The sequence below is a fragment of the Atlantibacter sp. MEI4A-1023 genome (assembly GCF_056155425.1).
Genome location: NZ_CM149568.1, coordinates 2,933,062 through 3,048,404, shown reverse-complemented (window position 1 = coordinate 3,048,404; position 115,343 = coordinate 2,933,062). Strand labels below are relative to the sequence as shown.

The 115,343-nt window shown below is 54.8% G+C and carries 100 protein-coding genes and 2 riboswitches (2 of these 102 only partly in view); of the genes, 50 read left to right on the top strand and 50 right to left on the bottom strand.

The features are described from left to right. From ACVV26_RS14595 to ACVV26_RS14585, 3 genes are all read left to right on the top strand, one after another. On the top strand, positions 1–1,197 hold the 3' portion of the coding sequence (locus ACVV26_RS14595) for a carbon starvation CstA family protein (protein ID WP_312978479.1). Its footprint begins 603 nt before the window's first position; the window shows 1,197 of its 1,800 coding nt (coding positions 604–1,800); the start codon falls outside the window, past its left edge; its stop codon occupies positions 1,195–1,197. A gap of 109 nt (positions 1,198–1,306) precedes the next feature. Then, positions 1,307–1,402, top strand: a riboswitch (TPP riboswitch). 68 nt (positions 1,403–1,470) lie between these two features. Further along, positions 1,471–2,772 carry a tyrosine-type recombinase/integrase gene (locus tag ACVV26_RS14590; protein WP_474797907.1) on the top strand — a complete coding sequence of 434 codons (1,302 nt, stop codon included), beginning with the start codon at positions 1,471–1,473 and terminating at the stop codon, positions 2,770–2,772. A 91-nt stretch (positions 2,773–2,863) separates the two neighbouring features. Then, positions 2,864–5,122, top strand: coding sequence for an nSTAND3 domain-containing NTPase (locus tag ACVV26_RS14585; RefSeq protein ID WP_474797905.1), 2,259 nt, complete (start codon positions 2,864–2,866; stop codon positions 5,120–5,122). A gap of 290 nt (positions 5,123–5,412) precedes the next feature. Here ACVV26_RS14585 and ACVV26_RS14580 read toward each other — a convergent pair whose 3' ends face one another. The 6 genes from ACVV26_RS14580 to ACVV26_RS14555 all read right to left on the bottom strand — a co-directional run bounded on the left by ACVV26_RS14580 (position 5,413) and on the right by ACVV26_RS14555 (position 11,315). Continuing rightward, entirely contained in the window at positions 5,413–5,988 is a 576-nt protein-coding gene (locus tag ACVV26_RS14580; RefSeq protein WP_474797903.1) for a recombinase family protein, read from the bottom strand. A gap of 498 nt (positions 5,989–6,486) precedes the next feature. Next, positions 6,487–6,882: a hypothetical protein gene (locus ACVV26_RS14575; RefSeq protein ID WP_133115631.1), complete on the bottom strand. Its 396-nt coding sequence runs from the start codon at positions 6,880–6,882 to the stop codon at positions 6,487–6,489. A gap of 113 nt (positions 6,883–6,995) precedes the next feature. Next, positions 6,996–7,313: a hypothetical protein gene (locus tag ACVV26_RS14570; RefSeq protein ID WP_024558698.1), complete on the bottom strand. Its 318-nt coding sequence runs from the start codon at positions 7,311–7,313 to the stop codon at positions 6,996–6,998. Between the two features lie 66 nt (positions 7,314–7,379). Further along, positions 7,380–8,429: a hypothetical protein gene (locus ACVV26_RS14565; protein WP_474797901.1), complete on the bottom strand. Its 1,050-nt coding sequence runs from the start codon at positions 8,427–8,429 to the stop codon at positions 7,380–7,382. A 928-nt stretch (positions 8,430–9,357) separates the two neighbouring features. Further along, on the bottom strand, positions 9,358–10,914 hold the full coding sequence (locus ACVV26_RS14560; RefSeq protein ID WP_474797899.1) for a type III restriction endonuclease subunit R: 1,557 nt from the start codon (positions 10,912–10,914) through the stop codon (positions 9,358–9,360). A 230-nt stretch (positions 10,915–11,144) separates the two neighbouring features. After that, positions 11,145–11,315, bottom strand: a complete 171-nt coding sequence (locus ACVV26_RS14555; protein WP_474797897.1) for a hypothetical protein — start codon at positions 11,313–11,315, stop codon at positions 11,145–11,147. 422 nt (positions 11,316–11,737) lie between these two features. Then, a riboswitch (TPP riboswitch) is annotated at positions 11,738–11,834 on the top strand. A gap of 34 nt (positions 11,835–11,868) precedes the next feature. On the opposite strand from ACVV26_RS14555, the gene thiM reads away from it, so the two are divergent. The 10 genes from thiM (at position 11,869) to ACVV26_RS14505 (ending at position 22,238) form a co-directional block, all read left to right on the top strand. Beyond that, positions 11,869–12,657: a hydroxyethylthiazole kinase gene (gene thiM, locus ACVV26_RS14550; RefSeq protein ID WP_474797895.1), complete on the top strand. Its 789-nt coding sequence runs from the start codon at positions 11,869–11,871 to the stop codon at positions 12,655–12,657. After that, positions 12,654–13,454 (top strand): bifunctional hydroxymethylpyrimidine kinase/phosphomethylpyrimidine kinase, encoded by an 801-nt coding sequence (gene thiD, locus ACVV26_RS14545; RefSeq protein ID WP_474797893.1) that lies wholly within the window; start codon positions 12,654–12,656, stop codon positions 13,452–13,454. The genes thiM and thiD overlap by 4 nt, the downstream gene beginning before the upstream one ends. A 179-nt stretch (positions 13,455–13,633) precedes the next feature. After that, positions 13,634–14,686, top strand: a complete 1,053-nt coding sequence (gene fbaB / locus ACVV26_RS14540) for a class I fructose-bisphosphate aldolase (RefSeq protein ID WP_474797891.1) — start codon at positions 13,634–13,636, stop codon at positions 14,684–14,686. A gap of 430 nt (positions 14,687–15,116) precedes the next feature. Further along, positions 15,117–15,671, top strand: coding sequence for a fimbrial protein (locus tag ACVV26_RS14535; protein WP_474797889.1), 555 nt, complete (start codon positions 15,117–15,119; stop codon positions 15,669–15,671). Positions 15,672–15,693: 22 nt separating this feature from the next. Continuing rightward, positions 15,694–16,416 carry a fimbrial biogenesis chaperone gene (locus ACVV26_RS14530; RefSeq protein ID WP_474797887.1) on the top strand — a complete coding sequence of 241 codons (723 nt, stop codon included), beginning with the start codon at positions 15,694–15,696 and terminating at the stop codon, positions 16,414–16,416. Positions 16,417–16,418: 2 nt separating this feature from the next. Continuing rightward, entirely contained in the window at positions 16,419–18,935 is a 2,517-nt protein-coding gene (locus tag ACVV26_RS14525) for a fimbria/pilus outer membrane usher protein (protein WP_474797884.1), read from the top strand. Next, entirely contained in the window at positions 18,932–20,278 is a 1,347-nt protein-coding gene (locus ACVV26_RS14520) for a fimbrial protein (RefSeq protein ID WP_474797882.1), read from the top strand. The genes ACVV26_RS14525 and ACVV26_RS14520 overlap by 4 nt, the downstream gene beginning before the upstream one ends. Continuing rightward, positions 20,250–20,954: a fimbrial biogenesis chaperone gene (locus ACVV26_RS14515; RefSeq protein ID WP_474797880.1), complete on the top strand. Its 705-nt coding sequence runs from the start codon at positions 20,250–20,252 to the stop codon at positions 20,952–20,954. Before ACVV26_RS14520 ends, ACVV26_RS14515 begins: the two co-directional genes overlap by 29 nt. A 53-nt stretch (positions 20,955–21,007) precedes the next feature. Then, positions 21,008–21,778, top strand: coding sequence for a winged helix-turn-helix domain-containing protein (locus ACVV26_RS14510; protein WP_474797878.1), 771 nt, complete (start codon positions 21,008–21,010; stop codon positions 21,776–21,778). Further along, entirely contained in the window at positions 21,765–22,238 is a 474-nt protein-coding gene (locus tag ACVV26_RS14505) for a YqeJ family protein (protein WP_474797876.1), read from the top strand. Before ACVV26_RS14510 ends, ACVV26_RS14505 begins: the two co-directional genes overlap by 14 nt. On the opposite strand, the gene yegS is transcribed toward ACVV26_RS14505, so the two are convergent. From yegS to ACVV26_RS14460, 9 genes are all read right to left on the bottom strand, one after another. Continuing rightward, on the bottom strand, positions 22,235–23,134 hold the full coding sequence (gene yegS / locus ACVV26_RS14500; protein ID WP_474797874.1) for a lipid kinase YegS: 900 nt from the start codon (positions 23,132–23,134) through the stop codon (positions 22,235–22,237). The genes ACVV26_RS14505 and yegS overlap by 4 nt on opposite strands. Before the next feature lie 253 nt (positions 23,135–23,387). Continuing rightward, positions 23,388–24,749 carry a prephenate-dependent tRNA uridine(34) hydroxylase TrhP gene (gene trhP, locus ACVV26_RS14495; RefSeq protein ID WP_474797872.1) on the bottom strand — a complete coding sequence of 454 codons (1,362 nt, stop codon included), beginning with the start codon at positions 24,747–24,749 and terminating at the stop codon, positions 23,388–23,390. Between the two features lie 206 nt (positions 24,750–24,955). Then, entirely contained in the window at positions 24,956–25,399 is a 444-nt protein-coding gene (locus tag ACVV26_RS14490) for a Shiga toxin A subunit (RefSeq protein ID WP_312978505.1), read from the bottom strand. A gap of 426 nt (positions 25,400–25,825) precedes the next feature. Beyond that, complete coding sequence (gene baeR / locus ACVV26_RS14485) at positions 25,826–26,548, bottom strand: envelope stress response regulator BaeR (RefSeq protein ID WP_312978511.1); 723 nt, start codon at positions 26,546–26,548, stop codon at positions 25,826–25,828. Continuing rightward, complete coding sequence (gene baeS, locus ACVV26_RS14480; protein WP_474797870.1) at positions 26,545–27,951, bottom strand: envelope stress sensor histidine kinase BaeS; 1,407 nt, start codon at positions 27,949–27,951, stop codon at positions 26,545–26,547. Before baeS ends, baeR begins: the two co-directional genes overlap by 4 nt. After that, the gene (locus ACVV26_RS14475) at positions 27,951–29,357 is read right to left on the bottom strand and encodes an MFS transporter (RefSeq protein ID WP_474797868.1); all 1,407 of its coding nucleotides are present in this window, start codon (positions 29,355–29,357) and stop codon (positions 27,951–27,953) included. Before ACVV26_RS14475 ends, baeS begins: the two co-directional genes overlap by 1 nt. 3 nt (positions 29,358–29,360) lie before the next feature. After that, positions 29,361–32,450, bottom strand: coding sequence for a multidrug efflux RND transporter permease subunit MdtC (mdtC, locus tag ACVV26_RS14470; RefSeq protein WP_474797866.1), 3,090 nt, complete (start codon positions 32,448–32,450; stop codon positions 29,361–29,363). After that, a complete protein-coding gene (locus ACVV26_RS14465) occupies positions 32,451–35,573 on the bottom strand; it encodes an MdtB/MuxB family multidrug efflux RND transporter permease subunit (protein ID WP_474797864.1) in 3,123 nt (1,040 codons plus the stop codon). It abuts the gene before it with no gap. Further along, entirely contained in the window at positions 35,573–36,811 is a 1,239-nt protein-coding gene (locus ACVV26_RS14460; protein ID WP_474797862.1) for an MdtA/MuxA family multidrug efflux RND transporter periplasmic adaptor subunit, read from the bottom strand. The genes ACVV26_RS14465 and ACVV26_RS14460 overlap by 1 nt, the downstream gene beginning before the upstream one ends. Before the next feature lie 227 nt (positions 36,812–37,038). Between ACVV26_RS14460 and ACVV26_RS14455 the strand changes: the two genes are divergently transcribed. Together ACVV26_RS14455 and ACVV26_RS14450 are read left to right on the top strand one after the other, a co-directional pair. Next, a complete protein-coding gene (locus ACVV26_RS14455) occupies positions 37,039–37,392 on the top strand; it encodes a type II toxin-antitoxin system RelE/ParE family toxin (protein WP_474797860.1) in 354 nt (117 codons plus the stop codon). Beyond that, positions 37,389–37,685, top strand: a complete 297-nt coding sequence (locus ACVV26_RS14450) for a helix-turn-helix domain-containing protein (RefSeq protein ID WP_125291701.1) — start codon at positions 37,389–37,391, stop codon at positions 37,683–37,685. The genes ACVV26_RS14455 and ACVV26_RS14450 overlap by 4 nt, the downstream gene beginning before the upstream one ends. Positions 37,686–37,707: 22 nt before the next feature. Here the strand turns inward: ACVV26_RS14450 and yegD are convergent, their stop codons facing one another. After that, positions 37,708–39,060, bottom strand: coding sequence for a molecular chaperone (gene yegD / locus ACVV26_RS14445; RefSeq protein ID WP_474801859.1), 1,353 nt, complete (start codon positions 39,058–39,060; stop codon positions 37,708–37,710). A 131-nt stretch (positions 39,061–39,191) separates the two neighbouring features. Here yegD and alkA point away from each other — a divergent pair, with 131 nt between their 5' ends. Continuing rightward, positions 39,192–40,046, top strand: a complete 855-nt coding sequence (gene alkA / locus ACVV26_RS14440; RefSeq protein ID WP_474797858.1) for a DNA-3-methyladenine glycosylase 2 — start codon at positions 39,192–39,194, stop codon at positions 40,044–40,046. Here the strand turns inward: alkA and ACVV26_RS14435 are convergent. Next, entirely contained in the window at positions 40,028–43,357 is a 3,330-nt protein-coding gene (locus ACVV26_RS14435) for a diguanylate cyclase (protein ID WP_474797856.1), read from the bottom strand. The genes alkA and ACVV26_RS14435 overlap by 19 nt on opposite strands. Positions 43,358–43,697: 340 nt before the next feature. Here ACVV26_RS14435 and udk point away from each other — a divergent pair, with 340 nt between their 5' ends. From udk to asmA, 3 genes are all read left to right on the top strand, one after another. Beyond that, positions 43,698–44,339 (top strand): uridine kinase, encoded by a 642-nt coding sequence (gene udk / locus ACVV26_RS14430; RefSeq protein WP_125291704.1) that lies wholly within the window; start codon positions 43,698–43,700, stop codon positions 44,337–44,339. Positions 44,340–44,428: 89 nt separating this feature from the next. Beyond that, entirely contained in the window at positions 44,429–45,010 is a 582-nt protein-coding gene (gene dcd, locus ACVV26_RS14425; RefSeq protein WP_312978529.1) for a dCTP deaminase, read from the top strand. Between the two features lie 23 nt (positions 45,011–45,033). Then, the gene (asmA, locus tag ACVV26_RS14420; RefSeq protein ID WP_474797854.1) at positions 45,034–46,878 is read left to right on the top strand and encodes an outer membrane assembly protein AsmA; all 1,845 of its coding nucleotides are present in this window, start codon (positions 45,034–45,036) and stop codon (positions 46,876–46,878) included. Positions 46,879–46,916: 38 nt separating this feature from the next. Here asmA and ACVV26_RS14415 read toward each other — a convergent pair whose 3' ends face one another. Further along, a complete protein-coding gene (locus ACVV26_RS14415; RefSeq protein WP_474797852.1) occupies positions 46,917–49,283 on the bottom strand; it encodes a glycoside hydrolase family 31 protein in 2,367 nt (788 codons plus the stop codon). Positions 49,284–49,297: 14 nt separating this feature from the next. Then, on the bottom strand, positions 49,298–50,599 hold the full coding sequence (locus ACVV26_RS14410) for an MFS transporter (protein ID WP_474797849.1): 1,302 nt from the start codon (positions 50,597–50,599) through the stop codon (positions 49,298–49,300). A gap of 299 nt (positions 50,600–50,898) precedes the next feature. Here ACVV26_RS14410 and ACVV26_RS14405 point away from each other — a divergent pair, with 299 nt between their 5' ends. Next, the gene (locus ACVV26_RS14405; RefSeq protein WP_474797847.1) at positions 50,899–51,969 is read left to right on the top strand and encodes a LacI family DNA-binding transcriptional regulator; all 1,071 of its coding nucleotides are present in this window, start codon (positions 50,899–50,901) and stop codon (positions 51,967–51,969) included. Here the strand turns inward: ACVV26_RS14405 and moeB are convergent. Next, positions 51,966–52,715: a molybdopterin-synthase adenylyltransferase MoeB gene (moeB, locus tag ACVV26_RS14400; RefSeq protein ID WP_474797845.1), complete on the bottom strand. Its 750-nt coding sequence runs from the start codon at positions 52,713–52,715 to the stop codon at positions 51,966–51,968. The genes ACVV26_RS14405 and moeB overlap by 4 nt on opposite strands. Positions 52,716–52,717: 2 nt before the next feature. Then, the gene (gene moeA / locus ACVV26_RS14395) at positions 52,718–53,950 is read right to left on the bottom strand and encodes a molybdopterin molybdotransferase MoeA (protein ID WP_474797843.1); all 1,233 of its coding nucleotides are present in this window, start codon (positions 53,948–53,950) and stop codon (positions 52,718–52,720) included. A gap of 205 nt (positions 53,951–54,155) precedes the next feature. Here moeA and iaaA point away from each other — a divergent pair, with 205 nt between their 5' ends. The 5 genes from iaaA to gsiD are packed head-to-tail and all read left to right on the top strand — an operon-like array spanning position 54,156 to position 60,418. Beyond that, entirely contained in the window at positions 54,156–55,118 is a 963-nt protein-coding gene (gene iaaA / locus ACVV26_RS14390) for a beta-aspartyl-peptidase (RefSeq protein ID WP_474797840.1), read from the top strand. Further along, positions 55,063–56,961, top strand: coding sequence for a glutathione ABC transporter ATP-binding protein GsiA (gene gsiA / locus ACVV26_RS14385; RefSeq protein ID WP_474801857.1), 1,899 nt, complete (start codon positions 55,063–55,065; stop codon positions 56,959–56,961). The genes iaaA and gsiA overlap by 56 nt, the downstream gene beginning before the upstream one ends. A gap of 38 nt (positions 56,962–56,999) precedes the next feature. Beyond that, on the top strand, positions 57,000–58,538 hold the full coding sequence (gene gsiB, locus ACVV26_RS14380) for a glutathione ABC transporter substrate-binding protein GsiB (RefSeq protein ID WP_474797838.1): 1,539 nt from the start codon (positions 57,000–57,002) through the stop codon (positions 58,536–58,538). Positions 58,539–58,583: 45 nt separating this feature from the next. Beyond that, complete coding sequence (gene gsiC / locus ACVV26_RS14375) at positions 58,584–59,504, top strand: glutathione ABC transporter permease GsiC (RefSeq protein ID WP_312978550.1); 921 nt, start codon at positions 58,584–58,586, stop codon at positions 59,502–59,504. A gap of 2 nt (positions 59,505–59,506) precedes the next feature. Further along, complete coding sequence (gene gsiD, locus ACVV26_RS14370; protein ID WP_474797836.1) at positions 59,507–60,418, top strand: glutathione ABC transporter permease GsiD; 912 nt, start codon at positions 59,507–59,509, stop codon at positions 60,416–60,418. Between the two features lie 42 nt (positions 60,419–60,460). Here the strand turns inward: gsiD and rimO are convergent, their stop codons facing one another. Then, positions 60,461–61,786, bottom strand: a complete 1,326-nt coding sequence (gene rimO, locus ACVV26_RS14365; protein ID WP_474797834.1) for a 30S ribosomal protein S12 methylthiotransferase RimO — start codon at positions 61,784–61,786, stop codon at positions 60,461–60,463. A 283-nt stretch (positions 61,787–62,069) separates the two neighbouring features. Between rimO and ACVV26_RS14360 the strand changes: the two genes are divergently transcribed. Continuing rightward, complete coding sequence (locus ACVV26_RS14360; protein WP_474797832.1) at positions 62,070–62,270, top strand: glycine cleavage system protein T; 201 nt, start codon at positions 62,070–62,072, stop codon at positions 62,268–62,270. 6 nt (positions 62,271–62,276) lie between these two features. Here the strand turns inward: ACVV26_RS14360 and ACVV26_RS14355 are convergent, their stop codons facing one another. Further along, positions 62,277–63,179: a LysR family transcriptional regulator gene (locus ACVV26_RS14355; protein ID WP_474797830.1), complete on the bottom strand. Its 903-nt coding sequence runs from the start codon at positions 63,177–63,179 to the stop codon at positions 62,277–62,279. Positions 63,180–63,479: 300 nt separating this feature from the next. On the opposite strand from ACVV26_RS14355, the gene ACVV26_RS14350 reads away from it, so the two are divergent. Both ACVV26_RS14350 and ACVV26_RS14345 read left to right on the top strand, forming a co-directional pair. Continuing rightward, positions 63,480–63,863: a biofilm formation regulator BssR gene (locus ACVV26_RS14350; RefSeq protein WP_474797828.1), complete on the top strand. Its 384-nt coding sequence runs from the start codon at positions 63,480–63,482 to the stop codon at positions 63,861–63,863. A 101-nt stretch (positions 63,864–63,964) separates the two neighbouring features. Then, complete coding sequence (locus tag ACVV26_RS14345) at positions 63,965–65,074, top strand: PQQ-dependent sugar dehydrogenase (RefSeq protein WP_474797826.1); 1,110 nt, start codon at positions 63,965–63,967, stop codon at positions 65,072–65,074. On the opposite strand, the gene ACVV26_RS14340 is transcribed toward ACVV26_RS14345, so the two are convergent. Next, the gene (locus ACVV26_RS14340) at positions 65,075–65,701 is read right to left on the bottom strand and encodes a glutathione S-transferase family protein (RefSeq protein ID WP_474797824.1); all 627 of its coding nucleotides are present in this window, start codon (positions 65,699–65,701) and stop codon (positions 65,075–65,077) included. Between the two features lie 283 nt (positions 65,702–65,984). Here ACVV26_RS14340 and dacC point away from each other — a divergent pair, with 283 nt between their 5' ends. Beyond that, positions 65,985–67,172 carry a serine-type D-Ala-D-Ala carboxypeptidase gene (gene dacC / locus ACVV26_RS14335; RefSeq protein WP_409515016.1) on the top strand — a complete coding sequence of 396 codons (1,188 nt, stop codon included), beginning with the start codon at positions 65,985–65,987 and terminating at the stop codon, positions 67,170–67,172. A 42-nt stretch (positions 67,173–67,214) separates the two neighbouring features. On the opposite strand, the gene deoR is transcribed toward dacC, so the two are convergent. Further along, positions 67,215–67,979 (bottom strand): DNA-binding transcriptional repressor DeoR, encoded by a 765-nt coding sequence (gene deoR / locus ACVV26_RS14330; protein WP_312978566.1) that lies wholly within the window; start codon positions 67,977–67,979, stop codon positions 67,215–67,217. Positions 67,980–68,060: 81 nt separating this feature from the next. Next, positions 68,061–68,669 carry an undecaprenyl-diphosphate phosphatase gene (gene ybjG / locus ACVV26_RS14325; RefSeq protein WP_474797822.1) on the bottom strand — a complete coding sequence of 203 codons (609 nt, stop codon included), beginning with the start codon at positions 68,667–68,669 and terminating at the stop codon, positions 68,061–68,063. Positions 68,670–68,951: 282 nt separating this feature from the next. On the opposite strand from ybjG, the gene ACVV26_RS14320 reads away from it, so the two are divergent. Then, positions 68,952–70,187, top strand: coding sequence for an MFS transporter (locus tag ACVV26_RS14320; RefSeq protein WP_474797820.1), 1,236 nt, complete (start codon positions 68,952–68,954; stop codon positions 70,185–70,187). A 29-nt stretch (positions 70,188–70,216) separates the two neighbouring features. Here the strand turns inward: ACVV26_RS14320 and ACVV26_RS14315 are convergent, their stop codons facing one another. Further along, positions 70,217–71,029, bottom strand: a complete 813-nt coding sequence (locus ACVV26_RS14315) for a Cof-type HAD-IIB family hydrolase (RefSeq protein WP_312978572.1) — start codon at positions 71,027–71,029, stop codon at positions 70,217–70,219. Continuing rightward, the gene (locus ACVV26_RS14310; RefSeq protein ID WP_474797818.1) at positions 71,026–72,237 is read right to left on the bottom strand and encodes an MFS transporter; all 1,212 of its coding nucleotides are present in this window, start codon (positions 72,235–72,237) and stop codon (positions 71,026–71,028) included. The genes ACVV26_RS14315 and ACVV26_RS14310 overlap by 4 nt, the downstream gene beginning before the upstream one ends. Positions 72,238–72,325: 88 nt before the next feature. Here ACVV26_RS14310 and ACVV26_RS14305 point away from each other — a divergent pair, with 88 nt between their 5' ends. Beyond that, a complete protein-coding gene (locus ACVV26_RS14305; RefSeq protein WP_474797816.1) occupies positions 72,326–72,886 on the top strand; it encodes a TetR/AcrR family transcriptional regulator in 561 nt (186 codons plus the stop codon). Positions 72,887–73,048: 162 nt separating this feature from the next. Here the strand turns inward: ACVV26_RS14305 and ACVV26_RS14300 are convergent, their stop codons facing one another. Further along, the gene (locus tag ACVV26_RS14300) at positions 73,049–74,737 is read right to left on the bottom strand and encodes an aspartate:alanine antiporter (protein ID WP_474797815.1); all 1,689 of its coding nucleotides are present in this window, start codon (positions 74,735–74,737) and stop codon (positions 73,049–73,051) included. Positions 74,738–75,027: 290 nt separating this feature from the next. Here ACVV26_RS14300 and ybjM point away from each other — a divergent pair, with 290 nt between their 5' ends. After that, positions 75,028–75,390, top strand: a complete 363-nt coding sequence (gene ybjM / locus ACVV26_RS14295; protein WP_474797813.1) for an inner membrane protein YbjM — start codon at positions 75,028–75,030, stop codon at positions 75,388–75,390. Between the two features lie 40 nt (positions 75,391–75,430). Here ybjM and ACVV26_RS14290 read toward each other — a convergent pair whose 3' ends face one another. After that, positions 75,431–75,697, bottom strand: coding sequence for a GrxA family glutaredoxin (locus tag ACVV26_RS14290; RefSeq protein ID WP_125291731.1), 267 nt, complete (start codon positions 75,695–75,697; stop codon positions 75,431–75,433). A 195-nt stretch (positions 75,698–75,892) separates the two neighbouring features. On the opposite strand from ACVV26_RS14290, the gene ACVV26_RS14285 reads away from it, so the two are divergent. From ACVV26_RS14285 to rlmC, 10 genes are all read left to right on the top strand, one after another. After that, complete coding sequence (locus ACVV26_RS14285) at positions 75,893–76,183, top strand: DUF1418 family protein (protein ID WP_474797811.1); 291 nt, start codon at positions 75,893–75,895, stop codon at positions 76,181–76,183. Continuing rightward, on the top strand, positions 76,167–76,889 hold the full coding sequence (gene nfsA, locus ACVV26_RS14280) for an oxygen-insensitive NADPH nitroreductase (protein ID WP_474797809.1): 723 nt from the start codon (positions 76,167–76,169) through the stop codon (positions 76,887–76,889). Before ACVV26_RS14285 ends, nfsA begins: the two co-directional genes overlap by 17 nt. A gap of 77 nt (positions 76,890–76,966) precedes the next feature. Beyond that, a complete protein-coding gene (gene rimK / locus ACVV26_RS14275) occupies positions 76,967–77,869 on the top strand; it encodes a 30S ribosomal protein S6--L-glutamate ligase (protein WP_312978583.1) in 903 nt (300 codons plus the stop codon). A 134-nt stretch (positions 77,870–78,003) separates the two neighbouring features. Then, the gene (locus ACVV26_RS14270) at positions 78,004–78,483 is read left to right on the top strand and encodes a type III secretion system chaperone family protein (RefSeq protein ID WP_312978585.1); all 480 of its coding nucleotides are present in this window, start codon (positions 78,004–78,006) and stop codon (positions 78,481–78,483) included. Positions 78,484–78,854: 371 nt separating this feature from the next. Then, on the top strand, positions 78,855–79,967 hold the full coding sequence (gene potF / locus ACVV26_RS14265; RefSeq protein ID WP_474797807.1) for a spermidine/putrescine ABC transporter substrate-binding protein PotF: 1,113 nt from the start codon (positions 78,855–78,857) through the stop codon (positions 79,965–79,967). A gap of 119 nt (positions 79,968–80,086) precedes the next feature. After that, positions 80,087–81,220 (top strand): putrescine ABC transporter ATP-binding subunit PotG, encoded by a 1,134-nt coding sequence (potG, locus tag ACVV26_RS14260; RefSeq protein WP_368777710.1) that lies wholly within the window; start codon positions 80,087–80,089, stop codon positions 81,218–81,220. A gap of 9 nt (positions 81,221–81,229) precedes the next feature. Beyond that, on the top strand, positions 81,230–82,183 hold the full coding sequence (potH, locus tag ACVV26_RS14255) for a putrescine ABC transporter permease PotH (protein WP_474797805.1): 954 nt from the start codon (positions 81,230–81,232) through the stop codon (positions 82,181–82,183). Continuing rightward, positions 82,180–83,025 (top strand): putrescine ABC transporter permease PotI, encoded by an 846-nt coding sequence (gene potI, locus ACVV26_RS14250; protein WP_125291739.1) that lies wholly within the window; start codon positions 82,180–82,182, stop codon positions 83,023–83,025. The genes potH and potI overlap by 4 nt, the downstream gene beginning before the upstream one ends. Before the next feature lie 81 nt (positions 83,026–83,106). Continuing rightward, the gene (locus ACVV26_RS14245; RefSeq protein ID WP_312978594.1) at positions 83,107–83,577 is read left to right on the top strand and encodes a YbjO family protein; all 471 of its coding nucleotides are present in this window, start codon (positions 83,107–83,109) and stop codon (positions 83,575–83,577) included. Between the two features lie 41 nt (positions 83,578–83,618). Beyond that, complete coding sequence (rlmC, locus tag ACVV26_RS14240; protein ID WP_474797803.1) at positions 83,619–84,746, top strand: 23S rRNA (uracil(747)-C(5))-methyltransferase RlmC; 1,128 nt, start codon at positions 83,619–83,621, stop codon at positions 84,744–84,746. Positions 84,747–85,466: 720 nt separating this feature from the next. On the opposite strand, the gene artJ is transcribed toward rlmC, so the two are convergent. From artJ to ACVV26_RS14210, 6 genes are all read right to left on the bottom strand, one after another. Further along, the gene (gene artJ / locus ACVV26_RS14235) at positions 85,467–86,201 is read right to left on the bottom strand and encodes an arginine ABC transporter substrate-binding protein ArtJ (protein ID WP_474797801.1); all 735 of its coding nucleotides are present in this window, start codon (positions 86,199–86,201) and stop codon (positions 85,467–85,469) included. Positions 86,202–86,420: 219 nt separating this feature from the next. Then, positions 86,421–87,089, bottom strand: coding sequence for an arginine ABC transporter permease ArtM (gene artM / locus ACVV26_RS14230; RefSeq protein WP_474797799.1), 669 nt, complete (start codon positions 87,087–87,089; stop codon positions 86,421–86,423). After that, on the bottom strand, positions 87,089–87,805 hold the full coding sequence (gene artQ / locus ACVV26_RS14225) for an arginine ABC transporter permease ArtQ (protein ID WP_474797797.1): 717 nt from the start codon (positions 87,803–87,805) through the stop codon (positions 87,089–87,091). The genes artM and artQ overlap by 1 nt, the downstream gene beginning before the upstream one ends. Before the next feature lie 7 nt (positions 87,806–87,812). Then, positions 87,813–88,544 carry an arginine ABC transporter substrate-binding protein ArtI gene (gene artI / locus ACVV26_RS14220; protein ID WP_474797795.1) on the bottom strand — a complete coding sequence of 244 codons (732 nt, stop codon included), beginning with the start codon at positions 88,542–88,544 and terminating at the stop codon, positions 87,813–87,815. 20 nt (positions 88,545–88,564) lie between these two features. Then, positions 88,565–89,293, bottom strand: coding sequence for an arginine ABC transporter ATP-binding protein ArtP (gene artP / locus ACVV26_RS14215; RefSeq protein ID WP_474797793.1), 729 nt, complete (start codon positions 89,291–89,293; stop codon positions 88,565–88,567). A 215-nt stretch (positions 89,294–89,508) separates the two neighbouring features. After that, complete coding sequence (locus ACVV26_RS14210; RefSeq protein WP_474797791.1) at positions 89,509–90,045, bottom strand: lipoprotein; 537 nt, start codon at positions 90,043–90,045, stop codon at positions 89,509–89,511. Between the two features lie 167 nt (positions 90,046–90,212). Between ACVV26_RS14210 and ACVV26_RS14205 the strand changes: the two genes are divergently transcribed. Together ACVV26_RS14205 and ACVV26_RS14200 are read left to right on the top strand one after the other, a co-directional pair. Next, on the top strand, positions 90,213–90,536 hold the full coding sequence (locus tag ACVV26_RS14205) for a heavy metal-binding domain-containing protein (RefSeq protein ID WP_183169132.1): 324 nt from the start codon (positions 90,213–90,215) through the stop codon (positions 90,534–90,536). Continuing rightward, positions 90,533–91,363 carry an N-acetylmuramoyl-L-alanine amidase gene (locus ACVV26_RS14200; RefSeq protein ID WP_474797789.1) on the top strand — a complete coding sequence of 277 codons (831 nt, stop codon included), beginning with the start codon at positions 90,533–90,535 and terminating at the stop codon, positions 91,361–91,363. The genes ACVV26_RS14205 and ACVV26_RS14200 overlap by 4 nt, the downstream gene beginning before the upstream one ends. Here the strand turns inward: ACVV26_RS14200 and ACVV26_RS14195 are convergent. From ACVV26_RS14195 to poxB, 4 genes are all read right to left on the bottom strand, one after another. After that, a complete protein-coding gene (locus ACVV26_RS14195; RefSeq protein ID WP_474797787.1) occupies positions 91,360–92,370 on the bottom strand; it encodes a 3-beta-hydroxysteroid dehydrogenase in 1,011 nt (336 codons plus the stop codon). The genes ACVV26_RS14200 and ACVV26_RS14195 overlap by 4 nt on opposite strands. Before the next feature lie 87 nt (positions 92,371–92,457). Then, a complete protein-coding gene (locus ACVV26_RS14190; protein ID WP_474797785.1) occupies positions 92,458–93,906 on the bottom strand; it encodes an SDR family oxidoreductase in 1,449 nt (482 codons plus the stop codon). A 12-nt stretch (positions 93,907–93,918) separates the two neighbouring features. Continuing rightward, the gene (ltaE, locus tag ACVV26_RS14185; protein WP_474797783.1) at positions 93,919–94,920 is read right to left on the bottom strand and encodes a low-specificity L-threonine aldolase; all 1,002 of its coding nucleotides are present in this window, start codon (positions 94,918–94,920) and stop codon (positions 93,919–93,921) included. 38 nt (positions 94,921–94,958) lie between these two features. Further along, complete coding sequence (poxB, locus tag ACVV26_RS14180) at positions 94,959–96,677, bottom strand: ubiquinone-dependent pyruvate dehydrogenase (protein WP_474797781.1); 1,719 nt, start codon at positions 96,675–96,677, stop codon at positions 94,959–94,961. A 145-nt stretch (positions 96,678–96,822) separates the two neighbouring features. Here poxB and ACVV26_RS14175 point away from each other — a divergent pair, with 145 nt between their 5' ends. Then, positions 96,823–97,251 (top strand): DoxX family protein, encoded by a 429-nt coding sequence (locus ACVV26_RS14175; RefSeq protein ID WP_474797779.1) that lies wholly within the window; start codon positions 96,823–96,825, stop codon positions 97,249–97,251. A gap of 36 nt (positions 97,252–97,287) precedes the next feature. Here ACVV26_RS14175 and hcr read toward each other — a convergent pair whose 3' ends face one another. The 4 genes from hcr to aqpZ form a co-directional block, all read right to left on the bottom strand. Continuing rightward, positions 97,288–98,256 (bottom strand): NADH oxidoreductase, encoded by a 969-nt coding sequence (hcr, locus tag ACVV26_RS14170; RefSeq protein ID WP_474797777.1) that lies wholly within the window; start codon positions 98,254–98,256, stop codon positions 97,288–97,290. Positions 98,257–98,265: 9 nt separating this feature from the next. Further along, a complete protein-coding gene (gene hcp / locus ACVV26_RS14165; RefSeq protein WP_474797775.1) occupies positions 98,266–99,918 on the bottom strand; it encodes a hydroxylamine reductase in 1,653 nt (550 codons plus the stop codon). Positions 99,919–100,061: 143 nt separating this feature from the next. After that, the gene (locus tag ACVV26_RS14160) at positions 100,062–100,961 is read right to left on the bottom strand and encodes a LysO family transporter (protein ID WP_474797773.1); all 900 of its coding nucleotides are present in this window, start codon (positions 100,959–100,961) and stop codon (positions 100,062–100,064) included. 123 nt (positions 100,962–101,084) lie between these two features. Next, the gene (gene aqpZ / locus ACVV26_RS14155; protein ID WP_474797771.1) at positions 101,085–101,780 is read right to left on the bottom strand and encodes an aquaporin Z; all 696 of its coding nucleotides are present in this window, start codon (positions 101,778–101,780) and stop codon (positions 101,085–101,087) included. Positions 101,781–102,163: 383 nt separating this feature from the next. Between aqpZ and ACVV26_RS14150 the strand changes: the two genes are divergently transcribed. Then, positions 102,164–103,822: an ATP-dependent endonuclease gene (locus ACVV26_RS14150; RefSeq protein ID WP_474797769.1), complete on the top strand. Its 1,659-nt coding sequence runs from the start codon at positions 102,164–102,166 to the stop codon at positions 103,820–103,822. Here ACVV26_RS14150 and ACVV26_RS14145 read toward each other — a convergent pair. After that, a complete protein-coding gene (locus ACVV26_RS14145; RefSeq protein ID WP_474797767.1) occupies positions 103,819–104,778 on the bottom strand; it encodes a VirK/YbjX family protein in 960 nt (319 codons plus the stop codon). The genes ACVV26_RS14150 and ACVV26_RS14145 overlap by 4 nt on opposite strands. A gap of 153 nt (positions 104,779–104,931) precedes the next feature. Between ACVV26_RS14145 and macA the strand changes: the two genes are divergently transcribed. Together macA and macB are read left to right on the top strand one after the other, a co-directional pair. Next, positions 104,932–106,047 (top strand): macrolide transporter subunit MacA, encoded by a 1,116-nt coding sequence (gene macA / locus ACVV26_RS14140; RefSeq protein ID WP_474797765.1) that lies wholly within the window; start codon positions 104,932–104,934, stop codon positions 106,045–106,047. Then, positions 106,044–107,984, top strand: coding sequence for a macrolide ABC transporter ATP-binding protein/permease MacB (gene macB / locus ACVV26_RS14135; protein WP_474797763.1), 1,941 nt, complete (start codon positions 106,044–106,046; stop codon positions 107,982–107,984). The genes macA and macB overlap by 4 nt, the downstream gene beginning before the upstream one ends. 73 nt (positions 107,985–108,057) lie before the next feature. Here macB and cspD read toward each other — a convergent pair whose 3' ends face one another. After that, the gene (cspD, locus tag ACVV26_RS14130) at positions 108,058–108,282 is read right to left on the bottom strand and encodes a cold shock-like protein CspD (RefSeq protein ID WP_312978642.1); all 225 of its coding nucleotides are present in this window, start codon (positions 108,280–108,282) and stop codon (positions 108,058–108,060) included. A gap of 325 nt (positions 108,283–108,607) precedes the next feature. On the opposite strand from cspD, the gene clpS reads away from it, so the two are divergent. Together clpS and clpA are read left to right on the top strand one after the other, a co-directional pair. Then, entirely contained in the window at positions 108,608–108,928 is a 321-nt protein-coding gene (clpS, locus tag ACVV26_RS14125) for an ATP-dependent Clp protease adapter ClpS (protein ID WP_002463110.1), read from the top strand. Positions 108,929–108,956: 28 nt separating this feature from the next. Further along, the gene (clpA, locus tag ACVV26_RS14120) at positions 108,957–111,230 is read left to right on the top strand and encodes an ATP-dependent Clp protease ATP-binding subunit ClpA (RefSeq protein ID WP_312978646.1); all 2,274 of its coding nucleotides are present in this window, start codon (positions 108,957–108,959) and stop codon (positions 111,228–111,230) included. A gap of 91 nt (positions 111,231–111,321) precedes the next feature. Here clpA and infA read toward each other — a convergent pair whose 3' ends face one another. From infA to cydD, 4 genes are all read right to left on the bottom strand, one after another. After that, the gene (gene infA, locus ACVV26_RS14115; protein WP_001040187.1) at positions 111,322–111,540 is read right to left on the bottom strand and encodes a translation initiation factor IF-1; all 219 of its coding nucleotides are present in this window, start codon (positions 111,538–111,540) and stop codon (positions 111,322–111,324) included. Between the two features lie 262 nt (positions 111,541–111,802). Next, positions 111,803–112,510 (bottom strand): leucyl/phenylalanyl-tRNA--protein transferase, encoded by a 708-nt coding sequence (gene aat, locus ACVV26_RS14110; protein ID WP_474797761.1) that lies wholly within the window; start codon positions 112,508–112,510, stop codon positions 111,803–111,805. A 31-nt stretch (positions 112,511–112,541) separates the two neighbouring features. Further along, positions 112,542–114,275 (bottom strand): heme ABC transporter ATP-binding protein/permease CydC, encoded by a 1,734-nt coding sequence (gene cydC / locus ACVV26_RS14105; protein ID WP_474797759.1) that lies wholly within the window; start codon positions 114,273–114,275, stop codon positions 112,542–112,544. Further along, positions 114,276–115,343, bottom strand: the 3' portion of a protein-coding gene (gene cydD, locus ACVV26_RS14100) for a heme ABC transporter permease/ATP-binding protein CydD (RefSeq protein WP_474797757.1). 699 nt of this gene lie beyond the right edge of the window; the window shows 1,068 of its 1,767 coding nt (coding positions 700–1,767); its start codon lies beyond the right edge, outside the window; it ends in the stop codon at positions 114,276–114,278.

The window sequence follows — 115,343 nt, the reverse complement described above, 5'->3', positions numbered from 1 at the left end:
ATCGCCGGGCCGTACATCCAGGCTTCTGCGTTTGGTGAATGGCTTAGCCTGAAAGCCTCAACCGTCAGCCTGGTGCTGCCGTTCTACGCCTTCTTCGCCACCGCATTGCCGGTCTGGATGCTGTTAACCCCGCGCGGTTACCTGTCCAGCTTTATGAAAATCGGCGTGTTCGGCGCGCTAGTGATTGGCGTGGTGTTTATTAACCCGGAAATCCAGTTCCCGGCGGTGACGCAGTTCATCCACGGTAATGGTCCGGTGCTAGCCGGGCCGGTCTGGCCATTTATCTCTATCACCATTGCCTGTGGCGCGATCTCCGGTTTCCATGCCTTTATCGGTTCCGGCACCACGCCGAAACAGATCGACAAATGGAACGATATCCTGCCGGTCGCTTTCGGTGCGATGTGCGCTGAATGCGTGGTGGGCGTCATGGCCCTGATCGCCGCTACCGCGCTGCATCCGGCAGACTACTTCGCCATCAACTCCGCGCCGCAGGTGTTTGCTGGTCTGGGTATGGATGTGGTTAACCTGCCGAAACTGAGCGAAGAAATTGGTCTGGATCTGTACGGGCGTACCGGCGGGGCAGTAACCCTGGCGGTAGGCATGGCGGACATCTTTACCCGCATTCCGTGGTTCAGCAATCTGGCGTCTTACTTCTTCCAGTTTGTGGTGATGTTCGAAGCGGTATTTATCCTCACGGCGGTTGACTCCGGTACCCGCGTGGCGCGCTATTTGCTGCAGGATTTCTTCGGCGACCTGTGGGCTCCGCTGAAACGCACCAACTGGATGCCAGGCGCGATTGGTTGCAGCATCGTGGCCTGCTTACTGTGGGGCTATCTGCTGAATTCCGGCGATATCAACTCCGTTTGGGCGCTGTTTGGCGTCTCTAACCAACTGATGGCGTCGATTGGCCTGATGATTGGCGCGACCATTATCATGCGGATGTCGAAAAAACGCTGGTATGCGCTGACCTGCCTGGTGCCGCTCTCCTACCTGTACATCACCGTAAACTACGCGGCGTACTGGATGGTGAAAAACGTCTATTTCAACTCTGCGGCCAAAGGCTTCAACATATTCAACGGCACGATTTCCATCATTATGGTGGTGTTGGGGCTGGTGATTATGATCTCCTCTATCCAGCGCTGGATTGTGCTGTGGCGCGCCCGCGCTCAGCCGGAGCCGGTTGAAGCGCTGTCCTGATTAATATGAAAACGGAAAGCCAGGGGAAACCCTGGCTTTTTCTTTTGCGGCTCACGCCACGTCCGCGCCAGGCTTGCTTTTGAAAAAGCGCTTCCTTATCCTTCATGCGTAACTTGACTCGGGGTGCCCTTCTTCGTTGAAGGCTGAGAAATACCCGTACCACCTGATCTGGATAATGCCAGCGTAGGTTTCCAAGATTCCGATTATTATTCATGTGGTTACATTTCTTTTTGTCCGTGTGTAATGCACCTAAGGTACAAAAAGAGCGTGATTATGAGGTACAAAACTCTGCCATACACGTTTCAACGAAACGGTAATTACTATCTACAAATCCGGCTTTCAAATGGAAGGATGTATAAAAAATCACTCCTTACTGATAGCTATCACCAAGCCTCAGCTTTGATGATTAACATCACTCCGCACATCCCATTTGTTAAATCATTAGCAACTCCGACTCCGATGTTTGACGCGTTCATCTCAAACCTGATCGTGTCAGAACATAGGATTGTGACACTTCCGCTGCTATCCAGTCTACCGCTTGTTGTATCCCCTAAAATTGGGGAACCATCGGCACAACTTGAACCGGAAAACGTATTAACTGTCTCTGATGCTTGGGCTATGTACAAAGTCGAAAAGGGGAAGAATTGGACTAAATCGATCTCAATGGCGAATGAACGTTACATTGAAGTATTGTTTGTAGTGTTGGGGGAAAATACGGATGTAACTGCGATCACCAAACAGGACATTAGACAGGTGATGGAAGTTGTTGAGAATTTACCTAAGCGTGTTATTCAGCCGTATCGCTCGATGAATGTTCAGCAGTTGATAGATTGTGATGACGTGCCTCCTGATGAGCTTGTGGGTGTTGAGGCTATCCATAAGCATCTGAAGCTCTATAAATCCTTGTTCAAAACATTTCTCACCGATAGCAAAGATATTTTACCTAAATCGCCAACTGATGGCGTAGTAGCAGCACCATCAAAAGCCAGATTTGGTGCATACAGTCCGGCGGAAATGAAGAAGATTGTAGAGTGGGCACTTAAGCAGCCGGATGGCTGGTTAAAATGGATTACGTTGTTGTTAGCACACACTGGAGCCAGGAGAGGAGAAATTGCCAAACTGGAAAAATCACAAATCAAACATGATGAGGATAGCCAGCGGTATTACTTCTTGATCGCAGAAGGAGGGCAGGGGAAAACCGAAAATGCCACCCGGCAAGTGGTAATACACCCTAAGCTTATCGAATGGGGGTTTATAGATTATGTTGATCGGCAATGGAAAGAGCGGATTTTTTCAGAGGTGGCTGGTACGAACATGACAAAAATTGGTAAAGAATTTTCCGATGTGCGTGATCAGCTTGGCATCCCGTACTTGAACGACTTTGGACAGCGGAGGCTTCTGCATAGTATTCGGCATTCTGTTTGCTCTGCGGCGATGGCTGGATGGGTAAAGAACATAATGCATCTGCAACAAACGGTAGGACATGAAAAGAGCGGTGGGATTACTAAACGTTATTTGCATACGTTCCCACTATCCTCAGTTTCTTATGTGATCGATGGGATATGTTGGATTTGAATTATGCGTGATAAGTGTGTTATGTATGTCTTTATTTTTAATTAATATAAAATGATAGAATATTATCAAAAAAATGTTCTTGAGAGGGACTATGAATAGCTATGATTTTTCAAGGTTGAATGATAAAGATTTTGAAGATTTAGTCATTGACCTTATAAATGCAGAAATGCCTGATGCTCATATTGAACGATTCATGCCAGGAAGAGATAGTGGTATGGATGGTCGATTTTATATAGGTGGAAATAATGTTGTTATACAATGTAAACACTATGTTGCATCAAGCTATGCTTCATTAATTACAAACTTAAAAAAAGAAGCGTTAAAAGTTGCAGGCCTTAATCCTTCACGTTATATATTGGCTATTTGCCAGGGTTTAACAAATACGAGAAAAACTGAGATTATAAACATATTTGGTAATCAATATTTGAGAAGTGATGATATCTTATCAGTAGAAGATATTGCTAATAAGATATCACAAAATAAACGTATTGAACGAAAATATTATAAGCTTTGGCTGAACAGTACTTCAATATTGATGTCATTACTACATAATGATGTTATAGGTAGGAGTTGTCATATAGTTCAACAAATAAAAAATAATGTTGATAATTATGTGCAAACTCAGGATTTTGATATTGCCAAGAGCAAACTTGAGAACCTTAATACGTTAATCATCACGGGTGCTCCTGGTGTCGGTAAAACTACTTTAGCTGAGCAATTATGTCTGCATTATATTCTTGAAGGGTATGAGTTAATTTATATAGAAAGTGATATTGAAGAAGGCGAGAGAGTTTTATCACCTGAGAGTAAACAACTTTTTTTATATGACGATTTTCTTGGTAGAAACTACTTAGACGCTTTAAGGAATAAAGAAGATTCAAAAATTGTCAGATTTATTAATAGAACCAGAATAAGTAATAACAAGAAATTAATACTTACATCGCGTACTACAATTCTGAATCAAGGGAAAGCAACAAGTGAATTGTTTTATATAAACAATACAGATAAACACGAATATGAAGTTGAAGTTAAAAATCTCGACATACTAGATAAGGCTAAAATACTTTATAATCATATATGGTTTAGTAATCTTCCTGAACAATATAAAGATTGTATTTGGTTAAATAAAAAGTATAGGAAAATAATATCGCATAAAAATTACAACCCACGTTTAATATCCTTTATAACTGACTATGAAAAAGTGTCACACCTCGCACCTGAGGAGTATTGGGATTATATTTTTGAAAGTTTGAATAATCCATCCGCAATTTGGGATCACATGCTGACTAAGCAAATACCTAAATGTGTATATTATCTAACTTACTTAGTGTCTCTAAATAACGGGATGATGTCTGAAAGTAATTTACGTCAAAGTTACAGTAATTTTTTAGAAATAGTTGGCTTTGATCAATCACGACATGATTATTTTGAATTTAACGATTGTACAAAACATGCTGTTAAGTCGACTTTGCAAAGAAAGATAGAAAGTGATAAAGAACCAATGTATGATGTTCTGAATCCCTCAATATCTGATTATTTTTTTGAGAAAATAGATAACAATCTATCATCACTTCCATCCTATTTTAGTGCATTAACAACAATTCAATCTCTTAATAACCTAAATACATTAATAAATAAAAAAATTCCAATATATATAACTTCGAAAATAATTAATATTATAATTGATGATATGAAAAAATATAAAAATGAAGATTATATAATAGAATTTATAAGAATAGTGATTTCCAGCCCTAATGTTCCTCACAATGATAAAATAAGAGCTGTAGAAACTCTTAATCGTGATTTCTTTACCTTCGTAAGGTTTTACGCTGCAAGTAATTTCAAAATGTTATTAATTGTCAATTGGGTTTCTCTAAATAATCCGGGGTGGCTTGGCAATGAGAGTATAAAAAATTATATTGAATGTTCTATAAATGAAGGTGGTGAAGATTTAGGTTACGAAGAACTGAATATTTTAGCTCAGATAACAAATATTCTGGGTGAAAGTTTGTTAGCAAATAAAATTCGTGAGTTGTTGCTTAATTATTGGCAGGGCTATATACATGATTTTATTTCTGAGAGTAATGATTTTAATGGTTATCTTTATTTCGATGATGAAGATGTCTTATTTTCACGGGCTAAAGATTACCTTAATGATTTACTTTCAGAAAGTACCTTGGTATTTAATGAACAAGAGATTGAAGATATTGTTGAAAATTTAGACCCACATAGCATAATCCAAAAAAATATAGAAAACGCTCCTGATTGGGATGACGATGATTATCGCGAAAATCGTAGTTATTCAGACTACGGATTTGATGCGGTAGATGATTTGTTTTCAAGGGAATAGCTAAAGCAGCAACTAGACTCTTAATTTTCAAGCTCTGTAACAAAGTTGAACTAATTTCTTTGTGGCGATTAAGCATGCTTAATCGCCGCATATCTAATCAACTTCTAAAGTTTGATTAAGTATTGTGACCTGCTTGATTGTTCATTTCTACACTTTATAATTAATCGCACCACACAAATGAATACAATGTTGGAACTTACTCAGAATCAATTACATGCTCGTTATGGATATCGCGAGGATTCGAAAATTACTAAACTACAAGCCCTTTGACTTTACCCCCTGCCGCTATATCAGTTCTCATTGCTGTCAGTACTGGCAATCATTTCTTTTTTCACGCGAAACACTGTAGCCCTGCCACAATCGCACAACTTTGCGATCTCATCCGGTGTGTTCTTCCCAGCTTGAAGCATCTCAATGATTTTGCTGTGTAATTCTTTGTTCCTTTGCTTTCCTTTGTACTTCTTAGCCTCTTTAGCAAGGGCAATTCCTTCGTTGCGACGTGATGCGATCATTCCCCGCTCAAATTCTGCAACGGCTCCCATCATGGTTAAGATTAAGCGAGATTGTGGGGAGTTATCGAAACTCATTGAGTTAGCAAGGAACTGAATAGTGATCCCGCGAGCAACGAGGTTATCAATCATTTCCAGCAAATCGCGTGTATTACGTGCAAGGCGATCAATAGAGTGAGTCACGAGCGTGTCACCTTCGCGGAGGTGTGAAAGCAGGTTCAACAACTCAGGTCTTTCGCTGGTGGACTTACCTGATTCTTTCTCGGTGACGATTTTGTCACAAACAGGTTCCAGTACCGCCAACTGACGCTCAAGATTCTGATCCTTTGTTGAGACTCTTGCATAACCAAAAATCATTTTCCTGCCCTCACTACCGATTAGTATCATTTGAATTAACCGAATGATACAGTATCATTTAAATTGATCCAACATCCAAATGATACAAAACGAGACGCTAAAGCGGAGTATCACAAGGGACTACCCAAAAGAGATTTTTGATCGTTTATTTTTTGGTCAATGTAGGGTTAGTGAAAAGGTCGATACTGAGATCTGAGTAAATGGCATTTGGTCGGCGGGGTTGAACCTGATCAGACAAACGAGATTTTAAATCGTGCGGAAAAAAACAGACTCTACTTTTATCTGAGTAAACGATCCCTTTAACTTTTTTGTCAAAAAATGGGTGAACTGGGTTTCGATTATTTCATGTTCTAAAGGGTGGTAACATAGCGACATTTCCGTTTCTGTATACAGAAGGCCGCGAAAGCGGCCTTCGATAATATGTATGCCCGCATATCTGGCATTGCTCTACAGTAGAGTTGATGCGACAATTCCTTACGACAAACTAAATTAGCAAAATCAAGCTGGCGTACATTTATATTGATTTCTAACCACTACAGATTGCCCTTGAAACTTAATGCGTTGATAATGGTACATTGTTGCTTGATTTACTATCACTATCAAATTCGCATTATCACGAAAAATTCCACTTTTCACTTTCTTTAAAGTGTTTTGTATAAAATTTTTATTTTTATAGTACTCAAGCACTACATGATCATCACTACTATATGACCTGAGTACTGTATCTGTTTTGACTGTTTGCATCACAATATTCGCTTGAATATTAGGGTACTTACTGACACCATCCTCAGTAAAATTATAAACAGGAGTATTTTCATAACAAAATAAATCGGCTCGAACTACACCCGAGAATGACAGCCCAACTAAAATCACCATATATATTAATAAATTCATTCTCATACCTCCGATTTTCATACAGTTTAAAAAAATCATTACAACTACTTACAGCAATGATTCATTATAAATTCGGGAAATAAATAACCATTGCCCTTATTATGCACTATTCGCTAAAGGTTATCCTCTTTAAACAACTGCTCTAAGTTCAATGTTATATTCTTTTTATTCAATTCTTTTTCAATACATTCCCAACGCTTACGTTTAGCATCCTTCAGATTTGCTACGGCATTTTTTGCGTCAGCATCGCTCATACTACCGATATTTGATTTAAGCTGATAATCAAGATCATCATATTTTTGATGTTCTGATTTACATACGCCAGAAATCGCTTTAGTTACAAGTTTGCTATCTTTATGCGGATCATATGTTTTGTATGCGGCAAAAGTTGAAGTACTGAATAACAACCCTAAAATTAGTAATTTTTTCATCTTAAACAGCCTCTTTCATATATAAATTAACACGATTAACAAGACACAAAACAATATCTATTGATATTAATAACATAAATCTATAGTACCTTCTGGCTTCCGCATACACTTTATTCCTTCAGACATATAATCAGTCACTGGAATCGGTGTAGCTTTAGGTCTTGAAAGGCGAGTCGGGATAGAGGAAAGTAAGTTAAATACGCATTCATTAAAAGATTTCTGAACTACATTCTGTTCTTTAAAATACGCCACAGTAACTCGATCATGTTCATACGCAATTTCTTTTCTTTCATGTTTCCGCTGGGGTTCATCAAGTAGATCCCAATTAGTAGCATCAGATCTTTCTTTTAATAATTGATGTTGGGTTTTATGCCATTCATTCAACGGAGACAAACGGTATTTGTACGTCTGACGGCAATTGGAATTTTCTATTTTCGACATATATACATTAAGGCTCACCCCATAATCTAAGTAGTCACTTTCTGCCACATTTCTTTCTACTGAATCATTTGGGTAAGATGCTATTTCCTCAAGTATTTTTTTAGTCAATTCAGGATTTTCTTTTAAATCCTTACTAATTAATTCTTGTGCTCGCTCCTTTCTACCATCATCAGAGAATATAGCCACATACTTAGCAGCCTTATCCTGTTCAGCTTTATCGGCTGCCGCTAACGCATCTTGTGCCGCCTTTTCAGCCTTTTTAACTTTTTGCTCTTCTACGAATTTTGTATAATCGGTAACGTTAGTAATGTTATTTTCACGAGCAATAGCAAACTCTTTACCGTCTTTAAATCCAAGTTTTTGTGCTCTGGATTCATCGCTTGAGGATCGGGCAGCACTTGCCACGATAGCAAGACCAATAATAAGTACCGGAACCGTGTAATTATTCACGAATTTATAGGACAAGAACTTAGATTTCAGAGTTCCAAATGCCAGTACTCCCCAGACTATCGCCGTAATACATGCCAATAGTTGACACAATCCAGCGGCTGTAAGCATCACTACGGACCAGATCCCCGTACCGGTTGCGAAAAGATCCCCAAATTTCTCCATTGACGCAAGGAATAAAAATACTCCCCAAATACCATAGATTCCTATTTTTAAATATTTACTCACCACAATTATCCTTTAAGAATATTCCAAATCAATGGTTCATTCCATTTTAATTATCGGCAAGAATTCGTTTACCTTTAGGAATTTCCATTAAAAAGGGATCCCCCCATAGTCCATAGATTATCAGTTGTACAACTCTCACAACTTTATCACTCCCGTTAGCTTCTTTCAGACCAAAAGTACGGACTGAAACCATCCGTTTTCACGCTCTCAAGCGTATCACGTACATCCAACGGTGATCGATATTAACGATCAATAACAAGTAAATTGATCGTTTAAATCTATCAAAATCTATTAATCCAATACAAATCAATAGGTAAAAACGATCAAGGGGATTCGTAGAAGTTGAAAAAGGCTATGTATCTGATTTCAAGGCAAGGAGTATTTGCTGAGCACTATCTCAGACGCTCTTAAAGCGTCGCTACGGCGTTTTATGGGGTTTTGTACATTCAGGTATTTCAGTGATGAACAACACGTTAAAGGGCTTCCAGTGCGTTTTGTCGGAAACACCATCATAGAAAGGGATTGATCGCATCGGGTTCGCTTCGCTCTGAGCAGTACTGATAGTGCTTTTCCAGTAACTGAAACAGCAGATACTCCACTAAGTACGCAAAAGGAATTGATAGCACATTAAGAACTGAAATATTAATGAGTTATGTACTTCTAAAAAGAACAAAAAACGCGATTGGTTCGCTCTGCCAGTGACTGAAAGGAACGCAGCAGTAGAACCAAATCCAGCGAACAGTACTCGCTTGCGGGTACTGTTTAATCATTTTATATATGTATAACAATGTGATAGCTATCAAGTACTCACTGCGTGAGCACTCTCACTAACTACCCGAAACAGTTCGCTTGCTTCGCCGCTACTGCTTTCAGGCAGTTAATTCGCTTTCGCTATTTGGTTGATGTCCGTTTTTTCTCTAAGTATATATTATAAGGGATTATTTTTGGACATGCTGCTGCTTTTCATGTCGGTGTTTCGGACTGAATGTGCATCTCTTTTTTGTACTGCTTTCTGGTATCTGTCCCACATAGCCGTAGTATCGTCAGTACTGAGATCCGCGTTGACAGTACTTGCAAGAAATGCTTTGAATGCCACTAACTCAAGCCCCGGATTATCCTTTTTCCAGCGACTGAAACGCTTCGATTTTGTATCACTCAATGCAGGCAGTCTCTTAACGTTTGTGGCTCCTTTTGGCCTTCCTGATGCCCCCGGTGCTACGTTTTCCAGCACTCCGGGAATATGTTCAATATTTGTACTCAATGATTCAGCCTGCCATTTATCGAACACATAGACAATCTGAGTTGCATCATTGTTGAACTGACGTGATATCCCCCTTAAAGCGAACTGGTGAAGGTTTTCGTACTCTCTTGCCTGATGGATGTCTTCACCTGTAATCTTTAATAGCAATTCACACAGCTTCGCTTCTGTATCGTCTGGACGCATACAGGCTAACCAGACGCATGTATGTCGATCTTTGTAGTCGTTATGCCCCCTCGCATCAGGGCTTATTCTGTAAGCCTTGTGCAGCTTCTGCTTGTCGGTATTGTTGTTCGTCCAGTAGTATTCCTGACCTTCGAGTACTTCAGAGAGGTAAGCATAAACACGCTGAAGTTGACCAGGATTCCTTTCCTTCCATGTCTTTGATAATTTTATATTTTCTGAGAAATAGTATACTTTGAGGCGTTCAGTTAAAGGTACTTTTCGTTGTTGCAGATCATCCAGACTGATTTCTTCAAACAACCCTTGATTTGCCTTATAAATCAATGAGTTTTCGAAGTTTGCTCCCATGAAAGTAACAGGTAATCCGAGATACTTACTGAGATCTTTCCATCCAAGAATGCTCAATTGCACTTTCTCTGGATCGACAAAGTAATCGTTATTCATGATGAAAATATCATTCTCAGCTATAACAGAAAGCTCTTGGGCGATTTTGTTCATTAAATCCCCTTTTACTGCTTTCTTTTTAGCTGTTAAATATCGTTCCTTTTCCTCGTCGACAATCTCATGCTCCTGCATCAGTTCATGATATATAATGTCTTTGATTCTCTGATTATCGTCATTAATATTTTTGAATGAATGAAAATTAGTCACATCATCAAACCAAATCTGCCAATCTTCTAACATTTCAACTGGTATTCTAAAAAATGTTTTATCACTAATGATAAGAACCCGCTCAACTGGTGCTTTGAGGAAATCCAGCACTGTATTAATGACATTTTTACTCCTGGGCATTAAATCACTAATTAGCAATTTGCAGCTATCAAAGTTTTTAGACGTATCTGTTGCAAGTTTCTGCGTATTTTGTACGATAATGAACTTTTCAGTACTGTCTTTCGTTTTAAGTACTTTATTGATATTCTCACATAATTGATATGTTTTACCTGAACCACACTCAGCAGATACATACTTAAACTTGTTATAAATAGTTGTAGGATTAATCATTTGCACATGCTCCATATTGATTAATTTAGAAAGGTCAGCCATTCCTGTGTCTGTCCTTTCGTCGTTTTACTTATTGGTATTTTTGAGTTGTGACGACTACAAAACAATGTTTATAAAAAAGTGAAATAATCAGCTTCACCGTCTAAAAAGCTACAGGTAGTTTCATAATTATTTTCGTACACATCGTAAATTTTAGTTCGTTATCTTCTGTGCCAGAATTAGCAGGCTGAGTTGCTTAATGATTAAGGCTTGGCCTATTGATAAGTAATCTCTTATTTTTTGTTCTGCTCTATGTTGATTTGTGATTTCATCCTTTCGCAATTTGTGGCTGTGTTTGATAACTCTGGTGGGAAATTACCTGTGGCTACCATATAATTATATTCATCTTCTAATTCTTTCCATTTTAATAGGAAAATTTCTTCTTGGTATTCTTTCATTTTCATATAATCACCTTTTATTCTTTTATTAACGCAGGGTTGTTGTCTGCACTCGCATTATACCACATAAAATTAACCCGTTTCATTTTTGTAGTTAATGAAATAGAGTAAAGAGAAGTGCTGTATAAAACACTTATCACATAGTTAGCCTTGCTATATATAAGATAAGTTCTCCCAACTATACTGGAGTCTATTTATTTCATCAGATACTGTTGTTTTTTATGCATTACAATGTCGGATTCTTGGTTCCAAATAAATCGAGCAACTATTAGTGTTTCAAAATAAAGTTTGGAACTGTTAATTAATTCATATGAGGTACAAAATGGGGTACTCGGTGGGGTACAGCGTGTATAAGTGACGTCACCACTGGTAAACTTGCGTCGGCGAGCAATTTAACCTAAGCTCGCAAAAATTAAGAGAAATGTAATCAACTTGACTCGGGGTGCCCTTCTTTGTGAAGGCTGAGAAATACCCGTACCACCTGATCTGGATAATGCCAGCGTAGGGAAGTCAGATACCTGCCGGGTATCCCTTCTTCACAGCCTGGCAGGAGCGAAACATGCAACCTGACCTGCTTTCCCCCGCGCATACCGCGCACGTCGCCAGCCTGCTGGCCGCACATTCTCCACTCATTCACTGTCTTACCAATCAAGTCGTGCAGTCTTTTACTGCCAACGTGCTGCTCGCCGTAGGCGCCTCTCCCGCTATGGTGGTGGATCACGAAGAAGCGCTGGCGTTTAGCGCCATTGCCGATGCGCTGCTGATCAATATCGGCACGCTGACCCGCGAACAGGCGCTGGCGATGCGGGCGGCGATTGATGGCGCTAACCGCGCGGGCAAACCCTGGACGCTCGACCCGGTTGCCGTAGGCCCGCTGGCGTTTCGCAGCCGCTTTGCCCGGGAGATCCTTGCGCAGAAACCTGGGGCTATCCGCGGCAACGCTTCGGAAATCCTCGCGCTGGCGGGGAATGGCGCAGGCGGGCGCGGCGTGGATACCACCCAGGGCGCGCAGGAAGCGTTAAGCGCGGCCTGCGAACTGGCCCGGCAAACCGGAACGGTAGTGGCGGTGACTGGCGAGGTGGATTACGTCACTGATGGCGAGCGTACCCTGGCGGTTACCGGCGGCGACCCGCTGATGACGCGGGTGGTAGGCACCGGCTGCGCCTTATCGGCGGTGGTCGCGGCAGCCTGCGCCTTGCCGGGTTCGCGGCTGGACAACGTCGCGGCGGCCTGCGGGATTTTTGCTCAGGCCGGCAAGCGGGCGGCTACGCAATGCCAGGGGCCGGGCAGCTTTCCGGCCGCTTTTCTCGACGCGCTGTCTCTCCTGCACAAGGAGGCGGCACGATGAAACGCATTAACGCATTGACTATTGCCGGTACCGATCCCAGCGGCGGCGCGGGTATCCAGGCAGATTTAAAAACCTTCTCCGCGCTGGGAGCCTATGGCGCGACGGTGATCACCGCGCTGGTGGCGCAAAACACCTGCGGTGTGCAGTCGGTTTATCGCATCGAGCCGCATTTCGTGGCAGCGCAGCTTGATTCCGTGTTTAGCGACTTACGCATCGATACCGTGAAAATCGGCATGCTGGCGGAAACGGATATCGTCGATGCCGTGGCCGAACGGCTGGCGCACTACCGGGTCGCCAACGTAGTGCTGGACACGGTGATGCTGGCGAAGAGCGGGGATCCGCTGCTGTCACCATCGGCGGTGGCGACCCTGCGCGAGCGGTTATTGCCCCACGTTGCGCTGATCACGCCAAACTTACCTGAAGCCGCCGCGCTGCTGGATGCGCCCCATGCCCGCAACGAGCAGGAGATGCACCATCAGGGTGAAGCGCTGCTGGCACTCGGCTGTGAAGCGGTGCTGATGAAAGGCGGTCATCTCGACGACCCGGAAAGCCCCGACTGGCTGTTTACGCGCGATGGCGCAACACGCTTTACCGCACCGCGCATCGCCACTAAAAACACCCACGGCACCGGCTGTACGCTGTCGGCGGCGCTGGCGGCGTTGCGCCCGCGCCATCAAAACTGGGCGGATACGGTGGTGGAAGCCAAAGCCTGGCTGTCGGCGGCGCTGGCGGCGGCGGACTCGCTGGAAGTGGGTCAGGGCATCGGCCCGGTTCATCATTTTCACGCCTGGTGGTAATGCGCTTCGTCTAAGTGATTGCTGTTAAGGTAGTTTTTCATTCTGTGAGCTGAAAGGATACAGGCGAAAAATGCGCCAGATGGTGGAAAATTACCCGTTTGCGTATCAGACTTAGTGCTGCCCGCGCCCTTGCGGGCAGGGAACTTCTCACCTCACAGAGGACCTTACGGGAGCGTATTATGACTGATATTGCGCAGTTGCTTGGCAAAGAGGCCGATAGCCTGTTACAGCATCGTTGTATGACCATTCCGGCAGACAATCTTTACCTGCCCGGCGCGGATTATGTCGACCGAGTGATGGTTGACAACAACCGCCCGCCTGCGGTGCTGCGAAACATGCAAACCCTTTACAACACCGGGCGGCTGGCAGGGACGGGCTACCTGTCTATTCTGCCGGTTGACCAGGGCGTAGAGCATTCGGCAGGTGCCTCGTTTGCTGCCAACCCGCTCTATTTCGATCCGAAGAACATCGTTGAACTGGCGATTGAAGCGGGCTGTAACTGTGTTGCGTCAACCTATGGCGTGCTGGCCTCGGTGTCGCGCCGCTATGCCCACCGCATTCCGTTTTTGGTGAAGCTTAACCACAACGAAACCCTGAGCTACCCGAATACCTATGACCAGACGCTGTACGCTAGCGTCGAACAGGCTTTTAATCTCGGTGCGGTTGCCGTCGGCGCAACCATCTATTTTGGCTCTGAAGAGTCGCGTCGCCAGATTGAAGAAATTTCGGCGGCGTTTGAACGTGCTCATGAGCTGGGTATGGTGACGGTGCTGTGGGCCTATCTGCGTAACGCCGGCTTCAAGAAAGACGGCGTTGATTACCACGTCAGCGCCGATTTAACCGGTCAGGCCAACCATCTGGCGGCCACCATCGGCGCGGATATCGTGAAGCAGAAGATGGCGGAAAATAACGGCGGCTATAAAGCGGTGAATTATGGTTATACCGACGAGCGCGTCTACAGCAAATTAACCAGCGATAATCCTATCGACTTGGTGCGTTATCAGCTGGCGAACTGCTATATGGGGCGTGCCGGATTAATAAATTCCGGCGGCGCGTCGGGCGGCGAAGCCGATTTAACGGATGCGGTGAAAACGGCGGTGATTAATAAGCGTGCCGGAGGCATGGGATTAATTCTGGGGCGTAAAGCCTTTAAGAAATCCATGGCCGACGGCGTGAAGTTAATTAACGCCGTTCAGGATGTATATCTGGATGGTAAAGTGACCATCGCCTGATAAAGGGTATCAACCGGGCGGTGCGCATTATCCGCCCGGTTATCTGTCATTATTAAATGTTCACGCCTCTTTCCATCAAATAGTGCTGATTTATTCTTAAGTGAGCCATTTAAGAAAAATAATTTTTACTATGCCAGTCATTATGGGAACGCCTGTTCCTGATTAAATATCATTTAAATCAACTTATTAACCTGCAATGGATTGCCATATAAGACGGTTATTCTTAATTAAGCCCTGCCATAAATAGCCTTAATAAAATAAAGGTTTAAATCCGTAAGAAAATTCCTATTATAAAACCAGCACCAGGGGAAATTGATATTAACAGAAACGCCAGGTTTTATTTATCTGCATTTGAACGGTGCTGTCGATCAATGGCGCTGCATATCACTCATCAATAAGCAGAGCCGCTATTTACATACAAGGAATACCAATGAAAAACATGAATGTTTTAAAAAAAGGATTCGCGCTGACGGGCGTGATGAGTTTATTCGCGGCCTGTTCAGCCATGGCTGATTCAGCAAACACCATTACTTTTCGGGGTGAAGTAACAGAGCAAACCTGTTCCGTTACCGTTAATGGTTCAGCCGCGCGTCCGGTGGTCCTGCTGCCGACGGTGAATAAAAGCGAACTGAGCGACCCGGCGGATACCGCAGGGCTGACGACGTTCACCATGGGCGTGAGCGGCTGCACGACGGGCCCCTCAGATATGCAGCTTAAAACGCTGTTTATCGGCACCAATGTAACAGCCAGCGGCAATTTAGCGAATACCGGCGACGCACAAAATGTTGAACTGCAACTGATGACAGACAGCACTGCCTCTATGGCAATCGATCTCCGCGCCATGCAGGCCGTTGACGGCATTGTCCTGCGCGCGGGTGAGACCGCTGGCGAGCACGATTTTGCGGTTCAGTACTTCACGCCAACCGGCAGCGCCACGGCAGGTACGGTGGTGAGCGCGGTGCAGTACGCCATCTCTTATCTTTAAGACGTAAGCAAGGAGCAGGGTGATGAATCCAGGGAGAGGTCTGCTGTTGTGGGGGCTGTTGCTGACCAGCTTTACCAGTTTAGCGAGCGTGGTAATGACCGGAAACCGGGTGATTTACCCGTCATCGGCACGTGAAGTCAGCGTCCAGCTAACCAATCAGGATGCCTTTCCGAATGTCGTTCAGGCGTGGGTGGATGAAGGGGATGAATCCTCCACGCCGCAATCGGCGCGTGCGCCCTTTATGCTCACGCCGCCGATGTTTCGCCTTGCTCCGCACAGTGGGCACACGCTACGGCTGCGCTATACCGGCACGGCGGGCGCGACCGATCGCGAATCGCTTTACTGGCTTAATATTCTCCAAATCCCCCCGAGCGAGACGAATCAGACTAAAAACCAGTTGCTGGTGGTGCTGAAAACCCGCGTTAAGGTGCTGGTTCGCCCCGCATCGCTCAAGGGGAATCCGGCAAAAATGGAGGCCAGCACCCGCATCTGGCTGGAAGACCAGGGCCAGAAACGCTTTCTGAATCTACACAACGACAGCGGCTATTACCTGGCGCTCTCAAGCCTGAATCTGGCGGGGCCTGCCAGCAAAGCACAGCTCGTTTCACGGACCGTAGCGCCTTTCGAAACGCTACGCGTACCGGTCACGCTCAACCGTATCGCGCCTGACGCCACCATGACGTGGATTAACGATCAGGGCGCGGTAGTGACGCGCCCGGTGACGGCTGCCCGTCAGGCCGATTAATCATGAAACTGGCAAAAATCGCCGCCTGCGTACTGCTGGGTGTGATGAATAACGCGTATGCAAAAGCCGCCGCCGGGCAGGATCAGGGTTTTACTTTCGACGCATCGCTGTTTTTAGGCAGCGGTTATGGTGAAGGTATTGAACGTTTTAACCAGGAAAACACCGTGGCGGCGGGCCGTTACAGCGTAGATATCTGGCTGAATAATCAATTTATCCGGCAGGATGAGATCCCGTTTCAAACGCTGCCGTCCGGCGATGTGGTCCCGTGCCTTAGCGCGGCATTCTGGGAAAGCCAGGGGGTTGCCGTTAAGCAGGATAGCGATATGAATTGCCTGTATCCGCAGGCAGCGGTGGACGGCGCGCGCTGGGATCTGGCGCTCGCGGAACTCAAGTTATCGCTGTTTGTGCCGCAGGCTGCGCTGCGTAAAGGCCCGGCGGATGCGGTGCCCGTTGCGCAATGGAATGCCGGGGAAAGCGTGTTGTTCACCAACTACAACGCTAATTATTACAGCAGTAGCGGCCACGGCAACCGCAGCGATTACGGCTGGCTGGGGCTGAATTCCGGCATCAATCTGGGCTTATGGCAGTTCCGCCAGCAGTCCTCGGCCAGTATCAGCCGCTATAACGATCGGCAAACTCAGAAATGGGACAACCTGCAAACCTGGGTGCAGCGCCCGATTGCTGCGTTGGGCAGTACGTTAACCCTGGGCGAAAGCTATACCGCCGGGAATTTGCTGGGCAGTGTGGCCTTTACCGGCGTCAAACTCCAGACCGATGAGCGGATGCAGCCACTCTCGCGGCGCGGCTACGCGCCGGAAATCCGCGGCACCGCAGGAAGCCCGGCGCGCGTCGTGGTCAGCCAAAATGGCCGCAAGATCTATGAAACCAGCGTGCCGGAAGGGCCGTTCCTGATCGATAACCTGGCGAATACCGCCTGGGAAGGTGATTTACAGGTCGATGTGATTGAAGCGCAAGGCAAGCGCAGCCAGTTCACCGTGCCGTTTGCCTCGGTGCCGCTTTCGATGCGCCCCGGCACGTGGCGTTACAGCAGTGTACTGGGCGCAGCGCGAGACTATCCGCATGTGAATAACCGTTTTGCGGATTTTACGCTGGAACACGGCTGGTCAAACACCCTGACGCTCAACGCCGCCGCCCGGGCGGGAGACGATTACCAGGCGCTGGTGGTGGGGGGCGTGGTGGCGACCCGTTTTGGGGCTTTCGGCAGCGACGTCACCGCGTCTCGCGCCAAAATCGCCGGTCAAACCGAACAGGGCTGGCGCTGGCAAACCCACTGGAGCCGCACCTTTGCGCCAACCGGCACCCACGTGGCGCTGGCGGGATATCGCTATTCCACCGCAGGTTATCGCGATTTCAGCGATGTGTTGGCGCAACGCCGCTGGCAGCATGACGCCAGTTGGCGCTCCGATTCCCTGAATCAGCGTAACCAGTTTACCGCCACGCTCAACCAGTCACTGGGCGATCTCGGCAACCTGTGGTTTTCCGGCTCGATGATGGACTACTACGATGACCGGGGCCGCTCGACGCAGTTGCAGATGGGCTACTCCACACAAATTGGCCGGGCGAACCTGAATTTCACCGTCAGCCGCCAGCAATCCTGGTGGATGACGCGCAGTGGCGACGCCCGTGAGCGGTTGCGTGACGGGCAGAAGGAAAATCTGTTTACCCTGACGCTCTCATTGCCGCTCAATTTTGGCGAGCGCGACCATTATGTTTCCTGGTCTGCCAGCCGGTCCCGGCAGGCCGGGGCATCCAGCCAGGTATCGTTAACCGGCCCGCTGGATGAGAAAGAGACGCTCAGTTATGCCGTATCTGCGGGCTGGCAACAGGGGAAAGACGGCAACGCCGCCCAGAATAACTGGAGCGCAACGCTACAAAAGATGAGCAATTTCGGCACCCTGAACGGCAGCTATGCCCGGGCGTCGAATTATCAGCAGTGGTCCGGCGGCGTGCGCGGCGCGGCGGTGCTCCACGGCGGCGGGCTGACGACCGGGCCGTGGCTCGGCGAAACCTTTGCTTTAATCGAGGCCGATGGCGCACAGGGCGCGCGCATTGCCAGCACCCAAAATGCGGTGGTCGACAGTCATGGCTATGCGCTGGTGCCGTCTCTGACGCCGTATCGTTACAACACCATTAGCCTTGATAGCCAGGCGCTGGATAACCAGACCGAATTGCAGGAAAGCCAGCAGCGCATCGTGCCCTGGGCCGGGGCGGCCGTGAAGCTGACGTTTGCCACCCTACAGGGCCATGCGCTGATCGTGTCCCTGAAGCCGGAAAGCGCGCAGGGCGTGGTTCTGGGCGCGGATGTCAAAGACAGCCAGGGCGCGATCGTTGGCATGGTGGGACAGGGGCTTCAGGCCTATGCGCGCGTTGCACAACCGCAAGGGCGCATCACTATCGGGCGTGACGGCGGTAAGGCGTGCGTGGTGGCTTATCGCCTTACGCCAGCGCAATTAAACCAACCGCTTATTCCATTAACCGGAGCCTGTGAATCGCCATGAAAAAATTGTTAACCGGCACGCTGTTGATGGCGGTATCAGGAGCCGCGACGGGTGCCTGCGAATACATTATCTATCCCTACAGCGCCAGCGCATCCGGGGCCATCGGCACTCACCGGCTGAGCAGCCCCAGCGACGGTATCGGCAGCAACTGGCGCGGGACGGCGGCGAATGATGCCCAGAATGGCCTACTGCCTGGACTGTCGACATCAATCGACATCTCCAGCAACCACACTTTCCAGCCACCTGGCACGATTTTGTCATCGGCAGGGGGCATCCCCTATACCGTTTTCGCCCATCGGGGCGGCTACGATCCTGAGCAGGTCTTTTTCCGCTGTACGCCCGACACCGCCGGGCAACTGTTCGAAGCCTGGTCCACCAATGGCGATGACGCTTACGGCGGTATGTATGAAGCCACCGATGTGCCCAACGCTTACCTGACGCTGGCGAAAAACGTGGCGTTGCGCCTGACGCATGAAGAAACCGGTTTACCTTTTCGCAGCGAATGGCAACAACGGGCAATGACTAATCTGGATACCGATGCCAATGGCAACTTCCTGATTAAAGCCAAAAACTTCTCGCCGATCCGCGCGGAACTGATTAAAACGGCGGACGAGCGTTATTACGCCAATACCGCCGCCAGCTTTAATTACAACGCCGTGGTAACCCCGACCGGCTATCAGGTGTTTCGTGGACCGGGCACGTTAAGCTGGAGCATTAAGATTGGTGAAAAGCACTATGGCGGCAACTGGTCGGGCTGGCCCAACGACTGGCCAGGTATCGTTTCGCTGTACAGCAATGGCATTGTGGTGCGGCGTTCGGCAATCTGCCAGATCCAGGATTTTACGCCGCTGGTGTTGTTCACCAAAATAACCGTTGCGGAACTGAACGCAGGCGCTTCACGCAGCACCAACTTTACGCTTAACTTCGCCTGCGAATCCGCCGTTGTTTCCGGCGTGGCGACCAATAAAAACAACGTTGCGCTGGGCTTTTTAGCCCCCGCCAGTAGCGTAGCGGCCGCCCGCGGTTTCAACCTGGTTAGCGGCAGCGCGGTCACCTGGTTACTGGATGAAAACTACGGCGAGGCGGGACATGCGAAAGGCGTTGGCGTGCGGATATACCGCAACGGTAGCCCGATGAATTTCCTGACCACCGATACCTCGGGTACGGGCAGCGCGGGTGGCTGGACCCCTGTTTTCGCCGGGGCGCAGTCCCTGACCAGCAGCCAGAACGGCGTGAATTACTATCAAGAAACGTTTGAGGCGCGGCTGGGGAGTTTTGGTGCCGATGCCCTGAGTGCCGGAACCTATCAATCTCATGCTCAAATTCTGTTACGTCTTCAGTAGCCTGATGGCGCTGTGCCTGCTGGTTAACGCAACCGGACACAGTGCGGTAAACGTCAACGCCTCGCGGGTGATTTTCAACCAGGGGGCGGCGCAAGCGGCGGTGGATCTGATCAACGACGGCGATTACCCGGTGGTGGTGCAGGCCTGGGTGGACGACGGCGATCCGCGTAACACCCCGGATAGCGCAAAAGCGCCGTTTGTGGTGTTACCGCCCGTGTTTCGGTTGAATATCGGGGAAAGCAAGTCGCTGCGTATATTGACCCACGGCAGCGGACTGCCTGCCGATCGTGAGTCGTTATTCTGGCTGAATCTTTATCAAATCCCCCCGGAAAGCCGCACAGAACCGGCTGGGGAAAAGCTGCGGCTGGCATTACGTACCCAGTTAAAAGTCATGTGGCGGCCTAAAGGCGTCGGTCCGCTTGATCGGAAAACAGTCGAAAAGCTGGTGTTTTATCGCCAGTCTGGTTCTATAGTCGCCATCAATGAATCATCATGGAACATTTCTCTTATGGATGTTCGGTATTCAAAATATTCATCACGTGGAATGGTGATTCCACCGTTCTCGCGAGCCGTAATAATGACAGCCATGTCTCCTGAGCCGTCGCAAAATAAGATAAACTTCTCGGTAATTAACGATGACGGCAATACGTGGGATTTTACGGCTCCCGTAAAGTGATCCCGCGTCTGGCGCTATTGTTATAGAAAACGATTTGCTAATCAGGGATTAAGATGACACAGGTCTATTTACTTAATGGAACCGTGGCCTTCTGGCCGCAAAAACATAAACTCGTCTCACAGGTAGAGGAGGGGAAAACGCTTGCCCTCAGTAATCCTGCCAGCCGCTGCCTGGATTTACTAATACGCCATCATGGCGAAGTCATATTACGCGACACTTTTTTTCAGCAGGTATGGATCAATAATGGCGCGCAAGTCACCAACAATACGTTCTACCAAAATATCTCATTGTTACGCCGGGCTTTTAAGGAATTTGGCTTGAATGAGGAATGGATTGTTACCGTCCCTAAGGTCGGTATCAAACTGGAATCCCAACTGCAAATTGATACGTGTGAAGAAGATGAGCCGGTTCCGCCGGCTGCCGAGCTCGCGCGCAGTACACCCACCACGGCGGAAGCCACAAAACCTCCGGGGCTGTGGGGCAGGGTTTTCGCCGCACTGGTTGCCGCAGCCGTCTGCGCTGGAGTGGGATTCTTTACCTGGCGGAGTACCCTCGATCTGCGTTTTCAGCACTATATCCTGCTGGAGAATCTTAACGGCTGCCATTTTTTTGGTAATCCAGATACCGTCGATTATAAAAAACATCAGCAATTTTCCCGCAATTTTACGCAGGATTGCCGTACCCGGCCCTGGGTATATTTATCTGCCTATAACAATTTTTCGCGAATGTCGGTATTAAGTTGCCGCAACGCTTTTCATCTGTGGGGAAAAAATCAGTGCGTCATGCGCTATATATTTACGAGTACTAAAAATGACAATGCGTAATATTTTTATTCCATTGAGTAGCCTAATTTTTCTGGCAATCGTTACGGCGGGATCGGTCTATGGTTGGCAATACTGGCAGCGCGAACATTTTAATTGTCTTGGCGAAACGCTTATTGAACGACCGCCGATGAAAGCCAGTATGGCGGTGAAATATATATTTAACGGCGACACCGGTGTAGCGGTATTGCGCGGTGAAATTCAGCCAGAGAACGCGCCGGCGATAGCGGTGAACCATAATGTGTTTTTTAATTTTACCCGCAAAGGGAATGATTATTTCCTGATTTCAAAGGAAGTCACTTCATCAACGGGCAGCAGTACCGACGGAGCGGTGCTGGAAGCGACGCTGCCGCAGTTTTATCTTCATCCTGGGGTGACGTTTTACCTGAATATCACCAAAGTCAGTCACGACGGCTGGATGTTCTTTACCAGCCGTACGCCGTCTTTGTATTGTCGGGGTTAGCGTAACAGCGGGCAATCCGGCGGCAGCCGACATAGCAGCGCGCCGGGCTTCACTTCCAGGCGGAACTGCTGGCCGCTGAGGGGTTCGCCGTCCAGGTTAAAAGTCATTTCGTGCGGCGAGGTGATTTCAAACCACGAAGAAATGCCGTCCACAATATTCGGGCTGTCGTCCGGGCGGGTAAGGGTGGTGAACAGCGCGGGCAGCAGCTCGTCGCCGGTAAAAATCCGCACCCGCAGTTGCCCGTCATTAATCAGGGCATCCGGGCAAAGCTGTTGACCGCCCCCCGCCTGACGCCCGTTGCCGAAGCCAATAACCAACGCATCGCCCTGCCACTGGAAATTTTCGCCGCGAATTTCACAGCGGTCCGGTTGCAGGGTATCCATGCGCAACAGGCCATGCAGCAAATAGGAGACGCTACCCAGCGCGGCTTTTAACCTTTCCGGCGTTTCGGTGGTGATGCGGGTGCCGAAGCCGCCCGTCGCCATATTGATAAACGCCGCTTCGCTGTTTACCTCAACCAGATCGATGGGTGTTGCTTTACCGGCAATGGCGAGTTTTAGCGCTTTATCCAACTCATCCGGTATGCCGGTGCTGGTGGCGAAATCATTGGCCGTGCCAAGCGGCACGATACCGAGTGCCGGACGTACGGCCGTATCGATACGTGAAAGCGCAGTTGCCACTTCATTAATGGTGCCGTCGCCGCCGCCTGCGATCACCGTTTCCACACCCAGCGTCACCGCTTCATTGACGAAGCGTTCAGCATCGCCTTTTTCCCACGTCACGCGAACATGCAGGGTAATGCCTTCTTCACGCAGCAGTTTAACTGCGCTTCGCAACAGGTCATTGCCTGCGCCTTTACCATTAAGAACCATCAGTGAAGCGGGGATGCTGTCCATGGGGTGTCCTGAAGTGAGTCAATCTTCAGGAAGTGTATCCTGGATAATAAAATTGCGTGTCAGAACGCACCGAAAGAGGAAGAAAAAAATAAGCCTGCGTAAGGGAGATTACGCAGGCTAAGGAGGTGGTTCCTGGTACAACTAGCATTTATGGGTTATGTTTTTCAGCGAAACGAATCATACCCGGATCGTTCGTAGCGGTATGTGATCTCTTTCTAAGATTCATCCTATGAGAAAAAATAACCGAAATGAATTACTTACCGTGAGGATTACGGGTGCTCTGACCGGTGAAATTGCGCATCAGCAGCGCAAATTCCAGCGCTAAATCCTGAGGAACCGGCATCCAGACGGTATAACCATCTCCCGGCGCCACGTCCATTTTTTCGCCTTTGGCGTTTTCCAGATGCTCAAGGGTGAAGTTGATGTTGCCCTGCGGGGTCATCAATTCCAGGCTGTCGCCAACCGAGAATTTGTTTTTCACCTTTACTTCCGCCAGCTCACCGCGACGCTCACCGGTAAACTCACCGACAAACTGCTGGCGATCGGATACCGAGAAGCCGTATTCGTAGTTCTGATAATCGTCATGGGTATGACGGCGCAGGAACCCTTCGGTATAGCCGCGATGCGCCAGGCCTTCCAGCGTCTCCAGCAGGGTAGGGTCGAACGGTTTACCCGCTGCGGCGTCATCAATGGCGCGGCGGTACACCTGGGCGGTACGGGCGCAGTAGTAGAACGATTTGGTGCGGCCTTCGATTTTCAGCGAATGCACGCCCATTTTGGTCAGGCGTTCCACATGCTGAATAGCGCGCAGATCTTTCGAGTTCATAATATAGGTGCCGTGCTCGTCTTCGAACGCGGTCATGTATTCACCAGGGCGCTGGGCTTCTTCCACCATAAACACTTTGTCGGTCGGCGCACCGATACCCAGCGTTGGCTCGATGGTCTGCACCGGGATCGGCTCGTGGACGTGCACGATATTACCCATATCATCCTCTTTGCCTTCTTTGACGTTATATTCCCAGCGGCAGGCATTCGTGCAGGTGCCCTGATTCGGGTCGCGCTTATTGATATAGCCGGACAACAGACAGCGGCCAGAGTAGGCCATGCACAGCGCGCCGTGAACGAAGATTTCAATCTCCATATCCGGCACTTGTTCGCGGATTTCGGCGATCTCTTCCAGCGACAGTTCGCGGGATAAAATCACTCGCGTCAGGCCCATTTGTTTCCAGAATTTCACTGTTGCCCAGTTAACGGCGTTGGCTTGCACCGACAAATGAATATCCATTTCCGGGAAGGCTTCGCGCACCATCATGATCAGGCCTGGATCGGACATAATCAGTGCATCCGGCCCCATGTCGATGACCGGTTTCAGGTCGCGGATAAAGGTTTTCAGCTTGGCGTTATGCGGCGCGATATTCACCACCACGTAGAATTTTTTGCCCAGCGCATGGGCCTCGTTGATGCCGAGCTGTAAGTTTTCGTGATTGAATTCGTTATTGCGCACCCGCAGGCTGTAACGAGGCTGGCCGGCATACACGGCGTCCGCGCCATAAGCGAAAGCGTAACGCATGTTTTTCAGCGTTCCCGCCGGGGAAAGAAGTTCGGGTTTAAACATGGTGTTCTCGTTCTGATGTCAGGTCAGAACCGCCTCACCGGGTGGGGCGGCTTGGGGGAAGGTTATCCCCACATTGAAGGCGGGAATTGTAGCGTCGGGATGCGCTGAGGTAAAGCGCGGCGCGATAGCGGGAGACTTAACGTTACGCATAATAAATAACAAAAGCCCTGGCATCGACGGCAAGGGCTTTATTTTATACACATACCTTAAAATTCTCTGGATAGCGTAATATACCCGTTAAACCTTATTGAGCATTCATCTTTATTCATAAGGCTGGTTGCTATAAAAACAGCTTTCTTTTTGTCTTTGTTAAAGTAGGTGTATTGGGCGGTGATAGACTTGACTTCATTCTCATACAAACTGGAAAAGAAAATTCTGTTATAGGTATCCTCTGTTTTATCTTTTTCAGGATATTTATTGAAATCAATCCTTGCCAGATATTCAGCATATGTCTTAGATATTGGCGTGATGTCTAATACTTTTACTTGTGTTTTTTCGCGTGCAATAGTTGATGTGTCTATTTTTAATTGCTTTGATAATGCATCAAAAAGAGATATTTCCATTGAGGCACCGGCAGTCGCACATCCGTAATTTTTAGCATATGACAACATTGGTAAAAAAGTTACCAGGATAATCAACGATTTTTTCATGTTAATCCTCTACTACCAGTATTTTGTCAGTACTATCATTAATAATTTTACGTTCGGATAAATTTAAGATTATGCATCCATCAGAAGCATCTAAGGGGTGTGCAACGCTATTCCCATGGATCATGAAACCATCGCGACCACACATCTGATTTTCGATAAAAGGTGTAAGTTTCATTGTGTAAGCTTTTGTTTTATGATGATAGAAGTTCGAGCAAGGAATTTGAATAGCTAAAGGCGAGTTTAAAACCAGTATCGGTAATGTCTAATATTGCTATGTGTTTTTTTAGATCTATTTGTACGCTGATGTTTCATCGATACATGCCAATAATTCATTTCGGCATGTTATGGTTTATGGACTGATAAAACGAATACTTTTTCTCAAATTCTAAATAGCCCACGTTTACATGGGCATTATTGTGATGAGATTTACATTAAACGACAGGCGTCTGCTTCCCAGCGATACCCAACGCCGTACACCGCACGAATAAACGACTGTTCTTCGTCGAGGGCTTCCAGCTTGCGGCGCAGGTTTTTGATATGGCTGTCGATAGTGCGGTCAGTCACCACCCGGTAATCGTCATACAGCTGGTTCAGCAACTGCTCGCGGGAAAACACTTTCCCCGGCTCGTGCGACAGGGTTTTCAGCAGCCGAAATTCAGCGGGCGTCAGGTCTAATACTTTATTGCGCCAGCTCGCCTGGAAACGCCCTTCGTCTACCACCAGCGGGCTTTCGGCATCCTGCTTCGCCAGATCTTTTTGCGGTTTGCAGCGGCGCAGAATCGTTTTCACACGCGCCACCACTTCCCGTGGGCTGTACGGCTTGCAGATATAATCATCCGCGCCAATTTCCAGCCCCAGCAGGCGGTCAATCTCTTCGATTTTGGCGGTGACCATCACAATCGGCACCTCGGAAAAACGGCGGATTTCCCGGCATAGCGTCAGCCCGTCGACGCCCGGCAGCATCAAATCCAGCAGGATCAGCGACGGCGGCGTCTGGCGCACATAATTTAATACTTTATCGCCATGGTCGATAAGCGTCGGCGCATAGCCTGCCGCCCGCAGATAGTCGATTAACAGTTGCCCCAGCTTGGGCTCGTCTTCCACGATCAGAATGCGTGGCGTGTTTTCATCTATCGGTAGCTCTGTCATGCGTCTCTCGGTAATTCGTCGTCGAGGGGTAGCGATACAGTAACGCTAATCCCCCCTAAAGGGGAGTGGTCGGCGCGCAGCGTGCCGTTATGGGCGGCGACGATATTGGCGCAGATCGCCAGCCCCAGCCCGGAGCCGCCGCTGGCGCGGTTGCGCGATCCTTCGGCGCGGTAAAAGCGCTCAAACAGCTTGCCGAGCTGGGCGTCGGTAACGCCGGGGGCGCTGTCGGAAAAGGCCAGCGCCAGGGTGTGAGCATCTGTGCGCCCGTGGATCTGCAATCCGCCGCCCGCGTCGGTATAGCGCAGGCTGTTTTCCAGTAGGTTATTGAACAACTGCATCAGACGATCGCCATCGCCGAACACCACCGCATGGTCGGGGAGCGACAGCGAAATCGTCAGCCCACGCGCCAGAAAACGTTCGCGGAACGCGCCCGCCGCCACTTCCAGCAGGTTGACGATATCCACCGGCGCTTTCTGGTATGCCAGCGCGCCTTCGTCGGACAGCGAAAGCTGGTGCAAATCATCCACCAGCTTGGTCAGGGTGGCGACTTCCGCCTGCAACGACGCCACCGACTCCGGGGTAAACTGGCGCACGCCGTCCTGAATCGCCTCCAGTTCGCCGCGCAGCACCGCCAGCGGGGTGCGCAGTTCATGGGAGATATCCGCCATAAAGTCGCGGCGCATCTGCTGGTTTTTCTCCAGCGTACTGGCGAGCTGGTTAAAATCCTGGGCCAGTTTGCCGAGTTCATCCTGGCTGTTGGTGGTGACCCGGGTCGAGAAATTTCCCGCCGCCAGTTGATGGGTGCCTTCCACCAGCCGCTTAACCGGAGCCAGCAGACCGCGCGCCAGCAGCAGCGTGGCCGCCGCCGCCAGCAGCGTTGACAGCGCGACAATCAACCAGCTGGTGCGCCGCTGCTGTTTGTCGAAATTGATATCGGTGGAGCGGGTCAGGCGCTCCACCGGTGAGGCGATCACCCAGCCGACGCTGGCGTTATTCACGGTAATCGCCCGGCGCATCCCGTCCGGCGGCACCGGCGAGCGCGGGCCAACCAGCACGGTCTGGTTTTCATCGACCACCCAGAACTGGGTGCGCCAGCCGTGGGGCGGCAGGCCGGTCGGGCGGCCACGCTCCTCGTCGGAATCCCGTTCGAGCGAGCGCAGGATTTGAAACACAAAGCGGTCGTTATGGCGTAAAAAGTGCCAGTTGCCGTGCAGGGCATACTGCTCGCCCAGCGCGTCGCTCAGCAGTTCCAGACGCTGGGCGTTACCGTGTTTGATGTAATCAATAAAACCGCGCTCAAAGCTAAACCGCACCGCCCAGTGCATGGTGATCAGCAACAAAATACAGGTGGCGAAAATCGCCAGAAACAGCTTTCCCGTAATGCCGGGCCGCCACAACTTCATTACTGACTCCTTCTGCGACGGGCGATCACCTCGTTTTTACGGGTGTCTTCTGGAACGCGGGTAAACACCAGCGCGGGCAGCGCGATAATCACCGCCATGCTGAGATAGGTATAAAGAAACACGCTGTGCGCCGAGTCCGGCGTCAGATGCTGATGGCCGAACGCGCCGAGCAGTAGCCCGGCGACGGTGACGCCGAGGCTCATGGAAAGCTGCATCACCATCGACAGCAGGCCGTTGCCGCCGCTGGCAAGCTGATCGGGTAGATCTTTCAGCGTCAGGGTATTCATGGTGGAGAAGCGAATCGCGTTGATCACGCCCTGCAACAGCAGTACCACTGGCAATACCCAAATCCAGCCCAGCAGCGCGGTGCCCATAAACAGTAGCGTCACCAGCGCCAGCGCGAGAGTAGAGAACACCAGCACCCGGCGGTAGCCGACGCGGTTAACGATCTGCACCACGATGCGCTTAATCCCCATGCTGCCGAGCACCATCGGGATCATCATTAACCCGGCGTGAAACGGCGAGAATCCCAGGCCGATTTGCAAAAATACTGGCGTCATAAATGGCAGCATCCCGCTACCGATGCGCCCGACTAAACTGCCCAACAACCCGATGGAAAAACTGCGCGTCTGGAACAGCTCCAGCCTGAACAGCGCCCGCTCGTTGCCCTGGGCGTGTTTGATGTACAGCCCCAGCGCCAGCAAACCGCCTGCCGCCATCAGGCCGATCCAGGCCACAGAAAGGCCGAGCGTTTTTTGCCCGTCCAGCGCCAGGGTTAACGCTGCCATCCCGAAGGCCAGCAGCAGGAAACCGGAGAAATCGAAGCGCCGGGTTTGCATGGTGTAATTGGGCATCAGCCACAGTGTGGCGATGGCACCGACAATCCCTACGGGCAGGTTAATTAAAAAGATCCAGTGCCAGGAGGCGTATTCCACCAGAATACCGCCCAGCGCCGGGCCGAGCAGCGGGCCAATTTGCCCCGGCAGGGTAACGAAGGTCATGGCCGCCATATACTGCTCGCGCGGCACGATTTTCATCACCGTCAGCCTGCCTACCGGCACCATCATCGCGCCGCCAATCCCCTGCACCACGCGCGCCATAATCAGCCCGTCGAGGGTACTGGCCTGGGCGCAAAACAGCGAGCCAAGGGTAAACAGCACGATGGCGCTAAAGAAGATATTGCGTACCCCCACGCGGTCGGCGAGCCAGCCGCTGGCAGGCAGCATCACCGCCACCGTCAGCACATAGGAAACAATCACCATATGCATATGCAGCGGATCTTCACCGAGACTCCGCGCCATCGAGGGCAGGGCGGTGTTCACAATGGTGGTATCCAGCGTTTGCATAAAGAAACCAAACGCCACAATCCACAGCTGCCAGCGCACACTTTTGGGCAATTCCGTCATCGGCTATTCACTCGTCGTTATGGCTTCACCTCCACGACGTTGACGCGTAAAGCGCAGTCGCAGTCGGTCGAAAAACAGATAAACCACCGGCGTGGTGTAGAGCGTCAACAGCTGGCTCATCACCAGACCGCCGACAATGGTGATGCCCAGCGGCTGGCGCAGCTCCGCGCCATCACCGCTGGAAATCACCAGCGGCAGCGCGCCAAACAGCGCCGCCAGCGTGGTCATCATGATTGGACGAAAGCGTAGCAGACAGGCCTGGAATATGGCCTGTTCCGGCGACAAATCGCCTTTACGCTGCGCTTCGATAGCAAAATCTACCATCATGATGGCGTTCTTTTTCACGATCCCGATCAACAGCATAATGCCGATCAACGCGATCAGGCTGAACGGCGCGTCGAATAGCGCCAGCGCCAGCAGCGCGCCGACTCCGGCCGAGGGCAGGGTGGAAAGGATTGTCAGCGGATGCACATAGCTCTCGTACAAAATCCCCAGCACGATATACACCGTGGCGATGGCCGCGAGGATCAGGAAAACCTGCGAGTTCATGGTGTCCTGGAACACCTGGGCGGTGCCTGCGTAGCTGCCGCGCACCGTGGAAGGCACGCCGAGCGAAGTCATGGTGCGGTCGATGGCGTCGCTGGCCTCGGATAACGACACGCCGGTGGGCAGGTTAAACGCGATGGTGGACGCCGCCGACAGGCCCTGATGGTTCACCGACAGCGGTGCGTTCGCCGGTTGCCAGTGGGCGAAGCTGGACAACGGGATCGGTTTGCCGTCGCTGTTGATGACAAACATCTGGTTCAGGGCGCTGATATCCTGGGTATAGCGCGGGTCGACCTGCATCACCACTTTGTACTGGTTCAGCGGCTGGTAGATAGTAGAAATCTGCCGCTGACCGAAAGCGTTGTTGAGCAGGCCGTTGGCGTCCTGCACACTGATCCCCAGCCGCGCCATGGTTTCGCGGTCGTAAATCAGGCTCATTTCCGCACCGTTGTCCTGCTGGTCAGAATTAACGTCCGCCAGCTCCGGCAGTGTCGACAGCGCCTGGCGAATTTTCGGCTCCCACTCGCGCAGCGCGGCTAAATCATCGGACAAAAGCGTGTACTGATAGCTGGCGTTAGACTGCCGTCCGCCGACCCGGATATCCTGCACCGCCATTAAAAAAAGGCTGGCGCCCGGCTCTTTGGCGAGCTTTTTACGTAGCCGGTCAATCACCTGCTGCGAGGTTTCATGGCGCTCGCCCAGCGGTTTCAGGGAGATAAACATCATCCCGCTGTTCACCCGCGAGCCGCCGGTAAACCCGGTGACGTTATCCACCGCCGGATCGTCGCGGATAATCTTCATAAAGTCTTCCAGCTTGCCGCGCATCGCCTGGAAGGAAATGCTCTGATCCGCCTGGATACCGCCCATCAGGCGGCCGGTGTCCTGCTCCGGGAAAAAGGTTTTCGGGATGGCGATATACAGCCAGATATTGAGCGCCATGGTCGCGAGCAGCACCACGCCCACCAGCCGGGTGTGGCGCAGCACCCAGTGCAGGGATGTAGCGTAACCCTCCTGCAAGGCCGTAAGCACCCGGCCAACCCCGCGTTTACGCGGCTGGGTGTGCGGTTTATTAGCTTTCAGCAGCCAGCCGCACATCATCGGCGTCAGGGTCAGGGACACCACCAGCGAAATGCCTATCGCCACCGAGAGCGTGACGGCGAATTCCCGAAACAGGCGGCCCGGCAGCCCGCCCATCAGCAGCAGCGGCAGGAACACCGCCACCAGCGACAGGCTCATAGACAGCACCGTAAAACCCACTTCCCGCACGCCCTGTAGCGCCGCCTGTAGCGGTTTAACCCCCGCCTCCAGGTGGCGGGAAATATTCTCCAGCACCACGATGGCATCATCCACCACAAAGCCGGTGGCGATGGTCAGCGCCATTAACGACAGGTTATTCAGGCTAAAACCACACAGGTACATCGCCGTAAAGGTGCCGATTAACGACACCGGCACCGCAATAGCCGGAATAAAGGTCGCGCGCCCGGAGCGTAAAAACAGAAACACCACCAGGATCACCAGCGCCACCGAGATCACCAGCGTCTGCTCCACTTCTTCAAGAGAGGCGCGAATGGTCGGCGAACGATCCAGGGCGATTTGCAGATCGATAGAGGCAGGGATGATTTCCCGCAGCTCCGGCACCCTGGCGCGGATGCGGTCCACAGTTTCGATAATATTGGCTTCCGGCGCTTTACGGATCATCAGCAAAATCGCCGGTTTGGCGTTGGTCATCCCGGCGTTGCGCACGTCCTGCACCGAGTCGGTGACCGTCGCCACGTCCTGAAGTTTCACCGCCGCGCCGTTGTGGTAATGGATAATCAGCGGCTGGTATTCCGCGGCGGTTTTCAGCTCGTCATTGGTCTGGATCTGCCAGCGCCGATCGTTATCTTCCAGGGCGCCCTGAGGGCGGCGCACGTTGGCGTTGCTGATGGCGGAGCGCACCGCGTCCAGCGACACGCCCTGGTTAAACAGCGCCTGGGGGTTAAGATCGACCCGCACTGCGGGCAGGGAACTGCCGCCGACGTCCACATCCCCGACGCCCTCGATTTGGGCAATGGTCTGCGCCAGTTGGGTCGAGGCGAAGTCGTACAGCGCTCCCTGGGACAACGTATCGGAGGTCAGCGTCAGAATGATGATCGGCGAATCGGACGGGTTGGCCTTGCGGTAAGTCGGGCGGCTCGGCATCCCGCTCGGCAACAGGCTCTGGGCGGCGCTGATCGCCGCCTGCACGTCGCGCGCCGCGCCGTTGATATCGCGGTCAAAATCAAATTGTAAAATAATCCGGGTACTGCCGAGCGAGCTGGACGAGGTCATCTCGTTGACCCCGGCGATGCGCCCTAAGGCGCGCTCCAGCGGCGTCGCGACCGATGACGCCATCGTTTCCGGCGACGCGCCGGGCAGCGAGGCGCTGACCATAATCACCGGGAAATCAACCTGCGGCAGCGGGGCCACCGGCAGCAGGCGAAAAGCCAGCACGCCGCACAGCGTGACTGCCAGCGTCAGCAGGATGGTGGCGACAGGCCGGTAGATAAACAGGGCGTAAAATCGCACTTACGCCTCCTCGGTTTTACGGCTAAAACGCGCCCGGGTGTAATGAGACAGGCGGTCAAACAGCAGGTAAATCACCGGGGTGGTAAACAGCGTCAGCACCTGGCTTACCAGCAGCCCGCCCACCATGCCGATGCCTAGCGGGCGACGCAGCTCCGCGCCAGCCCCGGTACTCAACATCAGCGGCAACGCGCCGAGCAGCGCGGCGAGTGTAGTCATCAGGATCGGACGAAAACGCAGCAGGCAGGCCTGGTAAATCGCGTCATAAGGAGACAACCCCTGCTCACGCTCCGCCGCCAGCGCAAAGTCGATCATCATGATGGCGTTTTTCTTGACGATGCCGATCAGCAGGATGATGCCGATAATCGCGATCACGTCCAGCTCGCTACCTGCCAGCATCAGCGCCAGCAGCGCGCCGACCCCCGCCGTAGGCAGGGTAGATAGAATGGTAATCGGATGAATAAAGCTCTCATACAGCACGCCGAGCACGATATACATCGCCACGACCGAGGCCAGGATCAGCCAGATGGTGTTGCCCAGCGCCGACTGGAAGGCGAGGGTGCTGCCCTGGAACGAGGTGGTGATGTCCGCCGGGAATTCAAGGGTTTTCTCGGCGTCCAGAATCGCGTTCACCGCCTGCTCCAGCGAATACCCGTCGGTCACATTGAATGAAATGGTGGTGGACGGGAACTGATCGAGATGGTTAATCGACATCGGCCCGTGGCGCTGCTCAACGTTAGCGATGGCGCTTAACGGCACGATGCCGCCGTCGGCGCTGGTCAAACGCACGGTCTCCAGCCCGCTGATGCCCGGCGTGGCGTGGGTATCGTGTTCAAGCACCACCCGATACTGGTTCGCCTGGGTATAAATGGTGGAAATCAGCCGCTGGCCGAAAGCGTTGTAGAGCGCGTTGTCCACGTCGCTCATGCTGATACCGAGACGGCTGGCGCTGTCGCGGTCGACGTTGACATACGCCACCAGCCCCTGATCCTGCCAGTCGCTGCTCACGTCCGACAGCGCGGGCAGAGTGGCGAGCTTGTCGATCAGCGCCGGAACCCAGGTGCTGAGCGCCTCCAGCGAGTTGGCCTGAAGGGTAAACTGGTACTGGGTGCGGCTGACCTGGGTATCAATAGTCAGATCCTGGGTGGGTTGCAGATACAGCGCCACCCCCGGCACGTTCGCTACCGCCTGTTGCAGTCGGGCTATCACCGGCTGGATACGGTCGTCGCGCTCATCCAGAGGTTTGAGATGGATTTGCAGTCGGGCGCTGTTCAGCGAAGCGTTGGTGCCGTCCACGCCGACGAACGACGTCAGGCTTTCCACCGCCGGGTCTTTTAAAATCACCTCTGCCACCCGCTGCTGGCGCTCCGCCATACTGGCGAATGACGCCGACTGCGGGGCCTGTAATGTGCCCTGAATAATGCTGTTATCCTGCACCGGGAAAAAGCCTTTGGGGATCATCATCCACAGCAGCACCGTCAGCGCCAGGGTGCCCAGCGCCACGCCGAGGGTCAACCACGGATGGCTCAGCACCCGTCTTAATCCGCGCCCGTAGCTTTCAATCACCCGGTCAAAGAAGCGCTCGCTGGCGCGGGAGAAGCGGTTTTGTTTGCGCAGCGATTCGTGGCTTAACATGCGGGCGCACATCATCGGCGTCAGCGTCAGGGAGACGATTGCCGAGATCAGGATCGCTACCGCCAGGGTAATGGCGAATTCACGGAACAACCGGCCAACGATATCGCCCATAAACAGCAGCGGGATCAGCACGGCGATTAAAGAGAACGTCAGGGAGATAATGGTAAATCCGATTTCTCCCGCGCCTTTTAACGCGGCGGCGAGCGGTTTTTCACCTTTCTCGATATAGCGCGAAATGTTCTCGATCACCACGATGGCGTCATCCACCACAAAGCCAGTGGCAATGGTCAGCGCCATCAGCGTCAGGTTATTGATCGAAAAATCGAAAAAGACCATCACCGCGAAGGTGCCGACCAGCGACAGCGGCACCGCCACGGCGGGAATAATGGTCGCCGGCACATTGCGTAAAAACAGATAGATAATCATCACCACCAGCGCGATCGCCAGCATCAGCTCGAACTGGGTGTCGGTCACCGAGGCGCGGATATTGGTGGTGCGGTCGGCCAGCAGTTTCACTTCCACCGATTTCGGCAAGCTCTGCGTCAGCGTGGGCAGCATCTGACGCACGCTATCGGCGGTGGCGATAATATTTGCGCCGGGCTGGCGCTGAATATTCATCACGATGGCCTGCTGCTTGTTGGCCCATGCGCCGAGCCAACGGTTTTCCGCGCCCTGTTCGATGGTCGCCACATCGCCTAAGCGGATCGCCGCGCCGTTCTGGTAAGCGATAATCAGGTTGCGGTATTCATCTGCCGACTTCATCTGGTCATTGGCGGAAAGAGTGATAGCGCGCTCCGGGCCGTCGAGACTGCCTTTCGCGGAATTGACGTTGGCATTGCTGATGGCGGTACGAACGGTTTCGCTGGTTACACCGAGAGCGGCCAGCGCCTGGGCATTAAGTTTGACCCGCACCGCCGGGCGTTGCCCGCCGGACAGCGTGACCAGCCCGACGCCGGAAACCTGGGAGATTTTCTGCGCTACCCGGTTTTCCACCATGTCTTCTACCTGGGTCATCGGCAGCGCACCAGACGTCACCGCCAGGGTCATAATCGGCGGGTCCGCAGGGTTAACTTTGCTGTACACCGGCGGGTTTGGCAGATCGTTGGGCAGCAGGTTGGTGGCGGCGTTAATGGCCGCCTGGACTTCCTGTTCCGCGACGTCCAGCGCTAACGAAAGCTGGAACTGAAGGGTGATGACGCTGGCGCCCCCGGCGCTTTGCGAGGCCATCTGCTTCAGGCCGGACATCTGGCCAAACTGGCGTTCCAGCGGCGCGGTAATCGCCGAGGTCACCACATCCGGGCTGGCACCCGGATACAGCGTCACCACCTGGATGGTGGGGTAATCCACTTCCGGCAGCGCCGAGACCGGCAGAAAACGGTAGCCCAACACGCCCGCCAGCATAATGGCGATCATCAGCAGCGTGGTGGCGACCGGGCGTAAGATAAACAGCCGCGACGGCCCGCCGGTAGCGCTCGGAGGTAACACCTGCATCAGGACTGCGCTCCCTGTCTTTTCTGTGTCGGGGCGTCGTTCGGCGAATCGGCCTGGGCGTTATGCGCTTCTACCACTTCCACGCTGGCCCCTTCGGTCAGGCGGTCTATCCCGTCAGTGACGACGCGATCCCCTGCCGACAGCCCGGCAGTAATCACCACTTTTTCACTGTCCTGAATGCCGGTGGTCACCGTGTGTTTGCTGACTTTGTTATCGCTGTTCAGCACCCAAACGAAATGGCCGTCGTTGCCCATTTGCAACGCGGCGGTGGGGATAACGATGGCGTCCTGTTGGGTATCTACCAGCATCCGGGCGTTAACGAACTGGTTAGGGAACAGCGCGTCATCCTGATTATCAAAGCGGCCCTTCAGCTTAATGGTGCCGGTGGTGGCGTCGATTTGGTTATCCAGGCTGAGCAGGGTGCCGGTACTGAGTTTCTGTTTGTTGGTGCGGTCCCAGGCTTCAACCGTCAGGGTTTTCCCGGCTTTTTGCGCCTGTACGATGGTAGCGATATCGCTTTCCGGCAGGGTAAACAGCACATCGATAGGATGCGTTTGGGTCAGCACCACAATGCCGTTGGTGTCACCGCTGGAAATCTGATTGCCAATATCCACCTGTTTTAGCCCGACGCGCCCATCGACCGGCGCGGTAATGCGGCTCCAGGTCAACTGCAACTGGGCGCTGGCAACGGCGGCTTCATCGGCTTTAAGGGTGCCGAGGGTTTCATTCACCAGCGCCTGTTGGGCATCAAGTTCCTGGCGCGAAACCAGATTAGTTTTGCTCAACTGCTGATAGCGCGCTAAATCGCGCCGGGCGTTGGCGAGCGTGGCTTTATCGCGGGCCAACTGGCCTTCGGCCTGGGCCAGCGCCACCTTAAACTGGCTGGGATCGATTTCCGCCAGCAGATCGCCTGCTTTCACCTGCTGCCCTTCCTGGAAGTGCAGCGCCATTAATTGCCCGTCAACCCGGCTGCGCACGGTAACGGTGTTTGCTGCCGTGATGGTGCCCAGCCCGGAAAGATAGCGGGGAACCGCTTCACTGACCGCCGTTGCCGCCTGTACCGGGGCGAGCGCCCCGCGCATGCCAGGGCGGCCACCGCCCGTTTTACGCTGCTGGCCGGAAGCCTGCTGACCCGACGCCGCGTCTGGTTTTTGAGCGTGCCAGTACCACAAGCCCGCTACGATGGCGATAACAATAACGATGGGCCACATCCAACGCGATAAACCAGTACCTTTCATAAGTTAAACGTCTTCTTATCCTGAAACGATTAGGCGTAATGATACTAGTTTAGAGATTATCGCCGGGAGAAAAATGGAGGAAATATGGAACAGGTTCAGGATTCCTCCTAATCAGCGCTTTTGTTCGAGATTTCTCGCAGGATCGACACGGGAATCAGCAGTACAAATTTTGACAGTTTAGAGTGTGGTTTAGGCAATAAATATAAATTACACTTTATGAGGTGGTTATGACATGGACGGTTGTCTTTACGCCAGAGTTTGAGCAGTGGCTTTATGATCAGGAGCATGGGTTGCAGAATCGTGTTAACGCAGCGCTAATAAGCCTTGAGTTAACCGGCCCGGCACTGGGTCGACCACGGGTGGATACGCTCTTCGGCTCCTTCTATCCCAATATGAAAGAATTACGCCTGCAATATGCTGGCGACCCATGGCGGATTTGTTTCGCCTTTGATGAGAGCCGACAAGCGATAATGCTTTACGGCGGAAAGAAAACGGGGCAGAAGCGCTTTTACTCAACATTGATTAAGCGGGTTGACGCGATTTTTGCGCGCTATCTTGCCCGCAAAAAGGATCGGGAATGAAAACATTACAGCAGCATCTTGCAGAACTTACCCCTGAACATCGGGCTGAAATCGAGCGTTTAGCCGAAGAGTTCGCCGCCGAAAACGGTTTGCCAACCATCCGGGAAATGCGCGCCATGTCGCAGCAGGAGCTTGCCGAACGGCTGGGCGTAACCCAGCCTGCGGTGGCGGCCATGGAGCGGCGCGGGGATGACATCAAAGTCTCCACACTGAAGCGCTATGCAGAAGCCTTAGGCGGTGAACTGAAGATCAGCATCGAACTGCCCGAAGGAAGCCGGGTGATTTCACTCTAAACTTCCTCCGGCAACTCAAGCCTTACCGAAACACCACGTTTGCCCAGCGCGCCAGCCCGGCGGTGACCGAGCCAAAATCGTCGCCGCCGCGGATCGGTGTTCCTGGCAAATACGCCGCCAGCAGATGACGAATCAACGGCGAGCGGGCGCTGCCGCCGGTGAGATAAATCACGTCCGGCGTGATATGGCTGGCTTCCAGCGCCAGCGTCACCTGTTCGATAATGCGTTGCAGCGGCTGCGTCAGCGCCTTTTCCAGTTCGATTTGCGAAATGGCGGCCTGCAAGCCGTCGCTGATAAACGGCATCCGGGCAAGGTGGTTATCATCGGAGGAGAGCGCGATTTTGCTCTCCTCAGCGACCCGCACCAGCCGGTAGCTCAGACGCTGCTGCCACACTTTACGCAACCTGGCGACCTCGTCGGGCGCTTTGGCGTCGCGGATTAAATCCAGCAGCAACCGGCCATTGGCGGCGCTGTAAAAATCGCTTTGCGCCGGGACGTCGTTAATCGCCACCGCGTTCCACCACGGCAGCGTCGGCAGGGCGATGCCTTTCTGGGTTTCGCCGCCCATGCCTAATAGCGGCATCAGCTGTTTAAAGGCAAGGGCGATATCCAGATCGTTACCGCCAACGCGACAGCCGCTGTGGCCTAACAGGCTGGCTTCGCGATCGGATTGCATAGCCCACTGCGGCCCCATTAGCAGTACCGAGCAGTCGGTGGTGCCGCCGCCGATATCGACCACCAGCACCCGCGTTTCCTGGGTCAGGGTGGATTCAAAATCCAGCCCGGCGGCCACGGGTTCGTACTGGAAAACGACATCGCGAAAACCGGCGCGCTGAGCTGCGCGTTCGAGAATGCCCTGCGCCTGGGCGTTGGCATCGTCACCCCCCAGCCCCTGGAAGTTAATCGGCCTGCCGATGACTGCCTGGTCAATGGCTTCGCCAGTTTGCGTGGCAGCGGCATTACGGATATGCAGCATCATCGCGCACACCAGATCCTCAAATAGCGCCACCTGCTGCGGCTTCAGGCCACTTGCGCCGAGGAACGACTTCGGGGATTTAACGAACCAGACCTCTTCCGGGTCATCCATATAATGCTGCAAGGCCGCCAGCCCAAACTGTACGCTGGCCTCGGTTACCCGAATATCTTCCTCGCGATTGGCATTAATTGCCCGGCGCAGCAGCGCCTGGTTTTCCGCGCCCGGTGCCGGGGCATCGTGACAGCGGTACAGCCATTCGCTCACCGCCTCGCGGGTGGGTGCGCACAGCATTGACGGCAGCAGCGGCGACCCGTTTTCCAGCGTCAGCATCTGCGGTGCGCCGTCGCGCATCATCGCCACCGAACAATTCGCGGTGCCGTAATCAAAACCAATAAACATTTTCATCCCCATGCCTGTGAAGAAGGGGGGCGACTTTAGCCGAATGTGGTCCTGGCGGCAAACGGAATATGAAAGCAAGGCGAAACTGCTGGGATCAGGCTACCCTGAATCCAGTTATTCAAGGAGATAGCATGTTCATTATTGATTATCGCGGCCCGTATGACTGGCCGTGGATGTGCGGTTTTCTGCGCCACCGTACCGTCGAGGGCGTCGAGAGCATTCACGACGACAGCCTGCAAAGGGTAATGGCCTTTGGCGATGCCCAGGGGCTGGCGACGATGGCTATCGCAGGAAATAATCGGCTGCACGTCACCCTGAGCGACGGTCTGTTGCCGGTTGCCGACGAGGTGCTGGCGCGGCTGCGGCGCTGGCTGGATTTAGATACCGACCCGCAACCGATCATTGAAACCCTGGGCGAACTTGCCGCGCCGATACCGGGTTTGCGGCTACCCGGCTGTGTTGATCCGTTTGAGCAGATGATCCGCGCGGTATTAGGGCAACTGGTGAGCGTCGCGATGGCGGCGAAACTGACCAGTAAACTGGTGCAGGCCTACGGCGAGCCGCTGGACGGGGAGCCAGGCTGGCGTCGATTCCCGGATGCGCAGATCCTTGCCAATGCCCGCTGGGAGGATTTAAAAGCCCTGGGGATGTCGAAAATGCGCGCCGACGCCATTATCAACCTGGCGCAGTTGTGTCTGGACGGGCAGCTGATGCTGTCACGCCCGGAGAATGTCGAGCAGGGCATCAAAGCGCTCATGAAACTGCCGGGGATTGGCCGCTGGACGGCAAGCTATTTCGCGCTGCGCGGCTGGCAGAGCCCTGACGTGTTTTTGCCGGATGATTACGCGATCAAATTACGTTTCCCTGGCATGACCCCGGCGCAGATCCGCCGCTACGCCGAGCGCTGGTCGCCCTGGCGCTCGTATGCGCTATTGCACATCTGGTATAACCACGGCTGGCAGCCGGATCAGTTAATCGCGAAATAGCCCTGGTTGAGCAGCATATCCAGCGGCTGGGTTTGGGCGATGGTGTCGCCCCAAATCATATCGATGCCGATGCCGGAGAGCGTGTCCATAATCAGCGCCTGATCCGCCGGGCCCGCGATGCACTTCAGCCCCAGCCGCTGGGCGTGGCCCTGAATAATGGTCACCATCATCTCGTCCATCAGGTTGGTGTGAACATCGGTGACCAGTTCAGGCTCAATCATGATGTAGTCGCACATCTGGCGCGTCAGTTGGTTAAAAATCTCCATATCGCGCCCGACCTGGCTGACGATAACGCGGCAACCGGCGTTACGAAGTTTGATCATGTTATTTTTTGCACGATCGTCCTCCGCCAGCAGAACGTCGCTGTGTAGGGTGAAATGGAGCAATCGCGGCGGCAGCGCGCTGGTGCTCAGCGCTGCCAGCATCTCGTTGATCGTTTCATCATTGGCGATGCCCTGTGGCGATAAGGGCAGGGCGACGCCGAAGCCTTTCAGGGTGATGGCGGTCGCGTGGTTGCGCAGGAAATCTGTAAATACGCGGCGGTCCAGCTCGCACGCCAGTGCCGGGTCGGTCAGGCCGGAGCGGAACGCCGATTCTTCGAGTACGTTGCCTTCACTGGTCCACAGGCGCAGCGACAGCAGCCAGAAGTTGGTGGATTCAGGAATACGCGGCGACGCCACGGCGCGAGCCAGCAGCATCATATGGTTGTCGTTGATAATCCGCGCCTGCTCTTCATGGGCCAGCAACGTGCGCTGCTGTTGCAAATGCTGCTGCTGCGGCTCATAAACCGTCACCACGCCACGCCCCTTATTTTTCGAGGCGTAACAGGCGATATCCGCCTGGGACATGACTTCCGAGGCCAGATTGTTATTGGCGTCGATAAGCGTGATCCCGGCGCTGGCACCGATGCGGTGCAGGCGGCCTTCCCACATAAAGTGATAGTCGTTGACCGCCTGAATCAGCCGGGTGGAAATGGTATACGCGTTTTCAATGCCGCAGTCCGGCAGCAGCAGACCGAATTCGTCGCCGCCGAGGCGCGCCAGAATATCGGTGGTGCGCAGCATCCCCAGCATCAGCGATGCCAGTTCACGCAGCAGGGCATCGCCTGCCGCATGGCCTGCGGTGTCGTTTACCGCTTTAAAACGGTCAAGGTCAATACACACCAGCGCGTGGCGCTGATGGCTTTCGCCCACGCTTTGCAGCAGGCGTTTAAGATTATTTTCAAAGCTGACGCGGTTTGCCAGGTGGGTGAGGGCGTCGTGGGAGGCGCTGTAGCTTAACTGGCGCAGCATCTTGCGTGATTCGGTGACGTCCTGGATAACCAGCACCGAGCCGATGTTTTGCCCGTCCAGCGTGCTGAGCGGCGTCACGGTGTAGTGAATGTCGTAGCTTCCGCCGTTGCGGCAGTGCAGCACCACGTCCTGTTCGATGGCGGTACGGCTGACGTCGCCGCTGTGGATGTTTTCCATCAGCGGGCCTTTATCGCCGAAGGTGATGCGCAACACCGACAGCAGCGGTTGGCCGATGGCCTGCTCCTGCGACCAGCCGCTCATTGTCTCGGCGACCGGGTTCATAAAGGTCACGTTCATATCCACGTCGGTACAAATTACCGCTTCGCCGATGGAGTCGAGCGTAATATGCAGGCGCTCTTTTTCCTGGAATAACGCTTCGTTAAGCTGCTTCACTTCGGTCATATCCATATTGACGCCCAGCAGGCGTTCCACATCGCCCTGCTTATTAATGACGCGGTTGGCGAGGGCGCGAATATGGCGAATGCCTTCGCTGACCTGAATACGGAATTCGATTTTAAACGGGACGCGCGCTTTTAGCGCATCGCGGATAGTCATTTCCACCGACCCGAGATCTTCTTTTACCACCCGGGACGCCCAAAGTTGGTAGGTAGGCTTAATATGCGGCGGAATATCGTACAGTTCGAACATCCGTTTATCCCAGCTAATGATGTCCGGCCCGAGTTCCCATTCCCAGATGCCGATGCCACCCGCTTCATTCGCCAGCGTAATACGCTCCATTAAGCGTTTATTCATCCACTCGGTATGTTTGAGATCGTTAATATCTTCAACCTGGGCGATGAAATAGAGCGGCACGCCGTTATTATCCCGCACCACGGAAACCGACATCAGCGCCCAGACAACGTCTCCTGCATGGTTAAAGTAGCGCTTTTCCATGGAGTAGCTGTTGATATCGCCCTTAATCAGGCTCTCTAACTGCTCCAGATCGTCATGCAAATCTTCCGGCCAGGTGATTTGCTGGAAGGTCATGCTGCACATTTTTTCCGGCGTATACCCCAGAAACTGGCACAGGGATTTATTGACCTGCAACCAGTGGCCGTCAATCGACACCAGCGCCATGCCGATGGAGGAATACTCCATGGCGTTGCGAAAACGGGTTTCGCTCTCGGAAATATGTTTGCGCTCTTCGCGAAACGCGTACATCACCATAGTCATGACATTGGCGGGCAGCAGAATCAGCAAAAACGGCAGCCAGGGCGCGTTCGCCATCACTGAGGGATGCGGGGCGGTGAGCATTTCGGGATTGCGGGTCAGCGTCAGGGAAACCACCATCACCGTGGCCAGGAATATGGTGAATGCCTCCAGGCGCGGCAAGCGGATGGCGCTCCACATCAACAGCACAATAATGAAGGTAAACGGCCAGGGCAGAAAATGCAGCGCCAGCCAGCTCAGTAGCAGCGTGATGCACAGCGACACTAGGGTTTCGATGAGCAACCGGGGGTTGCGATGGCGCAGCAGATAACGGGATTTAAACAGCAGGCCAATCGGCACCAGCGCGATGGCGGCAATCGACTCCGATAATACCCATACAAAAAACGTCCGTAGATTTTCGTCGTTTGGCGTAAAAATAACCGCCAGAACCGCGCCAAATAAGGGGGGAATAACCGCGCTGCCAATCGCCAGCTTTACCCAGTTGTTGAGATTTTGTAATGGATTGGCGGAGGGTAGAAGCTTACGCAGTAATATAGCCCCGAGCAGGGCTTCAAGAATATTGATTACAGGAAACGTTATTACAATTCGGCTTGAGGGAAATAAAACCAGTGACGCAAGTAAATTACCGGCCACGCACGCCACGGCGATTGCCGGCCAAAAAGAGGCCGGATGCCGATAAAAAGCCACCATCATAATAGCGGTGGGAAACCACAGCGGCGCAAGGGATGAGCCTAACAGCGTCAACTCAAGAGAAAAAAGGGTAAATAAGAAACTTAATAGCCCCAGACTTAGCAACCGTAATACGGGATGAGGCGTAGAAACTTCAACGCGCATGTTCTTTTTAATCATTACCGCTAATCCGTTATGGCATTGCCGCCAGGAGCAAAGCCCGGACGCATTATTCGACGTATCGGGCTATGCTAGTACAAACAATTTACAATTCCTATGCCGCCGACTGATAAATTCTCACTCCAGCAAGCTTTATTGATTTAATCGCAATAGCCTGAATTATTAACTGAGATTATGATTAAAAAAATGCGTTCCGGCGCCACTCTTTAAAAAAAGTTATTCACAGTGGCACGACTGCGCACCTGTGACTGGTATCGGGGGGGCGAAGTCCCTATAATTGCCGCGTTTGGCGCTGCGGCGTCGTCCTTCCCCCTTATTCAGAAACCAGGTCGCTACATTTATGACTGACAAGTCTCATCAATGCGTCATCATCGGCATCGCCGGCGCATCCGCCTCAGGCAAAAGCCTTATCGCCAGCACACTTTATCGGGAGCTGCGCGACCAGGTCGGTGACGAACACATTGGTGTCATTCCAGAAGACAGCTACTACAAAGATCAGACCCATTTGTCCATGGAAGAACGGGTTAAAACTAACTATGACCATCCCAACGCCATGGACCACAGCCTGCTGTTTCAACACCTGCAAACGCTGAAGTCCGGCAAGCCGATTGAACTGCCCGTCTATAGTTATGTCGAACATACGCGTACCCAGCAAACGGTACATATCGAACCGAAAAAAGTGATCATCCTGGAAGGGATCCTGCTGCTCACGGATGCGCGTCTGCGCCAGGAGATGAACTTCTCAATTTTCGTCGATACGCCGCTGGATATTTGCCTGATGCGCCGCATCAAGCGTGACGTGAACGAGCGTGGCCGCTCCATGGATTCGGTGATGACCCAGTACCAGAAAACGGTACGCCCGATGTTCCTGCAGTTTATTGAGCCATCGAAACAGTATGCTGACATCATCGTACCGCGCGGCGGTAAAAACCGCATCGCGATTGATATTCTCAAAGCGAAAATCAGCCAATTCTTTGAATAACACGCAGTTAGCGTGTACCGTTCTAAGAGTCATTACTTATCTCCCGGCGCATTGCGGCCGGGAATTCAAGCACAACAGAGGAGCGTGCGATGCGTCTTTGCGACCGTGATATTGAAGCCTGGCTTGATGATGGCCGTTTAGCGATTACCCCGCGTCCTCCGGTAGAGCGCATCAATGGCGCGACGGTGGATGTGCGCCTGGGTAATAAATTCCGCACCTTCAGCGGCCATACCGCCGCGTTTATTGATTTGAGCGGGCCGAAGGCCGAAGTCAGCGCCGCGCTGGATCGCGTGATGAGCGATGAAATCGTGCTGGCAGAAGGCGACGCGTTTTTCCTCCATCCTGGCGAACTGGCGCTGGCGGTCACGCTGGAATCGGTAACTTTACCTGCGGATTTGGTGGGCTGGCTGGATGGCCGTTCGTCGCTGGCGCGTCTGGGGCTGATGGTCCACGTGACCGCGCACCGTATCGATCCCGGCTGGCAGGGCTGCATCGTGCTCGAATTCTACAACTCTGGCAAACTGCCGCTGGCGCTGCGTCCGGGGATGGTGATCGGCGCGCTGAGTTTCGAGCCGCTCTCCGGGCCTGCCGCACGTCCTTATAATCGTCGTGAAGATGCCAAGTATCGGGATCAGCAAGGTGCGGTAGCCAGCCGTATCGATAAAGACTAATCCGGTTACTGACTGAGGATGCCATGAGACGACTTCTGACGACGCTAATGATTTTGCTGGTGGTAATCGTCGCCGGCCTGTCCGCATTAGTGCTGTTGGTCAACCCCAACGATTTTCGCGACTATATGGTTCGCCAGGTGGAGGCGCGTAGCGGATACCAGCTTAAGCTGGAAGGGCCGCTGCGCTGGCACGTCTGGCCTCAGTTAAGCATTCTTTCCGGGCGCATGAATCTCACCGCGCCGGGCGCGACCCAGCCGATGGTGACTGCCGATAATATGCGCCTCGACGTCAAACTGCTGCCGCTGCTGTCGCATCAACTGCACGTCCGCCAGGTGATGCTTAAAGGCGCGGTGGTTCAGTTGACGCCCGAAAGCGAAGCGCGCCATCCTAAAGACGCGCCGATTGGCCCGCAGGGCGGCGCTACGCCCACCGACACCGATCGCGGCTGGAGCTTTGATATTTCTCGCCTGAAAGTGGCCGACAGCGTGCTGGTTTTCCAGCATGAGGGCGATGAACAGGTCACGGTGCGCAACCTGAATCTCCAGATGGAGCAGGATGAAAAGCGGCAGGCGCAGATAGATTTCAGCGCCCGGGTGTTGCGCGATCAGCGCACGCTGGATCTCTCTTTCAACGCTGCGCTTAACGCCGCTGAATATCCTGAGGATCTCGTCGTCAACATCAGCAATCTCCAGTATCAGTTGAAAGGGGCTGATTTACCGTCTCAGGGTATAACCGGACAGGGCACGTTTAACGCCAACTGGCAGGAAGGGCAGAAAAGACTCAGCTTCAGCGAACTGCAACTTACCGCGAATGACAGCCAGTTAAGCGGCGACGGCAGCGTGATCCTGAAAAAGAACCCTGACTGGATACTGAATCTGGCTTTTGGCAAACTTAATCTGGAAAACTTGCTGCCAACCCAGACGGCCTCCGCCGCGCCGGTCGCCCAGCAGGCGCAGAGCCAACCTGTACTGCCGCGCCCGGTGATTGCCGATAACGCGTCTGAGCAGGATTACTCGGCGCTGCGCGGTTTTAATGCCAAAGCGAACATCACGGCGGCAAATGTGCAGTGGCGCGGGCTGAACTTCAGCAACGTGCGCGCGGCGCTGGCTAACAACAGCGGCTTGCTGACGATCTCGACCCTGGAAGGTAGTTTAGGCACTGGCCATATTTCCCTGCCGGGCAGCCTGAATACCCGGCAACAGCCTGCGCAGGCGAAATTCATCCCAACGATTCAGAACATCGAAATCAGCCAGGTGCTTAAGGCCTTTAACTATCCGATAGCCCTGAGCGGCGCGCTGTCGATGACCGGCGATTTTTCCGGGGCGCAAATTGATGCCGACGCGTTCCGCCAGAACTGGCGGGGCGAAGCCACCGTTGAAATGACCCACTCGCGCCTCGAAGGAATGAACTTCCAGCAAATGATCCAGCAGGCGGTGGCGCGTAATAACGGTTCAGTGCAGGCTCAGCAGTTCGAAGAGAACGCCACCAAACTGGAGCAGTTTACGACGGATGTGTCCCTCGACCACGGCAAACTGACGCTGAACAAAATGGAAGGGCGTTCATTGATGCTGGCGCTGAATGGCGAAGGCACTATGGATCTGGTCAGCGAACAGTGCGACACCCTGTTCCAGGTGCGGGTACTGGATGGCTGGAAAGGCGACAGCAACCTGGTGGAATTCCTGAAGCAAACGCCGATCCCGCTGCGGGTTTACGGTTCCTGGAAACAGTTGAATTACTCGCTCCAGGTGGACCAGGTGCTGCGTAAGCATCTCCAGGATGAAGCCAAACGGCGCCTGAACGACTGGGCAGAACGCCACAAAGACAGCAGCAAGTCGAAAGACGTGAAAGAACTGCTGAAAAAGCTGTAATAAAAAACGGGGCCGAATGGCCCCGTTGGTTTTTGCGCTTAGCGGGCTTGCCAGCAGCGGCTCGCTTCGCCGTTGATCAGCAGGGTGCGGTGTTCTCCTGGCGGCAGGCTGACAACCAGTTCGCGCCACGCAGGCTGATAATCGCCCCGGGTCGCGATATCCAGGCGAAGGGTGTTCGCGTCGCAGGTCATTTCCCACTCCAGCCACAGCGCATTGCCGTCCTGATAACCCCAGCTTTCACCATCGTCTTCAAACAGCAGCCCGTTACTGACGCCGCAACCCTTCAACGGGAACAGTTTCAGCTCACGGAAGGTATCGTCCGCCGGGCGGGTGTGCGCCAGGCGCGCGCTCATCGGCAGGCCCGCGCCTGCGCGTACCATCAGCGGCAGCGTTTCCAGCGGTGCTGCCAGCGTGATCCACTGCCCGCCGCTGTACCAGCTTCCGCTGTAAAAATCGTACCAGCCATCGGTATTCGCCGGCAGCCACAGGGTACGCTCGCGTGCGCCTGGCTCGACGACGCTGGCGACCAGCAGATCCTTGCCGAGAATAAACTCGTCGCATTCCTCAAAGGTCTGCGGATCGTGCTCGTGATCGAGGAACGTCGGGCGCAGCATCGGCTCGTCATCGACATGGGCCTGCCACAGCAGCGTGTAGAACCAGGGCAGCAGGCGGTAGCGCAATTCAATGGCGCTGCGAATGGCTGGCGTGATCGCCGGGTACATCCAGGGTTCATTGACGGTATGGTCGTCATTCCAGGAATGGATAGTGAAACGCGGGTGCATCACGCCATTTTGTACCCAACGCACAAACAGCTCCGGATCAGGGCGATCCCCTGAGAACCCGCCCACGTCGTGGCCGACGTTATACAGCCCGGACAGGCTCATGCCTACGCCCATGCGGGTGTTAAAACGCAACGTCTCCCAACTGGTGCGGTTATCGCCGCTCCAGGTTTGCACATAGCGCTGCATCCCGGCGCAGCCGGAGCGGGAAATCAAATACGGGCGTTTTTCCGGCGCGAAGCGCTGCTGCGCTTCCAGCGAGGCTCGCATCATCAGCAGCGGCATCACCGGGCGAATATATTTAATCGCAATCGGGTTGCCGAAGCCGTGGCAGCGCGCTTCCCCATCCCACACCTCAAACTCGTTGTTGTCGTTCCACGTAGAGTCGATGCCCATCTCCAGCAGTTGCGTGGTGACGCCGTTCTGCCACCATTTGATGGTATCCGGGTTAGTGAAATCGAGGTGGGAGCCTTCGTCGTCCCAGAAGCTGGAACGTTCTGGTTTATCCGACTCCGAATCGCGAATAAACAGCCCCTGTTCCGCCACATCGTTATAGCGTGGATGGTCCTGCAACAGGCAGGGCTTGATATTGGCCGCCAGCCGCAGGCCCGCATCGTGAAACGCCTGGCTCATCACTTTCGGCTGCGGCACTTTGTCGTAATTCCAGTTGAACACGTAGCGCTTGTTGTTAATGGACGTATAGCCGGACGACAACTGGAATGAATCGCATGGAATAGCGTGCTCTTTGCACAGGCGGATAAAATTCATCAGCTGCTGCTGGGCGTCCGGCGCATCGGTGTAGTGCATGGTCGAGCCGCTGTAGCCCAGGCTCCATTTCGGGCCGAATAGTGTTTTCCCGGTCAGCCGCACGAAAGCCTTAGTGATATCCAGCACCCGCTTGCCGACGAACAGGTAGTAATCGATATCGCCAGCTTCCGCCTGCCAGCGCCGGTAGGGGCGGTGGTAGTTGTCGATCTCTTTACCCATGTCGAACCAGCAACTGCTCAGGTTATCGTAAAACAGCCCGAAGCTCACGCCAGGACGTTGGGTGATGGTAAACGGAATATGCTTGTACAGCGGATCGGTATGGGCGGCGTTATAACCCATTGCATCCAGGTTACGCATCTCGTAGCGCTTACCGTTGCGCTGAAGCGGCCCCGCTTTTTCACCCAGCCCGTAATAGCGGTCGCCCTCCAGCCTGTGCTGGTAGTGCGCCACGCCGTCGCCGTGGGCATTGATTAAATAGGCGCTGGTGGCGCGGTCGCTGGCCAGCAATTGCCACTCGCCCCGTTCGTCTTTGTAATGCCATTCGAGCCACAGCGGCTGATGCACCGTCACGCGCAAGGTGTCGGTAGCAACGACAAGGCGATCGTCCTGCTCCTCAATACGGAAGCCCGGGAGAGAAAAGCCGCTCAGATCGTCGCGGCTGCGCCCTTCCCACGGGACGTCCTGCTGCGGCGCAATGCTCCAGGTTTTATCCAGCGCCCAGCCGGTATTGCGAGAAATCGCCACGCGAAACAGGCCATCTTCCAGCACATACAGCGCCAGTCGGTAGCGGTTATCAATTTGCAGCGTGACGTGTGCATGGTCTGCGTTAAGCAGGGTCCAGTTTTTCAGCGTTTTCATAATGTCCCTTATCTTCAGGCGCGACGCGCGCGGCGTTCAGCGATAAATGCCACCAGGAAGAAGGCCCCGATGAGATCGAAGAAGCCCATGGCGATAAACAGCGGGTTAAAACCGATCTTGTCGGCGGTAACGCCGATAAGCAGCGAGAACAGGAAGCTGGCGATCCATGCGCAAGAGCCGCGCATGCCGTTAACGGTCGCCATCTGGCCTTTATCGAACGACTCCACCACCAGTGCACTGAGCATGCAGGAGATGATCTGGTGCCCGAAGCCGCCGATGGAGATCAGAATGATGGTGATATACGGATCGCGGGTCAGGGCGACGATGGCCAGCGAAACCATTAAAAACGCGCCGGTGACCGAGCTGGCGACCACAGAGTTAACCCGGCTACAGCCAAACCAGCGCGTATAGAGACGGGTTAAATAGCCGCTGGCGACGCTGCCGAGGTCGGCGGCTAAAAATGGCAGCCAGGCAAACATGGCGATCTGCTTCAGATCCATACCGTGCTCTTTCGCCAGATACAGCGGCACCCAGAAGCTCATCACCGCCCAGGCCGGTTCGGCCATAAACGCCGGAATAGCGATCCCGTAAAAGCGTTTATTCTTGCCAACGGTTTTCAGGGCAGTAAAGAAGGGGAGTTTGACGGCTGGCGGTTCGTTATCCTGCTGGATATACGCCAGCTCGTCTTTACTCAGGTTGGGATGCTTTTCCGGGTTATGGTAAAACAGCCACCACAGCAGCACCCACAGCAGTGCCAGCACGCCGGTAAACATAAACGCGCCTTGCCAGCCGAATGAGGCGTGGGCGAAATAGATAATCGGCGGTGCCAGCATCGCGCCAATGGAAAAACCCACGCCCGCCCAGCCCGCCGCAACCGGGCGCTCCTTTTTCGGGAACCATTCGCCGAGTGTTTTGGCGTTGGCGGGCGTCGCTGCGGCTTCCGCACCGCCCATTACAAAACGCAGCAGCGCCAGTTGCAGCCAGCTTCCCGCACCGGCATGGAAAATACAGGTTAACGCCCAGATGGAGGCGCAAATCAGAAAGCCGATTTTTAATCCGATGACGTCAATCAGCCAGCCGCAGAGGGGCTGGAAAACGGTATACGCCAGCTGGAACGCGCCGACAATCCACGAATACTGCTCGGTGGTAATGCCCAGGCTTTCTTTTAATTCCGGGGCGAGGATCCCCAGCGAGTTACGGGTGATGTAGTTAACCGTCACCCCCATCAAAAACAGGACCAGCACCCACCAGCGCAGGTTTTTCACAACGCGCCGGGTTTTTCCGGTCGCTAACGGCTCGTTCACACCCTGACTCATAACGGTCTCCAGACAGCGTTAATACGGTTTATTGGTATGACAACTCGCGGAACGGGGTTAACCGGACGGCACCGCGTGGATTTCATTTTCCGTTGAAATAGTGTTGGTATCGGTCACTCATACTGCGTATTGGTTGACCAATGTGAGACTAGTTAACGGTCTGGCGAGTAAAAAGCGGAAATTGCGCAAAAATTCTCATTAATGAGCGAAATTTCACGTTAAGTTATGTTAACCAATGAAAAGTCGATTATTTTTTGCGTGAAAATTTTTTCATTTCACAAACGGACATGGATCACACAATGCGTAAAAACCTAAAAATCAGCCTGATTGCCCAACAAACGGGTTTGTCGATCAGTACGGTGTCACGGGTACTGGCAGGGAAATCAAACACCAGCGAAGCGGCGCGGGCGCGGGTGATGGATTGCGCCCGCCAGCTTGGCGTGCTTGAGGGAATGGCGGCGGGGCGGCTGTTGTTGAATAACCTGCTGGTGTTCGCGCCGCAGCGCGCCTTTGATGAGCGTTCCGACATTTTTTATTACCGGGTGATCCAAAGCATCAATAAGGCGCTGGCTCCCCATGACGTGCGGTTGCGCTACTGTGCGCTGGAAGAAGAAGACAGCGACGCCAACCTGTTTCTGGCGCGGATGAACGAGCCGGATACCCAGGCTGCCCTCCTGCTGGGTATCGACAGCGCGCATATCCACGATCTGGCTGCCGATATCGGCAAACCCTGCGTGTTGATTAACTGCCGCGACCCGAAGATGCGCCTCCCGGCGGTGGCACCGGATCACCGCTCTATTGGCGAGGCCGCTGCCCGGTATCTGTTCGAGATGGGCCATAAGCAGGTGGTCAACCTGTTGTGCTTACGGCGCTACACCATGGATCTCAGGCTGGCGGGCATTAAAGAGAGCTGGGAAGCGCACAACCTGACGTTTGATGACTCCCGGCATCTGATTACCGCCAGCAGTTTCAGTGCAAAAGAGAGCGAGGCGCTGATCGGCGATTTTCTGGCGAACAATGCCGGGCCATTACCCAGCGCGATTCTGGCGGGTGGCGACTTTATGGCGGCGGGTGCGGTCACGGCGCTGCAAAAAGCCGGGTTGCGGGTGCCTCAGGATATCTCCGTAATGAGCATCGACGCGTTTAACCTGGCGGCTATTCAGGATGTGCCGTTGACCGCAATGCATGTGCCGCGCGATGAGCTGGGGGAAGAAGCGGTGTTGATGCTGCAACAGCGGCTGATCCGGCCTCATGCGCCGTGCGGCACGCTGTTATTGAATGGCACTCTGGCGGTCAGAGAGTCGGTGCGCCGTATCCGCAGCGGCAAACACGCCGCCGGAGTACGGCACAACGGCTTATATGACGATTAATGGCCGCACACCTCGCACTGCGGGTTGCGCGCCAGCTTCATCTCGCGGAACTGGCAGGTCATGGCGTCATACATCACGATTTTCCCTGCGGCGCTTTTGCCGTACTGGGCAAGAATTTTGATGGCTTCCATGGCCTGCATCGCGCCAATCACCCCAACCAGCGGGGCCATCACGCCCGCTTCCACGCAGCTTAACGCGCCGTCGCCGAATAGCCGGCTCAGGCAGCGGTAGCAGGGCGCGTTTTCGCCCCAGGTAAATACCGTGATTTGCCCTTCCATGCGGATCGCCGCACCGGAAACCAGCGGGATTTTTTCGGCGAACGCCAGCCGGTTGAGCTGATTACGCACCTCGACATTATCGGTACAGTCCAGCACCAGATCGTGGGCGGCGATTTGTTTCGCCATCGCCGTGTCGTCCAGCAGGGTGGCGACGGTATCAATCACGGCGTTGGGATTGATGGCGGTGAGCTGTTCGCGCGCTGAATCCACTTTCAGCAGCCCGACCGTGGCGTCGCGGTGCAGCGTCTGGCGTTGCAGATTGGATACCGAAACCGTGTCGAAATCGAGCAGGGTTAACTGCCCGACGCCCGCCGCCGCCAGATACTGGCTGGCGGCGCAGCCCAGCCCACCCAGGCCGACAATCAGCACCCGCGCGGCTTTCAGGCGCTCCTGGCCTTCAAAATCGAACCCGCGCAGCACGATTTGCCGGTTATAGCGCATCATCTCCTGGTCGGTGAGCTGCTCCATGGTTAACCTCCGAACAGATGATTGAACGGCTGGACTTCGACCCATTCACCGGCTTCTACGTTGCCGCGCTCGCGCTCCAGCACGACAAAACAGTTACCCTGGCTGAATGAGCTGAAAATATGCGATCCCTGATGTCCGGTAGTGACCACTTCCGGCGTGCCGTCCGCGCCGCGCTGCAAAATGCCGCGCTGGAAGTCGAGGCGTCCGGGGGATTTTTTAAAGCGGCCACCGGCGCGTACCCGCAGGGTTTGCGGCAGGGAAAGCGAATGCTGACCGTTCAGCTTCGCCAGTAACGGGATCACCAGTTGATAGAACGTCAGCGCCGCCGAAACCGGGTTGCCCGGCAGGCCGCAGAACCAGCTATCCGGCAGGCGGCCAAACGCGAAGGGTTTGCCCGGCTTGATCGCCAGTTTCCAGAAAGTAATTTCCCCCAGTTCTTCCAGCAGGGTTTTGGTGTAGTCCGCTTCGCCTACCGAGACGCCGCCAGAACTGAGCACCAGGTCCGCCTGGCTGTCGGCCTTGATAAACGCCGCGCGCAGCGCATCTTGATCGTCCGGGATAATTCCGAGGTTGATCACTTCGCAGCCGAGTTGTTCCAGCATCACATGGACCGCGAGGCGATTGGTATCATAAATCTGGCCGTCGCCGAGCGGCTGGCCCGGCAACTGAAGTTCATCGCCGGTGGAGAAAATCGCCACTTTGGTTTTACGCACCACATCCACATTCGGGATGCCGAGCGACGCCAGCATCGGCAGTTCGCCAACGGTGAGTTTAGTCCCGGCGGTCAGTACCGCCGCATCGCGCTGGATATCCTCCCCGCGCAGGCGAATATTTTGCCCAGCGCGCACCGGATGCGGGAAACGCACGCCCGCGTCGTTGGCATCGGCTTCTTCTTGCATGATCACCGCGTCGCAGCCTGCCGGAACCGGCGCGCCGGTCATAATGCGGATGCAAGTGCCCTGCGGCCATTCGCCCTGGAACGGCTGCCCGGCAAACGCTTTGCCCGCCACCGGCAGCACCGCGCCGTCTTTAACATCGCCCAGGCGCACCGCGTAGCCGTCCATTGCCGAATTATCGAAACCGGGAACATCCATCGGCGAGGTCACATCGCGCGCCAGCACCCGGCCAAAGGCCTGTTGCAGCGGTAAGGTTTCGGTATCGGTTAGCGGCGTAATACGGGCAAGCATCTGTCCACGGGCGTCATCAAGCGCCATCAGTCCAGCGGTGAAATCCATGAGCTCTCTCCAGGCGGGAAATAAAGGGTGCATTATGTCAGAAATCGCACGCCAGCGGGATGCCCCATCTGGGGGAAGGGGGCCGGGGCGCTTTACATCACATGTGGCACTTTCTATATTCAAATTCGATATGAATAAATTGCAACGATAATGATATTTATAAAGAAAACGTGGCAATGCCTTATTGATGCAGGATAAAGAGAGCATGGGAAAAGCGGTTATTGCCATACACGGCGGTGCGGGCGCGATTGCCCGGGCCAGCATGAGTACGGAGCGGGAACGGCAGTATATCGCCGCATTAGGCTCGGTTATTGAAGCCGGACAGGCGATTCTGGAGGCGGGCGGCAGCGCCCTGGACGCAGTTACCGAAGCCGTGCGGCTGCTGGAGGAGTGCCCGTTATTTAATGCCGGGATCGGCGCAGTATTCACCCGGGACGCCACCCACGAACTGGACGCCTGCGTGATGGAAGGCCATACCTTAAAGGCGGGCGCGGTGGCGGGAGTAAGCCATCTGCGTAACCCGGTGCTCGCAGCGCGGCTGGTGCTGGAGAATAGCCCGCACGTGCTGCTCATTGGCGACGGGGCGGAAGCTTTCGCCCGCCAGCACGGGATGGACAGCGTCTCGCCGGATATTTTTTCTACCCCGGAGCGGTTGGCGCAACTGCATCAGGCGCAGGAACAGAACGCGGTTCAGCTTGACCACAGCGCGCCGCTGGATGAGCGGCAAAAAATGGGCACCGTCGGCGCGGTGGCGCTGGATCGCTACGGCAATCTCGCGGCGGCCACCTCAACCGGCGGGATGACCAATAAATTACCGGGCCGGGTAGGGGATTCACCGCTGCCGGGCGCAGGGTGCTACGCCAATAACGCCAGCGTGGCGGTCTCCTGTACCGGTACTGGCGAAGTCTTTATTCGCGCCCTGGCGGCCTATGATATCGCTGCGCTGATGGAGTACGCCGCACTCAGCCTGCCTGAAGCGGCGGAGCGGGTAGTGATGGAGAAGATCCCGGCCCTCGGCGGCAGCGGCGGGCTTATCGCCATCGACCGGGAAGGCAACGTGGCAATGCCGTTTAACAGCGAAGGCATGTACCGTGGCTACGGCTATGTCGGCGATGCGCCTACGGTGGGTATTTATCCGGAAGCAGGAGGCCCTGGTGTCACAGAATGAAACGCTGGCGGACGATGACGTTCTCTCGGTTGAGGATCTCAATATTGCCTTCCGTCAGGAGCAGGGCGTTACCCAGGCAGTCAGTGGGCTGAATTTCTCGCTGCGGCGGGGTGAAACCCTGGCGATTGTCGGCGAGTCCGGCTCCGGGAAATCGGTCACCGCACTGGCGCTGATGCGGTTAATTGAGCAGGCGGGCGGCGAAGTGACCAGCGGTCCGATGCGGCTGCGGCGGCGCAACGGCCAGGTACTGGATCTTTCTACCGCCAGTGCGGGGCGGATGCGCGAAGTGCGCGGCGCGGATATGGCGATGATTTTCCAGGAGCCGATGACCTCCCTGAACCCGGTATTTCCGGTGGGCGAGCAAATCGCCGAGTCTATTCGTCTGCACCAGGGGCTGAGCCATAACAGCGCGCTGGCGGAGGCGAAGCGGATGCTCGATCTGGTGCGCATCCCCGAAGCCCAGGCGATCCTCTCCCGCTATCCGCACCAGCTTTCCGGCGGGATGCGCCAGCGGGTGATGATTGCGATGGCGCTCTCCTGTAAACCGGCGGTATTGATTGCCGACGAACCGACCACCGCGCTGGATGTCACGATTCAGGCGCAAATCCTCCAGCTAATCCGCGTATTGCAGCAGGAGATGTCCATGGGGGTGATTTTTATCACTCACGACATGGGCGTAGTGGCCGATCTGGCGGATCGGGTGCTGGTGATGTACCAGGGCAAGGCGGTAGAAACCGCCCCGGTTAACGATATCTTTAGCCATCCTCAACATCCCTACACCAAAGCGCTGCTGGCGGCAGTGCCGCGTCTGGGGTCGATGAAAGGCCATCCGCTGCCGCGTAAATTCCCGCTGCTCAACGACGCGGCCGGCGATGAGAAGCGCCCGGAACGCGATACGGTGATGACCGATGAAGGCCCAATTTTGCAGGTGCGTGATCTGGTAACCCGCTTTCCGGTGCGCAGCGGCATTCTCAATCGCGTAACCCGGGAAGTGCATGCCGTCGAGCAGGTTAGTTTTGATCTGTGGCCCGGCGAAACGTTAGCGCTGGTAGGCGAATCCGGCTGTGGGAAATCCACCATTGGGCGCTCGCTGTTAAGGCTGGTAGAGAGCGAATCCGGCAGCATCACCTTCGAAGGCAAACGCATTGACCGGTTAAGCCCGTCGGAAATGCAGCCGGTCCGCCGGGATATTCAGTTTATCTTCCAGGATCCGTACGCCTCCCTCGACCCGCGCCTGACGGTGGGTTATTCGATTATGGAGCCGCTGCTGGTGCATGGGCTAATGAAGGGCGAAGCCGCCGGGCAGCGCGTCGCCTGGCTACTGGAGCGCGTGGGGCTCAAGCCGGAACACGCCTGGCGCTACCCGCATGAGTTTTCCGGGGGCCAGCGCCAGCGGATTTGTATCGCCAGGGCGCTGGCGCTCAACCCAAAAGTGGTGATTGCCGACGAATCGGTGTCCGCGCTGGATGTGTCGATCCGCGCGCAGATCATCAACCTGCTGCTCGACTTACAGCGTGAATTCGGTATCGCCTTCTTGTTTATTTCGCACGACATGGCGGTAGTAGAACGTATCAGCCACCGCGTGGCGGTGATGTACCTCGGGCAGATTGTCGAGATCGGCCCGCGCCAGGCGGTATTTGAGAACCCGCAGCATCCGTATACCCGAAAACTGATGGCCGCCGTTCCGGTGGCTGACCCGACGCACCGTCGACGCCAGCCGGTGCTGTTATCCGATGAAATACCCAGCGCCACCCGCAGACGTGGAGATAACCCCTTTGTTGCGCCGCTGGTATCAGTCGGGCCTGACCACTTTGTGGCGCGCCATACCGTCGGTAACACGTAAATCTAATGATAAAAATGCAGGGATAATGAGGAAATAACATGACACAACCTATCACCCGTAAGTTACTGGTCGCAGCCAGCATCAGCGCGGCGCTGTTCGCCGGCTCCGCCTTCGCCGCGAAGGATGTCACCGTGGCGGTGGCGTCTAACTTCACGACGCTCGACCCGTATGACGCCAACGACACCCTGTCCCAGCAGGTCGCCAAATCGTTTTATCAGGGTCTGTTTGGCCTGGATAAAGAGATGAAAGTGAAAAACGTCCTGGCGGAAAGCTACACCGTTTCCGATGACGGGCGGGTATACACCGTCAAACTGCGTCAGGGCGTTAAATTCCAGGACGGCACTGACTTTAACGCCGCCGCGGTAAAAGTGAATCTCGATCGCGCCAGCAACCCGGATAACAAACTCAAGCGCTACAACCTGTATAAAAACATCGCCAGCACCGAGGCGGTCGATCCTGCTACCGTGAAGATCACCCTGAAGCAGCCGTTCTCGGCGTTTATTAATATCCTCGCCCATCCGGCGACGGCGATGATCTCTCCGGCGGCGCTGGAGAAATACGGTAAAGAGATCGGCTTCCACCCGGTGGGCACCGGGCCGTATGCGCTGGACACCTGGAACCAGACCGATTTCGTCAAAGTGAAAAAGAATGACGGCTACTGGGAACAGGGGTTGCCGAAGCTTGATACCATCACCTGGCGTCCGGTGGTCGATAACAACACCCGCGCGGCGATGCTGCAAACCGGCGAAGCGCAGTTTGCTTTCCCGATCCCTTACGAGCAGGCCGCCGTGCTTCAGAAGAACGACAAGCTGGATTTGGTAACCACGCCGTCAATCATGCAGCGCTACATCAGCATGAACGTCACCCAGAAACCGTTCGACAACCCGAAAGTGCGTGAAGCCATTAACTACGCCATCAACCGCGATGCGCTGGTGAAAGTCGCCTTTGCCGGGTTTGCGACACCGGCAACCGGCGTGGTGCCGCCCGCTATCGCCTTCGCCGAACCGTTTAAAGCCTGGCCTTACGATCCGGCCAAAGCACGCGCATTGCTGAAAGAGGCCGGTTATCCGAACGGTTTTGAAACCACCCTGTGGTCGTCCCATAATCACAGCACCGCGCAGAAAGTGTTGCAGTTTACCCAGCAGCAGCTGGCGCAGGTGGGCGTGAAGGTGAAACTGACCGCTATGGATGCCGGGCAACGTGCGGCGGAAGTGGAAGGCAAAAGCCAGAAAGAGAGCGGCGTGAGAATGTTCTACACCGGCTGGTCGGCGTCAACCGGTGAGGCCGACTGGGCGCTGTCGCCGCTGTTTGCTTCCCAGAACTGGCCGCCGACGCTGTTCAACACCGCGTTTTACAGCAATCCGCAGGTCGATAAAGACCTGACCGAGGCGCTGAAAACCACCGATAATGCCCAGAAAGCGAGCCTGTATCAAAACGCCCAGCAAATCATCTGGAAAGAATCGCCGTGGGTGCCGCTGGTAGTGGAAAAACTGGTTTCCGCGCACAGCAAAACGCTCAGTGGTTTTTACATGATGCCGGACACCGGCTTTAGTTTCGAAGACGCGGATATTAAATAATGGCGCACCCCCGGCAACGGGGGAGGCGTACGCTAAAGGATCGCGATGTTCAGTTATGTGGTGAAACGCCTGCTGGGATTAATCCCGACGCTGTTTATTGTGGCGGTGCTGGTGTTTTTATTTGTTCACCTGTTGCCCGGCGATCCGGCGCGGCTGATTGCCGGGCCGGAGGCCGATGCGCAGGTCATTGATATGGTGCGCAGCCAGTTGGGTCTCGATAAGCCTCTCTGGTCGCAGTTTTTGAGTTATATGGGCAACGTGGTCCAGGGCGATTTCGGCACCTCACTGGTGTCGCGCCGTCCGGTTTCTGAGGAGATCGCCAGCCGCTTTATGCCCACGCTGTGGCTAACTATCACCAGTATGGTCTGGGCGGTACTGTTTGGCCTGGCGGCGGGGGTGATTGCGGCGGTATGGCGCAACCGCTGGCCGGATCGCCTGAGTATGACCCTGGCGGTATCCGGCATCTCCTTCCCGGCGTTCGCCCTTGGGATGCTGCTGATGCAGGTGTTTTCCGTGGAGCTGGGCTGGCTGCCGACGGTGGGGGCCGATAGCTGGCAGCATTACATTCTGCCGTCCATCACCCTGGGCGCGGCGGTGTCGGCGGTAATGGCGCGTTTTACCCGCGCGTCGTTTGTCGATGTGCTGGGTGAAGACTACATCCGTACCGCCAGAGCCAAAGGCGTCAGCGAACGTTGGGTAGTAATGAAACATGCGCTACGCAACGCCATGATCCCGGTGGTCACCATGATGGGGCTACAGTTTGGCTTCCTGCTTGGCGGCTCGATTGTGGTGGAAAAAGTGTTTAACTGGCCGGGGCTCGGGCGCTTGCTGGTCGATTCGGTGGAAATGCGCGACTACCCGGTGATTCAGGCGGAGGTGCTGCTGTTTTCTCTGGAGTTTATTCTTATCAACTTAGTGGTGGACGTGCTTTATGCCGCCATTAACCCGGCTATCAGGTACAAGTAAGGATGCGACTTTTTAACTGGCGCCGACAGGCGGTACTCAACGCGATGCCAACCCTGCATCCTCATCAGGTGCGAACCCCGTGGTCGGAATTCTGGCGGCGGCTCAAGCGCCAGCCGGTGGCGGTGATCGCAGGCGGGTTTGTGCTGTTGCTGATTGTGCTGGCGGTAGCAGCCCCGTGGCTGGCACCGTTTGATGCAGAAAACTACTTCGATTATGACCGGCTCAACGACGGTCCGTCGCTGATGCACTGGTTCGGCGTCGACTCCCTGGGGCGCGATATTTTCAGCCGGGTGCTGGTCGGTTCGCGCATTTCACTGGCCGCCGGGGTGCTGGCGGTGTTGGTAGGCGCGGTAATTGGCACGGTATTTGGCTTGCTGGCGGGATTTTACGAAGGCTGGTGGGATCGCATCATCATGCGCATCTGCGATGTGCTGTTCGCTTTCCCGGGGATTTTACTGGCCATTGCCGTGGTGGCGGTGATGGGCAGCGGGATGACCAACGTGATCATCGCGGTGGCGATTTTCAGCATTCCGGCCTTTGCCCGCCTGGTGCGCGGGAATACCCTGGTTCTCAAACACCAGACGTTTATCGAATCGGCACGCAGCATTGGTGCATCGGATTTTACCCTCCTGTTCCGCCATATTTTGCCGGGCACGGTCTCGTCGATTGTGGTCTATTTCACCATGCGTATCGGCACATCGATTATCTCCGCCGCCAGCCTGTCGTTCCTCGGTCTTGGCGCGCAGCCACCTACGCCGGAATGGGGCGCGATGCTCAACGAAGCCCGCGCCGACATGGTGATTGCGCCGCACGTGGCGCTATTCCCAAGCCTGGCGATATTCCTGACGGTGCTGGCGTTTAATTTATTAGGCGACGGACTGCGGGATGCGCTGGACCCGAAAATAAAAGGATAAAAAAAAGGCTGCCGCTGGCAGCCTTGTTAACGGTGAGCGCGCTTAAACGCGGCTGCCCCACAGATCGTACTCGTCGGCGTTTTCCACTTTGACGCGGATAATGTCGCCCGGCTTGACGCCGGTTTCGCCGTTCAGGTAGACCGCGCCGTCGATTTCCGGAGCGTCCGCCATGCTGCGGCCAATCGCCCCTTCTTCGTCGACTTCATCGATGATGACCATGATTTCGCGGCCCACTTTTTCCTGTAGGCGCTCGGCGGAGATCTGCTGCTGAAGCTGCATAAAGCGGTTCCAGCGATCTTCTTTCACCTCTTCCGGGATTTGGTCCGGCAGTTGGTTAGCGCCAGCGCCTTCAACCGGGCTGTATTTAAAGCAGCCCACGCGGTCCAGACGGGCTTCCTTCAGGAAGTCGAGCAGCATCTGGAAGTCTTCTTCGGTTTCGCCAGGGAAGCCGACGATAAAGGTCGAGCGCAGGGTTAATTCCGGGCAAATCTCGCGCCACTGCTTGATGCGCTGAAGCTGACGGTCCACCGAACCCGGGCGCTTCATCAGTTTTAAAATGCGCGGGCTGGCGTGCTGTAACGGGATATCCAGGTAAGGCAGTACTTTGCCTTCGGCCATCAGCGGGATCACATCGTCGACGTGCGGGTACGGGTAAACGTAATGCAGGCGCGTCCAGATACCCAGTTTCGCCAGCTGTTCACACAGGCCGACCATACTGGTTTTCACCGGCTCGCCGTTGTGGAAGCCCATACGGTGTTTCACATCGACGCCGTAAGCGGAGGTATCCTGGGAGATCACCAGAATCTCTTTCACGCCCGCGTCCGCCAGACGTTTGGCTTCCGACAGCACCTCGCCAATCGGGCGGCTAACCAGATCGCCGCGCATCGACGGGATAATGCAGAAGGTGCAGCGATGGTTACAGCCTTCAGAAATTTTCAGATACGCGTAGTGGCGCGGGGTCAGCTTGACGCCCTGTTCAGGCACCAGGCTTAAAAACGGGTTGTGCTTCGGTTTCGGCACATAGTGATGCACATGTTCCAGCACCTGCTCGTAGCTGTGCGGCCCGGTGATTTCCAGCACCTTCGGGTGCACTTCGCGGATCTGGTCTTCTTTCGCGCCAAGACAGCCGGTCACAATAACTTTGCCGTTCTCGTTTAACGCTTCGCCAATGGCTTCCAACGACTCCTGCACCGCGCTGTCGATAAAGCCGCAGGTATTGACGATCACCATATCGGCGTTGTCATAGCTCGGCACCACGTCATACCCTTCGGTACGCAGTTCAGTCAGGATACGTTCAGAGTCCACCAGGTTTTTCGGGCAGCCCAGGGAGACGAAGCCGATTTTCGGCTGGTGTGATACATTGCTCATAAGGTCAAAAAATAGTCAGTTATCGAATGGTCAGGGCAAGGATTGTACGGATTTCCTTGATGAATTTATACAGATCTGTGCGTTAAAGCGGTGAAAGCCGTTGAGCGCCGCTGCGCTTTCCAATGAAGCGCGATATCAAAGCGTTAACCGGGCAGTAAAACGCGTATTTGTTCAAAGAGTTAGCCATTAAGTAATACTTATTTCGCCTTTGCGTTTCACTAATGGGTTTATAAGCGTAATCAGGTTACTTTGTATTCAGTCACCCACGCTTACGAGGTATTTAATGAAAAATTTAGATTTACTGGCGAAATTAGAAATGGCTAAAACGCTTCACAACCACGGCGTTGATTTAATTCAAATCGCAACCGCGACGGGGCTAACGCGACCTGAATTAATCGCTGCGCTTAAAATTATTGTCAGGGATGAAATTGACAGCCATCGAAAACGGGCTGTCCATGCTGCTTCTGCTGTAGCGCAGGCTTAATTAACCTTAGAGGCCGGTGAGTAACCACTGCACCATTTTATTGGTTTCTTTACGGGAGGAACAAAAAAGACTGAATTGCGGTAAAGGGAAGGGCGTTTCCAGTTTTCTTAATTGATACATTTCGGCATAGGTAGCGAATACCTTTTCCGGGATAATCCCCAAACAATTGGTTTTAGAAACGATTAATAGCAGAGAGGAAAATGATGTCGTCAACAGGCATCGTTCACTCGATCTAAATTTTTTATCAACGATGCTACGGTGGTAAATGATTTTTTCGTTTTTAGTATTATAACCAATCAGATTGGCATCTTTAAACAACGCCTCAGTAATCGTATCACCATAGTGTTGATTCTGTTGTGAGACGATCACTACCAGTTTCATATCAGCCAGCTTCTGGCAGATGATATGACTGTTCACTACCGCAAACGTGGAAAAAACGACGTCAGCCTGGCGCATATTTAACAGCTCTGTGATCTTATGTTCATTGAGATCGGCGGTGCGGTGCAACAGGCTGATGTCGGAATGCGTCGTAATGATTTTCTGCGTTAATTCAGGAACGACCAGCGGTGAAATAAATGATTCAGTATATAGCGTTAATCTTTTCTTTTTAACGAATGTCGATAGCGGAAGTAAATTCGACAGGTTATCCAAAACAGGTAAGATATTATCGTAGAGCTCATCGGCATAGACGGTGGGCAGCAGCATATTCCCGCTACGGACAAATAAATTATCGCCCATTAACTCGCGCAATTTTTTCAGCGACTGGCTGACGGCCGAGGCGGAAATGTCCAGCATATCCGCAACCTTGCTAATACTCCCCATGCTGTAAATCAAACAGAAAATCGCCAGCAGATTGAGGTCAATTTTTGTTAATGCGCAGGTTTGTTCTGAAACTGAATTAATGGACATAGATCCCTCAGCATCGACATGGGTGGACTGCCGGGCGTGTTTTTTAACATAGCAGAGAATAACGCCGCCGATGGGGTCAGCGGTCGAAAGAGTTACGTCGGTTAGAGAACGCTAAAATTCATTCATTCCTGGTATTGACCCCAAGCGGTGAGTGGCTTCGCTTCCTGCCGCTTCGCTAAGGTTGTGTCAATGTAAATAATGTTAATGTGTGATAGAAACTTGATTTAAAACATGTGAACGGTCAAAAATTAGCCATACTCTGTCTGTGCATGATAGATGTCGCACAGGGAGGATACCGTTATGTCCGTTGCCAGACTCAAACACGATCTTTACCAGAAGTTGATCGTGGCCAGAAATGCACTTTCTGCGTACCTGAAGTTGAGAAAAGCGAAGGGATATATGTCGGTGGCTGAGAGCAATCATCTGCGCGATAGTTTGTTCGATTTATGCGCTATCTGGCGGGAAAAATACCCGCGTTTGAAACTGGCGCTTCGCGAAGATGAACTGGCGGCATTACACCGCGGGCTGGATGCCATATCCAGCGCGGCGGTGTGTTTAATGACCGGCAGCCATGATTGCCCACTCTATATTACGGTAGATGCCGATAAGCTGGAGCGCGCCATCGACACATTGAACCTGAGCATTCGTCAACTCACCCACCATCAGGCTCCCGCAGAGGCCTGACCCCGGGGGAGCGTCGCTCCCCCGATTTGTTAAAGGTTTTGTAAAAATCCCGCCCTCCGCCGGCACGCTGGCTAACCTTATCGAAAACTGAGGAGAGAGCCATGAAAGCGCGCGTGTCCATTCTTGCAGCCCTGTTATTCGTCAGCGTTTCCACCCAGGCGCAGGACGTAAATGTTGAGGTCCTGCAAAGTAAGCTCGACCATCCGTGGTCGCTGGCGTTTTTACCGGATAATCAGGGCATGCTGATCACGCTGCGCGACGGTCAGCTTAAGCGCTGGCAGCCAGGGGAAGGGCTCTCCGATCCCATCGTCGGCGTGCCCGATGTGTGGGCCGAAGGGCAGGGCGGGCTGCTTGATGTGGTATTGGCACCCGATTTCGCCCAAAGCCGCCGGGTCTGGCTGAGCTATTCGGAAGCGGGCAGCGACGGCAAAGCGGGCACCGCCGTGGGTTATGGCCGCCTGAGCGATGACGTTAAACGGCTGGAAAATTTCACCGTGGTATTCCGTCAGAATCCAAAGCTCTCGACCGGCAATCACTTCGGCGGGCGAATGGTGTTTGACGGCAAAGGCTATCTGTATATTGCCTTAGGTGAAAATAACCAGCGCCCAACCGCCCAGGATTTGGATAAACATCAGGGCAAGCTGATCCGCCTGACCGATCAGGGCAACGTGCCGGACGATAATCCGTTCGTCAATCAACCGGGCGCGAAACCGGAAATCTGGGCGTACGGCATCCGCAACCCGCAGGGGCTTGCGATGAACCCGTGGAGCAACGCCCTGTGGCTTAACGAACATGGCCCGCGCGGCGGCGATGAGATCAATATTCCTGAACGCGGCAAAAACTACGGCTGGCCAATGGCCACCTGGGGCATCAACTACAGCGGGTTAAAGATCCCGGAAGCCAAAGGTGGGAAAGTGGCGGGCACCGAGCAGCCGATTTTCTGGTGGGAGCACTCCCCGGCGCTCAGCGGTATGGCGTTTTATAATGCCGATAAATTCCCGCAGTGGAAAAACAAATTGTTTATCGGCGCGCTGAAAGACAAGAATCTGATCGAAATGACGGTTAACGGCAATAGCGTTAAAGAGGACCGACGACTGCTGGAACCACGTAAACAGCGTATCCGCGATGTGCGCGTTGGGCCGGATGGCTATTTGTATGTGCTGACCGACGAATCCGACGGTCAGCTTTTGAAGATATCGCCGAAAAGCTAATCAGCTTACCGGGATCATCACGGTATGACGGAACGCCGCGCGCTCGCTAAGCTGCTGATACCAGCGCTGCAGATTAAGACGCGGCGTAAGCTCGATATCGATATTCCACAGATTGTAAACATAGGGCGCAACAGCGATGTCACCCGGTCCGAACTGATCGCCGGACAACCACGGCAGATGGGCCAGTTCGGCGTCCAGCATCCCCAGCAGTTTATCGCACTGGGCAATGCCCTCTTCGATTTGCGCCATATTGCGCTGCTCCGGCGGGGTTCTTACCAGGCCAAACAGCACAATACGGTGGGCAGGGGGCAAGGTCGACGCTGCCCAGTCCATCCATTTTTCGCCCTGGGCACGGACGGCGGGCGAATCAAACCAGATACGGTTTTGCCCATACTGCGCGGCTAAGTAACGCACGATGGTATTCGATTCCCACAGGGTGATGCCGGTTTCGTCATCACGCAGGCAGGGGATCAGCCCGTTGGGGTTCATCGCCAGATACGCCGGTTCGTTATTGAGGCCAAACTTTCCGCCTGCGGGGATGGCGTGATAAGGGAGTTCCAGCTCTTCCAGACACCACCGGACCTTTTTCACATTGGTGGAATTCTCTCTGCCCCAAACGGTAATCATGGTTCGCTCCTTAGATGCGCAGTAAAGTGTCAACATCATACTCTGCCATGTTCGCCTCTGGCGTGAAAGAACGCGAACAATTCATCAACACACGCTAAAAAAATGACCCGCGCGGCGGCATCAGTGCGCTAATTCGCATAAACTTTAAAAACTTTACCAACACAGTGTTTCTTTACGAGGATGAGTGGGTGACACTCACCGCTCATTGCGATGCATTTGATTTAATTTGTTTTGTTGAAAGGATACTCGGGTGGTACCTATGAACCAGAAAACGCGACTGACAATGATGCGTGTATGGGCTGCGGGCTCTGCGCTGTTACTGATTTCCTCCACGGCGGCCTATGCCGCAGAACAGGTTCAAACACCCGACGCGCCACCGGTGGAAGCCAGGGCGTGGATCCTGATGGATTATGCCAGCGGCAAAGTGCTTGCCGAAGGCAATGCCGATGAAAAGCTCGATCCGGCCAGCCTGACCAAACTGATGACCAGCTACGTGGTGGGCCAGGCGCTGAAAGCGCAGAAAATTCATCTTAACGATATGGTCACCGTAGGCAAAGACGCATGGGCGACGGGTAACCCGGCGCTGCGCGGTTCTTCGCTGATGTTCCTGAAACCGGGCGACCAGGTCTCAGTGGCGGATTTGAACAAAGGGGTGATTATCCAGTCGGGCAACGATGCCAGCATCGCCATTGCGGATTATGTGGCGGGCAGCCAGGACTCATTTGTCAGCCTGATGAACAGCTATGCCACCAAACTGGGGCTGACCAACACCACCTTCAAAACGGTTCACGGCCTGGATGCGCCGGGCCAGTTCAGTACCGCGCGGGATATGGCGCTGCTGGGCAAGGCGCTGATCCATGATGTGCCGGAAGAGTACGCCATCCATAAAGAGAAAGAGTTTACCTTCAATAAAATCCGCCAGCCAAACCGTAACCGGCTGCTGTGGAACACCACCATGAACGTCGACGGCATGAAAACCGGCACCACCGCCGGGGCGGGTTATAACCTGGTCGCGTCTGCAACCCAGGGCGACATGCGTTTAATTTCTGTGGTGCTGGGCGCGAAAACCGACGGCGTGCGTTTTCGCGAATCGGAAAAACTGCTGACCTGGGGCTTCCGCTTCTTCGAAACCGTGACGCCGATTAAGCCGGACGCCACCTTTGTGAACCAGCGCGTCTGGTTTGGCGATAAATCAGAGGTGAAACTGGGTGCGGGCGAAGCCGGTTCAGTGACTATCCCGAAAGGCCAGCTTAAAAACCTGAAAGCCACCTACACCCTGACCGAACCGCAGCTCACCGCACCGCTGAAAAAAGGCCAGGTGGTGGGCAATATTGATTTCCAGTTGAACGGCAAATCGATTGAACAGCGTCCGCTGATGGTGATGGAAGCGGTGGAAGAGGGCGGCTTCTTTAGCCGGATGTGGGATTTCGTGCTGATGAAATTCCACCAGTGGTTTGGCGACTGGTTCTAATCAGTAAAATGCTTCCCGCCTGCGGGCGGGAAGCCATTCCTGTTACCACATCAGCGTAATGTTTTTTTCCTGGGCGTAACGCACAAACTCTTCTTCCGGGCGGCTATCGGTGATCAGCGTATCGAACGCCGTGAGCGGGCCCATACAGGCCGAACGCACTTTCCCGAACTTACTGGCATCTGCCACCAGCACATGACGCTGGGCCATCTCCAGCGCCCAGTGTTTTACCGGCAGTTCATCGAGATTAAAACAGGTCGCCCCGTGGCGAATGTGAATACCCGCCGCTGAGAAAAACGCGATATCCGGGCACAAATTGCGCAGGGTTTCGTGGAAATTAAGCGGCTTGAAAATGGCGTTGCTGGCGTGGAATTCACCGCCGCACAGGATCACCCGGCACAGCGGTTTTTCCTGCAATGCCAGGAACGTATTCAGGGAATAACACACGCCGGTGAAGGGCATGTCGTCGTCCAGTGCGTCAATAATCCACGGCGTGGTGGTGCCGCAGTCGAAAAACAGCGTGTGATGCGGGCGGACCAACTCCGCTGCGTGACGAGCGGCTTTGCGCTTCTCTTCCACCAGACGGGTTTTCTGGTCGCTCAACAGATAATGACTTACAGCGGAGCTGCGCGGCTCCAGCACGATATAGCCGCCCAGCAGCACTACCGGCGCGTTGTTGCCGCTCAGGTCGCGGCGAATGGTCATTTCCGAAACGCCCAGCAACGCCGCCGCTTCTTTGAGATGGAGTTTGTCGCTGCGCTTTAATGCCTGCAACAGCTGCCCGATTCGATCGCCACGCCGTGTTTCCATATCACCTCTGTTATTGTCTTTACCCTGTCTGTGGGCCACGGCCTTCACCGCCAGCGGGCAATTTTACGCGTCGATGCCGCGTTAGTCACGCACCCAACCCTTGCGGATGGGCAGCGCGAAGCAGAATCGATAAATCCGGCACAAAAAACGGTACAGTGCACTGCCGTACAGGTTCCAGATTATCTGGGTGCTGAGGCAGGCCAGCAGGCCGACCAGCAGACCGCCCAGCATATCCAGCGGCCAGTGCACGCCGAGGTAAACCCGCGACCAGGCCACGGCGCAGGCGATAACAAACAGCGCCGCCCCCGACCACAGGCGATGCCAGAACAAAAACGCCAGCGCGAAGGTAAAAATCACCGTGCCGTGGTCGCTGGGCCATGAATAATCCGGCGCGTGGTGCAGGAAGTTATAGCCGATCCCTTCAACGAAAGGCCGTTCATGGGGGAACGTTTGCCCCAACACCCAGGAGACCGACATGCTGATAGCCAGGGCGATGGCGGTGCGGATCACCAGATGGCGCTGATAATCAACCTGATGGCGAGGCCCCCACAGCCAGAGCGCCACAATCAGCACCGGCACAATATGAATTAAATCTTTGGCGATAAAAATCGCAGCCTGGATAAGCCAGGCGGGGGAAGCTGGTGTGGCGTTGATCAGGTCAAACAACGACAGGTTTAGGGTTTCCATCATAATCCAGTCCTTAACGGTCCCGCGATCGGCGCCAGGGCGCGGCGCGAAAGGGGATAAACATAAAAGCGCAGCGCTGGCCGGTAAAGGGGTATTGTCTTAGTTATCGGTACGTTGTGTAACAACAGATAACTCCACACGCCTGATTAAAAACCCGCAATTCTGAATGAAACCTTAACGCCACGCGAAAACGTGCGTTTTCAGGATTTGTCGCACACAATTCACTATCTGAATCGCCCCCGTTTCATTACACTCTGCGCGATTTTCAATGGATGACTTTTACGCATGCAAACAACAACTTCTTCAGCCAAACGGCTGGGACGGCAAGCGCTGCTGTTCCCGCTCTGTCTGGTGCTTTATGAATTCTCGACGTATATCGGCAACGATATGATCCAACCCGGTATGCTGACGGTGGTGGCGCAGTATCAGGCGGGCGTGGAATGGGTGCCGACGTCGATGACCGCTTATCTGGCGGGTGGGATGTTTTTACAGTGGCTACTCGGGCCGCTTTCTGACCGCGTGGGCCGCCGCCCGGTGATGCTGTGGGGCGTGGTGTGGTTTATCGTCACCTGCCTGGCGACGCTGCTGGCGCAGAATATCGAGCAGTTTACGCTTTTGCGTTTCCTGCAGGGGATAAGCCTGTGCTTTATCGGCGCGGTGGGCTATGCCGCGATCCAGGAGTCGTTTGAGGAGGCGGTGTGTATCAAGATCACCGCGTTAATGGCGAACGTGGCACTGATTGCGCCGCTGCTCGGCCCGCTGGTAGGCGCGGCCTGGATCCACGTCGCGCCCTGGGAAATGATGTTTGTGCTGTTTGCCGTGCTGGCAGCGATCGCGTTCTTCGGGCTGTGGCGCGCCATGCCGGAAACCGCCACCCGCCTCGGCGAAAAGCTGTCGATGAAAGAGCTGGGGCGCGATTACCGTGAAGTGATGAAGAATGTACGCTTCATGGCGGGCGCGTTGTCAATTGGCTTTGTCAGCCTGCCGCTGTTGGCCTGGATCGCCCAGTCGCCGGTATTGATTATCAGTGGTGAAAAGCTCAGCACCTACGAATATGGCCTGTTGCAGGTACCCATTTTCGGCGCGCTGATTATCGGTAACCTGGTGCTGGCGCGCCTGACCTCGCGCCGTACCGTACGGGCGCTGATTATTATGGGCGGTTGGCCGATTGTGATTGGGCTGGCGGTGGCTGCGCTGGCGACGGTGGTTTCGTCTCATGCGTATTTATGGATGACCGCCGGGCTGAGCATTTACGCCTTCGGCATTGGCCTGGCTAATGCCGGGCTGGTGCGCCTGACGCTGTTTGCCAGCGATATGAGTAAAGGTACGGTTTCCGCCGCCATGGGGATGCTGCAAATGCTGATCTTCACCGTCGGGATTGAACTCAGCAAACACGCCTGGCTATTGGGCGGCAACGGGCTGTTCAGCCTGTTCAACCTCGCCAACGGGCTGCTGTGGCTGGGGCTGATGGTGGTGTTCCTGAAAGACAAAACCGTAGGCAGCGGGTTACAGCCGCAGTAAAAAAATCGCCCTCTGTTGAGGGCGATGTGTTAATTGAAGGGCGCTTCGCGATTCAGGACTTTATCAATCACATCAAGCACCGCCTGATGGTTGTTGTGTCCGGCCTGATAGCGGGCAATCGCGCGGATGTTCTCCGGCGCGTTCTGCATCGCAAACCCGTATCCCGCCTGGGTGAGCATTTCGATATCATTACCGCCGTCGCCGAACGTCACCACTTCGTGGTCTTCAATGCCCCAGCGTTGCTGAACGATGCGCAGGCCGTTGGCTTTATGCAGGCCGGGGATAATCAGATCGATAGAGCCGTGCCCGCTGGTTACCGGCACCACAATGCCCTCCAGCGATTCGCCCAGCGCAATCATGGTTTCGGCGAGAATATCGTCCGGCAGGTTAAGGGCGAATTTAAAGAACACGTCGTCGATGCCAGTAAAGCTGTCGACCTCTTTCAGGCGGTGGTAATAGCGTGCCGCCAACAGCTTAAATGCCGGGTCGTAGCTTTTCAGTATGTAACCCCACTGTTTGCCGCAGGCAATCACTTCGATATCCGGCAGGGTCAATAGGTGGTCCACCACAGTGTTGTATTCCTGAACGGTAAACTCACCGTTGAACATATCATCGCCCTCACAGACCACCCACGCCCCGTTATCGGCCACAAAGGCGATCTCATGGGCGATTTCCGGGAAGAACGAGTACAACTGGAAATACTGGTTGCCGCTCGCCACCGCAAAGCGGATGCCTTGCTCCTTCATGCGTGCGTACTGCGCTAAAAAGCGCGGGCGGTTGTACTGCTTCAGATCATCAAGAAAGGTGCCATCCATGTCGACAGCGATCAGTTTCACGCTCATCTGCATTGCTCCGTTGAACTTTCAATATGAGATTCAGGTTTTGCCACCGCACGGGCGACCAGCGCGGCGATAACCACCAGCGACAGCACCACAATCATAGCGCTGCGCAGACCGTAATGCTCGCCCAGGAACCCTAACAGCGGCGGGCCGACCAGGAAAGCCAGGTAGCCGGTGGTGGCGACCACGCTAACGCGCGTTGCGGCATCGGGGCCGGTATCGCTGGCGGCGGAAATGGTCAGCGGGAAGCCGAGCGATGCGCCAAGCCCCCACAGTAACACCGATGCGCCCGCCATCCAGGGGTTATCAACAAACACGATAATCGCAATCCCCAGCGCGCCCATTACAGCGCTGGCGCGCACCACCGCCACGCGGCTGTAGCGGTCGATAAACCAGCCGCCAGTGAAGCGGCCTACTGTCATGCCCAGCGTAAATCCGGCATAGATAATCGAGCCGGAAGTGGCGCTAAATCCGTGGCCGTCCACCATCAACAGCGGCAGCCAGTCGTTGGCCGAGCCTTCGGCGAACGCCATTGCCAGCACGATCAGGCCAATCAGTAGCAACTGGAAATCTTTATAAAACGGCACGCGCTGGTGGGCGTTGGCCTGTTTTTCCTGCTTTGACTCTTTCCCCACGCCATCGGGAATAGCGCGCATGGCGTAAATCATCGGCGCGATAGTCACCAGCCCGGCCAGCAGAATATGCCCATCGGCGCGGATATTGATTGCGGTCAGCGCCATACCCACGCCCGCGCCCGCCAGCGTACCGAGGCTGTAGAAACCGTGCATCATCGGCAGAATAGTCTTGTTGCTTTCACGCTCAACCACCGCGCCTTCGATATTCAATGCCACTTCGGATGAGCCGAGACCCGCGCCAAACAGCGCCAGACCGCTGGCAAACACAAAAGCGGTGGAAATGGCAAGCCCGCCGCTCATCAACAGGATGCCGGCAATCGCCAGGATCATACTGTTGCGGATCACGATGCGGGTGCCAAATCGCTTAACCAGCCAGGCGGAATTGAGTACGCCACTCATAGAACCGATCGACAGGCCAAACAGCACCACGCCCATTTCTGCGGTGGACACGGCGAGGCCGTCGCGGATAGCCGGGGTGCGGGTGGCCCAGGAGGCCATCAATAAACCGGGTAAAAAGAAAAAGATAAACAGCGCCCAGGTACGGCGACGTAGGGCCTGACGTGCGGTTAACGGCATTTACTAACCTGGATTCAGGAAAAGGTAAGACAACACTAGCAAGGAAGTGTACATTTGTACATATCACGTTGACCAACCCGAGGACGGGATGAGTAAATCAGAATCCACGCCAGCCGGGCGGCGAGACATAATTTTAGACGCCACGTTAGATGCCGTGGCGGAATATGGCATTAACGGCGTGACCCATCGCAAAATCGCGGCGCTGGCCGGGGTGCCGCTGGGGTCAATGACCTACTATTTCACCGGAATAGAAGACTTACTCGAAGAGGCGTTTTGCCGCTTTGCCGATCGCATGTCAGACAGTTATACCCATCATATTGGCCAGGCGACCAGCCCTGCTATGGCCTGCGATGCCCTGACCGATCTGATTTGCGGTGCGTACATGACGACGCCACGCAATATGGTATTGATGTATCAACTCTATGCCTATGCCGCCTGTCGGCCCGGTTTAAAACTGGTGATGCAGGCCTGGATGCGCCGCAGCCAGGCGCTGCTGGAACACTGGTTCGACCCGGTTACCGCGCGGGCGCTGGACGCGTTTGTCGAGGGGATGACGCTGCATTATGTTACCGATAGCGCGCCGCTGGAACGCGATCAGTTACGTGAGTTATTAGGACGGATTGCGGGGCAAGAGGGGCGAAACCGCTGAATTTCAGGCAACAAAAAACCCATCAACCTTGAACCAAAACGGCGGGGTTGATGGGCTCCACAAATTGGGGACATCAAAGAAAAGCAGTGGCACTAATTCAGACTGCGGCTGCCTTCAAAAGTTCGCCCCTAAGTTAAAAAAATCACAAAAATTTTTAACGTCCTACCAACCCAACCCCGGCCAGATGATGACAATCAGCGTTCCCGCCAATGTTAACAAGACGTTAGCGATAGCGTAGGTGCCCGCATAACCCAGCGCCGGAATATTGCTGCGGGCAGTATCGCTGATAATTTCCATCGCGGGCGCGCAGGTACGCGCGCCCATCAGGGCACCAAACAGCAGGGCGCGGTTCATTTTCAGCACCCAGACGCCGAACATAAAGCTAATGACCACCGGCAGCAGGCTGACGATAAGCCCGGCAATAAGCATTTGCCCGCCTACTGCGCCCAGGCTGTGGCCGATGCCGCTGCCTGCGCTTAACCCCACGCCCGCCATAAACACCATCAGGCCAAACTCTTTCACCATCATCAGCGCGCCCTGCGGGATATAGCCGAAGGTGGGGTGGTTGGCACGCAAAAAGCCCAGCATAATCCCGGCGAACAGCAGACCCGCCGCGTTGCCAATGCCAAAGCTAAAGGAACTGAACTGGAAGGTGATCATTCCAATCATCAGGCCGATAATAAAGAAGGCGCAGAAGGCCAGCAGGTCGGTAACCTGGCTGTGAATCGAGATAAACCCGATGCGGTCGGCGATAGTTTTGACGCGGCGCGCGTCGCCGCTCACCTGCAATACATCGCCTTTGTTCAGCACGATATTATCGTCGATGGGCATTTCAATCTGGCTGCGGATCACGCGGTTCAGGAAACAGCCGTGATCGGTGAGTTTCATCTGTCCCAGGCGACGACCCACCACGTTATGGTTTTTCACCACGATCTCTTCGGTCACGATGCGCATGTCCAGCAGATCGCGGTCAAACACCTCTTTACCGTTGCGAAAGCTCGGGTCGAGACGAGCATGGGCGTCCGGGTAACCTACCAGCGCGATCTCGTCCCCTTGCTGCAACACCGCATCGCCATCCGGGTTTGCCAGAATGCCGTTACGGCGGATACGTTCGATATAGCAGCCGGTCTGTCGGTAGATACCCAGCTCGCGTAAGTTTTTACCGTCGGCCCAGGCCACCAGCTCCGGGCCGACGCGGTAAGCGCGAATCACCGGTAGATAGACTTTGCGGTTGGAATCGGTATCCAGCCCACGCTCACGGGCGATTTGCTGGGCGCTGGTCTGCAAATCCTGGTGCTGTAGTTTCGGTAAGTAGCGCGCGCCGAATATCAGGCTCACTAAGCCAATCAAATAGGTAAGGGCGTAACCGAGGCTGAGGTGATCGAGCGCGGTATTGAGCGAATTGCCTTCCATCCCGGAGTGGCGCAGCGTATCTCCCGCGCCGACCAGAACCGGAGTCGAGGTCATCGAACCGGCGAGCATCCCCGCCGTGAGGCCGATATCCCAGCCGAAAAGTTTGCCGAGGCCGAGGGCGATCAGCAATGCGCTGCCGACCATCACCGTGGCTAACATTAAATAATTCTTACCATCGCGAAAAAAAATAGAGAAAAAGTTCGGCCCGGCCTCTACGCCGACACAAAAAATAAACAGCATAAAGCCCAAATTCAGGGCGTCTGTGTTAATAGCAAAATTGTGCTGGCCTAATAATAGCGAGACGACTAAAACGCCAATAGAATTACCCAGTTGGACCGAACCGAGCCGTAATTTGCCAAGACAGAGTCCTAAAGCCAGTACAACAAATAATAACAGGATGTAATTCCCGCTTAACAAATCTGCGACGTTTATATTCACGGCGGCTAACTTCTCGTTTACCAGTAACCTATTGAAATGGGTGATGTTTTACGCTAATGTTTTGGCCCATAATCGAAGATATGCTGATTGTTCATTCATCACATTAATATCTCGGGCAAAAACTAACGATGGGCGGTAGTTTAATCGGATTACCAAAGGTCGGCTAGCGAGAAATAGTGTCGTGAATCGTTTTAGGCAGGGATTGCCGCAGTGCTTATTCTAACTGGGTAACCCGTATTTCCGGGTGATTATTTTAAGTTTGATATGGGCAATGTCAGGGGATATCGGTGATGAAAGCGCCTTTTTGGCCGGGTACGGTATGCAGCTTCATACTTTTTCTGGTCGTATTTATTCTCCATAAGCTTTCGGTATCGGGATATTATCCCGTTCAGAAGCATCTCGATCTCGGTATGCTGTGCTTTATCCTGCCGGGAATGATTGCCAGTTTCTTTTCTCGCGACGATCGCCTGTTTAAACCGCTGCTGGGCGCGATGCTGGCGGCTCCGTTATGTCTGCTGTTGGTCTTTATTACGCCGATCCCTGAACGTTCGCTGTTTCAGGAAGTGGCCTGGCTGTTCGGTGCGGTGTTCTGGTGTGGGCTGGGTGCGCTCTGCCATCTGTTCGCGCGAAAGCTATTAAAACTGTCAGAATAAAAAAACCGGCTCAGTGAGCCGGTTTTTTCTGTGCGTTGAATCAGGCGGTATAAAGAGAAAGGTTCGCTTTCGCCCAGGCTTCAAAATCAGTGCAGCCGCCGATGTGGGTCGAATCAACGAAAATCTGCGGTACGGTTTCTACCGGTTTGCCGACGGTTTTTTCCAGGTCAGCTTTGGTGATGCCTTCTGCGTGAATGTCTACGTAGCGGAAGTTAAAGTCGTCGCGCTCGGCGGTCAGTTTCTCAGCCAGTTCTTTAGCGCGAACGCAGTAAGGGCAGCCCGGACGACCAAAAATAACTGCAAACATGATAGCTCCTTGATAACGAGTGCCTGTCGGCGAATGCGGCTATCATGCCATAACCCTAAGTAATGAAAAGCAGGTTACGCCTCTTACTTTGATACCTGTCATCTTTCATCGGCTATTTTTGTCGCGCCTTTATGGCTAAAAAAGGCCGGGTGGTTTTCAGGTTATACTCCTCACTTTAACCGCAGGAGAAAAACGATGCGCTCACTGGGTGCGTTACCCAAACCGGTGCTTGTTCTGGAAGCCGTTGGCATGGTCTTGCTGGGCCTGGCCTGGCTATCCCTGAAAGATTATGTCGATTTGCCTGCGCCGTTTAACAGCAATACCTGGGGCATCGTGATGGTGTTCCTCGGCGTTCTGCTGATGCTCCCCGCCGCCGTGGCGCTGGTGTGGAACATGGGCCAGAACATGGCGCCGCTGCTGTTTAAACCATCTGCAAAATCAAAAACCTCGCAAGATAAGGATTCACATCATGACGCCAACCATTGAGCTGCTGTGTTCACACCGCTCGATCCGCCACTTTACCGACGAGCCGATTACCGACGCGCAGCGCGAGGCGATCTTTGCCGGGGCCCGTGCGGCGTCCAGTTCCAGCTTTTTACAGTGCAGTTCGATTATCCGCGTCACCGACCCGGCGCTGCGCGAAAAACTGGTGCCGTTAACCGGCGGTCAGCAGCACGTGGCGAAAGCGCCGGAGTTTTGGGTGTTCTGCGCCGATTTTAATCGTCACTTGCAGATAAGCCCTGACGCGCAGCTTGGCCTTGCCGAACAGTTGCTGTTAGGGGTGGTGGATACCGCCATGATGGGGCAAAACGCGATGGTCTCGGCGGAATCGCTGGGGCTGGGCGGGGTATATATAGGCGGCATCCGAAACAATATTGAAGCGGTAACCGAGCTGCTGGGCCTTCCCCAACAGGTGTTGCCGCTGTTCGGCCTGTGTCTTGGCTGGCCTGCCGATAACCCGGATGTTAAACCGCGTTTGCCGACGTCTATCATGGTGCATGAAAACCGCTACCAGCCGCTGGATCGCGATGCGCTGGCCGCTTATGACGACGAGCTGGCGCACTATTATCTCACCCGTGGAAGCAATAACCGCCGCGATACCTGGAGCGACCATATCCGCCGCACCATCATCAAAGAGAATCGCCCGTTTATTCTCGACTTTTTGCACAAGCAGGGATTTGCGACGCGTTAATTGTCCTGGCTCGCTACGCAGCGACTAACGGGCCGTGTATGATGTGCCGGTTGATACCAGTGAGAGCGAGGTGAAGGATGAAAATCGCCGTTTTATCCCGGGATGGAACCCTGTGGTCCTGTAAGCGGCTGCGGGAAGCTGCGATGCGGCGTGGTCATATTGTGGAAATCCTCGACCCGCTCTCCTGTTATATGAATATCAATCCGCTGTCGCCCTCGATGCACTACAAAGGGCGGCAACTGCCCCATTTTGATGCAGTTATTCCACGTATCGGTTCCGCTATCACCTTTTACGGCACCGCCGTACTGCGCCAGTTTGAAATGATGGGCAGCTATCCGCTCAATGAATCTGTCGCCATTACCCGCGCACGCGACAAGCTGCGCTCCCTTCAACTGATGGCGCGCCAGGGCATCGACCTGCCGGTCACCGGCATCGCCCATTCGCCGGATGACACCAGCGATCTTATCGATATGGTCGGCGGCGCGCCGCTGGTGGTGAAGCTGGTGGAAGGCACCCAGGGTATCGGCGTGGTGCTGGCAGAAACGCGCCAGGCGGCGGAAAGCGTGATTGACGCGTTTCGCGGGCTCAACGCCCATATTCTGGTGCAGGAATACATCAAGGAAGCCAAAGGCCGCGACGTGCGCTGCCTGGTGGTGGGCGACCGGGTGGTCGCGGCGATTGAGCGCCAGGCGAAAGAGGGCGATTTTCGCTCGAATCTGCACCGTGGCGGCGTGGCGCGGGTGGCGGATATTTCTGCCCGGGAGCGGGACATCGCCTTACGCGCGGCCAGCACCATGGGGCTGGACGTGGCGGGTGTAGATATCCTGCGGTCCGATCGCGGCCCGCTGGTGATGGAAGTTAACGCGTCGCCAGGTCTGGAAGGCATTGAAAACACTACCGGCATTGATATCGCCACCCTGATGATTCAATGGATTGAGAAAAACGCCCGGCCTGGTTTTTGTCTAAAAATTGGCGGTTGAAGCGTGACGCAGGTTTGCGTCTGAGTAAAAGGATGCGCCCATAAACATAGAAACAGGGGTGCTTTTTGCGTAAGCTATCGGCCGATTATCATTCACAGCACATCGCGAACCGCGAAAAAGAGGTATCAGTTTTTATGGATTCACTCGTCGTCCCCAGTCTGGACACACTGCGCCACTGGCTTGAACAGTTAGAGGTGAGTTTCTTCGAGTGCGATACCTGCCAGGCGTTGCATTTGCCCCACATGCAAAATTTTGACGGCATTTTCGATGCCAAAATCGATTTGCTGGATAACACCATATTGTTCTCGGCGCTGGCGGAAGTGAAACCGTCGGCACTGCTGCCGCTGGCCTGCGATCTGTCGGCGATTAACGCCAGCTCCCTGACGGTGAAAGCCTTTCTGGATATTCAGGACGATAACATGCCGAAAATGGTGGTTTGCCAGTCGCTTTTCGCCAGCGTGGGCGTGACATTCGAGCAGTTCGCGGCGTTTTTCCGTCAGAGCGAAGAGCAGATCTCCATGGTGATTCTGGAGGCCGGATCGCATCATTTACTCTTTACCAACGAAGACGAAGAGAAAAATAGCGTCGAAATGCATACCCATTTTCTTCACTAACGCTGCTCAATCATGCCGCAGTCGCTGCCAGGGCGACTGCGTATCACATTTTAATATTCTGCTGTTAACCGCCTCTTAAAGAATATTTCACTACCTTTATCCCCTTTTAAGCCGAGGTGATAGAGCGATTCAGTCTAAAAAATTGATAAAACGCATTTTTTCTACCGGGCTATAGTCCTGGACATATCCTACAGTTATTCTTGCGAAGCGAAAAAAGCCTGCATTGTCTGCCGAAGGATGGTCACTCCTTTTTCTGTGCAGCATGACCAAATATGCATGGAAATTGCATATGTTTCATTGCAGATGTGTAATTGCGTAAATTTAGCTCGGAAAACAACGAGTTTTTACCCTTTATTCAGAAGGAAACAGATATGTTCACCCAAAGAAAAAAATGGTTGTCGGGTGTGGTTGCCGGTGCGCTGATGGCAGCCTCTGCAAGCGTCATGGCTGCCGAACAAAAAACACTGCACGTGTATAACTGGTCAGACTATATTGCCCCGGACACCATCGAAAACTTCACCAAAGAAACCGGTATTAAAGTGGTTTACGACGTGTTCGATTCCAACGAAGTGCTGGAAGGTAAATTAATGGCGGGCAGCACCGGTTTCGACCTGGTGGTGCCGTCTGCAAGCTTCCTTGAGCGCCAACTGGCTGCCGGCGTGTTCCAGCCGCTGGATAAAAGCAAACTGCCGAACTGGAAAAACCTCGACCCTGAACTGCTGAAACTGACGGCTAAACACGACCCGGAAAACAAATACGCCATGCCGTATCTCTGGGCGACCACCGGCATTGGCTATAACGTCGATAAAGTGAAAGCCGCGCTGGGCGGTGACGTGCCGCTGAACAGCTGGGATCTGGTGCTGAAGCCGGAAAACCTCGAGAAACTGAAAAGCTGCGGCGTTTCCTTCCTCGATGCGCCTGAAGAGGTGTTCGCCACCGTGCTGAACTACCTGGGCAAAGATCCGAACAGCGAAAAAGCCAATGATTACACCGGCCCGGCGACCGATCTGCTGCTGAAGCTGCGACCGAATATTCGTTATTTCCACTCGTCCCAGTACATCAACGATCTGGCGAACGGCGACATTTGCGTAGCCATCGGCTGGGCCGGTGACGTCTGGCAGGCGGCGAATCGCGCCAAAGAAGCCAAAAACGGCGTTAACGTTTCCTACATCATTCCTAAGGAAGGGGCGCTGGCCTTCTTCGACGTCTTCGCTATGCCGACCGACGCCAAAAACAAAGATGAAGCCTATCAGTTCCTCAACTACCTGATGCGTCCGGACGTGATCGCCCATATCAGCGACTACGTGTTCTACGCCAGCGCCAACAAAGAAGCCACCCCGCTGGTCAGCGCCGAGGTGCGCGACAACCCAGGCATCTATCCGCCTGCGGACGTGATGGCGAAACTGTTCACGCTGAAAGTGCAGGACCCGAAAATCGACCGCGTCCGTACCCGTGCGTGGACCAAAGTGAAGAGCGGCAAGTAATTACCGCAGATAACTTCAGGGCAGCCCTGAAGTGGGGCAGAGGCGACCTGGTCTCTGCCCCGTTATTAGTGCGACAACCGGGCCGCACAGGTATTCATGCTTTTGCCGGAGAGCAATAATTGAACGACGCTATCCCTCGCCCACAGGCGAAAACCCGCAAAGCGCTCACCCCGCTGCTGGAAATCCGTAACCTGACTAAATCCTTCGACGGCCAGCATGCCGTGGATGATGTCAGCCTGACTATCTACAAAGGCGAAATCTTCGCCCTGCTCGGTGCCTCCGGGTGCGGGAAATCAACTCTGCTGCGGATGCTGGCGGGTTTTGAGATCCCGACTCACGGCCAGATTTTGCTGGATGGCGTGGATTTGTCCCGCGTACCGCCGTACCAGCGCCCAATCAATATGATGTTCCAGTCCTACGCGTTGTTCCCCCATATGACAGTGGAACAAAACATCGCGTTCGGTCTAAAGCAGGACAAACTGCCGCGTGGCGAGATTGCCGCGCGGGTAGAAGAGATGCTGACACTGGTGCATATGCAGGAGTTTGCCAAACGCAAGCCGCATCAGCTTTCCGGCGGCCAGCGACAGCGTGTGGCGCTGGCGCGCAGCCTGGCGAAGCGCCCGAAACTGCTGCTGCTGGATGAGCCAATGGGCGCGCTGGATAAGAAACTGCGCGACCGGATGCAGCTCGAAGTGGTGGATATCCTCGAGCGCGTGGGGGCCACCTGCGTGATGGTGACTCACGATCAGGAAGAGGCCATGACGATGGCCGGACGTATCGCGATCATGAATCGCGGTAAGTTCGTGCAGATTGGCGAGCCGGAAGAGATTTACGAGCACCCAACTACCCGCTACAGCGCAGAATTCATCGGCTCGGTGAACGTGTTCGACGGCCTGCTGAAATCCCGCGAGGAAGACGGCCTGGTGATCGACTCCCCTGGTCTGATGCACCCGCTGAAAGTCGACCCGGATGCCTCGGTGGTAGACGGCGTACCGGTACACGTGGCGCTGCGCCCGGAAAAAGTGATGCTCTGCGAACAGCCGCCAGCCGATGGCTATAACTTTGCCGTGGGTGAAGTGGTGCATATCGCCTATCTGGGGGATTTGTCGATCTATCACGTCCGCCTGAAAAGCGGGCAGATGATCACCGCCCAGTTGCAGAACGCGTATCGCTACCGCAAAGGCGCGCCGACCTGGGGCGATGAAGTGCGTCTGTGTTGGGATGCCGACAGCTGTGTGGTTCTGACGGTTTAAGGAGGCGTGATGAGTCATTTACCTGAACGCCGCGAAGTCCAGCACGTCACCGGCTTTAAGGCCTGGCTGGCGCGGGTGCAGATGGCCCACGGACGCAAGCTGGTGATCGCGCTGCCGTACCTGTGGCTGATCTTGCTGTTTATGCTGCCGTTCCTGATTGTGTTCAAAATCAGCCTGGCGGAAATGGCGCGGGCGATCCCGCCGTACACCGATCTGGTGAGCGTCGAAGATTCGCAACTGTCGATCATGCTGAATCTCGCTAACTTTCTGCAACTGACCGACGATCCGCTCTATTTCGAAGCCTATTTACAGTCATTGCAGGTGGCGGGGATCTCGACGCTGTGCTGTTTGCTGCTCGGTTATCCGCTCGCCTGGGCGGTGGCGCACAGCAGCCCGTCGACGCGCAACGTCCTGTTGCTGCTGGTGATCCTGCCGTCGTGGACCTCGTTCCTGATCCGCGTGTATGCCTGGATGGGCATTCTCAAGGAAAACGGGGTGCTGAATAACGTGCTGCTGTGGCTGGGGGTTATCGATCAGCCGTTAACCATCCTGCACACCAATCTGGCGGTGTATATCGGCATTGTGTATGCCTATCTGCCGTTTATGGTGTTGCCGATCTACACCGCGCTGACGCGTATTGATTACTCGCTGGTGGAAGCGGCGCTGGATCTGGGCGCGCGCCCGTTAAAAACCTTCTTCACGGTGATTGTGCCGCTGACCAAAGGCGGCATTATCGCCGGGTCGATGCTGGTATTTATCCCGGCGGTAGGGGAGTTTGTGATCCCGGAACTGCTGGGCGGCCCGGACAGCATTATGATTGGCCGCGTGCTGTGGCAGGAGTTCTTTAACAACCGTGACTGGCCGGTGGCCTCAGCGGTGGCGATCACCATGCTGGTGATCCTGATTGTGCCGATTATGTGGTTCCACAAGCACCAGAACAAATCCACGGGAGATCACGCATGAATAATTTACCCGTCGTGCGTTCCCCCTGGCGCATTTTGATTTTACTGATCGGCTTTACCTTCCTGTACGCGCCGATGCTGATGCTGGTGATTTACTCCTTCAACAGCTCCAAACTGGTGACGGTATGGGCTGGCTGGTCGACGCGCTGGTACAGCGAGCTGTTCCAGGATAGCGCGATGATGAGTGCGGTCGGGCTCAGCCTGACCATCGCTGCATTAGCTGCCACGATGGCGGTGGTGCTCGGGACGATTGCCTCGGTGGTAATGGTGCGCTTTGGGCGTTTTCGCGGGGCCAACGGTTTTGCGTTTATGCTAACCGCGCCGCTGGTCATGCCGGATGTGATCACCGGGCTGTCGCTGCTGCTGCTGTTCGTGGCGCTGGGCAACGCCATCGGCTGGCCGTCAGAGCGCGGGATGCTCACCATCTGGCTGGCGCATGTCACCTTCTGTACCGCTTATGTGGCGGTGGTGATCAGCGCCCGCCTGCGCGAACTCGATCGCTCCATCGAAGAAGCCGCAATGGATCTGGGGGCCACCCCGGTGAAAGTGTTCTTCGTGATCACCCTGCCGATGATCATGCCGGCAATCCTTTCCGGCTGGCTACTGGCGTTTACCCTGTCGTTGGATGACCTGGTGATCGCCAGCTTTGTCTCCGGCCCGGGGGCGACAACCTTGCCGATGCTAGTGTTCTCCAGCGTGCGTATGGGGGTCAACCCGGAGATCAACGCCCTGGCGTCGATCATTCTTGGGGTGGTGGGGATTATCGGTTTGATCGCCTGGTATCTTATGGCGCGCTCCGAAAAACAGCGCCAGAAAGACATCCAGCGTGCAAGAACCGGCTGAAGACTCTAAAATCTGAGATTATTAGCTAACAGTGCCGCGTTCGTCGCGGCACTGTGATTCAGGGATGCCAGAAACATAGCGATGATCTTCACACGGTCACATCACAATCATGCCCGCCTCAATGTACCCACGCTGGTATATATCGCGGCTATTGCCATTATCACCACCCGCTGTGTCGACCTGCTGATGGTGTTCAATATGCTGGGGCTGCGCGGCGCGCTGGATTTTATTCACCGCAGCGTTCAGACCTGGAGCCTGACGCTGGTTTTCCTGTCCAGCCTGATATTGTTATGCATCGAATTCCGCTGCGCATTCGCCATCATCAAAGGGCGTAACTGGGGGCGCTGGATTTACCTGCTCTCGCAGATCGCCGCCAGCGGCTACCTGTGGGCCGCGTCGCTGGGCTGGGGCTACCCTGAACTGTTCAGCATTGCCGGAGAAACCAAACGGGAAATTCTCCATTCGCTGGTGATGCAGAAAACGCCGGACATTATGATCCTCGTACTGCTGTTTCTGCCCATCCAGAGCCGCCGGTTTTTCCAGTTGCAATAACGGTGGTACAATCCTGCGCCCTCCGTTTCTAAGGTTATTGTATGCAGTGCGCTCTCTATGATGCCGGGCGCTGTCGCTCCTGCTCGTGGATTGAAAAATCCCGGCAGCAACAGCTCCAAGACAAAATGAACGATCTCCGCCAGTTGCTCGGCGATCTCCCTGTTGGCCAGTGGTGCGACCCGGTGGCGGGGGAAGAGCGCGAATTTCGCAATAAAGCCAAAATGGTTGTTAGCGGCAGCGTAGAAAAACCGCTGCTCGGCATTCTGAACCGCGACGGCAGTGCGGTGGATTTAACCGACTGCCCGCTCTATTCCGACGCGTTTCGCCGGGTGTTCGCCGTGCTGAAGCCGTTTATCGCCCGCGCTGGCTTAACGCCTTATAACGTGGCGCGTAAGCGCGGCGAACTGAAATACCTGCTGCTCACCGAAAGCACGCTGGATGGCGGGATGATGCTGCGTTTTGTGTTGCGTTCTGAGGCCAAACTTGCCCAGCTTGAAGCGGCGTTGCCGTGGCTGCGGAAGCAGTTGCCGCAGCTCAGGGTGATTTCCGCCAATATCCAGCCGGTGCATATGGCGATTATGGAAGGGGAGCGGGAGAGTGTGTTCACCATGGAGCGCGCGCTGGAGGAAAATTTCAACGGTGTGCCGCTGTGGATCCGTCCGCAAAGCTTTTTTCAGACCAACCCGCAGGTGGCGAGCCAACTGTATGCCACCGCCCGCGACTGGGTGCGCGCATTGTCGGTGAAACATATGTGGGATCTGTTCTGCGGCGTGGGCGGTTTTGGGTTGCACTGCGCGACGCCGCAGATGCGGCTCACCGGGATTGAGATAGCGCCTGAAGCCATCGCCAGCGCCACGCAATCCGCCGCCATGCTGGGCCTGACCGACGTGCATTTCCAGGCGTTGGATTCTACCCGTTTTGCCACTACCCAGCAGGATATTCCTGACCTGGTGGTGGTGAACCCGCCACGGCGCGGGATTGGCGCTGAGCTGTGCGAGTTTTTGGCGGCGATGGCGCCGGAGACGATTCTTTATTCGAGTTGTAATGCGCAGACCATGGCGAAGGATATTCGCATGCTGCCGGGGTATCGGATTGTCAGGACGCAGCTGTTCGATATGTTTCCGCATACCGGGCATTATGAGGTGTTGACGCTGTTACAGCGGGGGTAAAGGGGGGTATATCGTGGAATTGTTCCGTTCGGTTTGTTTAGTGGAATTGTTCCGTTCGCCTGGGCTGTCGAGTCAGTCTTAAGCGCAGGTGTACGCGAACGGGTTGGGGGCGCTCGCCGCCGCGCCCCCAACACCCCCGGCTCCCCCGAGCGAAATCGCCGCTTCGCGGTGCCCTCGGCTTATCGCGTCCGGCTCCGGGTCGGGCGAGATACGGCATCCTGCCTTTCTCGCCCTCAAGCCGCATCCCTGCGGCTTGCCCCGGCCTCCCGCGAACGCCTCGGCGATTTCGATGGGGAGTGAAAACCCCCGCAATACGTTCAGGTTTTGAATGAAACCAACGTGTCGCTGAAAGTATGAAAAATACTCACAGCGACAAAGACAGCTTTGTAAAAAATAAAAAACTTACAGTTGGGGGTGTTGAGTCCGGCATCAAAATCGCCGAGGCGGAATTGACGAGCCAGGTCAGACCCGCAGGGATGCGGGGCTGAGGTCGTGAGCTACAGGATGTAGCATCACGACCGACCTGAAGCGAGGAGAGGGAGCCGAGGGAACCGCGCAGCGGCGATTTTGCTGGCCGGGAGCCTGGGGTGTCGGGGACGCGGCGGCGAGCGTCCCTGACTCGTTCGCGTACTCTGAGGCCGCATAAATGTACATGCTCAAAGCGAACGAAACATTCCACCTTAAGAAAATATCCGCCCCCCGTTCCGGCGCCTGGAATATTTACTGCTCTGGAAACCACTTATCATTAATCTCCTGATAAGTACCATCCGCTTTAATCGCCGCCAGCGCATCGTTGAATTTCTTCAGCAGCGCGACATTATCCGGGCGCACCGCGATACCCAGCCCCGTACCGAAATACTGCGGGTCGGTCACTTTCGGCGTCGCCGTACCCAATTGCGGGTTGGTCTTCAGCCACTCGTTCACCACGGCGGTGTCGCCGAACACCCCATCAATACGGCCATTCTTCAGGTCGATAATCGCATTTTGATAACTGTCATACGCCACAGTCTTCACTTCAGGATGCTTATCCTGCAAGTATTTCTGGTGCGTAGTGCCGTTTTCCATCCCGATACGCTTGCCCTTCAAATCGTCGAACGATTTGTAAGTGTCTTTCCTGGCGATCACCAGCGCGGAGTTAGCGTAGTACGGTTCGGTAAACGCCACCTGCTTGCTGCGCTCAGGCGTAATGTCCATACCGGAAATCACCGCGTCGTATTTTTTGAATTTGAGTGACGGGATCAGGCTGTCAAACGCGTGGTTAGTAAATGTGCATTCCGCCTGCATTTGTTTGCATAACGCTTTCGCGAGATCGATATCGAAACCGACGATCTGGTTATTGGCATCCAGCGATTCAAAAGGCGGGTAGGTGGCCGAGGAGCCGAAGCTGATTTTCTCTGCCGCGCCCGCAGACATCGCAACCGTAGAGAGGATTGCCGCTAAGAGTAACTTTTTCATTGTAGAGCTCCCGTCTGTCAATTTTTTATTCTGGATCACCGTTTACCCGGCGTGAATACACCATGCCAGTAAATGAATTTATATGCAATAAAAATGTATAATTATATTTTAACGGTAAGTGGAGAGACGTTCTGGAAAGATAAAACGGTGAGGAAAATGCAGAAGGGAATCGTCCATAAATCGGCCCGGGACAGGGAGTCTCGGGCCGGGTAAACAGCATCAGTTACGGCGTTCAAACGCCAGCGCGCGGCGTTCAATCAAACGCATCATTAAGGTCAGCAAACCGTTAACGATTAGGTAAATAAGACCCGCTGCGCCAAACACCATCACATCATAGGTTCTGCCGTACAGCAGCTGGCCGTGACCCATCACTTCCATCAGGGTGATGGTGTAGGCAAGCGAGGTACTTTTGAACACCAGCACCACTTCGTTGGAGTAGGACGACAGGGCGCGCTTAAATGCATAAGGAAGCAAAATCGCCAGGGTATCTTTTTTGCTCATGCCCAGCGACTGGCAGGACTGCCATTGCCCTTCCGGGATCGCGCGGATCGCCCCGTAAAACAGCAGCGTGGTATACGCTGCTGAGTTAAGCGACAGCGCCAGCAGGGCGCACAGCCACGGCTCAGACAGCAGATGCCACAGCCCCGGATATTCCTGGAGCGTCGGGAACTGCCCCGGCCCGTAGTAAATCAGGAAGATCTGCACCAGCAGCGGCGTGCCGGTAAACAGCGTAATGTAACCGCGCACTACCAGCGACAGCACCGGCGTTTTCAGGGTCAGCACCACGGTGAACAGCAGTGCCAGGATCAGCGCCACAATCAATGACGCCACGGTGAGCGTCAGGCTGGTTTGCAGGCCTTTGAGGAGTTCCGGTAAATATTCCAGCATCAGCCAGGTCTCCGCTCAAAGCGCGTAGCGCGCCGATCGATCTGTTTCAGGATGTACTGGCTGATTAACGTAATCACTAAATAGATCGCCGCCGCCACGATATACCAGGTAAACGGCTCTTGGGTGCGGGTGGCAATGCTTTTGGTTTGCAGCATTAAATCGTTCACGCTAATTAACGACACCAGCGCGGTGTCTTTGAGCAGCACCAGCCACTGGTTGCCGAGACCGGGCAGCGCATGGCGCCACATTTGCGGCATCACCAGCCGGAAGAAAATCGCGACCTTAGACAGGCCCAGCGCCTGGCCGGATTCCCACTGGCCTACCGGCACCGCTTTTAGCGCGCCGCGCAGCGTTTGCGAGGCATAGGCGGCATACAGCAGCGACAGGGCAATAACGCCGCACAGGAACGGGCTGACGTTGAAGTTTTCAATCTGCATCTGCACCGGGATCTGGGCAAAACCGAGATTCAGGGTGAAACCATCGGAAAGCAGAAGCAGCAGCTGTGACGAGCCAAAATAAATAAACAGCACCACCAGAATTTCCGGCAGCCCACGGAACATCGTGACCAGGCCGGTGGCGATCCAAGCGAAAGGCCGCCATTTAGCGGACTCCCAAACCGCGAAGATCATCGCCAGCACCAGGCCGATGATCAGCGCGCAAACGGCAAGGCCGACGGTCATCCCGGCGGCGCTTGCTAAAGGAAACATTTCGTTCATTCAGCTATTACTTCTGGAACCATTTGCTATAGATAGTTTCGTAGGTGCCGTCTTTCTTCACTTTCTCCAGCGCGGCGTTGAATTTCTGCTGGAGTTCGGTGTTGCCCTGACGAACCGCGATGCCCAGGCCGGTGCCGAAGTAATCTTTATCGGTGACTTTATCGCCGACGGCAGCCAGTTTATCGTTGCTTTTCAGCCACTCGGTTACCACGGCGGTGTCGCCGAATACCGCGTCAATACGGCCATTTTGCAGATCCAGCTTGGCATTCTGGTAGCTGTCGTACGGTACGGTGGTGATTTCCGGATGCTTATCGTTAATGAATTTCTGGTGGGTGGTGCCGTTCTGGACGCCCACTTTTTTGCCTTTCAGCTGATCGATGCTGGCGACTTTACCCTGCTGGCCCACGAACAGCGCGGAGTTGTCGTAGTAAGCATTCGTGAACAGCACCTGTTTTTCACGCTCAGGAGTGATATCCATCCCTGCCATCACCGCGTCGAAACGGCGGAATTTCAGGCTGGGGATCAGGCTGTCGAACGCCTGGTTGGTAAAAGTACAGGTGGCGTCGATCTCTTTACACAGCGCATTGGCTAAATCCACGTCAAAACCGACGATCTCGTTTTTGTCGTTCATGGATTCAAACGGAGGGTAGGAGGCTTCCGTGGCAAAACGAATGGTCTGCGCCGCCGCGGCGGACAGGCTCATGCTGGCAAGCAGCGTGGCAATCAGTACTTTTTTCATTGTCATTGTCCCGATCAACATCAGTGAGATAAGTAGTATTTAAACGCGTCGGTCTGCGGGTGGGTAAAGCAACTCGCATCCCCTTGCTCGATGATATGGCCGTTTTCCATATACACCACGCGGCTCGCGGTTTTGCGCGCCACTTCGACTTCATGGGTAACGATAACCTGCGTGATGCCGGTCTGCGAAAGTTCGCGGATGATGCTGACGATTTGCGCGGTAATTTCCGGGTCCAGCGCCGCTGTCGGTTCGTCGAACAGCAGGATCTGCGGCTCCATCATCAGGGCGCGGGCAATGGCCACGCGCTGCTGTTGACCACCGGAAAGGTGCAGCGGATAGCGATCCACATACGGCGTTAAGCGCAGGCGCTCCAGCAGTTTGTCGGCGCGGGCGCGGGCTTCTGCTTTGCTAAGGCCCAATACGCGGCACGGCGCTTCAATCAGGTTTTGCAGCACCGTCAAATGGGGCCACAGATTGTACTGTTGAAAGACCATGCCTACGTTCTGGCGCAGTTCACGAATCGCTTTATCATCCGGCGTTTTGACGAAGTCAAAATGGTTACCGGCGATAGTGAGCTGCCCGGAGCGCGGCATCTCAAGCAGGTTGAGTACGCGCAGCAGCGAGCTTTTTCCCGCGCCGCTTGGACCAAGCAGCACCAGCGTTTCGCCCTGAGGGCAATTTAGGGTGATGTCAAACAGCGCCTGATGTGCGCCGTAGAAGCAATTAATGCCGTTTAGTTGAATACTCATGCGAAACTGTTGAATAGCAATTGAGACCGCGAATAGTAACGTTAGCAGAATAGTTATGCAATATTTGTGGGTTAAAACTTAAAAATATCCCCTGTTGCGCCTTAAACTTAGCACAAAATAACGGGGCAGGAGGGAGGCGAGAATAAAAATCCAGTTTATGCAGTAAAGTCAGACTATTTTCAAACCCGCCATTCCCATCCCGCTGGCAGCGCCGGTTAGCTGCGCAGATCGTCTTCAACCGACTGGCGCAACGTGCCTGCCGGGGCGTGGACCGAGCCGCCAAGATAGCGCACATCGTCTACCGCCCAGCACTGGCCTTCGCGGATCATCAGCACTTCATCCTGCCAACGCTCGCTACCCTGGTTTAACGCCACGCGTAGCGGAATATTTCGTGCATCAGTATTCGGGATGGTGGAAGCGCTGGATACGCTGGCCTGGGAGGGTGCCGTGGTGCGGCTGGAGAAAATATCACTGCGCAGGAAAGCGTTATTGGCGCTATCGGTGCTGGCTTTTTGCAGTTCCGCGTACAGATCGTCACTCAGATACGGACGCAGCGCGCCGAGATTGCGGGTTCCGGCAGTGGGATTTGCGATGCGATAGTCATAGAATTTTTGCGCGACGCTGTCCGGGCCGCCTTCGACGCAGGGGCCGCCGCGGGTGCCGATATCCTTAAATGCCGTGGTCGAGTCGGTGGCGCAGGCGCTGAGTAACAGCGCGCAGGGCAAAACAAGAGTCAAAGCTAATGGGCGCATTTTATTTCCTTATCTTCTCTGAAGGACTACGGTATTTGTCAGAGCATTGCTTAGGTTGAGCCCGTAATGCCGGAGCACCAGCGGGCTTCAGGTAAGCATAGCGTATCGATTCATACCCGTGTCTGATAATCTGTGCTAACGCATTGATAGCCAAAGAAGGAGCGATTATGCAATTTTCCACTACCCCAAATCTTGAAGGGCACACCATTGTCGAGTACTGCGGCGTGGTGACTGGCGAGGCGATACTCGGGGCCAATATCTTCCGCGATTTTTTCGCGGGCATTCGCGACATCGTCGGCGGGCGTTCCGGCTCCTATGAAAAAGAGCTGCGTAAAGCCCGGGAAATCGCCTTTCGCGAGCTGGAAGAGCAGGCCCGGGGGTTAGGGGCCGACGCGGTGATCGGCATTGATATCGATTATGAAACCGTCGGCAAAGACAGCAGCATGCTGATGGTCAGCGTCACCGGAACGGCGGTGAAAACCCGTCGATGAGCATGCGCGGTTTACTGCTCTTGCTGGCCGCGCTATTGGCGGGCTGTGCGGGTGAAAAGGGGATTGTCGACCGGGGTGATTACCAGGTGGATTTACGTCGCCCGGCCCAGGCGGCGTACCCGCGCATCAAAGTGCTGGTGATTCACTACACTGCCGACGATTTTGACAGCTCCCTCGCCACACTGACCGATCGCAACGTCAGCGCCCATTATCTGGTGCCGGATAACCCGCCGGTGCGCAACGGCAAACCGGTGATCTGGCAACTGGTGCCGGAACAGGAGCTGGCGTGGCATGCGGGCATTAGCTACTGGCGCGGCACCAACCGGATTAACGATACTTCGATTGGTATCGAGCTGGAAAACCACGGCTGGCGGCTGCAGGGCGGGCAAAAGCAGTTCTCACCGTTTAACCCGGTGCAAATCGAGGTGCTGGCGAAACTGGCGCGGGATATCATTAATAGTTACAACATACTACGGGTGAACGTGGTCGCGCATTCCGACATCGCGCCCCAACGCAAAGACGATCCCGGCCCGCTGTTTCCGTGGGCAGAACTGGCGAAGCAGGGCATCGGCGCATGGCCCGATCCGGCGCGAGTGAATTTTTGGCTAATGGGCAGAAATCCGTATCAACCGGTGGACAGCGGCGACCTGCTGGCGCTGCTGGCTCAATACGGTTATGAAGTGACGCCGGAGATGACGCCCGCCCAGCAAAAACGGGTAATTGAGGCTTTTCAGATGCATTTCCGGCCCGCGCGCTATGACGGCGTGGCCGATGCAGAAACCCAGGCCATCGCCCAGGCGTTACTGGAAAAATACGGACGGGGTTAACGCAGCGTACCGTGATCCTTCAGCCACAGCGCGGTACGGGTGATCCCTTCATCCAGGTTGACGAGGGGCTGGTAACCCAGCTCGTTTTCGGCGCGGGTAATATCCAACGTAAAATCGAAATTGAGCTTGGAAACCCCGTAATGAGTAAGGGCCGGCTCTTTTTCCGACTTGTTGCCCATCCGCTCCAGGCTGCGGGCAATGATATCCAGCATCGGATACGGTACTGAACGTATGCGGCAGCGAATGCCCAGCTCGGCAATCAGCTGCTCAACGATCTGGCGCAGCGGGCGCGCCTCGCCGTTGGTGATGTTAAACGCGCGCCCGGACGGCAACGCATCGCAGCTGGCGGAACTGGCCAGCCACATCGCATGGACCGCGTTCTCGTGATAGGTCATATCCACCAGCGCCTCCCCGCCGCGTGGCAGTAAAATGCTGCCGTAGTGGCGCATCATCTGCACCAGACGCGGGAAAAACACTTTATCGTGCGGCCCGAACAGGCTTTGCGGACGCAGAATAGTAAACCGGGTATTGGGGTTGGCCTGTGCCAGCAGTTGGATGACGTCTTCCGCTGCCGCTTTACTGCGGGCGAACTCATTGGCGAAGCGCGCCGGGCGGAACTCTTCGTTGATATCGCGATGGTGGTGATAATCGAAATAGAGCGATGGCGAGGAGATATGCACCACATTGCGCACGCCCCAGGCAACCGCCCATTCGCCGAGACGACGGGTGGCGCGCACGTTAGCCATATCAAATGCCTGCTGGGTGCCCCACGGCGAGGTAAAGCCGGAGCAGTGCCACAGCGTATCGATACCCGTCAGCATCTGTTTGGCCTGGGAGGAAACCAGTTCGGTTAAATCGGCGTGGATAAATTCCGCGCCCATTTTTTGCAGCAGTTTGCCCATGGCCTCGTTGCGCCCGGTGGCCCGGACGCTTACTCCTTTCTGGCGTAAATACTCGACCGCGTTTCGGCCTAAACCGCTGGTGGCGCCCGTGACCAGTACCTTCATTGCTGCCCGCTCTGTAAGAGAAAATAACGCCGCGCATTCTTTCGTGAAATCAACGGCTATGCAATCAGAATAGCGAAAGATTCAGAGTTAGCGCCGGTGTTTTTGCTCTTCCTGTTCGGCAAGCCGGCAAATCTGACGCGCCATGCCGCGAAAGATGAACAAATGCGCTGGGATCATCACCAGCCAGTAGAATAATCCGGGGGTGCCGTGGGGATGCCACCAGGCGCGGACGTCCAGCGACCGTTCCGGCCCCAAATCGCGTAAATTGAACGACAACCGCCCCAGGCCGGGCGCTTTCATGCCAAACAGCAGCGTCAATTGCGCTTCCGGCTCGACGATAATCACCTTCCAGCTATCCACGGCGTCGCCGACCTGCAACAGCGCGTTTTCCGGGCGGCCTTTTGCCAGCTTATGGCCGAGCAGCAGATCAATTCCGGCGCGGGTGCTCCACAGATAATTGCCGAAAAAGTAGCGCTCCTTTTTACCGCCGATACGGTTAACAACGTTCCACAGCGATTCGAGGCTGGCGGAGGTTTTCAGCGTACAGCCCGCCTGTTTTGGGTAGTAACCGTATTCGGGACGCCAGCGCGCAAACGCCTGGGCGTCATAACCCCAGTCGCTGGAATTCACCAGTTTATCTTCTTCTTTCAGCGTCTCGCGAACCGCGTCCTCAAAGGAAATCAGCTGCTGCGGAATTAATTCATGCAGGGCGGTGTCGTCCGCCAGCAGATCGTGCTTCAACCCCTGGATCAACGCCCGGGCTATGGCAGGCGGCACTGAGGTGATCATGTTGAGAAACCACACCGAGATCCAACTGGTGGGGAAGGGGATGGGGATCAACGGACGATGGCGGCCGCTGATTTTCATAAACCGCTCGAACTGTTCCTGATAGCTCAGCACTTCCGGCCCGGCGGCTTCCAGAATGCGATGCTCAGTGGACGGGTAATCAAGCAGCTTCAGCAGATACACCAGCAGGTTTTCCAGCGCGATAGGCGTGGTGCGCGAACGCACCCAGCGCGGCGGCGTCAGTACCGGCAGGTTGTAAACCATGTCGCGCATCACCTCAAAGGCGGCGGAGCCCGCGCCGATAATAATGCCCGCCCGCAATTCGGTCACCGGCACCCCGGAATCGCGCAGGATATCGGCGGTCAACTGGCGCGCCCGCAGATGATCCGAAGGCGCGTCTTTACTTTGTAAAGAGCTTAAAAATATCACCTGGCGCACCGGCGTCTGGCGCAGCGCATCGCGCAGATTCAGCGCCGCCTGGCGCTCTTTCTCCACGAAATCCCGCCCGTCGCCCATGCTGTGTACCAGATAATAGAGCGTGTCGACACCCGCCAGCAGGTCGGGCAAGTTTTCCGGCCACAATAAATCCAGGGTGTGGCAGGTCACGCCCGGTAGCTGGCGCTTTTCCAGCCGTTCGACATTGCGCGCAGCGGCAATCACCTGATGCCCTTCGGCGCTCAGCCTGGGAAGTAAATGTTGGCCTATATACCCGCTGGCCCCCAGAACCAATATCCGCTGCGACTCGCTCATCCCTGCTCCTCGTTACCGTTGTTGAAACTGCTGCCAGCTGTCGACCACTTCCGCTAACTGCTTGCGGCTGACGTCCAGATGCGTCACCAGACGCGTCACCGGCGCGGCGCTAATCAGAATATCGCGGCGCTTCATAAACTCGCGCAGTTCGGCGACGTCCTGCTGCGGCACGCGCACAAACAGCATATTGGTGTCCTGACGACGCACGTCCGCGCCGATCTCTTTCAGCGCCCCGGCCAGCCACGCGGCGTTATCGTGATCGTCTTTCAGGCGAGCCACATTGTTTTGCAAGGCGTACATTCCCCCCGCCGCCAGGATCCCGGCCTGGCGCATACCGCCGCCGACCATTTTCCGCCAGCGGGTAGCGCGTTTGATGTAGTCGTGGCTACCGACCAGCAGCGAACCCACGGGCGCGCCCAGACCTTTGGAGAGGCAGATAGTGAACGAATCGCAGTAGCGAACCACTTCTTCCAGCTCGCAGCCGTAGGACACCACGGCGTTAAAAATACGCGCGCCGTCGACGTGCAGCGCCAGCCCGCGCTCGCGGCTGAATTCCCAGGCCTGCTGGAGATAGTCGCGCGGCAGCACTTTGCCGTTGTGGGTATTTTCCAGCGCCAGTAAACGGGTGCGGGCAAAGTGGATATCGTCAGGTTTAATTTTAGCGGCCACCTTATCCAGCGCCAGCGTGCCGTCCAGCTCCGCCTCAATGGGCTGCGGCTGGATGCTGCCTAACACCGCCGCGCCGCCAGCTTCAAACAGGTAGTTATGGGCCGCCTGGCCGACGATGTATTCTTCGCCGCGCTCGCAGTGGCTCAGCAGCCCGACCAGGTTGGCCTGGGTGCCGGTAGGAAGGAATAAGGCGGCTTCTTTTCCGCTGAGCCGGGCAGCGTAAGCCTGAAGTTCATTAACGGTGGGGTCGTCCCCGTAGACGTCATCCCCAACCGGGGCCGCCATCATCTGCTCCAGCATGGCGCGCCCTGGCCGGGTTACGGTATCACTGCGTAAATCAATCACGGCATATCCTTTTAATTATCGAGGAGATGCCCTACTTTTTACCGGAACCAGTTGGTTTTAGCCAGCTCCAGCACTTCGTCGCCGCGCCCGCTGATGATAGCGCGCAGCATATACAGGCTAAACCCTTTGGCCTGTTCCAGTTTGATTTGCGGCGGGATGGCCAGTTCTTCTTTCGCCACTACCACATCCACCAGCACCGGTCCGTCGGTTTTAAACGCCTGGTTCAGCGCCGCGTCCAGCTCCTCGGGTTTTTCCACGCGAATTCCGGTGATGCCGCAGGCGTTGGCGATGGCGGCGAAATTGGTCTGATGCAGATCGGTGCCGTCGGTGAGATAGCCGCCGGCTTTCATCTCCATCGCCACAAATCCCAGCACGCTGTTATTAAACACCACGATTTTGATCGGCAGATTCATCTGCACTACCGACAGGAAATCGCCCATCAGCATGCTGAACCCGCCGTCGCCGCACATCGCTATCACCTGGCGGTCAGGCGCGCTGGCTTTCGCGCCCAGCGCCTGCGGCATGGCGTTGGCCATCGAACCGTGGTTAAACGAGCCCAGCAGGCGGCGTTTACCGTTCATTTTCAGATAGCGCGCCGCCCAGACGGTCGGCGTACCCACGTCGCAGGTAAAAACGGCGTCGTCATCGGCGAACTGGCTAATCTGTTGGGCCAGATATTGCGGGTGAATTTGCTTGTCGCCTGGCTTCGCCAGATCGTCCAGCCCCTTGCGCGCTTCCTGATAATTCTCCAGCGCTTTGTCGAGGAATTTACGGTCGGTTTTCTCTTCCAGCATGGGTAGCAGAGCGGTAAGGGTGGCACGAATATCGCCCACCAGCGCGATATCCACTTTACTGTGCGCCCCGATGCTGCCCGGATTGATATCAATCTGGATGATTTTGGCGTCGGTGGGGTAGAACGCCCGGTAGGGGAACTGCGTGCCCAGCAAAATCACCGTGTCGGCGTTCATCATAGTGTGATAGCCCGAGGAAAAGCCAATCAACCCGGTCATCCCCACATCGTAGGGGTTGTCATATCCCACATGTTCTTTGCCGCGTAGCGCGTGGACGATAGGCGCTTTAAGTTTTTCGGCAAAGGCGATCAGCGGTTCGTGTGCCCCGGCGCAGCCGCTGCCGCACATCAGCGCGATATTGCTCGAATAACGCAGCACCTGGGCCAGTTTTTGCAGTTCGCTCTCTTCCGGTACGACAACCGGCTGCGGGGCAGAATACCAGTGGGTACTGGCGGTTTCCGGCGCAGGCTGTAGCGCCACGTCCCCCGGCAATACTACTACCGACACGCCGCGATTGAGCACCGCTTTGCGCATCGCTATCGCCAGCACCTGCGGGATTTGCTCCGGGTTGGATACCAGCTCGCAATAATGGCTGCATTCGCGAAACAGCTCTTGCGGATGGGTTTCCTGAAAATAACCGCTGCCGATTTCGCTCGACGGAATATGCGCGGCAATCGCCAGCACCGGCACATGGTTGCGGTGGCAATCAAACAGGCCGTTAATCAGATGGAGATTCCCCGGCCCGCAGGAGCCCGCGCACACCGCCAGTTTGCCGGTAAGCTGCGCTTCCGCGCCCGCTGCAAACGCCGCCACTTCTTCATGGCGCGTCGGCATCCAGTCGATGGTACCCATGCGGTTTAAGCTGTCGCTCAGCCCGTTTAATGAATCCCCGGTCACCCCCCAGATACGCGCTACGCCAGCCTGTTCCAGGGTTTTGGCGATATACGCCGCCACGGTCTGTTTCATTGGATCTCCTTTTATGCATTCTGATTTCGCTTAAAGCGTAGTCCATTACCGGATGCAGACCGGGTAACCTCTCATTTTCAGCAGCTCACTGCCGATAATAATTAAGTGTAAATTATTCTCATCTAACAAAAAAACGGGGGTTCACATGGTAGCGAAGGTGATAGGGGCGGTGAATAACGCACTCAGCAAGGAGGATTTGGGCAAGCTGCTGTTACGGCTGAGCGTGGGGGGCCTGATGCTGTTTCACGGCCTGCATAAGCTGTTTGGCGGCGTGGATGGCATTGCGGGCATGCTAACCGCGCACGGTATTCCGGGGTTTGTCGCCTATGGCGTGCTGTTGGGAGAAGTGGCCGCGCCGGTGTTGATTATCCTCGGCGTGCTGACGCGGCTGTCCGCGTTGGGGCTGGCGTTTACTATGGTGGTGGCCTGGTTGCTGGTAGGGCTGGATAAAACCTTTATGCTCGATAAAGTCGGGGCGTGGGCGATTGAAAGCCTGGTCTACTTCTTCGTGGCGGCGCTGGCGGTGGCGTTTCTCGGCGCAGGACGGTATGCGCTGGGCGGGACGTGGCGGTAAAGAAAAAGGCGCTTTTCAGCGCCTTTTTTAACTCAATCAAGCCAGCACTAAATCCCCTTGCGGGTGGCACGAACAGGCCAGTACATAGCCTTCGGCGATTTCCCGCTCGGTCAGCGTCATGGTGCTGTTAACCGTATACTCGCCAGACATCACGCGGGTTTTGCAGCAGCCGCAAACCCCGGCGCGACAGGCGGCGTTAACCGGCACCTTGTTACTTTCCAGCGCTTCCAGCAGCGTGGTGCCTACCGGGCTGTAGAATTCACGGGCTGGGGTCAGCGTGGTGAATTTCAGGCCGCTGGTGGCCGCTTCGGCAACCGGTGTAAAGAACTTCTCTTTGAAGAACTGGGTCACGCCCAGCGCTTTTACATTCTCTTCAACCGCGTCCATGTACGGTGCCGGGCCGCAGGTCATTACGGTGCGCGACGCGATATCCGGCACGGCGGCCAGGATTTCGCGGGTTAAGCGGCCTTCGATGAAACCCGGTTCGTTGGTCACTTCCGCCACCAGGGTGACCGGGTAGTTTTTCCACTCTTGCGCAAAAATCACGTCTTTCGGTGAACGTACATTGAAAATCACCTGCACGTCCGCTTCCGGGCGGTTTTTCGCCAGCCAGCGGCGCATCGACATAATCGGCGTCACGCCGCAGCCTGCCGCCAGCAGCAGGAAGCGGTCGGTGTTTTTATCTTCACAGATAAAGTCGCCCTGGGCGTCCGACAGCCAGATATAGTCGCCGCGTTTCACTTCACCGGTCAGCCATTGCGAGCCAACCCCCTCGTCGATACGGCGGATAGTCAGCGTTATAAACGGGCTCACGCCAGGCGTTGACGAAATCGTATAGGCTCGCAGTGTGTCTGCGCTGTTACGGATACTCACCAGCGCATACTGTCCGGCTTTGTACGAATAATGATCGTGGCAGAACAGCGACAGGGTCCAGACATCCGGGGTTTCCTGTTGGATATGGTGTACCTGCATCCGCCACGGGCATTGAGAGGTTGGCATCGTCATAGGTTCTCCTTACGCGCTCAGCAGCTGCTGCATATCTTCTTCAACGGTGGTCACGGAACGCAGACCAAACTTCTCGTTAAGCACCGCCAGCAGATCCGGCGTCAGGAAGCCTGGGGCCGTCGGGCCGGTGACGATATTGGTCACACCCAGCGACAGCAGGGTCAGCAGGATCACAATCGCTTTCTGTTCGAACCAGGAGAGCACCAGCGACAGCGGCAGATCGTTAACGCCGCAGCCGAGTTTTTCCGCCAGGGTCACGGCAAGGATGATGGCAGAGTATGCATCGTTACACTGACCGGCATCCACCAGACGCGGCAGGCCTTCGATGTTGCCGAAGTCCAGTTTGTTGAAACGGTATTTACCGCACGCCAGGGTCAGGATCAGGCAGTCCTGCGGAACGCTGGTAGCGAAATCAGTGAAGTAGTTACGCTCGCCGCGCGCGCCGTCGCAGCCGCCGATCAGGAAGATGTGGCGCAGTTTTTCGCGGCTCACCAGGTCGATCAGGGAATCGGCAGCGCCCAGCAGGGTTTCACGGCCAAAGCCGACGGTGATCAGATGTTCGATTTCGCTGTAGGTGAAGCCTGGCAGCTGTTGCGCCTGCTCGATAACCGGGCTGAAATCGTCGCCTTCCAGGTGGTTCACGCCCGGCCAACCGACAATACTGCGGGTCCAGATGCGGTCGTCGTAGCTGCCTACGGTCGGGTCGATGATGCAGTTAGAAGTCATCACGATTGGGCCAGGGAAGCGAGCAAACTCAGTCTGCTGGTTCTGCCAGCCGCTGCCGTAGTTGCCGACCAGGTGTTTAAACTTACGCAGTTCCGGGTAGCCGTGCGCTGGCAGCATTTCGCCGTGGGTGTAGACGTTGACGCCGGTGCCTTCAGTCTGTTCCAGCAGGTTGTGCAGATCCAGCAGGTCGTGACCGGAAATCAGGATGCACTTGCCGGCAACGGGCTTAACGTTAACCTGAGTCGGAGTCGGGTGGCCGTATTTACCGGTTTCGCCTGCGTCCAGGATGCTCATTACTTTGAAGTTCATCTGGCCGATGCCCATAGAGCATTCCAGCAGGGCATTCATATCGGAAGGCCAGGTGCCCAGCCACGCCATAAACTGGTGATACTGCGCGTAGATTTCGTTGTCGTACTGGCCCAGCACATGGGCGTGCTCCATGTACGCCGCCGCGCCTTTCAGGCCGTACAGGCACAGTAAGCGCAGACCGAGAATGTTTTCGCCGATGTCGGCTTTGTCGCGGTTCGGGGTAAATTCCGCTGCCTGACGCTGTAAATCGCCCAGATCGGCGCTGACCAGCTGGAGGTCAGCCATCGGATTATCAACGGTGGCAGTGGCGTCTACCGCCAGGCAGCGCGCTTTCAGCGCTTCGCGTTTTTCGATAGCTTCACGGGCGTAGCCAACGATGCGCGGGGAGTCGAAGTTGACGTTGGTCAGGGTAGAGAAAAACGCGCGCGGGGCGAAGTTATCGATTTTATGATCGATAATGCCCAGTTCACGCGCTTTAACCGCCCATGCGGACAGGCCTTGCAGTGCGGCGATCAGTAAGTCTTGCAGGTCGGATGTTTCGGCAGTTTTGCCGCACATACCCTGAGCGTATGAGCAGCCGTTGCCGGCAGGAGTACGGATGGTTTGTTCACATTGCACACAAAACATAATGATACCTTAAAGTTATATTTGATATACATGTTTAAGATTATGCGTCTGTGAAAAGGGTTAAAAGTGATTTTTACTGCAATATGACCGGAGATTGATTTAGCGCAATTTTGGCGATGCTCTTATGCATCGCCAGAAAGAAATCAGGCGGCGAATAATGCCATTAATAACGGCACCAGCAGGCTGAGAATAAAGCCGTGAACAATCGCGGCGGGCACCATCTCCAGGCCGCCGCTGCGTTGCAGTACGGGCAGGGTAAAATCCATCGAGGTTGCGCCGCACAGACCCAGCGCCGCTGAACGACTGCGGCGCACCAGACCGGGGATCAGCATAATCGCCACCAGTTCGCGGGCCAGATCGTTAAAGAAGGTCGCGCTGCCGATCACCGGGCCATAGGATTCGGTCATTAATATCCCCGAAAGCGAATACCAGCCGAAACCCGATGCCATTGCCAGACCGGTGCGGATCGGCAGGTCGAGAATAAAAGCATTGATTACGCCGCCTATCAGCGAACTGCCGACAACCAGCACCGCCACGATCATGCCCCGGCGATTAAGAACGATTTGACGCAGCGTCATACCGTTGTTGCGCAGCTGGATCCCAATCAGGAATAACAGAAAGATAAGGGTATATTCGCTGGCCTCGGTGGCGTGGATAAGAAAATTCATGCCGGTTAACCCGAGCGCGAAACCCAGTACCACCACGCCGCACAGTTTAAGCGACTCCAGCGCCATAGCGATGCGCGACGGTAATTTTTCCTGATGGTGGTTATGCCGCCAGGGCAGGGATTTATCAAGCCAGAACAGGGCTGCGCAGTTACACAATAAAATCACCACCACGCTGACGGCGGAGTAATGAAAAATCGCCAGCAGGTTACTGCTCAGGTTATCGAGGAACGCCAGGCTTATCCCCATAAAAAACAGGATTACGTAAACAATCCAGCTCAGCAGGCGGTTAATAGTTTTTAACGCGGCGGTATTTTTGAGGGGAATAAGATAACCGGCGATGAGCGGCACTAAAATAATCAGTAATCCTGACAACATGAGAAATCGAGGTCCTTGCAGAAAGTGAGCCTCATAACACTACCCAAAGCCAGGAAATGAGTAAAGCCTCAAAAAATAGAGATTTTTATGCAAAAGGCCTGCGTTTAGCAGGCCTTTCAGGGATTAGCTGCGTTTTTCAAGCAGCGTGCGGTAAATAACGCCGCCGAAAATGCCGCCGATAATGGGCATTACCAGGAACAGCCAGACCTGTTGCAGCGCCCATCCCCCCTGGAAAATGGCCACCGCCAGACTGCGTGCCGGGTTTACTGAGGTGTTGGTCACTGGAATGCTGATCAAATGGATTAATGTCAGCGCCAGGCCGATAGCAAGCGGCGCAAAACCGGCCGGAGCATTTTTATCCGTCGCGCCATGAATAATCATCAGGAATGCGCAGGTTAATACAAATTCAATAATCATCGCGGATTGCAGGGAATATCCGCCAGGTGAATGTTCAGCATAACCATTAGAAGCAAAACCGCTGGCGGCAGCATCAAAACCCGCTTTCCCGCTGGCGATTAAATAAAGCACGGCTGCCGCGAGAATACCGCCGATAATTTGCGCAATAATATAACCGAGAATATCTTTCGCCGGGAAACGACCGCCTGCCCATAATCCTAACGTTACTGCCGGATTAAAATGGCCGCCGGAAATATGACCTACCGCATACGCCATCGTTAATACCGTTAAGCCAAATGCCAGTGCCACACCGGTAAAACCAATTCCCAGTTCAGGAAATGCCGCTGCCAGTACGGCACTGCCGCAGCCGCCAAATACCAGCCAGAAGGTGCCAAACCCTTCAGCCATTAATTTCTTAAACATACCCACCTCAGTATTTAATAGATAAATATTTCTAATCAGTTGCGATTGATTATTGTGATTTTGAAAGACACTATTCAACGATCGCTAAATAGTAAAAGCGGCAGTATTTTAAGGAGGCTCACGCAATAATGACCAGATAAATAAATGCGCTTAATTTGACCAAAAACAAATTGACTATTCGCGGTTTAATCTCTTTCCTATTGAGCACGATATTCTCAGGAGATTTTCTTATTAAAAAATATAAAAATTAACTAACGCTCAATAATATATCAATACGATAGCATAAATAATTCAACATGCTTTGCGCGTTACGGTGACAGCCATGAAAACCTGCCGCTATACTGCCATGCTATAAAGGACAGAAAGCTACAACGGGAGAGAATATGTTCCTTGAGCGCGTAGAGATAGTGGGTTTTCGCGGCATCAATCGATTGTCGTTAATGCTGGAGCACACCAATGTGCTGATTGGTGAAAACGCCTGGGGTAAATCAAGCCTGCTGGACGCGTTGACATTGCTGCTGGCACCGGGCGCCGATCTCTACCATTTTACGCGCGATGACTTCTGGTTCCCGCCGGGGGATATTCATGGCCGGGAACATCATCTGCATATCATTCTGACCTTCCGCGAAACCCAGCCAGGCCGCCATAACGGGCGGCGCTACCGTCATCTGAACGAGGTCTGGGATCGCGGCGATGATGGCTACGCGCGGATTTATTACCGTCTGGAAGGCGAACTGGCCGACGATGGCGCGGTCATGACGCTGCGCAGCTTTCTCAACAGCCGGGGCGAGCCGCTGGACCTGGATGATATCGATAATTTGGCCTGCCATCTGATTCGCCTGAGCCCGGTGCTGCGTTTACGTGATGCGCGTTTTATGCAGCGTATCCGTACCGGCACCTTGCCTGGCGCACCGGAAGTGGAAGTCACTGCCCGCCAGCTCGATTTTCTGGCCCGCGAACTGGTGGCGCGCCCGCAAAATCTCACCGATGGCCAGATCCGCCAGGGGCTGTCGGCGATGGTGCAACTGCTCGAACACTATTTCGCCGAACAGAGCAGCGACCAGGCGCGCCACCGTTTGCTGCGCCGCCGTTCCCATGACGAACAGCGTAGCTGGCGCTACCTGGACGTGATAAACCGCATGATCGACAAGCCTGGCAGCCGCACCCACCGGGTGATCCTGCTGGGCCTGTTTTCCACGCTGTTACAAGCGAAAGGAACGGTAAAACTGGATCGCGACGCGCGTCCGCTGCTGCTGGTGGAGGACCCTGAAACCCGGCTGCATCCGATCATGCTCTCCGTGGCCTGGCAATTGCTGAATTTACTGCCGCTGCAAAAAATCACCACCACCAACTCCAGTGAACTGCTGTCGCTGACGCCTGTTGAACAGGTGTGCCGCCTGGTGCGTGAGTCTGCGCGGGTTTCCGCCTGGCGTCTGGGGCCGGGCGGCCTGAATGCCGAAGACAACCGCCGCATTGCGTTTCATATCCGCTTTAACCGACCGGCGGCGCTGTTCGCCCGCTGCTGGTTGCTGGTAGAAGGGGAAACCGAAGTCTGGGTAATTAACGAACTGGCGCGCCAGTGCGGCCACCATTTCGATGCCGAAGGGGTCAGGGTGATTGAATTTGCCCAGTCGGGTTTAAAACCGTTGATTAAATTCGCCCGGCGGATGGGTATCGAATGGCACGTGCTGGTGGACGGCGACGAAGCCGGTAAAAAATATGCCGCTACGGTACGCAGCATCCTGAATAACGACCGCGACCACGAACGCGAACATCTCACCGCGCTGCCCGCCATGGATATGGAACACTTTATGTATCGCGAAGGCTTCTCTGATGTCTTTCACCGCGTGGCGCAACTGCCGGAAAACATCCCGATGAATATGCGCCGGGTGATCGCGAAGGCGATCCACCGCTCTTCAAAACCGGACCTGGCGATTGAAGTGGCGTTGGAAGCAGGGCGGCGGGGCGTGGACGCCGTACCGCACCTGCTGCGCAAAATGTTTTCCCGCGTGCTATGGCTGGCGCGGGGACGTGCCGATTAACGCGTGCTGATGCCTGAGACAACCTGCGCCGCAAGGCTATCGAGAAGCTCATAGCGGCGACGGTATTCGGCGCGCTTCTTACTGGCGATCTCCTCCATGGGTTTACGGGTGATCGCGTTTGGCAGCATAAAATACCCGTCATCGCCGGGATCGCCGCCCATCGACAGCCAGAAGCTGTCGTAATCTGCATGCAGCTTGTCTTTTTTCTTTTTGGCGTAGCGCCAGTTGCGGTAAATATGCGTGTCATTACCCACGGCCTGAATCTGCGTGGCTTTCAACAGCGGCGCTAAATGGCAGGCGGTTTCCAGCAGCAGACGCTTCGGGAACAGCCCGTGACAGGCTTTGGTGGCGATCTGGATGTTTTCATGCGGCACCCAGTTTTTCGCGCCCTGTAATCCACCGATAAACAGCGTCGGTGTGCCGTTGCGCTGGCACAGCGTAAAGGTCATTTCCGCCAGCACGGTGTCATTGTGATCACAAAAGACCAGCGTAGACTCGCCTTCTTTATCCAGCATCGACAGTGCCGCGAGCTGGATGCGGTACTGCTCCCCGTTCTTGCCGGTTAACTGCGCCAGGCTTGCGCCCTGACTTGACCAGTGCGACAGCAAAAGCGCTGCGGGTAAAAGCTGGATTAATTGTTTATAGTGAAAATCCAGCGCCGCCTGCGCCTGATGTCGGCTGGTATTCACTGACAGATAGGGGCGGTGTAACCGGCAAGGCAAGCCTGGTTGCGCCTGCAACAGCGCCTCCAGGTACGGCTGGCTGGCCAGTGAATTGAGCAACTTTTTAGTCGATACTGGCGTGGCTAATGCGCGCAGCAGAAATTTTTGGCGGTAGCGGCGGTTTTGCCAGGCGCTGCCGGGCATCCACTGGCCTGTTACGAGCAATTTAAACAGCTGCCAGCCGGTGCGTGGTGCGTGTTGTTCAAAGTGAGTAGTGTCGATAAAAGTGGACATGGCAGTAGCTCGATAGTTAAACGAGCCTGTATTTGAGCAGAGCCAGATTCAATGAAAATTCAATAAGTACGGGCGTAGCAGGGTAGAATCGTTCTTGTTGAGGGTGCGTTTAGCTAAACGCAATGGACAGATGACTAAAGAGACCCGGGATTTATGCGTTTTAAGGGAAAATTCAAAAAGCGGTATCTGGTGTTGGCGGTTGTGGTATTGCTCGCGGGGATAGGGGCCTGGAAAACGTTGAACGCGCCGCAGCCGCAGTACCAGACTCTAATTGTCCGCAAAGGCGATCTGGAGCAAACCGTGCTGGCGACCGGCAAACTCGACGCGCTGAAAAAAGTCGACGTAGGTGCGCAGGTCAGCGGTCAGCTTAAAACACTGTCGGTAGAAATTGGCGATAAAGTGAAAAAAGACCAGCTTTTGGGGGTAATTGACCCGGAACAGGCGGAAAACCAGATTAAAGAAGTGGAAGCGACCTTACAGGAACTTCGCGCACAGCGCCAGCAGGCAATGGCGGAAATGCAACTGGCGAAAGTTACCCTGGGCCGCCAGCAGGCGCTGGCTAAAACTCAGGCCATTTCCCGCCAGGATCTGGATACTGCGGCCACCGAACTCACCGTCAAACAGGCGCAAATCGGCACCATTGACGCGCAAATCAAGCGTAACCAGGCTTCTCTGGATACCGCCAAAACTAACCTTGATTTCACCCGGATCATCGCCCCGATGGCGGGTGAAGTGACGCAAATTACCACGCTGCAGGGCCAGACGGTGATCGCTGCGCAACAGGCACCAAACATTCTGACCCTTGCCGATCTCAGCACTATGCTGGTGAAAGCCCAGGTGTCGGAGGCGGATATTATTCATCTGCGTCCGGGGCTTAAGGCGTGGTTTACCGTACTGGGCGACCCGTTAACCCGCTATGAAGGCGTGCTGAAAGATATCCTGCCGACGCCGGAAAAAGTGAATGACGCGATTTTCTATTACGCCCGTTTTGAAGTGCCGAATCCGCAAAGCGTACTGCGGCTGGACATGACTGCCCAGGTACATATCCAGCTCAGTGGGACGAAAAACGTGTTGACGATACCTCTGTCGGCGCTGGGCGACCCGATCGGCGATAACCGCTACCGCATCACTATTATGCGTAACGGCGAGACCCGCGAGCGCGAGGTGACTATCGGCGCGCGTAATGATACCCAGGTACAAATCGTCAAGGGCCTGGAAGAGGGTGAAGAAGTGGTCACCGGTAAAACCACGCCCGGAGCGGCACAATGACGGCATTGCTTGAACTGACCGATATTCACCGCCAGTATCTTTCCGGTGGCGAACCGGTCGACGTGCTGAAAGGCGTGACGCTAAGTATTCACGCCGGTGAAATGGTGGCGATTGTCGGTGCCTCCGGCTCGGGCAAATCCACCCTAATGAATATTCTCGGCTGCCTTGATAAGCCGACGTCGGGCCTTTACCGCGTGGCGGGCGTTGACGTTTCAACGCTCAATAGCGATGAACTGGCGCAGCTGCGTCGCGAGCATTTTGGTTTTATCTTCCAGCGCTACCACTTGCTGTCGCACTTAACGGCGGCGCAAAACGTCGAGATCCCGGCGATCTACGCAGGCGCCGGCCGTAAAGCCCGCCAGCAGCGCGCCCGTGAACTGCTTGAGAGGTTAGGGCTGGCGGCGCGTGTGGATTACTCACCGTCGCAGTTGTCCGGCGGCCAGCAGCAGCGCGTCAGTATCGCCAGGGCATTAATGAACGGCGGCCAGGTGATCCTCGCCGACGAACCCACCGGCGCGCTGGACAGCCATTCCGGCGAAGAGGTGATCGCCACGCTGAAACAGCTGCGCGATAACGGTCATACGGTCATTATCGTTACCCACGATCCGGCGGTGGCTGCCCAGGCCGAGCGAGTCATCGAAATCCGCGACGGCGAAATCATCAGCAACCCGCCCGCCGTAACGGGCCGCGCCGCCGCGAAGATTGAGCGCACGCCGATAGAAAGCGGCTGGCAGCAGTTTACCAGCGGCTTTCGCGAGGCGTTCACCATGGCGTGGCTGGCGATGGCGGCCAATAAAATGCGCACTCTGTTGACCATGCTGGGGATAATCATCGGCATCGCGTCGGTGGTGTCTATCGTGGTGGTGGGCGACGCGGCGAAGCAACTGGTGCTGGAGGATATTCGCTCTATCGGCACCAACACCATCGATATTTATCCCGGTACTGATTTCGGTGATGACGATCCGCAGTACCAGCAGGCGCTGAAATACGACGATCTGGTGGCGATTCAGAAACAGCCCTGGGTGCGTTCAGCGACGCCAGCGCTGTCCAGCAACCTGCGGGTGCGTTACGAAAATAAAGACGTGGCGGCCAGCGCCAACGGCGTCAGCGAGCAGTATTTTAACGTTTATGGCATGACCTTTAGCGAAGGCGGCACCTTCAATCAGGCGCAGCATCAGGGCCGCGCCCAGGTGGTGGTGATTGATGAAAACACCCGCCGCCAGCTGTTCCCTAATAAGCTCAACGTGGTGGGCGAGGTGATCCTGGTGGGTAATATGCCTGCGACCATCATCGGCGTAGCTCAGGAGAAACAGTCGATGTTCGGCAGCAGTAAAATCCTGCGCGTCTGGCTGCCGTACTCTACTATGTCGGGCCGGGTAATGGGCCAGTCATGGCTCAACTCCATTACCGTGCGGGTCAAAGAGGGCTATAACAGCCAGGAAGCCGAGCAGCAGCTTGCGCGCCTGATGTCCCTGCGCCACGGCAAAAAAGATTTCTTCACCTGGAATATGGACGGCTTCCTGCAAACGGCGGAACGAACCACCCGTACGCTACAGCTGTTTTTAACCCTGGTGGCGGTGATTTCGCTGGTAGTTGGCGGGATCGGTGTGATGAACATCATGCTGGTGTCCGTTACTGAACGGACACGGGAAATCGGCATCCGGATGGCGGTTGGCGCGCGGGCCAGCGATGTATTACAACAGTTTCTCATCGAGGCGGTGCTGGTCTGCCTGGTCGGCGGCGCACTGGGCATTGGGCTATCCTTACTTATCGCCTTTACCTTACAGTTGTTCCTGCCCGGCTGGCAGATTGGCTTTTCGGGGCTGGCGCTTTTAACGGCGTTTGTCTGTTCTACGGCCACCGGTATCTTGTTTGGCTGGCTGCCGGCGCGCAATGCCGCGCGGTTAAATCCGGTGGATGCGCTGGCGCGGGAGTAATCTCAGAAAAAGTAAAATGCCAGCGCGGAGGCTGGCATTTTAGGTGTGGGATGTACACAATAAAACAGACGCGTTAAGCGACTGCCGTCTCTGCTTCCAGAGGAACGATGAGGCTGGCATGGTTGCCTTTGGGCCCCTGATGTACATCAAACCTGACAACTTGTCCGGCTTTGAGCGTACGGTAACCATCCATCTGGATGGTGGAATAGTGGGCGAATATATCTTCGCCGCCGCCTTCAGGGCAGATAAAACCAAACCCTTTGGCATTATTGAACCACTTAACAGTACCCGTCTCCATGCTTCGACATCCTTCATGAATCTTATAAGTAAGATGGAATGAACCGGTGGGTGAGGGTGCGCTGTTCAAAACCTCGCCAACTCACGCCTGTACAATTTAGAGAAATCAGGCAACGCGTCAAGCGTCTGACGGGGTGAAATGGACAAGAATCAGTCAAAATTTTGAAGCAGTTAACGCTATTGCCATTAATGTGACAGTGTTCGCGGATAGCAACGATAGATGATAGTTATCTGTAAGTTAAGGTAGATTCAAATGGCGTATAACTGGATGAGCAGCGGGCTGACGGCCTGCTTACTGTTTAGTTAACCAGCGATGAAAGTGGGCAATGGGTAAGACGAACGATTGGTTGGATTTTGAGCGACTGGCGGAAAATAAGCTTGATGAGGGGCTAAAACCGCCATCTATGTATAAAGTTATGTTAATGAACGATGATTACACGCCAATGGAATTTGTTATTGACGTGCTACAAAAGTTCTTTTCTTATGATGTAGAGCGTGCAACACAATTGATGCTGACGGTTCACTATCAAGGGAAAGCCATCTGCGGCATTTTCACCGCAGAAGTCGCTGAGACCAAAGTGGCGATGGTGAATCAATATGCCAGGAAGCACGAGCATCCGTTGCTGTGTACGCAGGAACTCGCCTGAACGGCGAATTATATTGAGGGGGGTGCCTATGCTCAACCAGGAACTGGAACTCAGTTTAAACATGGCTTTCGCCAGAGCGCGCGAGCACCGACATGAGTTTATGACCGTCGAGCATCTGTTACTGGCTTTGCTCAGTAACCCATCGGCCCGCGAAGCGCTGGAAGCGTGTTCTGTGGATCTGGTGGCGCTGCGACAGGAACTTGAAGCCTTCATCGAACAAACCACGCCCGTGCTCCCGGCGAGCGAAGAGGAGCGCGACACCCAGCCGACGTTGAGTTTTCAACGCGTGCTGCAACGCGCCGTATTCCACGTACAGTCGTCAGGCCGTAGCGAAGTGACAGGCGCGAACGTGCTGGTGGCAATTTTCAGCGAGCAGGAATCCCAGGCTGCCTACCTGCTGCGTAAACATGAAGTCAGCCGTCTTGACGTGGTGAACTTCATTTCTCACGGCACGCGCAAAGATGAACCGCATCAATCCAGTGGCTCAGAAAATCCAGTTAACGAAGAGCAAGCAGGCGGGGAGGAGCGTATGGAAAACTTCACCACCAATCTCAACCAGCTTGCGCGCGTCGGCGGAATAGACCCGCTGATTGGCCGTGATAAGGAGCTGGAGCGGGCAATCCAGGTGCTGTGCCGCCGCCGGAAAAATAACCCGCTGCTGGTGGGTGAATCCGGGGTCGGTAAAACCGCCATCGCCGAGGGCCTCGCCTGGCGTATTGTCCAGGGCGACGTGCCGGAAATCATGGCAGACTGCAATATCTATTCGCTGGATATCGGTTCGCTGCTGGCGGGCACCAAATACCGCGGCGATTTCGAAAAACGCTTTAAAGCCCTGCTTAAACAGCTGGAGCAGGATACCAACAGCATCCTGTTTATTGATGAGATCCACACCATTATTGGTGCGGGCGCGGCGTCGGGCGGGCAGGTGGATGCCGCCAACCTGATTAAACCGCTGCTCTCCAGCGGCAAAATCCGCGTGATCGGCTCTACCACCTATCAGGAATTCAGCAATATTTTTGAAAAAGACCGCGCTCTGGCGCGTCGCTTCCAGAAAATTGACATTACTGAGCCGTCGGTAGAAGAAACGGTGCAGATCATTAACGGTCTGAAACCGAAATACGAAGCGCATCACGATGTGCGTTATACCGCCAAAGCGGTGCGCGCCGCCGTAGAGCTGTCGGTCAAATACATCAATGACCGCCATCTACCGGATAAAGCCATCGACGTCATCGACGAGGCCGGTGCCCGTGCTCGCCTGATGCCGGTCAGCAAGCGCAAGAAAACTGTCAACGTGGCGGATATCGAATCGGTGGTGGCGCGTATTGCCCGTATCCCGGAGAAAAGCGTCTCGGCCAGCGATCGCGATACGCTGAAGAGCCTTGGCGACCGCCTGAAAATGCTGGTATTCGGCCAGGATACCGCTATTGAGGCCTTAACCGAAGCCATCAAGATGAGCCGTGCCGGTCTGGGTCACGACCGTAAGCCGGTGGGTTCATTCCTGTTCGCCGGGCCGACCGGGGTGGGGAAAACCGAAGTCACCGTCCAACTGGCGAAATCGCTGGGGATTGAACTGCTGCGCTTTGATATGTCCGAGTATATGGAACGCCATACCGTCAGCCGTTTGATTGGCGCGCCTCCGGGCTATGTCGGGTTCGACCAGGGTGGGCTGTTGACCGATGCCGTTATCAAGCATCCCCATGCGGTCTTGCTGCTTGATGAAATCGAAAAAGCGCATCCGGACGTATTTAACCTGCTGTTGCAGGTGATGGACAACGGTACGCTGACCGACAACAACGGCCGCAAGGCGGATTTCCGCAATGTGATCCTGGTGATGACCACTAACGCCGGTGTCCGTGAAACTGAGCGTAAGACCATCGGTCTTATCCAGCAGGACAACAGCACCGACGCGATGGAAGAGATCAAGAAGATCTTCACGCCGGAATTCCGTAACCGTCTGGATAACATTATCTGGTTCAACCATCTCAGCACCGAGGTGATTCATCAGGTGGTCGACAAGTTTATCGTCGAACTCCAGGTGCAGCTGGATCAGAAAGGCGTTTCTCTGGAAGTAAGCCAGGAATCGCGTGACTGGCTGGCAGAGAAAGGGTACGACCGGGCGATGGGCGCACGTCCAATGGCGCGCGTTATCCAGGACAACCTGAAAAAACCGTTGGCTAACGAACTGCTGTTCGGTTCGCTGGTGGATGGCGGCCAGGTGACCGTGGCGCTGGATAAAGAGAAAGGTGAACTGACCTATCACTTCCAGAGCGCGCAAAAGCACAAGCCGGAAGCGGCGCACTAAGCGTAATGTGATAAATTAAAAGGCCGGGTGATTCACCCGGCCTTTTTGTATTCAACGCGCCGCAAGCCAGCAGCGCCGATTCGATTAATGCTTAGCGACTACGGAAGACAATGCGGCCTTTGCTCAGGTCGTACGGGGTCAGTTCAACAGTCACTTTGTCGCCCGTCAGAATGCGGATGTAGTTTTTGCGCATTTTACCGGAAATATGAGCAGTAACCACGTGACCGTTTTCCAACTCAACGCGGAACATGGTATTAGGCAACGTTTCCAGAACGGTACCCTGCATTTCAATATTGTCTTCTTTGGCCATCTAATCCTCTGGGGTATCACTACCAATGTTTTGAACCGGCAAGATAATGCCCAAGTTCACCAAATATGTAAAGATTTTGCGGTTGATAAACCGGCAAAGTTGATTCTTCGCATGACCCGCGACACGGATACACCGCATCCAGAACGCAAACGTAAAGGGGAAGTAGAGCCTAAACAGGGGATCCTAAACGGCGGCGGGTAATGTGAAGAGTTTTCTCTGCGGGCAAGAGTATAGCACTGTCTCGCTAAATGTGCGGAATACATTATTTATCGCGGTGATCAAACAGCACTTTAGGCACCCAGCAATGCGACGGCAGCGGCTGCGGTTTCAGCAGGCTGAGGTAATTCAGGTAATCGCGCCGGGCAATTTCCACTGCGCCCAGCGACGCGGTGTGATTATTCAGCACCTGGCAGTCAATCAGCTTGCCGCCCTGGCGAATAAAATAGTCGCAAAACACCAGCAGCGCGGTTTTCGAGGCATTTTCGCGGCGGCTATACATCGACTCGCCGCAAAACAGCGCACCCTGCGCCACGCCATACATTCCGCCCACCAGGTGGTCCTGATGCCACACCTCAATCGAATGCGCATGGCCGAGTTCATGCAGCCTTACGTAAGCGGTGAGCACGTCCGGGGTGATCCACGTGCCTTCGCTACGATCGCTGGCGCAGGCGTCGATCACCTCGTCGAAAGCGTGATTGAGCGTCACGCGATAGGGCGAGTTGGCATGAAAGCGTCGCATACTGCGGCTGATGTGAAACTGGTCGGGGAACAGCACCGCACGAGGATCGGGCGACCACCATAAAATGGGGTCACCCGGCGAAAACCACGGGAAAATACCGCGTTGGTAGGCCATTAACAGACGCGCAGGGCTGAGATCGCCTCCGAGGGCCAACAGGCCATTCGGCTCCCGCAATGCACCTTCCGGCGACGGGAAGGTGATTGACTCACGAGAAAGCTGAACCAGACGCATCTTACCAGGCTCCACCGCAGGACGTTATCGTTCAATCATAGACTACGGAGGATTGGCGAAACTGGTAATATCGACCCTGTTTCGCCATCAATTCGTCATGATTTCCACTTTCAATAATTTGACCATTATCCATCACTACGATTTGGTTGAAATCAGCCAAACCGCGCAGGCGATGGGTGATCATTAATACGGTTTTATTTACCGTCACGTTATTCAGCAGCGTTAAAATTTGCTGTTCGGTTTCGGCGTCCAGCCCTTCCGTTGGCTCATCAAGCAACATCATCGGCGCATCATGGAGCAGGGCGCGGGCAATCGCCAGACGACGCAACTCTCCGCCGGAAAGCTGGCGGCCGCCTTCGCCCAGCCAGCTGTTTAAGCCGCTGTCTTCCAAAAGCTTATCAAGACCCACCAGGCGCAGCGTATCGGCAAGCCGCGCGTCGCTGACCTGCGGCGCGGCAAGCAGCAGGTTATCGCGCAGTGTGGCGCTAAACAAATGTACGCGCTGCGGCACCACGCTCATGCTGGCGCGCAACGCGTCTTCGCTGTAATGCGTCAGCGGGCGGCCTGCAAGCGTGATTTCGCCAGACTGCGGGTCCCAGGCGCGGGTAAGCAACTGCAACAGCGTTGATTTACCGCAGCCGGTGCGGCCCAGCAGCGCCACGCGCTCCCCGGCGTTCAGGGTCAATGACACCTGATTGAGCGCCGGTTGCGCCTGCTGAGAGTAACGGAAACTCACGTTATTGAATTGGACAGCCGTCTGCTCTGGCGCGGCAATTGTCGCGTCAGTAAAGGTGACGTCAGGTTGCTGTTCAGTCAGTTGCGTCACGCGCAACGCGCTGGCGATCACCTGGCCTAAATGCTGGAATGCGCCTGTCACCGGGGCCAGCGCTTCAAACGCCGCCAGCGCACAGAACACGAACAGCGCAATCAGCGCGCCAGGCTGAGTATTGCCGCCCACGCCGCCCGCCGCCATCCACAGCATCAGCACCACGGTCATGCCGCTAATCAGCATCATCACGCCCTGCGACAGAGCCGTCAGCCCCGCCTGGCGGCGCTGGGCTTCCTGCCACTCGCTTTCCGTGGTGTCCAGCGTCTCGCGATAGCGATCGGCGGCATTGAAAATGGTCAGCTCCGCATGACCAATCAGCCATGCCGTTAATTGTTGGCGATACTGCGCACGCAGCGAGGTGAGCGCTTCGCCAGTCCCTTTACCGGCGCGATAGAACAGCGGAGGCAGCAGCAGTACGGTCAGGAACATAATTCCGCCAAGCGTCATCGCCAGCGTCACGTCCAGCACCGACAGCCCAACGGCAACCACCAGAATCACTACCAGCGCCCCCACCAGCGGCGAAATCACCCGCAGATAGAGATGGTCGAGCGTGTCCACGTCTGCCACCAGGCGATTAAGCAACTCGCCCTGGCGAAAACGGGCAATGCCGGAAGGGGAGAGCGGCAGCACTTTGGTAAAGGTGTACACCCGCAGATGGGCCAGCACCCGGAACGTGGCGTCATGGCTCACCAGGCGCTCGAAATAACGCCCCGCAGTACGGGTGATCGCCGCGCCGCGCACCCCGGCGGCGGGCAACATGTAGTTAAAGCTGTAAACCCCGGCCACCCCCACTACGGCGGAGGCGGATAAGAACCAGCCAGACAGCGTCAGCAAACCGATGCTGGCCAACAGGGTAATAATCGCCAGCACCACGCCGAGGCTGAGCATCCATTTATGACGCTTATACAGCGCCAGGTAGGGAATCAACGCGCGCATTTAAATTTCCTCCTGACGATGGGCGAGCAACGCGGCAAAGTGACTATTAGCACTGGCGAGCATGTCGAAACGACCCTGTTCGACGATATGGCCGTTACGCATCACCCAGATCTCATCCCACTCGCTGATGTAATCGAGCTGATGGGTTACCAGCAATGCGCTTTGGTTGCGCGACGCCGCGTTAAGCGCCTGCATGACTTTCATTTCGCTATGGGCGTCAAGGCTGGCGGCGGGTTCATCCAGCATCAACAGTTTGCATGGCGTCAATAACGCGCGCGCCACGGCGACGCGCTGGGCTTGCCCCACGGATAAACCTGCGCCCTGGTCGCCAATCGGCGTGTCGATGCCCTGGGGTAACTGCGCGATAAACTCGTTAACCGAGGCGTTCTCCAGCGCGTTTTGCAGCGCGTGCTCGCTGGCATCAGGGGCGGAAAGCAGCACGTTGTCGCGCAGCGTGGCGGCAGGCAACTGGGGATTTTGCCCCACCCAGCTTAAAACCTCGCGCCAGGCCTGCGGATCGAGATCGCGCAGCTCAATATCATTGACCGTCAGCGAGCCCTCATAAGGCAAAAAGCCCGACAGAACATTGAGCAACGAACTCTTACCCGCGCCGCTTTGCCCGACGATGGCGACTCGCTGGCCCGCACCAAGCGTAAAGGTGAGCGGGCCCGCCAGCGCACTGCCTTCCGGTGAAAGCACGATCAAATTATGGGCGCGCAGTGTGATCGGGTCGTTATTGCTGAGCTTAAAGGTGCCGCGCGTCGCGCTTTGTAGCGGCGATTCGAGGAACGTTTTCAGGCTATCCGCCGCGCCAACCGCCTGGGCTTTCGCGTGGTAGAACGTGCCGAGATCGCGTAGCGGCTGGAAAAATTCCGGTGCCAGAATCAGCGTCAGGAAGCCTGCGAATAGCGTCACGCCGAGGCCATAGTGGCCGAAATCGAGCTCGCCCAGATAGGAAAAGCCGAAATATACCGCCACCAGCGCAATGGATAATGAGGTGAAAAACTCCAGCACGCCGGAGGACAAGAATGCCAGGCGCAGCACCTCCATGGTGCGGCGGCGGAAATC

Excerpts from the sequence above, each read along its gene's own strand:
- ACVV26_RS14590 (WP_474797907.1), top strand. The coding sequence starts at position 1,471 with ATGAGGTACAAAACTCTGCCATACACGTTTCAACGAAACGGTAATTAC.
- ACVV26_RS14585 (WP_474797905.1), top strand. The coding sequence starts at position 2,864 with ATGAATAGCTATGATTTTTCAAGGTTGAATGATAAAGATTTTGAAGAT.
- ACVV26_RS14580 (WP_474797903.1), bottom strand. The coding sequence starts at position 5,988 with ATGATTTTTGGTTATGCAAGAGTCTCAACAAAGGATCAGAATCTTGAG.
- ACVV26_RS14575 (WP_133115631.1), bottom strand. The coding sequence starts at position 6,882 with ATGAATTTATTAATATATATGGTGATTTTAGTTGGGCTGTCATTCTCG.
- ACVV26_RS14570 (WP_024558698.1), bottom strand. The coding sequence starts at position 7,313 with ATGAAAAAATTACTAATTTTAGGGTTGTTATTCAGTACTTCAACTTTT.
- ACVV26_RS14560 (WP_474797899.1), bottom strand. The coding sequence starts at position 10,914 with ATGGCTGACCTTTCTAAATTAATCAATATGGAGCATGTGCAAATGATT.
- ACVV26_RS14555 (WP_474797897.1), bottom strand. The coding sequence starts at position 11,315 with ATGAAAATGAAAGAATACCAAGAAGAAATTTTCCTATTAAAATGGAAA.
- thiM (WP_474797895.1), top strand. The coding sequence starts at position 11,869 with ATGCAACCTGACCTGCTTTCCCCCGCGCATACCGCGCACGTCGCCAGC.
- thiD (WP_474797893.1), top strand. The coding sequence starts at position 12,654 with ATGAAACGCATTAACGCATTGACTATTGCCGGTACCGATCCCAGCGGC.
- fbaB (WP_474797891.1), top strand. The coding sequence starts at position 13,634 with ATGACTGATATTGCGCAGTTGCTTGGCAAAGAGGCCGATAGCCTGTTA.
- ACVV26_RS14535 (WP_474797889.1), top strand. The coding sequence starts at position 15,117 with ATGAAAAACATGAATGTTTTAAAAAAAGGATTCGCGCTGACGGGCGTG.
- ACVV26_RS14530 (WP_474797887.1), top strand. The coding sequence starts at position 15,694 with ATGAATCCAGGGAGAGGTCTGCTGTTGTGGGGGCTGTTGCTGACCAGC.
- ACVV26_RS14525 (WP_474797884.1), top strand. The coding sequence starts at position 16,419 with ATGAAACTGGCAAAAATCGCCGCCTGCGTACTGCTGGGTGTGATGAAT.
- ACVV26_RS14520 (WP_474797882.1), top strand. The coding sequence starts at position 18,932 with ATGAAAAAATTGTTAACCGGCACGCTGTTGATGGCGGTATCAGGAGCC.
- ACVV26_RS14515 (WP_474797880.1), top strand. The coding sequence starts at position 20,250 with ATGCTCAAATTCTGTTACGTCTTCAGTAGCCTGATGGCGCTGTGCCTG.
- ACVV26_RS14510 (WP_474797878.1), top strand. The coding sequence starts at position 21,008 with ATGACACAGGTCTATTTACTTAATGGAACCGTGGCCTTCTGGCCGCAA.
- ACVV26_RS14505 (WP_474797876.1), top strand. The coding sequence starts at position 21,765 with ATGACAATGCGTAATATTTTTATTCCATTGAGTAGCCTAATTTTTCTG.
- yegS (WP_474797874.1), bottom strand. The coding sequence starts at position 23,134 with ATGGACAGCATCCCCGCTTCACTGATGGTTCTTAATGGTAAAGGCGCA.
- trhP (WP_474797872.1), bottom strand. The coding sequence starts at position 24,749 with ATGTTTAAACCCGAACTTCTTTCCCCGGCGGGAACGCTGAAAAACATG.
- ACVV26_RS14490 (WP_312978505.1), bottom strand. The coding sequence starts at position 25,399 with ATGAAAAAATCGTTGATTATCCTGGTAACTTTTTTACCAATGTTGTCA.
- baeR (WP_312978511.1), bottom strand. The coding sequence starts at position 26,548 with ATGACAGAGCTACCGATAGATGAAAACACGCCACGCATTCTGATCGTG.
- baeS (WP_474797870.1), bottom strand. The coding sequence starts at position 27,951 with ATGAAGTTGTGGCGGCCCGGCATTACGGGAAAGCTGTTTCTGGCGATT.
- ACVV26_RS14475 (WP_474797868.1), bottom strand. The coding sequence starts at position 29,357 with ATGACGGAATTGCCCAAAAGTGTGCGCTGGCAGCTGTGGATTGTGGCG.
- ACVV26_RS14465 (WP_474797864.1), bottom strand. The coding sequence starts at position 35,573 with ATGCAGGTGTTACCTCCGAGCGCTACCGGCGGGCCGTCGCGGCTGTTT.
- ACVV26_RS14460 (WP_474797862.1), bottom strand. The coding sequence starts at position 36,811 with ATGAAAGGTACTGGTTTATCGCGTTGGATGTGGCCCATCGTTATTGTT.
- ACVV26_RS14455 (WP_474797860.1), top strand. The coding sequence starts at position 37,039 with ATGACATGGACGGTTGTCTTTACGCCAGAGTTTGAGCAGTGGCTTTAT.
- ACVV26_RS14450 (WP_125291701.1), top strand. The coding sequence starts at position 37,389 with ATGAAAACATTACAGCAGCATCTTGCAGAACTTACCCCTGAACATCGG.
- yegD (WP_474801859.1), bottom strand. The coding sequence starts at position 39,060 with ATGTTTATTGGTTTTGATTACGGCACCGCGAATTGTTCGGTGGCGATG.
- alkA (WP_474797858.1), top strand. The coding sequence starts at position 39,192 with ATGTTCATTATTGATTATCGCGGCCCGTATGACTGGCCGTGGATGTGC.
- ACVV26_RS14435 (WP_474797856.1), bottom strand. The coding sequence starts at position 43,357 with ATGATTAAAAAGAACATGCGCGTTGAAGTTTCTACGCCTCATCCCGTA.
- udk (WP_125291704.1), top strand. The coding sequence starts at position 43,698 with ATGACTGACAAGTCTCATCAATGCGTCATCATCGGCATCGCCGGCGCA.
- dcd (WP_312978529.1), top strand. The coding sequence starts at position 44,429 with ATGCGTCTTTGCGACCGTGATATTGAAGCCTGGCTTGATGATGGCCGT.
- asmA (WP_474797854.1), top strand. The coding sequence starts at position 45,034 with ATGAGACGACTTCTGACGACGCTAATGATTTTGCTGGTGGTAATCGTC.
- ACVV26_RS14415 (WP_474797852.1), bottom strand. The coding sequence starts at position 49,283 with ATGAAAACGCTGAAAAACTGGACCCTGCTTAACGCAGACCATGCACAC.
- ACVV26_RS14410 (WP_474797849.1), bottom strand. The coding sequence starts at position 50,599 with ATGAGTCAGGGTGTGAACGAGCCGTTAGCGACCGGAAAAACCCGGCGC.
- ACVV26_RS14405 (WP_474797847.1), top strand. The coding sequence starts at position 50,899 with ATGCGTAAAAACCTAAAAATCAGCCTGATTGCCCAACAAACGGGTTTG.
- moeB (WP_474797845.1), bottom strand. The coding sequence starts at position 52,715 with ATGGAGCAGCTCACCGACCAGGAGATGATGCGCTATAACCGGCAAATC.
- moeA (WP_474797843.1), bottom strand. The coding sequence starts at position 53,950 with ATGGATTTCACCGCTGGACTGATGGCGCTTGATGACGCCCGTGGACAG.
- iaaA (WP_474797840.1), top strand. The coding sequence starts at position 54,156 with ATGGGAAAAGCGGTTATTGCCATACACGGCGGTGCGGGCGCGATTGCC.
- gsiA (WP_474801857.1), top strand. The coding sequence starts at position 55,063 with ATGCGCCTACGGTGGGTATTTATCCGGAAGCAGGAGGCCCTGGTGTCA.
- gsiB (WP_474797838.1), top strand. The coding sequence starts at position 57,000 with ATGACACAACCTATCACCCGTAAGTTACTGGTCGCAGCCAGCATCAGC.
- gsiC (WP_312978550.1), top strand. The coding sequence starts at position 58,584 with ATGTTCAGTTATGTGGTGAAACGCCTGCTGGGATTAATCCCGACGCTG.
- gsiD (WP_474797836.1), top strand. The coding sequence starts at position 59,507 with ATGCGACTTTTTAACTGGCGCCGACAGGCGGTACTCAACGCGATGCCA.
- rimO (WP_474797834.1), bottom strand. The coding sequence starts at position 61,786 with ATGAGCAATGTATCACACCAGCCGAAAATCGGCTTCGTCTCCCTGGGC.
- ACVV26_RS14360 (WP_474797832.1), top strand. The coding sequence starts at position 62,070 with ATGAAAAATTTAGATTTACTGGCGAAATTAGAAATGGCTAAAACGCTT.
- ACVV26_RS14355 (WP_474797830.1), bottom strand. The coding sequence starts at position 63,179 with ATGTCCATTAATTCAGTTTCAGAACAAACCTGCGCATTAACAAAAATT.
- ACVV26_RS14350 (WP_474797828.1), top strand. The coding sequence starts at position 63,480 with ATGTCCGTTGCCAGACTCAAACACGATCTTTACCAGAAGTTGATCGTG.
- ACVV26_RS14345 (WP_474797826.1), top strand. The coding sequence starts at position 63,965 with ATGAAAGCGCGCGTGTCCATTCTTGCAGCCCTGTTATTCGTCAGCGTT.
- ACVV26_RS14340 (WP_474797824.1), bottom strand. The coding sequence starts at position 65,701 with ATGATTACCGTTTGGGGCAGAGAGAATTCCACCAATGTGAAAAAGGTC.
- dacC (WP_409515016.1), top strand. The coding sequence starts at position 65,985 with ATGATGCGTGTATGGGCTGCGGGCTCTGCGCTGTTACTGATTTCCTCC.
- deoR (WP_312978566.1), bottom strand. The coding sequence starts at position 67,979 with ATGGAAACACGGCGTGGCGATCGAATCGGGCAGCTGTTGCAGGCATTA.
- ybjG (WP_474797822.1), bottom strand. The coding sequence starts at position 68,669 with ATGATGGAAACCCTAAACCTGTCGTTGTTTGACCTGATCAACGCCACA.
- ACVV26_RS14320 (WP_474797820.1), top strand. The coding sequence starts at position 68,952 with ATGCAAACAACAACTTCTTCAGCCAAACGGCTGGGACGGCAAGCGCTG.
- ACVV26_RS14315 (WP_312978572.1), bottom strand. The coding sequence starts at position 71,029 with ATGAGCGTGAAACTGATCGCTGTCGACATGGATGGCACCTTTCTTGAT.
- ACVV26_RS14310 (WP_474797818.1), bottom strand. The coding sequence starts at position 72,237 with ATGCCGTTAACCGCACGTCAGGCCCTACGTCGCCGTACCTGGGCGCTG.
- ACVV26_RS14305 (WP_474797816.1), top strand. The coding sequence starts at position 72,326 with ATGAGTAAATCAGAATCCACGCCAGCCGGGCGGCGAGACATAATTTTA.
- ybjM (WP_474797813.1), top strand. The coding sequence starts at position 75,028 with ATGAAAGCGCCTTTTTGGCCGGGTACGGTATGCAGCTTCATACTTTTT.
- ACVV26_RS14290 (WP_125291731.1), bottom strand. The coding sequence starts at position 75,697 with ATGTTTGCAGTTATTTTTGGTCGTCCGGGCTGCCCTTACTGCGTTCGC.
- ACVV26_RS14285 (WP_474797811.1), top strand. The coding sequence starts at position 75,893 with ATGCGCTCACTGGGTGCGTTACCCAAACCGGTGCTTGTTCTGGAAGCC.
- nfsA (WP_474797809.1), top strand. The coding sequence starts at position 76,167 with ATGACGCCAACCATTGAGCTGCTGTGTTCACACCGCTCGATCCGCCAC.
- rimK (WP_312978583.1), top strand. The coding sequence starts at position 76,967 with ATGAAAATCGCCGTTTTATCCCGGGATGGAACCCTGTGGTCCTGTAAG.
- ACVV26_RS14270 (WP_312978585.1), top strand. The coding sequence starts at position 78,004 with ATGGATTCACTCGTCGTCCCCAGTCTGGACACACTGCGCCACTGGCTT.
- potF (WP_474797807.1), top strand. The coding sequence starts at position 78,855 with ATGTTCACCCAAAGAAAAAAATGGTTGTCGGGTGTGGTTGCCGGTGCG.
- potH (WP_474797805.1), top strand. The coding sequence starts at position 81,230 with ATGAGTCATTTACCTGAACGCCGCGAAGTCCAGCACGTCACCGGCTTT.
- potI (WP_125291739.1), top strand. The coding sequence starts at position 82,180 with ATGAATAATTTACCCGTCGTGCGTTCCCCCTGGCGCATTTTGATTTTA.
- ACVV26_RS14245 (WP_312978594.1), top strand. The coding sequence starts at position 83,107 with ATGATCTTCACACGGTCACATCACAATCATGCCCGCCTCAATGTACCC.
- rlmC (WP_474797803.1), top strand. The coding sequence starts at position 83,619 with ATGCAGTGCGCTCTCTATGATGCCGGGCGCTGTCGCTCCTGCTCGTGG.
- artJ (WP_474797801.1), bottom strand. The coding sequence starts at position 86,201 with ATGAAAAAGTTACTCTTAGCGGCAATCCTCTCTACGGTTGCGATGTCT.
- artM (WP_474797799.1), bottom strand. The coding sequence starts at position 87,089 with ATGCTGGAATATTTACCGGAACTCCTCAAAGGCCTGCAAACCAGCCTG.
- artQ (WP_474797797.1), bottom strand. The coding sequence starts at position 87,805 with ATGAACGAAATGTTTCCTTTAGCAAGCGCCGCCGGGATGACCGTCGGC.
- artI (WP_474797795.1), bottom strand. The coding sequence starts at position 88,544 with ATGAAAAAAGTACTGATTGCCACGCTGCTTGCCAGCATGAGCCTGTCC.
- artP (WP_474797793.1), bottom strand. The coding sequence starts at position 89,293 with ATGAGTATTCAACTAAACGGCATTAATTGCTTCTACGGCGCACATCAG.
- ACVV26_RS14210 (WP_474797791.1), bottom strand. The coding sequence starts at position 90,045 with ATGCGCCCATTAGCTTTGACTCTTGTTTTGCCCTGCGCGCTGTTACTC.
- ACVV26_RS14205 (WP_183169132.1), top strand. The coding sequence starts at position 90,213 with ATGCAATTTTCCACTACCCCAAATCTTGAAGGGCACACCATTGTCGAG.
- ACVV26_RS14200 (WP_474797789.1), top strand. The coding sequence starts at position 90,533 with ATGAGCATGCGCGGTTTACTGCTCTTGCTGGCCGCGCTATTGGCGGGC.
- ACVV26_RS14195 (WP_474797787.1), bottom strand. The coding sequence starts at position 92,370 with ATGAAGGTACTGGTCACGGGCGCCACCAGCGGTTTAGGCCGAAACGCG.
- ACVV26_RS14190 (WP_474797785.1), bottom strand. The coding sequence starts at position 93,906 with ATGAGCGAGTCGCAGCGGATATTGGTTCTGGGGGCCAGCGGGTATATA.
- poxB (WP_474797781.1), bottom strand. The coding sequence starts at position 96,677 with ATGAAACAGACCGTGGCGGCGTATATCGCCAAAACCCTGGAACAGGCT.
- ACVV26_RS14175 (WP_474797779.1), top strand. The coding sequence starts at position 96,823 with ATGGTAGCGAAGGTGATAGGGGCGGTGAATAACGCACTCAGCAAGGAG.
- hcr (WP_474797777.1), bottom strand. The coding sequence starts at position 98,256 with ATGACGATGCCAACCTCTCAATGCCCGTGGCGGATGCAGGTACACCAT.
- hcp (WP_474797775.1), bottom strand. The coding sequence starts at position 99,918 with ATGTTTTGTGTGCAATGTGAACAAACCATCCGTACTCCTGCCGGCAAC.
- ACVV26_RS14160 (WP_474797773.1), bottom strand. The coding sequence starts at position 100,961 with ATGTTGTCAGGATTACTGATTATTTTAGTGCCGCTCATCGCCGGTTAT.
- aqpZ (WP_474797771.1), bottom strand. The coding sequence starts at position 101,780 with ATGTTTAAGAAATTAATGGCTGAAGGGTTTGGCACCTTCTGGCTGGTA.
- ACVV26_RS14150 (WP_474797769.1), top strand. The coding sequence starts at position 102,164 with ATGTTCCTTGAGCGCGTAGAGATAGTGGGTTTTCGCGGCATCAATCGA.
- ACVV26_RS14145 (WP_474797767.1), bottom strand. The coding sequence starts at position 104,778 with ATGTCCACTTTTATCGACACTACTCACTTTGAACAACACGCACCACGC.
- macA (WP_474797765.1), top strand. The coding sequence starts at position 104,932 with ATGCGTTTTAAGGGAAAATTCAAAAAGCGGTATCTGGTGTTGGCGGTT.
- macB (WP_474797763.1), top strand. The coding sequence starts at position 106,044 with ATGACGGCATTGCTTGAACTGACCGATATTCACCGCCAGTATCTTTCC.
- cspD (WP_312978642.1), bottom strand. The coding sequence starts at position 108,282 with ATGGAGACGGGTACTGTTAAGTGGTTCAATAATGCCAAAGGGTTTGGT.
- clpS (WP_002463110.1), top strand. The coding sequence starts at position 108,608 with ATGGGTAAGACGAACGATTGGTTGGATTTTGAGCGACTGGCGGAAAAT.
- clpA (WP_312978646.1), top strand. The coding sequence starts at position 108,957 with ATGCTCAACCAGGAACTGGAACTCAGTTTAAACATGGCTTTCGCCAGA.
- infA (WP_001040187.1), bottom strand. The coding sequence starts at position 111,540 with ATGGCCAAAGAAGACAATATTGAAATGCAGGGTACCGTTCTGGAAACG.
- aat (WP_474797761.1), bottom strand. The coding sequence starts at position 112,510 with ATGCGTCTGGTTCAGCTTTCTCGTGAGTCAATCACCTTCCCGTCGCCG.
- cydC (WP_474797759.1), bottom strand. The coding sequence starts at position 114,275 with ATGCGCGCGTTGATTCCCTACCTGGCGCTGTATAAGCGTCATAAATGG.